The sequence below is a fragment of the Enterobacter sp. Acro-832 genome (genome assembly GCF_011752745.1).
Taxonomy (GTDB): Bacteria; Pseudomonadota; Gammaproteobacteria; order Enterobacterales; family Enterobacteriaceae; genus Enterobacter; species Enterobacter quasiroggenkampii.
In genome coordinates this window covers 855,540-970,882 of record NZ_VWWX01000002.1, presented here as the reverse complement: position 1 = coordinate 970,882, position 115,343 = coordinate 855,540, and the positions used below count along the sequence as shown (strand labels likewise).

The 115,343-nt window shown below is 54.9% G+C and carries 102 protein-coding genes and 3 pseudogenes (2 of these 105 cut by a window edge); 64 read left to right on the top strand and 41 right to left on the bottom strand.

What is annotated here, in order from left to right:
• Positions 1-3,550 carry the 3' portion of an autotransporter outer membrane beta-barrel domain-containing protein gene (locus F3J31_RS11125; protein ID WP_167213087.1) on the top strand. Its footprint begins 107 nt before the window's first position, so the window shows 3,550 of its 3,657 coding nt (coding positions 108-3,657); its start codon lies beyond the left edge, outside the window; it ends in the stop codon at positions 3,548-3,550.
• Positions 3,551-3,643: 93 nt separating this feature from the next.
• Positions 3,644-4,132 carry a LuxR C-terminal-related transcriptional regulator gene (locus tag F3J31_RS11120; protein ID WP_167213085.1) on the top strand — a complete coding sequence of 163 codons (489 nt, stop codon included), beginning with the start codon at positions 3,644-3,646 and terminating at the stop codon, positions 4,130-4,132.
• Positions 4,133-4,197: 65 nt separating this feature from the next.
• Here the strand turns inward: F3J31_RS11120 and dcp are convergent, their stop codons facing one another.
• Positions 4,198-6,231: a peptidyl-dipeptidase Dcp gene (dcp, locus tag F3J31_RS11115; RefSeq protein WP_167213083.1), complete on the bottom strand. Its 2,034-nt coding sequence runs from the start codon at positions 6,229-6,231 to the stop codon at positions 4,198-4,200.
• A 142-nt stretch (positions 6,232-6,373) separates the two neighbouring features.
• On the opposite strand from dcp, the gene ydfG reads away from it, so the two are divergent.
• Positions 6,374-7,120 carry a bifunctional NADP-dependent 3-hydroxy acid dehydrogenase/3-hydroxypropionate dehydrogenase YdfG gene (gene ydfG, locus F3J31_RS11110; RefSeq protein ID WP_023292548.1) on the top strand — a complete coding sequence of 249 codons (747 nt, stop codon included), beginning with the start codon at positions 6,374-6,376 and terminating at the stop codon, positions 7,118-7,120.
• A gap of 91 nt (positions 7,121-7,211) precedes the next feature.
• Positions 7,212-7,898: a GntR family transcriptional regulator gene (locus tag F3J31_RS11105; RefSeq protein WP_008502405.1), complete on the top strand. Its 687-nt coding sequence runs from the start codon at positions 7,212-7,214 to the stop codon at positions 7,896-7,898.
• Between the two features lie 35 nt (positions 7,899-7,933).
• Here F3J31_RS11105 and F3J31_RS11100 read toward each other — a convergent pair whose 3' ends face one another.
• On the bottom strand, positions 7,934-8,365 hold the full coding sequence (locus F3J31_RS11100) for a universal stress protein (RefSeq protein WP_024909093.1): 432 nt from the start codon (positions 8,363-8,365) through the stop codon (positions 7,934-7,936).
• Between the two features lie 287 nt (positions 8,366-8,652).
• Here F3J31_RS11100 and ydfZ point away from each other — a divergent pair, with 287 nt between their 5' ends.
• Positions 8,653-8,856: a putative selenium delivery protein YdfZ gene (gene ydfZ / locus F3J31_RS11095; RefSeq protein ID WP_014883679.1), complete on the top strand. Its 204-nt coding sequence runs from the start codon at positions 8,653-8,655 to the stop codon at positions 8,854-8,856.
• Positions 8,857-8,899: 43 nt separating this feature from the next.
• On the opposite strand, the gene F3J31_RS11090 is transcribed toward ydfZ, so the two are convergent.
• The 5 genes from F3J31_RS11090 to F3J31_RS11070 form a co-directional block, all read right to left on the bottom strand.
• Complete coding sequence (locus F3J31_RS11090) at positions 8,900-10,363, bottom strand: mannitol dehydrogenase family protein (RefSeq protein WP_167213081.1); 1,464 nt, start codon at positions 10,361-10,363, stop codon at positions 8,900-8,902.
• Positions 10,364-10,582: 219 nt separating this feature from the next.
• Positions 10,583-11,950, bottom strand: a complete 1,368-nt coding sequence (locus F3J31_RS11085; protein ID WP_045910620.1) for an MFS transporter — start codon at positions 11,948-11,950, stop codon at positions 10,583-10,585.
• Positions 11,951-12,023: 73 nt separating this feature from the next.
• On the bottom strand, positions 12,024-13,043 hold the full coding sequence (locus tag F3J31_RS11080) for a Zn-dependent oxidoreductase (protein ID WP_167213079.1): 1,020 nt from the start codon (positions 13,041-13,043) through the stop codon (positions 12,024-12,026).
• A gap of 14 nt (positions 13,044-13,057) precedes the next feature.
• Positions 13,058-14,272: a D-mannonate dehydratase ManD gene (gene manD, locus F3J31_RS11075; protein WP_023292552.1), complete on the bottom strand. Its 1,215-nt coding sequence runs from the start codon at positions 14,270-14,272 to the stop codon at positions 13,058-13,060.
• 111 nt (positions 14,273-14,383) lie between these two features.
• Positions 14,384-14,710 (bottom strand): YnfA family protein, encoded by a 327-nt coding sequence (locus F3J31_RS11070; protein WP_021241222.1) that lies wholly within the window; start codon positions 14,708-14,710, stop codon positions 14,384-14,386.
• A gap of 152 nt (positions 14,711-14,862) precedes the next feature.
• On the opposite strand from F3J31_RS11070, the gene F3J31_RS11065 reads away from it, so the two are divergent.
• Positions 14,863-15,201: a DUF1283 family protein gene (locus F3J31_RS11065; RefSeq protein ID WP_023335541.1), complete on the top strand. Its 339-nt coding sequence runs from the start codon at positions 14,863-14,865 to the stop codon at positions 15,199-15,201.
• The gene (gene speG, locus F3J31_RS11060; protein ID WP_048030664.1) at positions 15,201-15,761 is read left to right on the top strand and encodes a spermidine N1-acetyltransferase; all 561 of its coding nucleotides are present in this window, start codon (positions 15,201-15,203) and stop codon (positions 15,759-15,761) included. The genes F3J31_RS11065 and speG overlap by 1 nt, the downstream gene beginning before the upstream one ends.
• A 143-nt stretch (positions 15,762-15,904) precedes the next feature.
• Here the strand turns inward: speG and F3J31_RS11055 are convergent, their stop codons facing one another.
• Entirely contained in the window at positions 15,905-16,615 is a 711-nt protein-coding gene (locus tag F3J31_RS11055) for a YnfC family lipoprotein (RefSeq protein WP_072052294.1), read from the bottom strand.
• Between the two features lie 104 nt (positions 16,616-16,719).
• Here F3J31_RS11055 and F3J31_RS11050 point away from each other — a divergent pair, with 104 nt between their 5' ends.
• From F3J31_RS11050 to F3J31_RS23530, 5 genes are all read left to right on the top strand, one after another.
• Positions 16,720-16,989: a DUF1161 domain-containing protein gene (locus F3J31_RS11050; RefSeq protein ID WP_069719322.1), complete on the top strand. Its 270-nt coding sequence runs from the start codon at positions 16,720-16,722 to the stop codon at positions 16,987-16,989.
• A 131-nt stretch (positions 16,990-17,120) separates the two neighbouring features.
• Positions 17,121-19,559, top strand: a complete 2,439-nt coding sequence (gene ynfE / locus F3J31_RS11045) for a selenate/tellurate reductase subunit YnfE (protein ID WP_167213077.1) — start codon at positions 17,121-17,123, stop codon at positions 19,557-19,559.
• A gap of 93 nt (positions 19,560-19,652) precedes the next feature.
• Positions 19,653-20,267: a Tat proofreading chaperone DmsD gene (gene dmsD, locus F3J31_RS11040; protein WP_167213075.1), complete on the top strand. Its 615-nt coding sequence runs from the start codon at positions 19,653-19,655 to the stop codon at positions 20,265-20,267.
• 156 nt (positions 20,268-20,423) lie between these two features.
• A complete protein-coding gene (locus F3J31_RS11035) occupies positions 20,424-20,993 on the top strand; it encodes a hypothetical protein (protein ID WP_167213073.1) in 570 nt (189 codons plus the stop codon).
• A 248-nt stretch (positions 20,994-21,241) separates the two neighbouring features.
• Entirely contained in the window at positions 21,242-21,466 is a 225-nt protein-coding gene (locus F3J31_RS23530) for a hypothetical protein (RefSeq protein WP_045910408.1), read from the top strand.
• A 134-nt stretch (positions 21,467-21,600) separates the two neighbouring features.
• Here F3J31_RS23530 and F3J31_RS11030 read toward each other — a convergent pair whose 3' ends face one another.
• Positions 21,601-23,322 (bottom strand): SulP family inorganic anion transporter, encoded by a 1,722-nt coding sequence (locus tag F3J31_RS11030; RefSeq protein ID WP_167213071.1) that lies wholly within the window; start codon positions 23,320-23,322, stop codon positions 21,601-21,603.
• Between the two features lie 296 nt (positions 23,323-23,618).
• On the opposite strand from F3J31_RS11030, the gene F3J31_RS11025 reads away from it, so the two are divergent.
• From F3J31_RS11025 to F3J31_RS11010, 4 genes are all read left to right on the top strand, one after another.
• Positions 23,619-24,020 carry a cell envelope integrity TolA C-terminal domain-containing protein gene (locus tag F3J31_RS11025; protein WP_167213068.1) on the top strand — a complete coding sequence of 134 codons (402 nt, stop codon included), beginning with the start codon at positions 23,619-23,621 and terminating at the stop codon, positions 24,018-24,020.
• A 227-nt stretch (positions 24,021-24,247) separates the two neighbouring features.
• Positions 24,248-24,727 carry a hypothetical protein gene (locus F3J31_RS11020; protein WP_167213066.1) on the top strand — a complete coding sequence of 160 codons (480 nt, stop codon included), beginning with the start codon at positions 24,248-24,250 and terminating at the stop codon, positions 24,725-24,727.
• A 179-nt stretch (positions 24,728-24,906) separates the two neighbouring features.
• Positions 24,907-25,143 (top strand): hypothetical protein, encoded by a 237-nt coding sequence (locus F3J31_RS11015; protein WP_167213063.1) that lies wholly within the window; start codon positions 24,907-24,909, stop codon positions 25,141-25,143.
• A 537-nt stretch (positions 25,144-25,680) separates the two neighbouring features.
• The gene (locus F3J31_RS11010; RefSeq protein ID WP_231597206.1) at positions 25,681-26,229 is read left to right on the top strand and encodes a hypothetical protein; all 549 of its coding nucleotides are present in this window, start codon (positions 25,681-25,683) and stop codon (positions 26,227-26,229) included.
• A 107-nt stretch (positions 26,230-26,336) separates the two neighbouring features.
• Here F3J31_RS11010 and F3J31_RS11005 read toward each other — a convergent pair whose 3' ends face one another.
• Positions 26,337-27,173, bottom strand: coding sequence for a MipA/OmpV family protein (locus F3J31_RS11005; protein WP_167213061.1), 837 nt, complete (start codon positions 27,171-27,173; stop codon positions 26,337-26,339).
• Positions 27,174-27,376: 203 nt separating this feature from the next.
• Here F3J31_RS11005 and F3J31_RS11000 point away from each other — a divergent pair, with 203 nt between their 5' ends.
• From F3J31_RS11000 to F3J31_RS10990, 3 genes and pseudogenes are all read left to right on the top strand, one after another.
• A complete protein-coding gene (locus tag F3J31_RS11000; RefSeq protein WP_045910403.1) occupies positions 27,377-28,054 on the top strand; it encodes a response regulator transcription factor in 678 nt (225 codons plus the stop codon).
• Positions 28,054-29,429: pseudogene (locus F3J31_RS10995) on the top strand (ATP-binding protein). Before F3J31_RS11000 ends, F3J31_RS10995 begins: the two are co-directional and overlap by 1 nt.
• 137 nt (positions 29,430-29,566) lie before the next feature.
• Positions 29,567-30,046 carry an Rrf2 family transcriptional regulator gene (locus tag F3J31_RS10990; RefSeq protein ID WP_025760257.1) on the top strand — a complete coding sequence of 160 codons (480 nt, stop codon included), beginning with the start codon at positions 29,567-29,569 and terminating at the stop codon, positions 30,044-30,046.
• A 67-nt stretch (positions 30,047-30,113) separates the two neighbouring features.
• Here the strand turns inward: F3J31_RS10990 and oqxB are convergent, their stop codons facing one another.
• Both oqxB and F3J31_RS10980 read right to left on the bottom strand, forming a co-directional pair.
• A complete protein-coding gene (gene oqxB, locus F3J31_RS10985) occupies positions 30,114-33,269 on the bottom strand; it encodes a multidrug efflux RND transporter permease subunit OqxB (protein WP_167213058.1) in 3,156 nt (1,051 codons plus the stop codon).
• Positions 33,270-33,293: 24 nt separating this feature from the next.
• The gene (locus tag F3J31_RS10980; protein ID WP_167213055.1) at positions 33,294-34,469 is read right to left on the bottom strand and encodes an efflux RND transporter periplasmic adaptor subunit; all 1,176 of its coding nucleotides are present in this window, start codon (positions 34,467-34,469) and stop codon (positions 33,294-33,296) included.
• Between the two features lie 337 nt (positions 34,470-34,806).
• Between F3J31_RS10980 and F3J31_RS10975 the strand changes: the two genes are divergently transcribed.
• Both F3J31_RS10975 and F3J31_RS10970 read left to right on the top strand, forming a co-directional pair.
• Positions 34,807-35,160 (top strand): helix-turn-helix domain-containing protein, encoded by a 354-nt coding sequence (locus F3J31_RS10975; protein WP_025911432.1) that lies wholly within the window; start codon positions 34,807-34,809, stop codon positions 35,158-35,160.
• 70 nt (positions 35,161-35,230) lie between these two features.
• Entirely contained in the window at positions 35,231-35,548 is a 318-nt protein-coding gene (locus F3J31_RS10970) for a YebG family protein (RefSeq protein WP_045335983.1), read from the top strand.
• Positions 35,549-35,737: 189 nt separating this feature from the next.
• Here the strand turns inward: F3J31_RS10970 and F3J31_RS10965 are convergent, their stop codons facing one another.
• Both F3J31_RS10965 and F3J31_RS23425 read right to left on the bottom strand, forming a co-directional pair.
• Complete coding sequence (locus tag F3J31_RS10965) at positions 35,738-36,448, bottom strand: YnfC family lipoprotein (protein WP_167213053.1); 711 nt, start codon at positions 36,446-36,448, stop codon at positions 35,738-35,740.
• Positions 36,449-36,586: 138 nt separating this feature from the next.
• Entirely contained in the window at positions 36,587-36,958 is a 372-nt protein-coding gene (locus tag F3J31_RS23425) for a hypothetical protein (RefSeq protein ID WP_080474224.1), read from the bottom strand.
• 248 nt (positions 36,959-37,206) lie between these two features.
• Between F3J31_RS23425 and F3J31_RS10955 the strand changes: the two genes are divergently transcribed.
• Positions 37,207-37,617 carry an SgcJ/EcaC family oxidoreductase gene (locus tag F3J31_RS10955; protein ID WP_167213049.1) on the top strand — a complete coding sequence of 137 codons (411 nt, stop codon included), beginning with the start codon at positions 37,207-37,209 and terminating at the stop codon, positions 37,615-37,617.
• A 43-nt stretch (positions 37,618-37,660) separates the two neighbouring features.
• On the opposite strand, the gene F3J31_RS10950 is transcribed toward F3J31_RS10955, so the two are convergent.
• Both F3J31_RS10950 and F3J31_RS10945 read right to left on the bottom strand, forming a co-directional pair.
• Positions 37,661-38,116 (bottom strand): hypothetical protein, encoded by a 456-nt coding sequence (locus F3J31_RS10950; RefSeq protein ID WP_167213036.1) that lies wholly within the window; start codon positions 38,114-38,116, stop codon positions 37,661-37,663.
• A 398-nt stretch (positions 38,117-38,514) separates the two neighbouring features.
• Positions 38,515-39,018 carry a helix-turn-helix domain-containing protein gene (locus F3J31_RS10945; RefSeq protein WP_023311523.1) on the bottom strand — a complete coding sequence of 168 codons (504 nt, stop codon included), beginning with the start codon at positions 39,016-39,018 and terminating at the stop codon, positions 38,515-38,517.
• A gap of 61 nt (positions 39,019-39,079) precedes the next feature.
• Between F3J31_RS10945 and F3J31_RS10940 the strand changes: the two genes are divergently transcribed.
• The gene (locus tag F3J31_RS10940; protein WP_032674674.1) at positions 39,080-39,316 is read left to right on the top strand and encodes a tautomerase family protein; all 237 of its coding nucleotides are present in this window, start codon (positions 39,080-39,082) and stop codon (positions 39,314-39,316) included.
• 65 nt (positions 39,317-39,381) lie between these two features.
• Here the strand turns inward: F3J31_RS10940 and F3J31_RS10935 are convergent, their stop codons facing one another.
• Positions 39,382-40,266 carry a LysR family transcriptional regulator gene (locus F3J31_RS10935; RefSeq protein WP_045910615.1) on the bottom strand — a complete coding sequence of 295 codons (885 nt, stop codon included), beginning with the start codon at positions 40,264-40,266 and terminating at the stop codon, positions 39,382-39,384.
• A gap of 114 nt (positions 40,267-40,380) precedes the next feature.
• Between F3J31_RS10935 and F3J31_RS10930 the strand changes: the two genes are divergently transcribed.
• From F3J31_RS10930 to F3J31_RS10915, 4 genes are all read left to right on the top strand, one after another.
• Entirely contained in the window at positions 40,381-41,508 is a 1,128-nt protein-coding gene (locus F3J31_RS10930; protein WP_167213033.1) for an alpha/beta hydrolase, read from the top strand.
• A gap of 49 nt (positions 41,509-41,557) precedes the next feature.
• Positions 41,558-42,742, top strand: coding sequence for an MFS transporter (locus F3J31_RS10925; RefSeq protein ID WP_045910393.1), 1,185 nt, complete (start codon positions 41,558-41,560; stop codon positions 42,740-42,742).
• Between the two features lie 84 nt (positions 42,743-42,826).
• Positions 42,827-43,450 carry a glutathione S-transferase family protein gene (locus tag F3J31_RS10920; RefSeq protein ID WP_167213030.1) on the top strand — a complete coding sequence of 208 codons (624 nt, stop codon included), beginning with the start codon at positions 42,827-42,829 and terminating at the stop codon, positions 43,448-43,450.
• Positions 43,451-43,608: 158 nt separating this feature from the next.
• The gene (locus F3J31_RS10915; protein WP_167213028.1) at positions 43,609-44,346 is read left to right on the top strand and encodes a YoaK family protein; all 738 of its coding nucleotides are present in this window, start codon (positions 43,609-43,611) and stop codon (positions 44,344-44,346) included.
• Here the strand turns inward: F3J31_RS10915 and F3J31_RS10910 are convergent.
• Entirely contained in the window at positions 44,296-44,745 is a 450-nt protein-coding gene (locus F3J31_RS10910) for a MerR family transcriptional regulator (protein WP_045910390.1), read from the bottom strand. The genes F3J31_RS10915 and F3J31_RS10910 overlap by 51 nt on opposite strands.
• Positions 44,746-44,836: 91 nt before the next feature.
• Between F3J31_RS10910 and F3J31_RS10905 the strand changes: the two genes are divergently transcribed.
• The 6 genes from F3J31_RS10905 (at position 44,837) to clcB (ending at position 50,906) form a co-directional block, all read left to right on the top strand.
• Entirely contained in the window at positions 44,837-45,784 is a 948-nt protein-coding gene (locus tag F3J31_RS10905; protein WP_167213025.1) for an NAD-dependent epimerase/dehydratase family protein, read from the top strand.
• A gap of 276 nt (positions 45,785-46,060) precedes the next feature.
• Entirely contained in the window at positions 46,061-46,771 is a 711-nt protein-coding gene (gene osmY / locus F3J31_RS10900) for an osmoprotectant ABC transporter permease OsmY (protein WP_167213022.1), read from the top strand.
• An 18-nt stretch (positions 46,772-46,789) separates the two neighbouring features.
• Positions 46,790-47,689, top strand: coding sequence for an osmoprotectant ABC transporter substrate-binding protein OsmX (osmX, locus tag F3J31_RS10895; protein ID WP_045910387.1), 900 nt, complete (start codon positions 46,790-46,792; stop codon positions 47,687-47,689).
• A gap of 8 nt (positions 47,690-47,697) precedes the next feature.
• Positions 47,698-48,345 (top strand): osmoprotectant ABC transporter permease OsmW, encoded by a 648-nt coding sequence (gene osmW / locus F3J31_RS10890; RefSeq protein ID WP_014169860.1) that lies wholly within the window; start codon positions 47,698-47,700, stop codon positions 48,343-48,345.
• Positions 48,345-49,493, top strand: a complete 1,149-nt coding sequence (osmV, locus tag F3J31_RS10885; protein WP_061715364.1) for an osmoprotectant ABC transporter ATP-binding protein OsmV — start codon at positions 48,345-48,347, stop codon at positions 49,491-49,493. The genes osmW and osmV overlap by 1 nt, the downstream gene beginning before the upstream one ends.
• A gap of 102 nt (positions 49,494-49,595) precedes the next feature.
• On the top strand, positions 49,596-50,906 hold the full coding sequence (clcB, locus tag F3J31_RS10880) for a voltage-gated ClC-type chloride channel ClcB (RefSeq protein WP_167213019.1): 1,311 nt from the start codon (positions 49,596-49,598) through the stop codon (positions 50,904-50,906).
• Here the strand turns inward: clcB and bioD are convergent.
• The 3 genes from bioD to F3J31_RS10865 all read right to left on the bottom strand — a co-directional run bounded on the left by bioD (position 50,841) and on the right by F3J31_RS10865 (position 53,914).
• Positions 50,841-51,536 (bottom strand): dethiobiotin synthase, encoded by a 696-nt coding sequence (gene bioD / locus F3J31_RS10875; RefSeq protein WP_045910385.1) that lies wholly within the window; start codon positions 51,534-51,536, stop codon positions 50,841-50,843. The two genes, clcB and bioD, sit on opposite strands and share 66 nt — an antisense overlap.
• Before the next feature lie 130 nt (positions 51,537-51,666).
• Positions 51,667-52,887 (bottom strand): sugar metabolism global transcriptional regulator Mlc, encoded by a 1,221-nt coding sequence (gene mlc, locus F3J31_RS10870; RefSeq protein WP_045910384.1) that lies wholly within the window; start codon positions 52,885-52,887, stop codon positions 51,667-51,669.
• Positions 52,888-52,981: 94 nt separating this feature from the next.
• The gene (locus F3J31_RS10865; RefSeq protein WP_045910383.1) at positions 52,982-53,914 is read right to left on the bottom strand and encodes a LysR family transcriptional regulator; all 933 of its coding nucleotides are present in this window, start codon (positions 53,912-53,914) and stop codon (positions 52,982-52,984) included.
• A 121-nt stretch (positions 53,915-54,035) separates the two neighbouring features.
• On the opposite strand from F3J31_RS10865, the gene F3J31_RS10860 reads away from it, so the two are divergent.
• Positions 54,036-55,289 (top strand): MFS transporter, encoded by a 1,254-nt coding sequence (locus F3J31_RS10860; protein ID WP_048030688.1) that lies wholly within the window; start codon positions 54,036-54,038, stop codon positions 55,287-55,289.
• Between the two features lie 64 nt (positions 55,290-55,353).
• Here F3J31_RS10860 and F3J31_RS10855 read toward each other — a convergent pair whose 3' ends face one another.
• Together F3J31_RS10855 and F3J31_RS10850 are read right to left on the bottom strand one after the other, a co-directional pair.
• Positions 55,354-56,745: an APC family permease gene (locus tag F3J31_RS10855; RefSeq protein WP_008502450.1), complete on the bottom strand. Its 1,392-nt coding sequence runs from the start codon at positions 56,743-56,745 to the stop codon at positions 55,354-55,356.
• A gap of 356 nt (positions 56,746-57,101) precedes the next feature.
• Positions 57,102-58,520, bottom strand: a complete 1,419-nt coding sequence (locus tag F3J31_RS10850; protein ID WP_008502452.1) for a glutamine synthetase family protein — start codon at positions 58,518-58,520, stop codon at positions 57,102-57,104.
• A 213-nt stretch (positions 58,521-58,733) separates the two neighbouring features.
• Between F3J31_RS10850 and puuD the strand changes: the two genes are divergently transcribed.
• From puuD to F3J31_RS10810, 8 genes are all read left to right on the top strand, one after another.
• The gene (gene puuD, locus F3J31_RS10845) at positions 58,734-59,498 is read left to right on the top strand and encodes a gamma-glutamyl-gamma-aminobutyrate hydrolase (RefSeq protein ID WP_167213016.1); all 765 of its coding nucleotides are present in this window, start codon (positions 58,734-58,736) and stop codon (positions 59,496-59,498) included.
• 25 nt (positions 59,499-59,523) lie between these two features.
• Positions 59,524-60,081, top strand: a complete 558-nt coding sequence (gene puuR, locus F3J31_RS10840) for an HTH-type transcriptional regulator PuuR (protein ID WP_008502454.1) — start codon at positions 59,524-59,526, stop codon at positions 60,079-60,081.
• 157 nt (positions 60,082-60,238) lie between these two features.
• Entirely contained in the window at positions 60,239-61,732 is a 1,494-nt protein-coding gene (puuC, locus tag F3J31_RS10835; RefSeq protein ID WP_167213013.1) for an aldehyde dehydrogenase PuuC, read from the top strand.
• Positions 61,729-63,009 (top strand): FAD-binding oxidoreductase, encoded by a 1,281-nt coding sequence (locus F3J31_RS10830; RefSeq protein WP_048030690.1) that lies wholly within the window; start codon positions 61,729-61,731, stop codon positions 63,007-63,009. Before puuC ends, F3J31_RS10830 begins: the two co-directional genes overlap by 4 nt.
• A gap of 26 nt (positions 63,010-63,035) precedes the next feature.
• A complete protein-coding gene (gene puuE, locus F3J31_RS10825) occupies positions 63,036-64,307 on the top strand; it encodes a 4-aminobutyrate transaminase (RefSeq protein WP_167213011.1) in 1,272 nt (423 codons plus the stop codon).
• A gap of 150 nt (positions 64,308-64,457) precedes the next feature.
• Positions 64,458-65,945 (top strand): carboxypeptidase M32, encoded by a 1,488-nt coding sequence (locus F3J31_RS10820; RefSeq protein WP_063621494.1) that lies wholly within the window; start codon positions 64,458-64,460, stop codon positions 65,943-65,945.
• A gap of 229 nt (positions 65,946-66,174) precedes the next feature.
• A complete protein-coding gene (gene asr, locus F3J31_RS10815; protein WP_045910376.1) occupies positions 66,175-66,645 on the top strand; it encodes an acid resistance repetitive basic protein Asr in 471 nt (156 codons plus the stop codon).
• Between the two features lie 279 nt (positions 66,646-66,924).
• A complete protein-coding gene (locus tag F3J31_RS10810; RefSeq protein WP_045910375.1) occupies positions 66,925-67,746 on the top strand; it encodes a serine protease in 822 nt (273 codons plus the stop codon).
• 1 nt (position 67,747) lies between these two features.
• On the opposite strand, the gene F3J31_RS10805 is transcribed toward F3J31_RS10810, so the two are convergent.
• From F3J31_RS10805 to mdtJ, 3 genes are all read right to left on the bottom strand, one after another.
• The gene (locus F3J31_RS10805; RefSeq protein ID WP_167213008.1) at positions 67,748-69,910 is read right to left on the bottom strand and encodes a bifunctional diguanylate cyclase/phosphodiesterase; all 2,163 of its coding nucleotides are present in this window, start codon (positions 69,908-69,910) and stop codon (positions 67,748-67,750) included.
• Between the two features lie 84 nt (positions 69,911-69,994).
• Positions 69,995-70,324: a multidrug/spermidine efflux SMR transporter subunit MdtI gene (gene mdtI / locus F3J31_RS10800; RefSeq protein ID WP_045910373.1), complete on the bottom strand. Its 330-nt coding sequence runs from the start codon at positions 70,322-70,324 to the stop codon at positions 69,995-69,997.
• A complete protein-coding gene (mdtJ, locus tag F3J31_RS10795; protein ID WP_008502463.1) occupies positions 70,311-70,673 on the bottom strand; it encodes a multidrug/spermidine efflux SMR transporter subunit MdtJ in 363 nt (120 codons plus the stop codon). The genes mdtI and mdtJ overlap by 14 nt, the downstream gene beginning before the upstream one ends.
• 421 nt (positions 70,674-71,094) lie before the next feature.
• On the opposite strand from mdtJ, the gene F3J31_RS10790 reads away from it, so the two are divergent.
• Complete coding sequence (locus F3J31_RS10790; protein ID WP_032651092.1) at positions 71,095-72,129, top strand: AI-2E family transporter; 1,035 nt, start codon at positions 71,095-71,097, stop codon at positions 72,127-72,129.
• A 3-nt stretch (positions 72,130-72,132) separates the two neighbouring features.
• Here F3J31_RS10790 and F3J31_RS10785 read toward each other — a convergent pair whose 3' ends face one another.
• Entirely contained in the window at positions 72,133-73,080 is a 948-nt protein-coding gene (locus tag F3J31_RS10785) for a zinc-dependent alcohol dehydrogenase family protein (protein WP_167213005.1), read from the bottom strand.
• Between the two features lie 25 nt (positions 73,081-73,105).
• Entirely contained in the window at positions 73,106-74,131 is a 1,026-nt protein-coding gene (locus F3J31_RS10780; protein WP_032651088.1) for an LLM class flavin-dependent oxidoreductase, read from the bottom strand.
• 196 nt (positions 74,132-74,327) lie between these two features.
• On the opposite strand from F3J31_RS10780, the gene F3J31_RS10775 reads away from it, so the two are divergent.
• Positions 74,328-75,221, top strand: a complete 894-nt coding sequence (locus F3J31_RS10775; protein ID WP_167213002.1) for a PhzF family phenazine biosynthesis protein — start codon at positions 74,328-74,330, stop codon at positions 75,219-75,221.
• A gap of 77 nt (positions 75,222-75,298) precedes the next feature.
• The gene (yajD, locus tag F3J31_RS10770; RefSeq protein WP_003857471.1) at positions 75,299-75,646 is read left to right on the top strand and encodes an HNH nuclease YajD; all 348 of its coding nucleotides are present in this window, start codon (positions 75,299-75,301) and stop codon (positions 75,644-75,646) included.
• Between the two features lie 37 nt (positions 75,647-75,683).
• On the opposite strand, the gene F3J31_RS10765 is transcribed toward yajD, so the two are convergent.
• On the bottom strand, positions 75,684-76,469 hold the full coding sequence (locus F3J31_RS10765) for a MipA/OmpV family protein (RefSeq protein WP_167213000.1): 786 nt from the start codon (positions 76,467-76,469) through the stop codon (positions 75,684-75,686).
• Between the two features lie 124 nt (positions 76,470-76,593).
• Here F3J31_RS10765 and F3J31_RS10760 point away from each other — a divergent pair, with 124 nt between their 5' ends.
• The 4 genes from F3J31_RS10760 to F3J31_RS10745 all read left to right on the top strand — a co-directional run bounded on the left by F3J31_RS10760 (position 76,594) and on the right by F3J31_RS10745 (position 82,783).
• A complete protein-coding gene (locus F3J31_RS10760; protein WP_045910368.1) occupies positions 76,594-77,289 on the top strand; it encodes a response regulator in 696 nt (231 codons plus the stop codon).
• Entirely contained in the window at positions 77,286-78,482 is a 1,197-nt protein-coding gene (locus tag F3J31_RS10755) for an ATP-binding protein (RefSeq protein ID WP_167212996.1), read from the top strand. Before F3J31_RS10760 ends, F3J31_RS10755 begins: the two co-directional genes overlap by 4 nt.
• Before the next feature lie 78 nt (positions 78,483-78,560).
• A complete protein-coding gene (locus F3J31_RS10750; protein WP_167212993.1) occupies positions 78,561-79,709 on the top strand; it encodes an efflux RND transporter periplasmic adaptor subunit in 1,149 nt (382 codons plus the stop codon).
• A complete protein-coding gene (locus tag F3J31_RS10745; RefSeq protein ID WP_167212990.1) occupies positions 79,706-82,783 on the top strand; it encodes an efflux RND transporter permease subunit in 3,078 nt (1,025 codons plus the stop codon). The genes F3J31_RS10750 and F3J31_RS10745 overlap by 4 nt, the downstream gene beginning before the upstream one ends.
• Positions 82,784-82,801: 18 nt before the next feature.
• On the opposite strand, the gene F3J31_RS10740 is transcribed toward F3J31_RS10745, so the two are convergent.
• On the bottom strand, positions 82,802-83,569 hold the full coding sequence (locus tag F3J31_RS10740; RefSeq protein WP_048222856.1) for an arylamine N-acetyltransferase: 768 nt from the start codon (positions 83,567-83,569) through the stop codon (positions 82,802-82,804).
• A 96-nt stretch (positions 83,570-83,665) separates the two neighbouring features.
• Here F3J31_RS10740 and F3J31_RS10735 point away from each other — a divergent pair, with 96 nt between their 5' ends.
• Entirely contained in the window at positions 83,666-85,120 is a 1,455-nt protein-coding gene (locus tag F3J31_RS10735; protein WP_167212987.1) for a PLP-dependent aminotransferase family protein, read from the top strand.
• Here F3J31_RS10735 and F3J31_RS10730 read toward each other — a convergent pair.
• Positions 85,092-85,976, bottom strand: a complete 885-nt coding sequence (locus F3J31_RS10730) for a LysR family transcriptional regulator (RefSeq protein WP_167212984.1) — start codon at positions 85,974-85,976, stop codon at positions 85,092-85,094. The two genes, F3J31_RS10735 and F3J31_RS10730, sit on opposite strands and share 29 nt — an antisense overlap.
• Positions 85,977-86,110: 134 nt before the next feature.
• Here F3J31_RS10730 and F3J31_RS10725 point away from each other — a divergent pair, with 134 nt between their 5' ends.
• On the top strand, positions 86,111-87,091 hold the full coding sequence (locus tag F3J31_RS10725; protein ID WP_167212981.1) for a nitronate monooxygenase: 981 nt from the start codon (positions 86,111-86,113) through the stop codon (positions 87,089-87,091).
• A gap of 66 nt (positions 87,092-87,157) precedes the next feature.
• Here F3J31_RS10725 and F3J31_RS10720 read toward each other — a convergent pair whose 3' ends face one another.
• Together F3J31_RS10720 and F3J31_RS10715 are read right to left on the bottom strand one after the other, a co-directional pair.
• Positions 87,158-87,604 carry a hypothetical protein gene (locus F3J31_RS10720; protein WP_167212978.1) on the bottom strand — a complete coding sequence of 149 codons (447 nt, stop codon included), beginning with the start codon at positions 87,602-87,604 and terminating at the stop codon, positions 87,158-87,160.
• A 75-nt stretch (positions 87,605-87,679) separates the two neighbouring features.
• The gene (locus F3J31_RS10715) at positions 87,680-88,735 is read right to left on the bottom strand and encodes an SDR family oxidoreductase (protein ID WP_046091846.1); all 1,056 of its coding nucleotides are present in this window, start codon (positions 88,733-88,735) and stop codon (positions 87,680-87,682) included.
• 97 nt (positions 88,736-88,832) lie between these two features.
• Between F3J31_RS10715 and F3J31_RS10710 the strand changes: the two genes are divergently transcribed.
• Positions 88,833-89,729, top strand: a complete 897-nt coding sequence (locus F3J31_RS10710) for a LysR family transcriptional regulator (protein WP_163340726.1) — start codon at positions 88,833-88,835, stop codon at positions 89,727-89,729.
• A gap of 7 nt (positions 89,730-89,736) precedes the next feature.
• Here F3J31_RS10710 and umuC read toward each other — a convergent pair.
• Together umuC and F3J31_RS10700 are read right to left on the bottom strand one after the other, a co-directional pair.
• Positions 89,737-90,711: pseudogene (gene umuC / locus F3J31_RS10705) on the bottom strand (translesion error-prone DNA polymerase V subunit UmuC); the annotation flags it as partial.
• Positions 90,712-90,851: 140 nt separating this feature from the next.
• Complete coding sequence (locus F3J31_RS10700; RefSeq protein ID WP_167212975.1) at positions 90,852-95,426, bottom strand: AAA family ATPase; 4,575 nt, start codon at positions 95,424-95,426, stop codon at positions 90,852-90,854.
• 176 nt (positions 95,427-95,602) lie between these two features.
• Here F3J31_RS10700 and F3J31_RS10695 point away from each other — a divergent pair, with 176 nt between their 5' ends.
• The 4 genes from F3J31_RS10695 to F3J31_RS10680 all read left to right on the top strand — a co-directional run bounded on the left by F3J31_RS10695 (position 95,603) and on the right by F3J31_RS10680 (position 100,424).
• Entirely contained in the window at positions 95,603-96,022 is a 420-nt protein-coding gene (locus F3J31_RS10695) for a translesion error-prone DNA polymerase V autoproteolytic subunit (RefSeq protein WP_167212972.1), read from the top strand.
• 2 nt (positions 96,023-96,024) lie between these two features.
• Positions 96,025-97,290, top strand: coding sequence for a Y-family DNA polymerase (locus tag F3J31_RS10690; RefSeq protein ID WP_167212969.1), 1,266 nt, complete (start codon positions 96,025-96,027; stop codon positions 97,288-97,290).
• A gap of 329 nt (positions 97,291-97,619) precedes the next feature.
• A protein-coding gene (locus tag F3J31_RS10685) for an IS3 family transposase (protein ID WP_167212967.1) occupies positions 97,620-98,740 on the top strand; the annotation gives its coding sequence in 2 pieces (ribosomal slippage) (positions 97,620-97,878 and positions 97,878-98,740; 1,122 coding nt in all).
• 367 nt (positions 98,741-99,107) lie between these two features.
• Complete coding sequence (locus tag F3J31_RS10680; protein WP_167212964.1) at positions 99,108-100,424, top strand: putative phage abortive infection protein; 1,317 nt, start codon at positions 99,108-99,110, stop codon at positions 100,422-100,424.
• A 1,200-nt stretch (positions 100,425-101,624) separates the two neighbouring features.
• On the opposite strand, the pseudogene F3J31_RS10675 reads toward F3J31_RS10680, so the two are convergent.
• The 3 genes and pseudogenes from F3J31_RS10675 to F3J31_RS10665 all read right to left on the bottom strand — a co-directional run.
• Positions 101,625-101,933, bottom strand: a pseudogene (locus tag F3J31_RS10675) (DNA polymerase V subunit UmuC); the annotation flags it as partial.
• A complete protein-coding gene (gene umuD / locus F3J31_RS10670; RefSeq protein WP_045910357.1) occupies positions 101,917-102,351 on the bottom strand; it encodes a translesion error-prone DNA polymerase V autoproteolytic subunit in 435 nt (144 codons plus the stop codon). The gene umuD and the pseudogene F3J31_RS10675, both read right to left, overlap by 17 nt.
• Positions 102,352-102,510: 159 nt before the next feature.
• Positions 102,511-103,377 carry an aldo/keto reductase family oxidoreductase gene (locus F3J31_RS10665; RefSeq protein ID WP_039025407.1) on the bottom strand — a complete coding sequence of 289 codons (867 nt, stop codon included), beginning with the start codon at positions 103,375-103,377 and terminating at the stop codon, positions 102,511-102,513.
• Positions 103,378-103,520: 143 nt separating this feature from the next.
• Between F3J31_RS10665 and F3J31_RS10660 the strand changes: the two genes are divergently transcribed.
• Positions 103,521-105,182 carry a methyl-accepting chemotaxis protein gene (locus F3J31_RS10660; RefSeq protein ID WP_048030711.1) on the top strand — a complete coding sequence of 554 codons (1,662 nt, stop codon included), beginning with the start codon at positions 103,521-103,523 and terminating at the stop codon, positions 105,180-105,182.
• A 27-nt stretch (positions 105,183-105,209) separates the two neighbouring features.
• On the opposite strand, the gene smrA is transcribed toward F3J31_RS10660, so the two are convergent.
• Positions 105,210-105,773 (bottom strand): DNA endonuclease SmrA, encoded by a 564-nt coding sequence (gene smrA / locus F3J31_RS10655; protein WP_045910355.1) that lies wholly within the window; start codon positions 105,771-105,773, stop codon positions 105,210-105,212.
• A gap of 356 nt (positions 105,774-106,129) precedes the next feature.
• Complete coding sequence (locus F3J31_RS10650; protein WP_023292606.1) at positions 106,130-107,041, bottom strand: LysR family transcriptional regulator; 912 nt, start codon at positions 107,039-107,041, stop codon at positions 106,130-106,132.
• A gap of 175 nt (positions 107,042-107,216) precedes the next feature.
• Between F3J31_RS10650 and F3J31_RS10645 the strand changes: the two genes are divergently transcribed.
• The 7 genes from F3J31_RS10645 to uspE all read left to right on the top strand — a co-directional run bounded on the left by F3J31_RS10645 (position 107,217) and on the right by uspE (position 114,392).
• Positions 107,217-108,527, top strand: a complete 1,311-nt coding sequence (locus tag F3J31_RS10645; RefSeq protein ID WP_167212961.1) for a M20 family metallo-hydrolase — start codon at positions 107,217-107,219, stop codon at positions 108,525-108,527.
• Positions 108,527-109,972 carry a M20 family metallopeptidase gene (locus F3J31_RS10640; RefSeq protein WP_167212958.1) on the top strand — a complete coding sequence of 482 codons (1,446 nt, stop codon included), beginning with the start codon at positions 108,527-108,529 and terminating at the stop codon, positions 109,970-109,972. Before F3J31_RS10645 ends, F3J31_RS10640 begins: the two co-directional genes overlap by 1 nt.
• Before the next feature lie 41 nt (positions 109,973-110,013).
• Positions 110,014-111,540, top strand: a complete 1,527-nt coding sequence (gene abgT, locus F3J31_RS10635; protein WP_167212956.1) for a p-aminobenzoyl-glutamate transporter — start codon at positions 110,014-110,016, stop codon at positions 111,538-111,540.
• A gap of 10 nt (positions 111,541-111,550) precedes the next feature.
• Positions 111,551-112,066, top strand: a complete 516-nt coding sequence (gene ogt, locus F3J31_RS10630) for a methylated-DNA--[protein]-cysteine S-methyltransferase (protein ID WP_167212954.1) — start codon at positions 111,551-111,553, stop codon at positions 112,064-112,066.
• Positions 112,067-112,249: 183 nt separating this feature from the next.
• Entirely contained in the window at positions 112,250-113,002 is a 753-nt protein-coding gene (gene fnr, locus F3J31_RS10625; protein ID WP_006174991.1) for a fumarate/nitrate reduction transcriptional regulator Fnr, read from the top strand.
• Positions 113,003-113,149: 147 nt separating this feature from the next.
• On the top strand, positions 113,150-113,332 hold the full coding sequence (locus F3J31_RS10620) for a hypothetical protein (RefSeq protein WP_223540366.1): 183 nt from the start codon (positions 113,150-113,152) through the stop codon (positions 113,330-113,332).
• A 109-nt stretch (positions 113,333-113,441) separates the two neighbouring features.
• Complete coding sequence (gene uspE, locus F3J31_RS10615; protein WP_032640084.1) at positions 113,442-114,392, top strand: universal stress protein UspE; 951 nt, start codon at positions 113,442-113,444, stop codon at positions 114,390-114,392.
• A gap of 119 nt (positions 114,393-114,511) precedes the next feature.
• Here uspE and pntB read toward each other — a convergent pair whose 3' ends face one another.
• Positions 114,512-115,343 carry the 3' portion of a Re/Si-specific NAD(P)(+) transhydrogenase subunit beta gene (pntB, locus tag F3J31_RS10610; protein WP_021241158.1) on the bottom strand. Its footprint extends 557 nt past the window's final position, so 832 of the gene's 1,389 nt are visible here — the last part of the coding sequence; the start codon falls outside the window, past its right edge — the gene reads right to left on this strand; the stop codon is at positions 114,512-114,514.

The window sequence follows — 115,343 nt, the reverse complement described above, 5'->3', positions numbered from 1 at the left end:
CGCACTGGCGCTGCTGCTGGGGGCCATATTACTGCCTTCCGGATCGGTCATGGCTGCGAATTATGTAGGTGAGACGGTAACGGGTATACAGGGTATTCATGCAGGCGATACGGCCAACTCTACCACCATTAACAGCGGTGGTAGTCAGTTCATCACCAGTGGCGGTTATACCTCTGCCACTACCATCAACACTGGTGGCTCTCAGCTCGTCTCCAGTGGCGGTTTTTCGACTGCCACCATCATCAACAGCGGCGGCTCTCAGCGCGTCTCTAGCGGCGGCATGGCCAATGTCACCACCATCAACAACAGCGGCAACCAGAACGTCTATGATGGAGGCTGGTCCTATTCGACTATCATCAACAACCGTGGCACGCAGACCATCTTTAATGGCGGTACTGCCACCATTACTACCCTCAGCGGGGGTAATCAGCACGTCTCCAGTGGCGGCTCAGCAACCTCTACGACTATAAATAGTGGTGGTTATCAGTATGTCTCCAGTGGTGGTTCGGCAACCTCTACTACCATCAATAGTGCTGGCGTTCAGAACGTCCTCATTGGCGGCACGGCCTTCGAAACAATCATAAATAGCGGTCGACAAAACGTAGACGGACTTGGCTCGGCAACCTCTACTACCATCAATTCAATGGGAATACAGTTCATCAGCGCAGGCGGATCGGCGACCGCCACGACCATAGATGGTGGTTTTCAGAACGTCTATGGTGAGGCCACTTTAACCACTATCAACGACGGTGAACAGGATGTCTTCGGTAAGGCCATCTCCACCACTATCAACGGAGGTGTACAGTTCGTCTCCGGCACGGCAACCACCACTATTATTAACGGCGGCACGCAGCGTATCTCCGATGGAGGAACAGCCACCTCTACGACCATCAACAGAGGTGGCGAACAGCGACTCACTGCTGGCGGCGCAGCAACCACCACAACCATCAACAGCGGTGGTCAACAGTATATTTCCAGTGGTGGCTCTGCCATCTCCACCACCATCAACAGTGCCGGAGAGCAGCACGTATACAGTAGTGGTCTGGCCACTGACACCACCCTTAACAGCGGTGGTTTTCAGCTAATTTCTAGTGGTGGCCTGGCCACCTCCAGCACCATCAACAGTAGTGGTCGACAGTATGTTTCCAGTGGCGGTTCAGCAACCTTCACCACCATCATGACGGAGGGTCAGCAGTATATCTCCACGGGTGGCACTGCCACCGCCACTACTATCAACAGCGGTGGTGTTCAATTCATTGATGGCGGTTTAGTCACCTCTACGATAATTAACGGTGATGGTTATCAGTATGTCTCCAATGGCGGTACGGCTACCTCTACAATAATCAACAGCGGTGGTGTTCAGTACGTCAGCAGTGGCGGTAGTGCTTCAGATGTCACAATGAATGGTGGCTCACAGATTATCTGGGAGGGCGGAACGGTCACCAGTGTCGGCATCAATAGTGGGAGCTTGCAGACCTTAGGAAGTGGCGGTGCAGCCATTTTTACTACCATCAACAGTAATGGTCTGCAGCGCGTCTTCGGCACTACCACCTCTACAACCATCAACAATGGTGGCAGTCAGTACGTCCATGCTGGCGGCCTGGCCACCTATACTACGATAAAAAGTGGTGGTGAGCAGGAGGTCACAGGTGAGGCTAATCAGACCATAATCAGCAGCGGCGGTGCTCAGTATGTCTCCGCTGGTGGCAAAGCCACCTCTACTACCATCAAAAGTGATGGCCAACAGAAGGTCTTCGGCACAATCACTGATACCACTATTGATGGCGGCCAGTCGTGGCTGTGGGCCGGAGCAGTGGCTGACGGCGAAACCAGAGTAAACGTCGGTGGGGAACTGCTGATGAATGCCGGCTCTCTCGCAACGGACGTAAACATCCAGGGAGGTACCCTTTCTGTTAACGACCTTTCCGATGCCATATCCGGCCCGGACACGGCTCAGGTTGGTAAGCTCACCATGGTCGGCGGCAACGTCAACTTCCTGCGCAACAGCGACGGTGAATTCGCGAAGCTGACGATTACGGAGCTGAGCGGCACCGGGAACTTCCTCCTGAACACCTCTCTCGCAGACCGTAAAGGCAACTTCGTCACTATCGAACAGGGCACAGGCCAGTTTGGTATTGCTGTGGCTGACTCCGGTAAGGAGATATCAGACCACACTGACCTGACGCTGAACCTCATCCATGAAAAAGGCGGTGACATTGATTTTGAAATGGTCACGGCATCCGGGCGAAGCACCCGATTCGTGGATGGCGGCACGTATATGTACACCCTGTACAGCCAGCAGGATAAGGACGGCCTCACCGGCGGTAACGTATGGTATCTGGGTGCCATGGGGAGTGGCGGTGAGAACCCGGGCGGTGAAAACCCGGGCGGTGAGAACCCTGGCGGCGAAAATCCGGGCGGCGAGAACCCTGGCGGCGAAAATCCGGGCGGTGAAAACCCTGGCGGCGAAAATCCGGGCGGCGAAAATCCGGGCGGCGAAAATCCGGGCGGCGAGAACCCTGGCGGCGAAAATCCGGGCGGCGAGAACCCTGGCGGCGAAAATCCGGGCGGCGAAAATCCGGGCGGTGGTGACAACGGCAACGCAGGAGGTAACGGAAATGGCGGTAAGAAGCCAATGACCACACCTGCAACTGATGCCATTCTGGCCATGTCCAATGCAGGTCTGAACGTCGTCCATTCCGAGCTAGATGGACTGCGCACGTATCGCGCTACTCTGGATAAAACCGGACCGGAAAGCAACGTCTGGGGTCACTACCTTGGAAGCAAAAACAACATTGATACCAGCAATGGCGCTGCTTATCAACTCAATCAGAACGGTATGGAGATCGGCGCTGACACCCGGAATGACTTTGCGCGCGGCAACCTTGTCACCGGTGCGTTCATGTCCTTTAGCGATAACAAAGTGAAACATGCCCGCGGTGGTACAAGCAAAATCGACAGCTATGGTCTTGGCCTGTATGCCACGTGGTTTGACGCCAGCGGGTTCTACGCTGATGGTGTTGTGAAAGGTAACCGTCTTAACAACAAACTGAGAGCGGTCATGACCAATGGCGGTAGAACCGGTGGTGACTGGAAACAATACGCGCTTAGCACAGCAGTCGAAGGCGGCTATCAGTTCGATCTCAAAGATGACGTAAGCATCACGCCTTATGGACGCCTGGCGTTTGTTCAGATGACCAGTGAGGATGTGAAACTCAGTAACGGCATGAAAGGCAACACGGGCACTCCACGTTCTGTTACGGGTGAAGCCGGTGCGAAGCTTTCCGGTAAGTTCAGTCTGGGTTCGACTGAGTTCAAACCTTATCTGTCAGCTGCGGTGGTGCAAGAGTTTGCTAACTCAAACGACGTCACGATCAATGAGCGCAATCGCTTTGATAACAACGTCAAAGGCACGTCAGGCAAGTACGGTCTGGGTGCATCGGTCAACGTTGGTAAAGACGTAACCTTGTACGGTGAGGCTAATTATCGTCAGGGCAGCCAAATCGAAACACCGATCCAGGGTGTGGCAGGTGTCCGTATCGGATTCTGATGTTCCACAGGGGCCTTAGGGCCCCTTTTCACATTGTTCTGAGATGTTTTGGTTATGTTTATGCCTCACATAATTTTGACGAAAGATGTTTTTTTGAATAAAGCGCTGTCTGTCATCCTTCAGCAAGCGTCCCCCAGCAGAAAGGTTTGCGTCGTAGATATTGAATCATTCCGAAGCCTGGGTGCCATTTTCAACCTTCTGAAAAGAAAGAAACTCACTGAAAAGCATGAAATGATCTTCATCGGTGGCAAGGATGTCAGTTCAAGAGTTCTCGAACCGCTTGTGACAATCTACAGGAAATCGTGCTTTATGGACTTTCGAAAGCAGCTTACGGGCGGTCGGACGTATTCATCAGAATATGCGTTGAACCACATCGCGCGCTGCAGGAGTCTGAGCATGCTTTCAGAACAGGAGAAAAAGACACTTTTCGCCCTGTTGGATACTGATGACACGGTTGCTGCTGCAAGAAAAATTTACCTGTCCCCCAAGACTGTCTATACCTACACCAATAATATTGGGCAAAAACTTAACCTGAATTCGATACTTCAGGTCAGGCAATTTATTCATTCTGAATTCGAATAGTCATTGCGGGAAAAACAATAAAAACCGGGCGCGAAGCCCGGTTCTGTTATTTGCTAACGGCGGTTTTACGCGCTCAGCCCGCGATTATCCAGCATCGGCTCAATCTTTGGATCGTGCCCGCGCCAGTTGCGATACAGTTCAGCTAAATCCATGCTGTTACCACGGGACAAAATCGCCTCGCGGAATGTCTGCCCGTTTTCACGGGTCAGGCCGCCGTGCTCAACAAACCACTGGTAGCCATCGTCAGCGAGCATCTGCGTCCACAGGTAGGCGTAATACCCCGCCGCGTAGCCGCCGCCGAAGATATGGGCAAAATAGCTGCTGCGGTAGCGCGGCGGCACGGCAGGCAGATCCAGCCCCTCTTTTTTCAACGCAGCCGCTTCAAAATCCTCCACGCTCGAAACGGCCTCGCCGATGCCGTGCCAGTTCATGTCCAGCAGCGCGGCAGCCAGCAGTTCGGTCATGTCATAACCCTTGTTGAAATGGGTCGCGTTGAGCATGCTTTCCCGCAGCGCGTCCGGCATCGGCTCACCGGTTTCGTAATGGCGCGCATAATGGGTAAACACCTGTGGATGGCTGGCCCAGTGCTCGTTGATTTGCGACGGGAACTCAACAAAATCACGCGGCGTATTGGTGCCGGAAAGCGTGGCGAACCGCTGGCTGGCAAAGAGACCGTGCAGCGTATGGCCAAACTCGTGGAACAGGGTTATCACGTCATCCCAGGAGAGAAGCGCGACACCGCCATTCGCCGGTTTTTGATAGTTACAGACGTTGTAGATCACCGGACGGGCAGCAAACTCGAAGGATTGCTCGACGAAATTCCCCATCCATGCCCCGCCCTGTTTGGAATCACGGGCAAAGAAGTCACCGTAAAACAGCGCCATGCCCTCACCGGTGTGGTCGAAAATTTCCCATACGCGGACGTCCGGGTGATACACCGGGATATCGAAGCGTTCAACGAAGCGAATGCCAAACAGCTGGCTGGCTGCCCAGAATACGCCATCCTGCAGCACGGTATTGAGCGCAAAGTAGGGCCTGATCTGCGACTCATCGAGGGCATATTTTGCCTGGCGCACGCGCTCCGCATAAAAGGCCCAGTCCCAGGCCTGCACGGTGAAACCGCCCTGCTCATCGTCGATAACGTTCTGAATGTCGGCCTGCTCGCGTTCCGCGCGGGCGCGGGCGGCAGGCACAATGCCGCGCATAAATTCCAGCGCGGCGGCCGGGGTTTTCGCCATCTGATCGGCGATGCTCCAGCTGGCGTAATCCTCAAAGCCCAGCAGACGGGCCTGTCGCGCACGTAGCGCCGTCAGACGCAGGATCAGCGCGCGGGTGTCGTTTTCATCCCCTTTCTGGGTACGCGACCAGCCTGCGTTGAAGAGGTTTTCGCGCGTCTGACGATTGCGCAGCGCGGAAAGCGCGGGCTGCTGGGTGGTGTTCAAAAGCGGGATCAGCCAGCGATCGTTTAGCCCTCGCTCCGCGGCAGCCTGCGCCGCATCAGCAATCTCACCGGCGCTGAGCCCGTCAAGCTGGTGCGCATAATCCACCACCAGCCCACCCGTTTTATCGGCAGCCAGCAGACGCTGGTTAAACTGGCTGGTCAGGGAGGCCGCATCGGTATTCAACGCCTTCAGCTCGGCCTTTTCTGTCTCATTCAGACGCGCGCCGGCCAGAATAAACCGCTGATACGTCTCTTCGACCAGACGACGGGATTCGGCGTCCAGCGCGGCACGGTCCTGCCAGACGCTCTCCACGCGGGCAAACAGCACGTCATTCAGCCAGATATCGTTTGCCAGCGCGGCAAGCTCGGTGGAGAACTGTTCCTCCAGCTGCTGTAAATACGGATTGGTGTGCGCGGAAGTCATGGCGAAGAACACGCTGCTGACGCGCGCGAGCAAAGCGCCGCTTTTCTCCAGCGCCAGCACGGTGTTAGCAAAGTCAGGCGCAGCGGCCTGAGTGACAATCGCGTCAATGTCCGCCCGCTTCTGGCGAAGGGCTTCATCGAAGGCCGGACGATAGTGGCTGTCGTTGATCTCATCAAAATGGGGGGCCTGGTAAGGCAACAGGCTGATGTTAAAAAAGGGATTCGTGGCCGTCATCTTTCGCTCCTGAGTACGGGTATCCTCCCAGAGTAGGCCAGGCCGCCATCCCCTGCAACGCTGTCATACAAATGTTGCCTTAACGCACCCTCTGCGGCCGTGCTATGTTAGTACAACACAAAAAGCGTTGAGGAACAGTGAGATGATTATTTTAGTTACCGGGGCAACGGCTGGTTTTGGTGAAAGCATCACGCGTCGCTTCGTCGCCAACGGGCACAAGGTTATCGCGACCGGCCGCCGTCAGGAACGTCTGCAGGAGCTGAAGGACGAACTAGGCGACAGCATTCTGACCGCGCAGCTGGACGTGCGTAACCGCGCGGCGATCGAAGAGATGATTGCGAATCTGCCAGCAGAATGGCGCGCCATCGACGTGCTGGTCAACAATGCCGGTCTGGCGCTGGGCATGGAGCCAGCCCACAAAGCCAGCGTGGAAGACTGGGAAAACATGATCGACACCAACAACAAAGGGCTGGTCTATATGACCCGCGCGGTGCTGCCGGGCATGGTCGAGCGCAATCGTGGCCACATTATCAATATCGGCTCCACCGCCGGAAGCTGGCCCTATGCAGGCGGTAACGTCTACGGGGCGACAAAAGCGTTTGTGCGCCAGTTCAGCCTTAACCTGCGGACCGATCTGCACGGCACCGCCATTCGCGTCACCGACATCGAGCCGGGCCTGGTGGGCGGCACCGAGTTTTCCAACGTGCGTTTCAAAGGCGATGACGCGAAAGCAGACAAAACCTATGAAAACGCCAACGCCCTGACGCCGGAAGATGTCACCGAAACGGTCTGGTGGGTGGCGACGCTGCCAAAACACGTCAACATCAATACCGTAGAAATGATGCCGGTCAGCCAGAGTTTTGCCGGACTTAGCGTCCATCGTGGCTAACGCTGCCCTTCCCGGCCTGCGGGCCGGGTCTGTTTCGGGTTATAAAAGAATGGTAGTATGTTCAGGCTAACTCTCTGAGAAATGACAACTCATGGCCGCTGAATCGCAACTCAATCCCACCCAGCCCGTAAACCAGCAAATCTATCGCATTTTGCGACGTGATATTGTCCATTGCCTGATCCCACCGGGAACGCCGCTTTCTGAAAAAGAGGTGTCAGTGCGTTTTGACGTTTCCCGTCAGCCGGTGCGTGAAGCGTTTATTAAGCTTGCGGAAAACGGTCTGATTCAGATCCGCCCGCAGCGCGGCAGCTACGTGAACAAAATCTCCCTCTCTCAGGTGCGCAACGGCTGTTTTGTTCGCCAGGCCATTGAATGCGCGGTGGCGCGCCGTGCCGCAACGCTCATCAATGACAAGCAGTGTTACCTTCTGGAGCAAAACCTGCATCAGCAGCGGATTGCGATTGACCGCAAGCAGCTGAATGATTTCTTCCAGCTTGATGATGAATTCCACCAGAAACTGGCGCAGATTGCGGATTGCCAGCTGGCCTGGGACACCATCGAAAACATCAAGGCCACCATCGACCGCGTGCGTTATATGAGTCTCGATCACGTCTCCCCGCCGGAAATGCTGCTCCGACAGCATCACGATATTTTCAGCGCGCTTGAAAAACGTGACCCGGACGGCGTGGAAAAAGCGATGACGCTGCATCTGCAGGAAATTAGCGAATCCGTGCAGCTGATTCGTCAGGAAAATAGCGAGTGGTTTAGCGAAGAGTAATATTACGCCGCCCCCTTTCGGACGCGGCGATAGGTTTAGCGAACGACTAACACCGGAATTGTGGCGTAGCGCAGGATAGATTCCGCATTTGATCCCAGCAGATGGGTGGTGATGCCCGGATTTTTCGACCCAATGACAATCACGTCATATTCCCCCTCCTTGCTCAGCCTGATAATTTCATCGCGGACGTTGCCAAAGCGCACCAGGCTGTCAATTTTCTCCGGCGAGATATCGAACAGTCTTTTTAACGCGTTCATTTTCTTACCGGATTCCTCGGTCATATACTCTTCGAACTTTTTAATATCGGCATTAAATCCGCGCAGCAGGGATCGGCTGCTGGCCGGCAGAATATTGACCAGGGTAATCGAGGCGCCCTCTGCCTTCGCAAGGTTTGCCGCGTGGCGAACCGCTTTGTCGCTCAAATCCATTTCAAACACATCAACAGGCATCAAAATCTTCTTATACATAAGCCTGACTCCTTATTCCGATGAAAGGGTTATTTCCTGTACCCAGAATGGCACCGGGAATATAAACCAACCCTCAACGCTTCCCTGCTGAAACTATCAATAAATGAAAATAACGGTCTGCTTTGTCAATTGCTGTCGTGAACCGTCAGCGCCCGGCACAATAAAGAAAAAAGTGTGAGTTTGATCAAAAACAAAAACATGTGATGCAGACAGGCGTATTTATATGCTCCGTGAACGGCAACCCTGAAATAACGCCGTAACGAACAGGTTAGAGAGGAGAAAATACCATGATGACATACGACCGTAACCGCAATGCAATCACCACCGGCAGCCGCGTCATGATTAGCGGCACGGGCAAAACTGGCGTGATTAAAGCGATCCACAGCGACGGGCTGGATGCCGCGCAGGTGCGCCGCAGCAAAACGGTTGAAGTGGAAGGATGCGAAGGTAAGTTCGAACCGATTGAGCTGATTCGCCTGGGTATGCACTAAACGGTGCGCAGACATGCCGCCGCGAACGGCGGCATGTGCTGAATTACCGTTGAGACACGTACTGTGCAACGGTCGCTTTCGCACCCTTTTGCAGCAGCGTCTGGTACGCCTTCATCACCGCATCAACAAAGACGGCTTCACGTGGTAATTCCTTGCCGAAGATGGCCTCGATGCCGAGCAGCGCCTTGACCCGGCTTTCCCCTTCCGCACTGCCTTTAACCGCCGCCTGAATCACTGCCAGCTGCGGATCGCTCACGTCAATCGCATTACCCTGCTCGTCCACGCCGCCGACATAGCGCATCCACCCTGCCACGCCCAGTGCCAGCAGCGGGAAAGGCTTCTGATGCACCAGGTGCCAGCGCACGGAATCCAGCATGCGCTGCGGAAGCTTCTGGCTGCCGTCCATCGCAATTTGCCAGGTCCGATGGCGCAGGGCCGGGTTGCTGTAGCGGGCAATCAGGAGATCGGCATAGCGTCCTAAATCGACGCCTTTGACCTTAAGCGTAGGCGCCTGCTCGTTGAGCATCAGCGCGTGTGCGGCGACGCGGTAGTTTTCATCTTCCATACACTCGTTGATATGCTGGTAGCCCGCCAGATAGCCCAGGTAGGCCAGAAATGAGTGGCTGCCGTTTAGCATGCGCAGCTTCATCTCTTCAAACGGGATCACGTCCGACACCAGTTCGGCCCCGGCTTTTTCCCACGCAGGACGCCCTGCCACAAAGTTATCTTCGATCACCCACTGGCGGAACGGTTCACAGGCCACCGCCGCCGGATCGCGCACGCCGGTCAGCCGTTCAATTTTATCCAGCGTGTCGGGGGTGACCGCAGGCACGATGCGATCCACCATGGTTGACGGGAAGGTGACGTGGGATTCGATCCAGTCCGCCAGCTCACCGTCTACCGCACGGGCGTACGCGCAGGTGACATTGCGCATCACGTGACCGTTCTCCGGCATGTTGTCGCAGGACATCACGCTAAACGCCGGCAGACCCGCCGCTTTGCGACGCGCCAGCGCTTCCACGACGACACCCGGCGCAGATTTTGGCTGGTGCGGGTTTTGCAGGTCGGCGACGATAAACGGATGATCGAGCATCAGTTGCCCGGTCGCCGGCGAGTGGCAGTACCCTTTCTCGGTGATGGTCAGAGAGACAATCGCAACCTGCGGGTCACACATCGCCGCCAGCACCGTCTCCAGCCCGTCAACCTGCGCATGAAGGGCTTTTTTGACCACACCCACCACGCGGGAGGTCCACGCATCGGCAGACATTTCCGCCACGGTATAGAGGTTATCCTGCGCGTTCAGATCGGCAATCTGCTGCTCACCACCAATCAGGTTAACCTCACAGTAGCCCCAGTCGCTGCCGTGCTCAGCGGCGAGAATATCGGCATACACTGCCTGATGCGCCCGGTGAAATGCGCCAAAGCCTAAATGAACGATGCGAGCTTTAAGGCTGTCGCGATCGTACTGAGGCAGCGTCGCATTGGCCTGTAATAAGGTATTTTCCATGATTAAGACTCGTTAATTAGAAAGCTGTGGATCGCTGCCGCTCTTTCTGAAGCGGCAGCGCCTGCTGACTACACCAACTAGAATGGCAGTTGGGGTAAAAAATTACTGCCATCAACCATACTGATACTGCCGTTTGAGATTTTGATTTATATTAACTTTTGGTCATGTGGTGTGACATAAAAACAAAGTTGTGTGATAAGTCACGCAAGCTATAAACCACTAGCGTCGCGAGGAGACAGCGCCGTAACCGACCGTCTCTTTTGGCGCAGACTCAGCTGCGTCATGCGCCGCGCTCAAATCACGATCGCGCACTTCCGGCATCAGGATCGCCGAGACCAGTCCAATCACGGAATAGGCCACCAGCATGGCAACAATCGGCCACCAGGAACCGGTCATATTGCAGAAAATCCCTGCCAGCACCGGACCAAAGCCCACCGCCACCAGACCGCCCGCCTCTTTGGAGATGGCCATACGCGTAAAGCGATTTCGCGAGCCAAACATCTCCGCCATGGTGATATTTTCCAGCGCGAACAGCCCCAGAACGGCGAAGTTATGGATAACGATGATAGAGAGCATGATCGTCCCCGGCGCATAGCTCTTATCGACGATGATCGACAGCATCGGGTACGCGAGCAGAATGGCGGAGATATTGAGAATAATGTACGGCAGACGGCGCCCCACTTTATCGGAAAGCCAGCCCAGCAGCGGGATGGAGATAAACCCGAGAATGGAGCTGATCATCAGCGCATCGGTAGGGATGGCCTTATCGAACAGCAGCGTCTGGACCAGATAGCCCGCAAGGAAGGTCTGGATCAGCCCCGAGTTGCCCGCCTGGCCGAAACGCAGGCCGGTCGCCAGCCAGAAGGATTTGCTTTTCACCATGGAACCGAGCGACGTGTCCGGTTGCACGGTTTGTGCATCGTTCACTTTCTCAAAGACCGGGCTCTCCTTGAGATTCATACGCAGCCAGATGGCAAAGATCATCACCACGACGCTGGCGAGGAACGGCACGCGCCAGCCCCAGGCGAGCAGCTGTTCACGGTCAAGGGCAAAGAACATGATGGCCCAGATCGCCGTGGCGCTGAGCGTCCCGCAGTTCGTGCCCATCGCCACCAGCGAGGAGATGATGCCGCGTTTTCCTTTCGGCGCGTACTCCGCCAGCATGGTCCCCGCCCCGGAGATCTCAGCCCCGGCGCCCAGACCCTGAATGATGCGCAGCGTCACCAGCAGAACCGGGGCAAAAATCCCGATCTGCGCGTAGGTCGGCAGGACGCCAATCAGCGTGGTGCAGATCCCCATCATAGTGATGGTGATAAACAGCACCTTCTTACGGCCAATGCTGTCGCCCATTCTGCCAAAGATAAAGGCCCCGACGATGCGCGCAATATAGCCTGCGCCGTAGGTCCCCATCGCCAGGATCAGCGCCATCGCGGCAGACTGTTCGGGAAAGAAGATTTCATGGAAGACCAGGGCGGCCCCCAGCGAGTAAAGCTGAAAGTCCATGAACTCCAGAGCGGTGCCAAGCCAGCCGGAAACGGCGGCTTTCACCAGATCGGCAGTGGATCGTTGCGGTTGTACTTGTGTCATGATGGCTATCTCTGAAAGGTAAGATGCGAACCACATAGAGCCTGTCTGCGCAGGCTCTTAATCGCGTAAATGATTATTGGCCGAACGTGAGCAAGACTTTGCAGCACTGCCGCTGGTCTTTCTCAAACAGTTCGATGGCGTCTGTTACGTGGTGATAGTCAAAAGTATGGGTGATCAGTTTTTCCGGGTCGATCAGCCCCCTCTTAAGCCAGTCGATGACGACCGGGAATTTGTTGGCATTGAGGCGCGAGGAGAAGATCGCCAGCTCTTTGCCGGTAATGCCCTGCTGAACAATCTGGCTCGGCTCGCTGGAAAAGCCCATCAGCACGATGCGCGCCGCCGGCGAGGCCAGGGTTATCGCTTCCTGCAAAATAGATGGGTGGCAGGCGGCATCAATGATTAACGTCGGTTTGATGCCTTTTTCCTCCAGCGCGGCCTGCAGCGACTGCTCGCCGTTATTAAAGACCCAATCCGCGCCGCTGCGCCGCGCCATCGCCAGGCGCTCGTCTATGCGGTCAACCACGATAACCTGCTTCACCTTATAGACGCCTTTCAGCGCCTGCACGGTGACCAGTCCCATCGGGCCAGCGCCGTAAATCAGCGCGACGTCCTGTTCCGTCGGTTTCACCTGCCCCGTTACGTTGGCGGCGATGGTAAAGGGCTCAACCATGACGGCGTGTCGATCGGGAATGTCATCCGGAATGGCCCAGGCATTTTGAGCAGGCACTGCCGCATATTCACTGAAGCCGCCATCACGGTGCACCCCCAGCACGACCAGCGAGGTGCAGACGTTCGGTTTTCCCACGGAGCACGGGTAGCAGTGTCCGCAACTGATCACCGGGTCAACCGCGACGCGCTGGCCCAGGCGGGCAGCGTCAACCCCTTCGCCTGTGGCGTCAATCACGCCAAAGAACTCGTGGCCGATCGTGCGTGGGTATTTCGCAAACGGGTTATGCCCGCGATAGATGTGGCTGTCCGACCCGCAGATACCTGCCAGCGTGATTTTCACGCGGACTTCGCCTGCGCCTGGTTCCGGGCGTGGCCGCTCTTCAATCACCAGTTGGTTTGGCTGCTGAATCACTACGCTTTTCATCGTTTGCTCCTCGCTTACCAGTTCCACAGCGTGCCGTCTTCCAGGCGGGCCACCGGCAGATAGGCCGGATCGTAGGGGTATTTCGCCGCCAGCTTTTCATCAAACTCAATGCCCAGCCCCGGCTTGTCGCCCGGATGCATATAGCCGTTATCAAAGCGCCAGCTGTGCGGGAAGACCTCCAGCATCTGTTCGGAGTAGCCCATGTATTCCTGCACGCCAAAGTTCGGTACCCACAGGTCGAAATGCAGCGCGGCGGCATGGCAAACGGGCGACAGATCCGACGGACCGTGTGAACCGGTACGCACCTGATAGAGCGAGGCGAAGTCGGCGATGCGACGCATCCCGGTAATGCCGCCCGCGTGGGTAATGGTGGTGCGGATATAGTCGATAAGCTGCTCTTCGATAAGCTGCTTGCAGTCCCAGATGCTATTAAACACTTCGCCTACCGCAATGGGGGTGACGGTGTGCTGGCGGATCAGGCGGAAGCAGGCCTGGTTTTCCGCAGGCGTTGGATCCTCCATCCAGAACATGCGGAATGCTTCGATGCTCTTGCCGAAGCGCGCCGCTTCAATTGGCGTCAGGCGGTGGTGCATGTCGTGCAGGAGGTGCTCATTGAAGCCGAATTTACTGCGCACCGCGTCGAACAGCTTCGGCGTGAAATCGAGGTATTTTTCGGTGGACCAGAGCTGCTCTTCCGGCCAGTCGCCTTTGGTCGCAGGCTCATAGGCCAGCCCCTTCCCTTTGGCCATGCCGTAGGTGGTTTTCATGCCCGGCACGCCGCACTGCACGCGGATCGCCTTGAAGCCCATCTCTTTATGACGGGCGTAATCTTCCAGCACGTCGTCAATGGTGTGGCCGGTAGTATGGCAGTAGACCATCACCCCTTCCCGGGAGGCGCCGCCCAACAGCTGGTAGAGCGGCATGTTGGCCGCTTTGGCTTTGATATCCCACAGCGCCATATCCACGGCGGAGATGGCCGACATGGTAACCGGACCACGACGCCAGTAGGCGCCTTTATAAAAGAACTGCCAGATGTCTTCGATGCGGTGCGCATCGCGGCCAATCAGCTGGGGGCAAAGGTGATCCTTCAGGTAAGAGGCCACGGAGAGCTCGCGTCCGTTTAGCGTAGCGTCACCGAGACCGACAATCCCCTCATCGGTGGTGATTTTAAGGGTGACAAAGTTCCGCCCCGGGCAGGTAACAAACACGTCAGCCGCGACAATCTTCATAATTCCTTTCCTTACATCGTTCGTTGTGATGCTGGAAATTTACCCACCAACCCTACTACCATACAAGTATAATAATCATAAAATCAGCTAACGATCACAAAACCCGGGGGCTCACGCGCGCCCCCATCCCGCCACAATAATCAACATACCGCACAGGGCAATCAGCGCCCCGGCCCAGTCGTATGCGCTGAGTTTGACGCCGTCCACTACGCGTAACCACAGCAGCGCCGTGCAGACATAGACGCCACCGTAAGCCGCGTAAACGCGCCCACTGGCCGCCGGATGCAGCGTTAATAGCCAGACAAACAGGGCCAGCGCGACGCTTGCCGGGATGAGCAACAGTACGGATCCGCCCTTCTTCAACCAGAGCCAGGGCAGGAAGCAACCGATGATTTCGCATAGCGCGGTGGCAAAAAAAAGCAGCGTCGTTTTAAGCATATTTCACGTCAGGTGAGGATTTATTTAACCATCATACCTGATGATGCCCTTTACTTTTCCATACTTGCTCCGCGGGTATGCCGTCATTTCGCTTTAGTGTAGAATCTGTACGGGGTAACTTGATTATCTGCACCCATTTAAAAGGAAACGCTATGACCACATTAAGCAAACGCCTTTGTCTGACAGCCCTGCTGGCGCTGTCATCGTTCGCCTTTGCCGCCTCTGCGACAGCGGAAACCAGCAAGCTCATTATTGAGTCTGGTGACAGCGCGCAAAGCCGTCAGAACGCCGCCATGGACAAAGAACAATGGAATGACACCCGTAACCTTCGTCAGAAGGTCAACAAACGTGCTGAAAAAGAGTGGGACAAAGAAGATGTCGCTTTTGACGCGCGCGATAAGTGTCAGCAAAGTGCAAACGTCAATGCCTACTGGGAGCCAAACACCCTGCGCTGCCTGGATCGCCGCACTGGCCGCACGGTAGCCCCATAATGTCGGTGTCCTGCGACGTTAAACTCCGTCCGCTGGAGCGTGAAGACCTGCGCTTTGTCCACCAGCTCGACAACAATGCCAGCGTGATGCGCTACTGGTTCGAAGAGCCTTACGAGGCGTTTGTCGAGCTGTCCGATCTCTACGATAAGCACATTCACGATCAGAGTGAACGTCGTTTTGTGGTGGAGTGTGAAGGTGAAAAAGCCGGACTGGTGGAGCTGGTTGAAATCAACCACGTTCACCGCCGGGCGGAGTTTCAGATCATCATTTCCCCTGAACATCAGGGAAAAGGCCTTGCGTCACGGGCGGCTAAGCTGGCAATGGATTACGGATTCAACGTTCTGAATCTCTACAAGCTTTACCTGATTGTGGACAAAGAGAACGAGAAAGCGATCCATATCTACCGCAAGCTGGGCTTCATGGTGGAAGGCGAGCTGATTCACGAGTTCTTTATTAACGGTGAATACCGCAACACCATCCGCATGTGCATTTTCCAGCATCAGCACCTGGCCGGACACAAACCGTCAGGCGCCAGCCTGCTGAAACCTACCGCGCAGTGAGATTGATGACAAACCTTGTCATGAACCATTGCGCTGTCTTTCTTGCCGGGTGGCGCTGTGCTTACCCGGCCTACAGGGTGCTTCATTGTAGGCCCGTGCAAGCGTAGCGCCGCCGGGCGAAACGTACAAAATGCACGTTACTCTCAGTAATATTCAATCGTGTTCTTGATGGTGTACTTGCGCTCAACGGCAGGTTTGACGCTGTCGTCCGTGATCGTCAGATCGCAGCTCACCGGGTTATTGTGGCGGTCGTAATCGCAGCTCTGCTTCACGTTGCCCAGCGGCTTATCATTCAACATGCTCACTGCCGAGTAATCCATTCTTTTGCGAAGATCTTTAGACGGCGTCGACTGGACGGACAGATGCTGATCCCCGGAGACGGTGGTTTTGCCCAGCGGGTAGCCATCCGCGTCGTAGCGATACTTCACTTCCATCTCTTTGCCGTGCGCCGCCACCACAAAACCGTTGTCGTCAGTATCCCACGTCACCCCGGCTGACGGCAGTTCGGCCAGCTGGCATTTCCCCTGCAGCTTCACTTTGCGCTGCTGGGTTTCTGCGTCAAGATAGTAATTGGCATCCAGCACCAGCGCCACGCCGGTGTTGGCCTCCAGGTCGTGCAGCTCCAGCGTATCGAAACACCCTTCCGTCGAGACGGTGCCGGTGACCCGTTTGGACACTTCGCCCTTCTCGTTGAACAGCGTCTGGGTAAAGTCTTTGACCGGTCCGCGCAGCGGATCAAAATCAAACTCGTTTGAAAAACTCGCCATCTCGGGCGTAAACGACAGCGGCGCGGAGCTGTTGTCGCACCCCATCAGTGTTGCTGCCAGTAGCGTTATCGCTGCGTATTTCTTCACATTTATTACCGTACAGGGAGATTATTCCCAATCATATTAGCAAATACAGTTGTTTACACGAAGCCTGCTAAAATTAATCTCTACACAGAGAAAAGGAGCTACAGATGAAACGGTTACCCTGGATTACCGCCCTGCTGTTAATGAGTGCCTCAACGGCCGCGCTGGCGGCACCGGATTCCTGCGAGCGCGTGAAAAGCGACATTCAGCAGAAGATTATCAACAACGGCGTGCCTGAATCAGGGTTTACGCTGAGCATTGTGCCGAACGACCAGGCTGACCAGGCGGGCACGCAGGTAGTAGGCCACTGCGCCAACGACACCTTCAAAATTTTATACACCCGCACAGGCAGTGGTGCGGCCGCTGAAGCTCAGTAATTGCCCCTCAATCCCCTTTGATTTGATGAGGATTAAGATTTAATACCCCCAAATAAGTAACACTCACCCCATCATTAGCCCGGATATCATTTCGGGAAAAATAATACGCAATTATAATGATGGGGTGAGCCATGTCCGATATTGAACATCACGGCGGAATTAGCCGTCGAACTCTCGTGAAATCTACGGCGATAGGTTCTCTGGCGCTTGCCGCTGGTGGGATCTCGCTGCCTTTTGGTTTAAAAAGCGCCGCCGCGGCGGTGAAGCACGCCGTCCAGCCGCCTGAAGATACCGTGGTGTGGGGCGCCTGCTCGGTCAACTGCGGCAGCCGCTGTGCGCTGCGTCTGCACGTGCGTGACAACGAAGTGTACTGGGTCGAAACGGACAACACTGGTGAGGATATTTACGGTAACCATCAGGTGCGCGCCTGCCTGCGCGGACGTTCTATTCGCCGCCGAATCAATCACCCTGACCGTCTGAACTACCCGATGAAGCGCGTGGGCAAACGCGGCGAAGGTAAGTTCGAACGCATCACCTGGGATGAAGCGCTCGACACGATCGCCGCCAGTCTGAAAGACGTGGTGGCCGGCTATGGCAACGAAGCGGTGTATATCAACTACTCCTCCGGGATTGTCGGGGGCAATATCACCCGCTCCTCCCCTTACGCTTCGCTGGTGGCGCGTCTGATGAACTGCTACGGCGGTTTCCTGAGCCACTACGGTACCTACAGCACGGCGCAAATTGCCTGCGCGATGCCCTACACCTACGGCAGCAACGACGGCAACAGCACCTCGGACATCGAAAACACCAAACTGGTGGTCATGTTCGGCAATAACCCAGCAGAAACGCGCATGAGCGGCGGCGGGATTACGTACTATCTGGAACAGGCCCGCGAGCGGTCCAACGCGCGCATGATTGTTATCGACCCGCGCTACACCGATACGGCAGCCGGACGTGAAGATGAGTGGATCCCGATCCGTCCGGGTACCGATGCCGCGCTGGTAGCAGGTATTGCCTGGGTGTTAATCGACGAAAACCTGGTCGACCAGCCGTTCCTGGATAAATACTGCGTCGGCTATGATGAAAAAACGCTGCCGGAAGGCGCGCCCGCTAACGGTCACTACAAAGCGTATATTCTCGGCCAGGGCGATGACCGCACGGCGAAAACGCCGGAGTGGGCCTCCCGCATCACAGGTATTCCCGCCGATCGCATCGTTAAGCTTGCCCGCGAAATCGGCTCCGCTAAACCGGCTTATATCTGTCAGGGCTGGGGACCTCAGCGTCAGGCGAACGGCGAGCTGACCTCCCGCGCCATCGCCATGCTGCCTATTCTGACTGGGAACGTGGGGATCAACGGCGGGAACAGCGGCGCGCGTGAGTCCACCTACACCATCACCATCGAACGTATGCCGCTGCCGGATAACCCGGTCAAAACGCAAATTTCCTGCTTCAGCTGGACGGACGCTATCACCCGCGGTCCGGAGATGACCGCCCTGCGCGACGGCGTGCGCGGCAAGGATAAGCTGGACGTGCCGATTAAGTTCATCTGGAACTACGCGGGCAATACCCTCATCAACCAGCACTCCGATATCAATAAAACCCACGATATCCTGCAGGATGAAAGCAAGTGCGAGATGATTGTGGTCATCGATAACTTCATGACGTCGTCAGCGAAGTATGCCGATATCGTGTTGCCAGACCTGATGACCGTCGAACAGGAAGACATCATTCCTAACGATTATGCGGGTAACATGGGCTACCTGATATTCCTTCAACCCGTGACCGCGCCGAAATTTGAACGCAAGCCCATCTACTGGATCATGAGCGAAGTGGCGAAACGCCTCGGGCCGGATATCCATCAGAAATTTACCGAAGGACGGACGCAGGAACAGTGGCTGCAGTATCTGTATGCCAAAATGCTCGAAAAAGACCCTCATCTGCCGTCCTATGACGAGCTGAAAAAAATGGGTATTTACAAGCGTAAAGATCCGAACGGCCATTTTGTGGCCTATAAAAAATTCCGCGAAAACCCGGAAGCCAATCCGCTGAAAACGCCATCGGGTAAGATTGAAATATACTCCAGCAAGCTGGCGGAGATTGCGGCCACCTGGGAGCTGGAAAAAGATGAGACCATCAGTCCGCTGCCCGTCTACGCATCAACCTTCGACGGCTGGGATGCGCCCGAGCGCGCGCAGTTCCCGCTGCAGCTGTTTGGTTTCCACTTTAAGGCCCGTACCCACTCGAGCTACGGTAACGTTGACGTGCTGAAAGCCGCCTGTCGCCAGGAGGTCTGGCTTAATCCTGTCGATGCTGAAAAACGCGGCATTAAGAACGGCGATACAGTGCGCGTGTTTAACGATCGCGGCGAGGTGCGAATTGAAGCAAAAGTGACGCCGCGCATCATGCCCGGCGTGAGCGCTATGGGCCAGGGTGCCTGGCACGACGCCAATATGAGTGGCGATCGTATCGACCACGGCTCATGCATCAACACCCTGACCACGCACCGCCCTTCACCACTGGCAAAAGGCAACCCGCAACACACCAATCTGGTGCAGATCGAGAAGGTGTAGCGAGTGAATGGCGTGGCCGTGGTTTATTCTATGATTTGTAATATCGGTTAACACAGTCGCGCGGACACTCTCCGCGCGAACAAGGAAGATGTAATGAAAGATGTCTCACATCGTGAATCGTTCGCGTTCAGCGCCCGGGTGCTGGGCGCGCTGTTTTATTTCTCGCCAGACAGCGAGCAGGCCGCGCCGCTGGTGCAGGCCCTCACCGCAGGGGATTGGGTTCAGGACTGGCCCCTGCAGTCGGAAACGCTGCAGCCTGTAGCTGACACCTTTGCCGCGTCTGCCGATGAGCCGCTGAGGGACGCCTGGCAACGGCTGTTTATTGGCCCTTACGCCCTGCCCGCGCCACCGTGGGGTTCCGTCTGGCTGGACCGCGAATCCGTACTGTTCGGCGACTCGACCCTCGCGCTGCGCCAGTGGATGCGGGAGAACGCTATCGCATTTGAAATGCAGCAGAATGAACCGGAAGATCACTTCGGGACGTTGCTGCTGCTGGCGGCATGGCTGGCTGAGAACGGCCGCGATGCGGAGTACGCTCAACTTCTGGCGTGGCACCTGCTGCCGTGGAGCACCCGCTTCCTGTCCGTGTTTGTCGACAACGCCGGGCATCCGTTTTATACCGCGCTGGGTAAGCTTGCGCAGCTGACGCTCGCAGACTGGCGATCCGGGCTGCTTATTCCGGTTGCGGAAAAAACGCTGTATCGCTAAGGGGTGTGGCTTGCTCGCGGATAGCGAGCAAGCTACGGTCAAAAGAGGAAGCTTAAAAAATTTAACTCGAAACAGGAGGCATATTGAATTTAATAATATAAAATAGCTTTTCCTGGTAAGGTCAACACTTTCGTTTGATACATACAAAACAAAACCATGACTAAAAATTATTCTTTCGAAGATAAACGCAAGAAATTACTTGTTACAGCCGTGATATTCAGCGTTTTAGGTGGATGGCTCTGGTATATGTCATGGGCATCTGGCATCTCCCATAATACTATATTAAAAAAATCCGTTCCTGAATGGATGACATATATTTCACTTGGCGTTTTGATTGGAACAATTTTTGTTATGCGCGCTTTTTACCTGCGCACTTTTAACAAAACATTAGAATATATTGCCAGTGCTTTTTTTAGCGGCTTTTGCCTTGGGTTTGTATTGAGCTTAAATTGCTATGATATTTATGTCTATCTCTTCCCGGACAAAATAATTGGCTATGAATCTGAATATGAGGTTGTCTTTCCGGGGCCTTCGAAAGGTAAGTATGGCCATTGTGAAGCGGGTCTCTGGTTAAAAGATCAGAACACCAACAGATGGATTCAGCTTTGTACAAACAAAGAATATCTGCACAGCCACCGTAAGCAGGGAATGACTGGGGTGTGGGTGACAGCTCGTGTGAATAATATTGGAAGTTATATTGTGAATTATGAGTTTATTTATTTGTAGGCACTACCCTATCTATTTTTGTTCCGGTGAATATGAATGGCGCTCAAGGTCCGCTCCTTGCTTGTAGCCGTCAGCCTGATACGTCGCACCACAGATTGCGCATTCACAGCGGAGAAACCGGCTATGGGCAGGGTCATCTCAAAATCGAATCAGGGTAAATTTCATTCATACCCCCACATTTAGTGGTGGATACGTGACGACTGTTCATCTATTCTGCTTTTTCAGCGAGCAAGCCGGAGTCATTTTTAGTGGATAATCCCATATTTCTGAAAACCATCATTATCTTTATTCTCATCCTGTGGGTAATAGACGTAGTCAGGAGAAAGAAAAAAAAGCGTTATGACTCCGCTATAGCAGAGGCTAATGCCAGAGAACGCTATGAATGGCGCTATCTCAGATGGGGTTGGCAGGCAATACGAGTGGCGGCGGCAGTGTATATCTTTGTTCAGCTGATTCAGTTTTTACTGAGATAGATGGCAGAAGAAGGTAAGACAGGCAAGGAACATCTCACTGTCCAGGCCAACAGTAGTTGCGCCTCGGTGGTAGAAATTGTGAGTGTTCCCTGCCTGCCAGTAGCATGCGTTACAAGCCTTTAACCAGTATTTGGTTATGTATCACCGACTGATTCCCCCTCACTCGCACTCTCTTTGCTTTGAATGAACCGAAGTGCCAGGTAGAGGTCTGGCGCCAGAATCATGTCATCATCATTCATTGTTGGCCGACTGTCTTTAAACCAGCGTGTTAACTCCGTTTTCCTGCCCGCAAGGATTAATTTAATCTGTCGACCTTTCAGGTCACGCTTTAACTCATTAATGGTTGCCAGGACACTGATGTCCGAATAGGTGAAGCAGGCAACGGCATCAATGACCACCCATTTAGGTTGTATGGCGGCCCCATCAACCAGGTTCAATACCCGACGTTTAAAATAAGCCACATTAAAATAGGTCAACGGTGAGTTAAATCGATACATCAGCACGCCCGGGACCATTTTAATATCGGTGGTATTCCCTAACGAGTGAATCATTCCCTCTTCGTCAGTCCCCAGCAGGTGCTCAGAGGGACGAAACACCGTACGAAGGAATTGTAACAACCCAAGCAATACCGCAAGGCCAATCCCCTGGATAACGCCGATAATTAAAACACAGCCAAACGTGAAGAAGGCCAGGCGAAATGCCTGTTTATTTCTGCGCCTCAGGTTCCATAACCCACGTAAATCGATTAATGACCATGATGCATACATTAGAACAATACCTAACGCAGATACCGGAATGTATTGTAATGGCTGAGTGAAAAACAGCACGACAATACCGATGATCAAGGCGGCGACCACGGAAACCAGCTGGCTTTTTCCCCCAACCGAATCATTCACCGCGGTCCGGGAATCGGCGCCACTGATAGCAAACCCCTGAGATAACCCCGACATAATGTTCGCAATACCCAGCGCACGGAACTCTGCATCCGCATTAATTTCGTAGCCATTTTTCGCTGCGAAACTGCGGGCGGTCAGCATCAGACTGACAAAACTGACCAACGCCAGGTTCAGCGCCGGGATCACCAAATCACGCATCGGCCCCGGCTGGAACGCCCCCCAGTGGACGACCGGTAAACCAGACTGGAAGCCTTCTCCCCCAATCGTGGCAATGCCATACTGTTGTGCCGAGGTCCCCCATACCAGTGCCGTTGTTATCACAATGGCGATTAAAGGTGCTGGCCACTGGCTGCGGTACGTCTTGATCACCATTAAAATAATTAACGTAAAAAGGGATATTCCTACGGTTAATAAATGGCTATCTGAAAGTCGACCTGGCAAGGCGATTATTTTTTCAATGACCTGCGCCTCATCAAGCTTGATCCCTAATACCTTGCCTAATTGCCCGACGATAATCGTCACGGCTACGCCATTAAGTAAACCGGTAAGAATGGGGTGAGAAAGCAGATCGGCAAGCGCGCCCAGGCGAAATTTACTGGCAAGCAGGCACCACCCGCCCATCATCAATGTCATGATGATCGTCAGTTGCCAGTGCAGTTCGGGATTACCTGCAGAAAGCGGAAATACAACGGCCGCAATCACCGCACAGGTTGTGGCATCAGGGCCCACAATAAGCTGACGTGAAGAGCCAAACAGTGCGTAAGCTATCATTGGTAAAACGCAGGAATAGAGTCCTACAATTGCCCCCACACCCGCCAACTCAGCGTAAGCAATCGCAACAGGGAGCGCGACAGCCGCAACGGATAACCCCGCTTTAACATCATGTTTTAGCCAGCTTTTATCGTAGGCCAACAAATTTTGTAGCCCTGGCATGTAGTTCAACAATAGCTTTCCGAACACGTTATTCTCCGGACATGAATATTACGCACGAAATGTTGGCACACTTTTAAGTGAGGTTCTGGCTTTCAAATGCTCCGGACGGAGGCCCCCCGCTCAGGTCCTGTAAATACTTAACTATTTTATTATTCTGACTGGTGTAAAACATAGTTCAAAAACGAACGGTTAGTCGGAGTAGAACCGGCAGCCTGGTCAGCGACGTTGTAACCCGTTATTGGTAGTTGAAAAGAGGCCAGGAAGTGCGGAAGAATATTTAAACATTATTGAAGCTAAAATGGATTGCGGGATAAGAGGTGGGAATGTCTCAAGCAGTAAAGAAAATCGCTGTAGTGGCTATAGTGGTGAACCTGGCCGCGGGATGCGCGCCGCTACACCCTTCCGGCTGCCATAAGACCACGGCAACGGGTAATTGCGGTTCAGGACGCTGGGACGATCAGGATGAATGGGGCGCGCAGGCGCGGGCAATCAGGGCGGCAATAAACGCCGAAATTGAAGAGCCGCAAAACTGGAAAGGGAAACAATGCAGGTTGCATATTGAATTTGCTCAGGATGGCACACCTTTAAGCATCTCAACCAGTAACGGCAATAGCGCCTATTGCGAAGCGATAAAATCAGCCGCCCATAAAGCCAAATTCCCGGCCTTCAGCAATCCGGAAGTTTATAGAGATTTTCAAAAATCAGGCTTCGACATGCGCGGTTAGCTTCAAGATTATGTCTTGAATGGCGCGCTTTGCTAAACTCCGCCATGCTGCTTCAGGCCATGTTCTCTTTGTCATGAGCGGATTTTTGGGTAGTTTCAGTAGGACGGTATTTCAGCATAATGCGACTGTCTGTAAGCATGGTTGTTTTTAATACAGCCACACACTACTGAATCTAGCTCCGGCAGGCGCTACCGACCCACAAAAGAAAGGATGCACGAGATCGAGCTATGCGTACTCATCAACAGAATAAGTCCCGTAAGCTGTATCGCAGCGTCAACAACACTACACGACACCAATCTAATAATCCTGGTGCTGAGTATCGCTGGGAACGCAACGGTAAAAAAGTCGGAAATGAGCTACTGGCAAAGCGCGGGACAATGCATGGCAGACAGAAGCGTGGCCGAGATTACACGCCCTTGTTTTATTTCCTGATCAAACACAATGGCAAACCATGGGATGAAATATTCAGTGAAGTATGTGGGCGTCTTGATACTACCGAGCCTGTATTCTGGTTAGTCGCACGACATGAGCATCAGCGAAGAGATTTAGTCTGCATTGGTGAAAGTAGTTTTTATCCGGGTCTGTTTGTTGATGAGAATGGAATTCTTCAACAGGTAAATCCTTCAATTTCGGGAAAGGACGTGAAAGTAACTTGCCGCTGCTGCACACACACCTATATTGGTGAACCTGTCCCCTGGATAGAGTAACTGACAACATTTCCTGGGCTGACATGAGTGCCGCTGACACCATCTATGAGAGCGATTGCAAACTTCCGCTCCTCGATACAAACTGACCAACTATTTCTGCAATGTCAGTTTTGTGCCAGGGGCGGATTTTGCTAACATCGCAATATCTTAATTTACGAGGAGTTCATGGGAGAAAAATTATGAAGCATGAGTTATGGACAAACGAAGGTGGTTTAGATTTGTTTTGTCTTGCCGGTACACGGGGGGATTCTGCTCGTAAATTGCTGGATCCGGACTACCGATTAGTGTGGACATGTGACGCAGATTCCCATCTTGAAGCAATGAAAATATATTACGAGTTCCGTCGCTGGGGAGAATATCAAACTGATTTTCCTGAACAGGATAGTAAGACCTACAAAGAAATGGGATGGGAATAAAAAGCATAACATTTATAATATAGTCGTCCTGTATTCTAATATCTTCGCGAACGTGCACTTCTCGCTCACTGCGGACCTTAAGCTCAGTCAGATCGTCCGCATCGAGCCAAAGGCGGACTGTACCAGCCGTGTACTGAATTGAGATGACTCGCAGGGGACGCCCTATTACACGGCTGATTTAGTCACCACTAAACATCCTAAAATGTAACTATTGTTCCTTTGAATACTCATCTGTTTGCGGAGAATAATGCTGACAAACACATGCCAGCTTATTCCCGTCAGGATGCGCAGATAGGCACCATAAAAATCGGGGCCGTACGCGGTCGTGTACCCGGCGCGCCTTCATTCTTCCCTCCCGCATGGAGACCTGCCGCATGGAACTGTCTGACAAGGTCCGCGTTGTCTGCACCGAAAGCGAACATTGTCCCGCTCCCGTGACGCAAGATCTCAACTTTCCGTATGTATGCTAAAATTTGTACAGCTGCAGGACAAAAATTAGTTCTTATAAATTCAGTACGTTAGCCAAAGTGAGCGAATATGGATAATATTCCACATAAGCAGACAGCACGTAAAAGATACCCCGCATGGCTGTGGTGCGGAAGTTTTTATCTGGTTACATGGAATTGCTCTGCAGATGAAATAAATCTGTATTCTATAAACACTGGCTCATACGTTTATCATCTGACAAATAATCACGGACAATACACGGAGAACTTTGAAAACAAGTTTATATCCGTGGAGAGGAAATTTTCGGACACATCGAAATATAGTGTTGTGCTAGGCACAATGAAAAACAGCTTTAATGACAGATGTCTGGCTGCCGGCGTAAGAAGAGACTGGGCTGGGTGGAATAACGGTTGGGTTTTTAAGGGAATCTATGGATATGTAGGCGAATTTTTCTTTGATACATTCGATGATTGTGGTGACCATGGTTCATACCATGATTTTAAAAAAGTAACCGGGATAGGATTTTCTCCCTACATATATCACGGATTCCAGTATAATTTTACGTCTTATTTTGGCATGGATGTGGGTATTATCATCCCCTCCGTTTTTGTCATCACAGCCCAATGGAGCTTTAGATAAATCCGTCAACCACATGTGCTGTAACTGTCAGCAAGAGGTTCCGCCCCGCCATCTAAACCGGAGCGGCTTATATACGGCTCAAGACCACCAGCCGCCGTAACCCACTATTAAAAACTGTACGTCACCTTCAAACTCCCCGTGGGCGACGTCTTGCGTTGCACAATGGGACTATCACCTGCATCCCCCGTCAACTGCGTCACGCCCGCAGAGGCAAGGACGCTCCAGCGAGAGGTGAGCTTGTGGGTCCAGTCCAGGTTCATCGACCAGACATAAACCCCGGCCCCGGCGTCATGTCGGGCAAAGCCCGATGCGGCCGACTGGGCGGCGTTGACCCCGTAATACGTCTGCATATACTTGTCGGATCCCCAACTGCCGGTCAGCGCCAGCGTCACCGCATTTGTTGGTGAGGTATAGAGCGGACTGCTCAAGCCGAAATGCACCGCCTCTCCGTTGTCTCTCTCAGACACCGGAACCTCAGCCTGCAGCTGCAGATTCAGCCAGTCGGTCACCTTGTACCCCAGCCCGGGCACGATGATTGCCGAGCCTTTAATCTCTCCCATCCCTCGCAGCTCGTCGCTACCGGAGCTGATCGAATCGCTGCTCACGTCTTTATCTTTACGGCCAACTCGATAGCTCAGCGCTGCGCTGTAATCCAGGTTGCCAACGTTGTTACCGTAACCGATCCCTCGCGAGGTGCCGATAAAGAAGCCATTTGCCATGGAATAATCCACTACCTGAGCCGCTGAGACGCGGGTTTTATCTGAACCCGAGTAGCGCGGCCCCACATCCACGCCGCCCCCCAGGGTTATGACGTTACCCTGGCGCTGTTCTTCCGCCAGTACAGGCGTAGCCAGTAACGCCAGAACGACGCCCGGCACGAGGGTTTTCAGGCAGCGGTCCGAAAGTAAATGAGGGAACGTATGACGCAGTTCAATATTTCTCATTAAGGAAGTCCTTATGGATTCAAATGATGACGATGCAGGCGGTTAAACGCCGGAACGCCCATTTTGAAGAGTGACCCTAAGGTTCTTATGAGCCGAAAATGAAGAAACACTGAAGCGCGGGCAGGTGCTGTCATCCGGACAGATTTCCTGCTACCGTTTTTTTCTTAAGTTATTCTTCATTCACGGTTGATACCGTTACCAATGTGAAAATTCTACTTATCGAAGACGACCTGGATCTCGGCAATGGCGTACGTATCGCCCTCTCAGATCAAGGATTTGACGTCATATGGGTTCGCCGTAAAGAGGATGCGCTGCATCAGCTTGACGTCTGCGTGCCGGAACTTATTTTGCTCGACCTGGGGCTGCCCGACGGCGATGGCATGAGCCTGATGACGCGTTTGCGTCAGCAACTCAAGGGGATCCCCGTCATCATCCTGACGGCGCGAGGGACGCTGCAGGATCGCCTGTGCGGGCTGGATGCCGGCGCGGACGACTATCTCGTCAAACCCTTTATTCTCGCCGAGCTGCTGGCGAGAGTGCGAGCCCTTGCACGGCGCAGCTACGGTTTTGAAAATGAGGCGATAGAAATTCGTGGGCTATCCCTTCATGTCCCGACGCGCCGCGTGACGGTGAGTTCGCGGCATATCGATTTAACGGCCAGTGAATACGCGCTGCTGGAAACGTTGATGCTGCGCGCGGACCGCGTGCTGACCCGGCGGTTTCTGGAAGAAAGGATATTCGGCAACAAAGAGAACCTCAGCAACGCGCTCGACGTGCACATGGGAAATTTACGGCGAAAAATCGGCGACGGCTATGTGCGAACGGTCCGGGGCGTCGGGTACGTTATTGATACCGTCTCAATACAGAAGGTGACCGGTTAATGCAAAACGTCTGGTATCACCTGAGGCGTCCGACGCTGGTACGGCGAATTATCATCGCCCAGATGCTGCTGCTTACCCTGCTGTGGTGTCTTTTTTTAACCTTTATTCTGTGGGAGGACCTGCGTAGCCCCCCTATCCTCACGGGCAGTAAAACGTACGAAACCGTTTTTACCCTGGCTGAGCGTATGGATATCGTACCGCTGTGCTGGAGGCCTTCAGCAAGGCGCTGCGTGAAGGTTACGGCGGAGGGGAAGATCCCGTGCTGTCGATTAACCTCATCGTTCGCAAAAATAATACCGTTATTTTTGCCTCCGACGGTGCGCCCGCAGGGATAACAAACACCCGGTTCGGCGAACTGGAGCATGTTCAGAGTGGTGATCGTACCTGGACCAGCCGCACCCTCAAATCCCCGCACTCCGACGTGGAGGTTACCCTTTTCACCCCAGCCAGCGGCTGGAACTTCTTTATCTATCTGAACTCGCGCGGGTACTACATCCTGCCGCTGCTGGTCTGCTTCCCTTTTCTGCTGTTTCCCGCGTGGCTGTCAATACGCATTGCGATGCGTCCCTGGAATAAGGTGGTCGATGAGATTACGTTACGCACGCCGGACGATCTCTCCCCGTTAAAAGCCGTACCGAAGCACAGAGAGCTTCGCCAGATGGTGGACGCGATCAATGACTTTCTTGCCAGGGTGCGTGAAAGCGCGGAAAGGGAGCGGGTTTTCATCGCGGATGCCGCGCACGAGCTGCGTACGCCCCTCGCGGCGATGCGCATCAACGTGGAGGCGCTGCAGTCCTGGGTCATCAGCGAAAGCCAGCAGGAGCTGCTTGCCGGCGTGATCCGCAGCAACAGCCGCGCCGCGCGTCTCGTCAATCAGCTGCTGCTGATGATGCACAGCGAAGCGCGTATTGATACGGCCATGGAGCCCGTGCCGCTGACGACGCTCATCCAGGCGCGTATGGCCGAGCTGGAGCCCTTAGCGTCTGCGCGGAGGATCGAGCTGGAATTCTTTGCCGAGGATGAAGTGTGGATCTCAGGCGTCAGGGAACGCCTGGTGTCGCTCGTTGACAACCTCATTGAGAACGCCGTGAAATACAGCCCCGAGGGCGGGCAGATTCAGGTCGACGTACGTGCAGGCGATCGCGTCGTTCAGCTGCGCGTCTCCGATGCGGGCCCCGGTATTCCGGTCGAGCTGCAGGAGCGCGTGTTCGACCGCTTTTTCCGAGATCCCAATCAGGTGCAAAGCGGCAGCGGGCTGGGGCTTGCCATCGTCAAAGCGGTGGCGCAGCAACACAACAGCAGCGTAAATCTGAGTACCTCTGCAGAAGGTGGCCTCCTGGTCACGGTTGACTTCCCGAACCGCACGTTTAGCTAAAGCAGAACAGGGGGTTTGATCGCAAATGCCGCAGATTGCTTCAAAATAATTACCGTATTTGTTATATTGTTGTTTATTGCTTATTCACCTCTGCGGTGCCAAAAAGAACAAGATTCACCGCAACCCAGGACAGAGAAATGTTAGATTACCGCTTCCCGACAGCTTTGCAGATGGTTCTCAGCGTAGCGATGGCGGAGCAATTGGGTGAACGTTCAACGAGTGCGATTCTGGCCTACGGCCTGGAAGCGAACCCGAGCTTCATCCGCAAATTGATGGTTCCGCTGACGCGAGACGGCATTATCGTCTCAACGCTTGGCCGTAACGGCTCCATTCATCTTGGTCGCCCGCCAGAAGAGATCACCCTGCGCGACATCTACCTGTCGGTCATCGAAGATAAAAAGCTGTGGGCGTCGCGCCCTGACGTACCGGCTCGCTGCGTGGTCAGCGCTAACGCGTGCTGGTACTTTAAATCAATTTCCGAAGAGGCCGAGCAGGCGTCGTTAGCGGTACTGGCCCGCCATACCGTAGCAAGTGCCCTGGAAGCGGTGAAAAACGCCGACAGCAGCGGCTGGGATCCGCTCCCCGATCTCATCGCCCAGTATCAAAAAACATCGTAACGTTTTACCTGATGCGAAAAAAAACCGCCTTCACTGTGAAGGCGGTTTTTTATTATCAGCAACGTCCCTACGCAGGCAGCACGTCCCTTTCCTCTTTCTTCCCACGCGTGACGAACTTACGCAGCGTCACGTAGAACACCGGCGTCAGGAACAGACCAAACAGCGTCACCCCCAGCATACCGGAGAACACCGTGATCCCGGTGACGCCACGTACTTCTGCGCCCGCGCCGTGGCCGAGGATCAGCGGAATGGTCCCGGCAATAAAGGCGATGGAGGTCATCACAATCGGGCGTAAACGCAGGCGACACGCCTCCAGCGCGGCCTCCATGATGCCTTTACCCTGAATTTCCAGCTCGCGGGCAAACTCCACGATAAGAATGGCGTTTTTACAGGCCAGCCCCATCAGCACCACCAGCCCCACCTGCACGAAGACGTTGTTATCGCCCCCGGTCAGCCAGACGCCAAACAGCGCCGAGAGCATGGTCATCGGCACGATGAGGATCACCGCCAGCGGCAGCGTCCAGCTTTCATACAGCGCCGCCAGCACCAGGAACGCCAGCAGCACCGCGACCGGGAAGACGATCAGCGCCGTGTTGCCCTGGGTGGCCTGCTGGAAGCTCAGATCCGTCCATTCAATGTTCATCCCGTTCGGCAGGATCTGCTTAGACATCGCGTCCAGCTGCGTCATCGCCTGCGCTGATGAGAGCACGCGCGGGTCGGCATCGCCAATCAGGTCCGCCGCCGGGTAGCCGTTGTAGCGGATCACCGGATCCGGCCCGTAGGTGGTCGTGATGTTTACCATACTGCCAATCGGTACCATTTCGCCCTGGCTGTTACGGGTGCGCAGATTCGCAATATCTTCTACGCTGTCGCGGAACTGCCCGTCCGCCTGTGCCATCACGCGCCAGGTACGTCCGAACTGGTTGAAGTCATTGACGTACGACGAGCCCAGATAGGTTTGCAGCGTCCCGAAGAGATCGGTCAGCGACACGCCCTGCGCTTTCGCCTTATCGCGGTCTACCTGCACGTCCAGCTGCGGCACGTTAGCCTGGTAGGTTGAGATCGGGAAATGCATCCCCGGCGTCTGCATAATCGCACCGGACATGGTGTTCACCGCATTTTGCAGCGCGCCATAGCCCAGACCACCGCGGTCCTGGATGTACAGGGAATAGCCCGACCCCTGACCCAGCCCTAAAATCGGCGGCGGCAGGATGGAGAAGCCAAAGCCCTGCTGGATTTGCGCGATTTTCGCGTTAATCTCCGCGTTAATTTCCGCCGCGGAATGTTTACGCTGGTCGAACGGCTTCAGGCCGAAGAAGACCGTCCCGGTATTCGGCGTATTGGTGAACTGCAGCGCATTCAGCCCCGGAAACGCGACCGCATAGTCCACGCCTTCGGTATTCATCCCGATTTCGCTCATTTTGCGGATCACCGCATCGGTGCGGGCCAGCGAAGAGCCTTCCGGCATTTTCACGCCGCCGATCAGGTAAAGCTTGTCCTGCGTCGGAATAAACCCGCCGGGCACCGCTTTAAACATGACGCCTGCGGCACAAAGCAGCAGCAGATAAACCACGAATACCGCGCCGCGTCGTCCCAGCGTTTTGCCCACCAGTCCCTGATAGCCGTTTGAGCTGCGGAGGAAGAAGCGGTTAAACGGACGGAAAATCCAGCCGAACAGACGATCGATAAGCCGGGTCGGGAAATCTTTCGGTGCGCCGTGCGGCTTTAACAGTAGTGCTGCCAGCGCGGGAGAGAGCGTCAGCGAGTTAATCGCTGAAATCACCGTAGATATCGCGATCGTCACCGCAAACTGCTTGTAGAACTGGCCGGTAACGCCCGACAGAAACGCCATCGGCACAAACACCGCGCACAGCACCAGCGCAATCGCGATAATCGGCCCGGACACTTCACGCATCGCCTGGTGCGCAGCCGCAAGCGGCGCAAGCCCCTCTTCGATGTTTCGCTCGACGTTTTCCACCACCACGATGGCGTCGTCCACCACGATACCGATGGCCAGCACCAGCCCGAACAGGCTCAGGGTATTCAGCGAGAAGCCCAGCAGGTAGAGAATGCTGAAAGTACCCACCACCGACACCGGCACCGCGATCAGCGGAATGATCGACGCGCGCCAGGTTTGCAGGAACAGAATGACCACCAGCACGACCAGCACCACGGCTTCCAGCAGCGTCTGCACCACCGCACGGATCGAATCACGCACGAAGACCGTCGGATCGTAAGGTGCCGCCCACTTCATGTCTGCCGGGAAGCGCGTGGACAGTTCGTCCATTTTCGCGCGCACCGCGTTAGACAGATCGATGGCGTTCGCCCCTGGCGACTGGAAGATACCAATCCCGACCGCGTCTTTATTGTTCAGCTGGGAACGCAGCGCATAGCTCCCGGAGCCCATTTCAATCCGCGCCACGTCGCGCAGGCGGACGACCGTACCATCCTGCGTTGTTTTCAGGACAATATTGCCAAACTCTTCTTCGGTATGCAGACGGCCCTGGGCGTTAATGGAGATCAGGAAATCGCTCTCTTTCGGCAGCGGCTCGGCGCCAAGCTGACCGGCGGAGACCTGTACGTTTTGCTCCTGCATCGCCGTGACCACGTCCGAGGCGGTCAGACCGCGCGCCGCCACTTTATTTGGGTCCAGCCAGACGCGCATCGCGTACTCGCCGGAGCCGAAAATCTGGATCTGGCCGACGCCGGGCAGGCGCGCCAGCTCATCCTTCACCTTCAGCGTGGCGTAGTTGCGCATATACAGCGAGTCGTACTTACCGTTGGGCGAAAACAGATGCACCACCAGCGTCAGCGTCGGGGACTGTTTCTGGGTGGTAATGCCCAGGCGCCGCACGTCTTCCGGAAGACGCGCCTCGGCCTGCGCGACGCGGTTCTGCACCTGAACCTGCGCCTGATCGGGGTCAGTCCCCGGACGGAAGGTCACGGTAGTCACCAGCACGCCGTCCGAACCCGCGACGGATTTCATATACATCATGTTCACGACGCCGTTGATCGCCTCTTCCAGCGGCGTCGCCACGGTCTCGGCAATCACTTTCGGGTTGGCGCCCGGGTACTCCGCGCGCACCTGCACGCTTGGCGGCACGACGTCAGGATATTCGCTCACCGGCAGCAGCGGGATGGCGATTAACCCTGTGATAAAAATCAGAATCGACAGGACGGCAGCAAAGATCGGCCTGTCGATGAAAAAGCGGGAAAAGTCCATGGGTTGGATTCTCAGGTCAAGGGATCAGTTGAGGGCGCTGGTGGCGGTCATGGCAACGGTTTTGGCGTTAACCGACATACCCGGCATAAACACTTTCTGTAAACCCTCGACGATGACTTTGTCACCAGGGTTCAGCCCCTGCCGCACAATGCGTAAACCGTCTGCCAGACGTCCCGGCGTAATGTCGCGACGCTGCGCTTTCCCCTCTTTATCCACGATATAGACGTATTTACGATCCTGATCGGTCAGCACCGCCTTGTCGTCGATAAGCGTGGCTTTGAATTCCGCGCTGCCCGGCAGGCGTACGCGGGCAAACAGTCCCGGTGTAAACTGACGCTGTGAGTTATCCAGCAGCGCGCGCATGCGGATGGTCCCGGTGCTCGGCGTGAGCTGGTTATCCAGGAAATCCACTTTGCCCTGATGGGGATAGCCCTCCTCGCCCGTCAGGCCAATCTCAACCGGCAGCGCCGTGTGATTGCTGGACGCCCCCTGCCCGCTGCGGGCCAGGTTTTGATAGTGAAGGTAGGTTGACTCGTCCACGTCAAAGTAGACGTACACCGTCTTCTGCGAGACCAGCGTGGTGAGGACGCTGGCAGTGTCGCCCGCAGTCACCAGGTTCCCGCTGGTGATCAGCGCCCGGCTGGCGCGACCATCGATAGGCGCGGTCACTTTGGTGAAGTCCAGGTTGAGCTGGGCTGCGTCAACCGCCGCCTGCGCGGCGCGAATGTCGGCCTGCGCCTGAACGGCAGCCGAGCGACGCTGCTCCCACTCTTCCCGTGAGACCAGATGGGTATTGATCAGCTTATCGGTACGGTTAGCCTCACTTTGCGCCAGGCTGGCCTGCGTTTTGGCTCTCGCCAGGTTTGCCTGCGCCTGTTCCAGCGCGGCGCGATAGGTACGATCATCAATGGTGAACAGCACCTCGCCCTTCTTCACTTCCTGGCCGTCGGTGTAATTCACCTTGTCAATGTAGCCGGACACGCGCGGGCGCAGCTGAACGCTCTCCACCGCTTCAATCCGGCCGTTAAAGCTATCCCACTGGCTAATCGATTTCACCACCACGTCAGCGGCACTCACGGCAGGCGCAGGTGGCGCGGCATTTTGCGCGACGCTGTTATCGCATCCGACGAGCAGCACGGAGAGCAACATGGCCCCCAGCGCGCTCAGATGAGAATTACCCCAGGTTTTTTGCAGGCTCATTATTTTTATTCCGATAATTGTCGCCACCGGGCAAGACGCAGCAGGAGGCACCGCGCCACTTCCTTTGTCCGGGGGCTGTCTTAAGGCCATTTGTGTCGTTCATCGCCACAAAACTGTAACAGTTGCGAATACACTATTCGCGGCGATTGTAGGAAGGCGCTTAACTAAGTGCAAGAATAATTGTTGCACTTTATGTGCTATTTGAGTGGATGTGAAAAGACCCGTTTCGGTCAGGGATTTAAATGCAACAATAAAACTTGCAATTACTGCAAAAACGCGCCACCTTTAAATGCAACAGACAAAGATACTTTTTCATCCGCTGCGTGGGGGTAACCAGATGAACACTGGCGCATTTATGCATGATTTACTCGACTGGATCGACAACAACCTGGACAGCCGACTGGACATTGAGACCGTCGCCAGGCGTTCCGGCTACTCAAAATGGCACCTCCAGCGCCTGTTCAAAGAGCATACGGGCTATCCCCTCGCCGGGTATATTCGCGCGCAAAAGCTGCAAAAATCGGTTGAGCGGTTATCCCACAGTGACGAACCGATTCTGAACGTGGCGATCGCGCTGGGCTTTGACTCCCAGCAATCCTTTAACCGCAGCTTTAAGCGTCAGTATGGTCAGGCGCCTGGGGCATGGCGACGGAGTATGGGTGGCCCGGAAACACAGCAGCTTCGCCAGTAATGCATATTTTGCTGCAACATCGATCTGTTGCTGTTATACTGTATATAAATACAGTATAGCGAGGTGCACGATGGCTGTTGAAACAAAATTTGTTGTCGTAAGAAAAGGTGAAGAGAAAATGACTTTTGCCAGTAAGAAAGAGGCTGACGCTCACGACAAGCTGCTCGATATGGCCGACGCGTTCACCGACTGGCTGTTGCAAAGCGGAATGCAGATGGATGAAACGCAGGCTGAAAATCTTGGCCTGTATCTCGCCGAGCAGAAAGAGACCGTGCAGCATATTCTGCGTACCAGCAAGCTTCCCGATCTCACTGCTCCAGCTGTAGCGGATACAACAGACTCCGATGCGGCTGACACGAAAAAAATCAGGGCTGTGAAAGCGGCCTGATTGTCAGAAAAATCATCACCGTTCTGGAAGCCGTAAGCAGATAACTGCTTACGGCTTTTTGGCTGTCTGTAGTACTCTCCTGCTGATTGATGTTAACGATACCATCGTTTCAAAGCAGGAGATAATGCACTTACATTAAAAAATAGGACTTTCGGGAAGGTGAAGTGGGTTCAGTCCTTTTAATATAATTTAGAAATATTCATTTTTGTGATTAGAAATCCATACGAGGCTTGAGTCACGATAGTCGTCGTTAGTGGATGCTATGAGCGAGCATTTATCTGCATTACCATCAGCGGTGTAAGCACAGCTTTGCTTCACCATGAAAGTGATGTCCTCTCTTTTCGACACTAATTCTGAGTCAAGGAATTGCGCACTCCCGGATGGGTAAACGATGTGTTCATCTTTTGGATCTTTGTAGTTTATTATGCGAACGGGGAATTGGCTGTTATGATACTCATATCGCTCTACAACTTCGCCCGTATCTTTGTCCATTATTTTTTCCAGCAAGCCACGTATATTATAACTGAGTAAGTAATTACCCTTTTCATTCTCAAGCTCAGTAATTTCGCAGCGCTCATTTATTTTTCCGGTAATACGCTGGCCTTTAAGTGACGTCAGTAAGCCATCTTTATTGACCAAATGAAACTCTCGATCATTTGCCTTGTCAACCATGTTGATACTCGTAAAGCATCCGCTGCGATCATATCTAACTTCTGTCATAACCTGAAGTTTACCTGTAACATCCCGCATCCACTGGAGGCTATGTTTTACGTTCCCGGTTGTTGCATCATGATCGAATAAAAGAGCAGCATTTAAGACCGACGGTTTGAATTGAGTAAATGCCGCGACATCAAATGATAACGTCAATAATAATAGATTTAAAAAAACACCTGTTTTCATAAGTCATCCCTTTATTAATAAAATAGTATTCAACGATGATGTGAATTCGCGCTCTCATATTTTACGAATAATCAAAGCATTTCCATGACACACGTTAAGTGTCTGCTTTTTGTTCTAATCAATCGATACAAGGGCCCCTCATTTTTTGTGTGCACTCGCTTTCCGACGGATCTCAATCATCCTGATATACATATCACGCAACTCCTTATTCTGCTTGATTACCATTTCTTTGGGCAAGGATTCTCTCTCACGATTCCATTCATCAACGACACCCTGGCACGCCAGATAAGCGTCATTAACAATATTTTCAGCTGGAATCATCGTGTTGATATAGGGAAAGGTATGTTTGTTCAGGCATACAGAGACAGGTGGGCCATAATCATGTTCTTCGGCATGTAAGGTAATAGCAATAAGGAGGATAAACAATGTTAGAAATCTCAACTTTTTTTCCCCTGATAAATACTGTTTCGTCAAATGACTGTCTTCCGGGGAGTTATCGACTTTGTGCAAAAAATCTTTAGTTACCCAAGGAAGTTATTATCCTGCTGTAGGGACTGCTGACACAAAACCTGACAGATGAAGGTTTTAATGACTTGATATCAGATTAGAAATCACCCCGTTGAGCTCACAATTCATAGCAGGCGTAACCTTAAAACTATCCGCTTCTATGCTAAACCTTCCAACCACAAAACCTGGTAGCTATACAAACACGCAAGACTGTTAAGTTAATACACTTCCCCCTCTCTGAGAAAATACGCATGACCCCACATCCGTTACGCCAGATCATCGAATCCTGTGACCACGCTATCACCACCAAAAACTATGACGAGCTGATGGAATACTACGCCGAAGACGCGGCTTTGGTGGTCAAGCCAGGCATGACGGTTAAAGGCAAAGAAAACATCCGCAACGCGTTTATTGCCATCTCAGATTATTTCCAGGACCAATTGATTGTGGAACAAGGAGAGATGCAGGTGATCGAAGGCGGTGACAATGCCCTCGTTATCATGGAAACAGTTCTGCGTTTTCCTGATGGTCAGGGTGGAATAACGGAAATGTCGCGCCGCGCGACCTATGTTTTTCGGCTGGAAAGCGACGGTCGCTGGCTTTGTACTATCGACAACTCCTACGGCACGTCGCTTCTGGATACCGGAAACCGATCGCGTTAATCACGGCTTCAAAGGGGCGCTGCCGCCCCTCCACGCCAGCCCCTTAATGCGCAGTAATGCGCGGCTCCTTCACAAACTCAGCCAGCAGCCACACCATATCGTGCAGCAGGCCCGTCAGCTCTTTCGCTACGTGAGCGGGTAGCGTTCCCCCCATAACGGCTTGCGTCAGCGCCAGAACATAGTCCACCTGCGTTAAGGTGTCCTGCCAACAGTCGGGCACGCAGGAGTTGATTTTCTCACCCATGATCAACTGTTCAATCAGGTATGGCGGAAGATCGACATCACAGAGTTCACGTAGCCTGCGCATGGCCTGAAGGAGACGCTCGCACAGCGCTGTACGGCTCGCGACATCATCGGTTTCGACCAGCACGCTCACAAGCGCGGCGCAGTTGTCGGCGACGTCAAAGAGATCCGCATCGGTCGGAAGCGGTCGGGAGATAAGTTGCAGAATGACGTTTTCGTCAGACGGGAGATAAGTCAAGGTTGGGATAGTCGCCATACAAGGCTTCCTTCTATATGGAGTTTATTTAACCACCCTTTGAGTTCCTACGCTCGGGGGGTAGCGCTGACAGAGGTAGGAATACCGCCCATATAGAAAACGGCCAGCCTTACGGCTGCTCCGTCAGCGCCACCGTTATTGTAACGAGATCGGCACTGCTGCGACATACGTAATGTCACTATATGGTTGACGGGTTCCTACGCCCGATTGCGGATGTGCCGCAACGCAGGCACTTTACGACCGCGCCCCGTAGAGGAAAAGACATAACGCTGAATTTCATAAGGTTACTTTGCGGTTTGCGAGACGCCTTCCAGAATGACAACGCTGCCCTAAATTTTAAGGGTATCAATCACCGCTCTCGCTGGGCTTTGACTCCCGGCAGTCCTTCAACCGCAGCTTTAAGCGTCAGTATGGTCAGGCGCCTGGGGCATGGCGGCTAAGTATTGGCTGTCGTGAAACGTTAACCGAACGTTTTTAGGGTCAACGAACTTACCGTCGGCGGTAACATAGGCGCTATTCACCACTTCTCCACTTTCTTTGTCTGTTAACGCAATATGCGGTGCGTCGTGCAGTATGTTTTTATGACCCCACTCCATCAAAGAGAAAAGAATCGGCGCAAGGCTGCGGCTTTTGGCGGTGAGAACATACTCATACCGTTCACGCGCCCCTTCTTCCTGATAAGGGATTTTGCAAAGCAGGCCGAGTTCAGTCATTTTTTTTAACCGGTTCGCAAGCGTCTGCCTGGTGATTTTTGTATGATCCCGTATCGTTTCAAAGCGTGTTACCCCATAAAACGCCTCTCTCAGAATCAACAAAACCCATTGATCGCCAAGAAGCTCAGCGGCCGCCGCTAACCCACAAAGCTCAGGTAATAAGTACGGTAATGATTTATTTTTTGACATCTCTTCGTTTGCCTCGTAACCTGAGTATGATTTAAAGACTCAGTTATTTAAGGAGAATACAATGCCCTTCGTAAATGTGCAAACCATTAAAGGAATTATGAATTCGGAGCAAAAAAAAGAACTGCTACGTCGTATGACTGACCTTATTGTTGAAATTGAGGGAAACGGCGATCCTGAATTCCGGCGTTCAGTATGGATCCGTATTGACGAGCATGAACCGGAACAGTGGAGTCTTGGGGGAATACAGCCCACATCTGAAATGATTGCTGCAAAATTTGCCTCACCACAGCGGTCCTGATTTATTTTTAGTCATAGCTCACAGGCGGGCAGTTTGAATGTCCGCTCTCGTGATGTTATGCCGCCCTAAATTTTCAGCGTATCGATCACAGCCCTCAGGGCAGGCGACACGTTGCGGTGCGGATAATAGAGATACAACCCGTCCATGCGCAGGCTATAGCGCTGCAACACCCGGATAAGCGTTCCGCGCTCCAGATCGTCAGCCACCAGCTCCACCGGGACATAGGCCAGCCCAAGCCCCAGCCGGGCGGCCTCGGCTTCCATGTAGCTGTCAGACAGCGCCCATTGCCCCTCTGGCCGATGGGTGATTTTTTTCCCGTCCTGCACCAGTTCCCACTGATAGTCACTACCGTCGGCAAACTGGTAGGCAATGCAGGGATGAGCCACTAAATCGGCTGGCGTCTGAGGAAAACCGTAGCGTCTGAAGTGTTCCGGGGCAGCCACCGCGGCCATTTCCATATCAGGCGTGATACGCACTGCAATCATTCCCTGCCCCACTTCCGGCCCCAGTCTGACACCCGCATCGAACCGCTCGGCGATAATGTCGACGAAGCGGCTTTCATTCATCAGTTCCAGCCTGATGTCCGGGTAACGCTGTTTAAAAATGGCGAGCTTTGGCAGCAGACATTTATCGATAGCGTGCTGGCTGGCATTAATACGCACCGTGCCGGACGGCGTCTGACGATAGTGTGCCAGGGTCGCCAGACCCGTATCGAGCGTATCGAATGCAGACTCGGCGGTCTGATAAAGCTGTTCCCCGGCATGGGTGAGCGAGAGCTTGCGCGTGGTGCGGACCAGAAGTTGAACGCCCAATCGCTCTTCCAGCTCGCGAACCGAGCGGCTGATCCCGGATTGCGCCAGCCCAAGCCGCTGCGCAGCCGCCGTGAAGCTCCCCTCCCGTACCACCTGCATGAACAGGTACAGCTCATTATAGTTTTCCCGTTTCGCCATCATCCCCACCAATTTATAACAATATGATATGAATCCTAGCAGATTTCGTCCTCTAATCAGCACTATTTCTGCTAACTATAATGACCGCAACACAACAACCCAGGGTTCATTTCTATGAAAACATTTACCCAAAAACTGTCCGTTGCGATGCTGCTATGTGCATCATTAAGTGGAGTGACAACAATGAGTTATGCAGAAACCACCAACCCAAACGCGCCTGTTTCGATGGTGAGCGCATGGGATAAAACCTTCGCCGAAAGTGACAAAGTCGATCACCGTAAGGTGTCCTTCCAGAACCGATACGGGATCACTTTGGTAGGCGATCTGTATCTTCCCAAAAACCGCGGCGACCGCAAGCTGGCGGCGATTGCGGTCAGCGGGCCATTTGGCGCGGTCAAAGAGCAGTCCAGCGGCCTGTATGCGCAAACCCTTGCAGAAAATGGGTTTGTGACCCTGGCGTTCGATCCGTCCTATACGGGCGAAAGCGGTGGCCAGCCGCGCAACGTAGCGTCTCCGGATATCAACACTGAAGACTTTAGCGCGGCGGTGGACTTCCTCGGGTTGCAGAAAGAGGTTGATCGTAACCGCATTGGTATTCTCGGCATCTGCGGCTGGGGCGGTATGGCGCTCAACGCAGCATCCATGGACACCCGCGTGAAGGCGGTCGCCACCAGCGTGATGTATGACATGAGCCGGGCGATGGGCCACGGCGTGGGCGACGGAAAAGATCGCTATTCAACGTCTGACCGCCGTGCCGTTCTGCAGTATCTGAACGCACAGCGCTGGAAAGATGCTGAGAACGGTACCTTCGCGCACGGCGGCCATGACATTTATGTCGATGAGAACGGCAAGGTGACGGCAGCTGAACGTATTCTGCCGGAGGCGTTACCTGACAACCCGAATCCGGTACTCAAAGAGTTCTTTGACTACTACCGTATGCCGCGCGGCTTCCATGCGCGCTCCGTCAACTCCAACGGCGCGTGGACCGCGACCACGCCATTATCATTTATGAATATGCCGCTGCTGAGCTACGCCGGGGAAATTACTATCCCAACGCTTATCGTAACCGGTGAAAAGGCACACTCCCGCTACTTTGCTGAAGATGCGTTTAAAGCGGTCGGCAGCAAGCAGAAGGAACTGGTGATTGTTCCGGGCGCAAACCATGTCGATCTCTACGATAATGCTGCCGGGAAGATCCCCTTCGGCCAGTTTGAGCAGTTCTTCAAAACCAACCTGAAATAAACCTCTACGCCACCCGCCCTAAACGGGTGGCTCTTTGTGAAATCTGACTATGTCTACACTGAGCCGCACCACTTCACAGAACACAGAGCATGCACACTGGAGTGGCGTTTTTGCCATGACCCTGTGCGTATTTGTCCTGATTGCCTCGGAATTTATGCCCGTCAGCCTGCTTACCCCCCTTGCCAGAGATTTGGGCGTTACGGAGGGTCTCGCTGGCCAGGGGATCGCGATTTCCGGCGCGCTGGCGGTGCTGACCAGCCTCTTCCTTTCCCGGCTTGCCGGGAATATAAACCGCAAACACCTTCTTCTGGGCATGACGCTCCTGATGGCGCTCTCGGGGATGATTATCGCTTTCGCCCCAAACTATCTGGTTTACATGACAGGCCGCGCACTGATCGGTATCGCTATAGGCGGGTTCTGGTCCATGTCTGCCGCAACGGCCATTCGCCTTGTTCCGCCGCATAAGGTTGCGCGCGCGCTGGCCATTTTCAACGGCGGTAACGCGCTGGCAACGGTGGTGGCCGCCCCGCTTGGCAGCTATCTTGGGGCCACTATTGGCTGGCGCGGCGCATTTCTTTGTCTGGTGCCCGTGGCGATAGTCGCGTTCATCTGGCAGTGTTTAAGCCTGCCTGACATGAACGCGCGTAAAAACGGTACATCACGAGGAAGTGTTTTTCGGTTATTCCGCCAGCCTGCCGTTTCCGTTGGTCTGCTGGCCTGCGGCCTGTTCTTTATGGGGCAGTTTGCGCTGTTTACCTATCTGCGCCCGTTCCTTGAAACCGTCACCCGGGTGAGCGGAGCCGGGCTGTCGCTGATTTTGCTCACCATAGGCGTTGCGGGTTTTGTGGGCACCCTTTTCGTTGCCCTGGTGCTTAATGCCGCGTTTTACATAACGCTGATCGCGATCCCTCTACTGATGGCGGCCATCGCAGTCGCGTTGATTCTCGCCGGGCATAACGTGTGGATTGTGGCCCTGCTGTCAGGCCTATGGGGGATGCTGGCAACATCAGCACCGACGGGGTGGTGGACGTGGATTGCGCGAACGCTGCCGAAGGATGCTGAAGCCGGCGGTGGACTGATGGTTGCGGTGATCCAGCTCGCCATTGCGCTCGGCTCAACGGCGGGCGGTATAGCGTTCGATCGTTATAGCTGGCAGAGCACGTTTGCATTGAGTGGCATAGTGCTCCTCTTTGCGGCAGCGCTAACGTTTCTGCTTTCGCGTCTTCACAAATAACGCGCCGGATGATTTTTTGACGCTTTTCTTCACCGTTCGTGTATTGTTTTTAAACAATAACATCCATTAAAGGACACCTGCGCAATGATCACCATCCTCGGCAAAACCACCTCCATCAACGTTCGAAAAGTACTCTGGACCTGCGAAGAAGCAGGCATAGCCTATCAACAGGAAGATTACGGCAGTGGTTTTGCCTCAACGGAAACGGATGCCTTCCGCGCCCTGAATCCCAACGCCATGGTGCCAGTGCTGATTGATGACGATTTCGTGCTGTGGGAGTCCAATTCCATCTGCCGTTATCTGGCGCGCAAGGCCGAACGCCACGATCTGCTGCCTGCCGCACCGCAGGCTTGCGCCAACGTTGAGCGCTGGATGGACTGGCAGGCCACTGAATTTAACAACGCCTGGCGCTATGTCTTCCCGGCGCTGGGGCGTAAAAACCCGGCCTTTAACGACCCCGAGCGCATTGCGGCAGGAATCAAAGAGTGGAACCACTGCATCACCATTCTGGAAAACCAGTTACAGCGCACCGGGGCCTTTGCGGCGGGCGAGACGTTTACCCTCGCTGACGTGGTGCTTGGGCTGTCGGTGAATCGCTGGAAAATGACGCCGTTTGATAAGCCAGACGTGCCCGCCATTGAGGCCTGGTTCGAGCGTCTTAACCAGCGTCCGGCATTTTTGCGTCACGGCAATAACGGCATGGTGTAAAACTTAATGCCTGAATGAATACCCCAACGAGGCTGTTTTTTTAATTACGAAACCCTGATTGTCGTCAGAGGGAATAATAATTAAGCCATATCCTGGACAGCCCGTTGCACCGCTTTGCTAGCCTGAATAGTCAGGCAAAGCTCAACCCGGAGGTATTCTTGCTGATTAAACTCAAGAAAGAACGAACGCATCAGGAGGATCGCCGGCTTGCTCTCTGGCTGGCGACCTCAGCAGGTTTGCTGAACGCCATCGCCCTCGGGGCATTTGGCTTTTTCCCCTCACACATGACCGGCAACACCTCACAGTTATCCAGCGAAGTTTCTTCTACCGATCTGAGCGATATTATTTTCTTCGGCTCGATAATTCTCTCTTTTGTGGCTGGCGCCATTATTGCGCGCACGATCGTCATATGGGGTATTATCCATAACGTCAGGCTGGTTTTTTGCCAAATCCTTTTTGTCGAGGGGATATTACTGACCGGCGTTTCCTTTTACGAAATGTATTTCCATGCGCTCACCAGCAATCGCGAGATTATTCTTTTTCTCTGCTTTCTGATGGGCATTCATAATTCCACCTCCACGCAACTTTCCGGCGGACGGGTAAGATCGACGCACATTACCGGCACGCTAACGGACGCGGGGATTTCCCTGGCCTCCGTCATGGTGGCGATGCTTCGCAGGGATTACTCCAAAGATACGGCGGCGCAAAAAAGCCAGCTAAAAACCCACTTAACCACCCTGTTTTCGTTCATTACGGGCGGTATTGCGGGGCTGCTGCTGTTCCGATGGATTGGCTTTAACGCCATGCTGGCGCTGGGGGTAATGCTCGCGGTTGTCGCCACCGTCTCAATTATCACCGTCTCGTCGCGGGTTCGACGGGTTCGCGCTGGCGTCTGAGGGTTGCAACTGCCCCAGCAGGCGCTGCATGTTGTCATCACAGGTGATGCCCTCCGGCCTGTGGGTGATACTCGTGACCAGGTCCAGCAGCTCCCTTCGGTTTTCCTCCAGCTGCTTCTGCATCGCCTCTATTTCAGCAATGCGTGTCTTCAGGGACTGGATCAGTCCCTCATGATCCCAGCGCTGTTGCGGCTGCGGCAAGAAGCGCCGTATTTGCTCAAGGGTGAACCCGGTCCGTTGCGCATTGTCGATAATGTTCAGCAGCGCAACCGCATCAGCGGAATAGGTACGGTACCCGTTCCCCTGCCTGACGGGTCGCGGCAGTAAGCCTTCCGCCTCATAAAACCGAATGCGCGACGGGGTAATTCCCGTCATTTTCGACAGCTCGCCAATTTTCATTTCGTCCGCTCTGGCATATTGACCTTAAAGTTAACTTTAAGCTTAAACTTTTTATGCGGTCAACCGGATCGTCATCTCATCAGGAGCTAAAATGCACACTATTCTGGGCGCCAGCGGGCAAATTGCCCGTGAACTTGCCCGCGAGCTTAAACGCGAATATACCGACGAGATCAGGCTGGTCAGCCGACATCCGCAGAAAGTCAACGCCAGCGATAGCACGGTTGCAGCCGATCTCCTGGATGCGCAGCAGACGCAGGTGGCGATTAACGGTAGCGATACGGTCTATTTTACCGCCGGTCTGCCGCCTGATTCCGCGCTGTGGGAGCGTCATTTTCCGACCATGCTGGACAATGCCCTGGAGGCCACGCGTAAGGCGGGGGCAAAATTCGTCTATTTCGACAACACCTATATGTACCCCCAGAGTAACGTGCCGCAAACCGAAGAGACGCGCTTTGCGCCCTGGGGGCGGAAAGGCCACGTGCGCGCCCTGATGGCAAACCGGGTGCTTGACGAAATGCAACGGGGCGACATTCCCGTCCTCATCGGTCGGGCGCCGGAGTTTTACGGGCCTGAGAAAACGCAGAGCTTCACCAATACGCTCATTATCGACAGGCTGAAGCAGCATAAGCGTCCGCGCGTTCCGGTGCGTGACGACACGCTTCGCACCCTCATCTGGACGCCGGATGCCAGTCGCGCGCTCGCTCTGCTGGGCAATACCCCTGAGGCCTACGGGCAGACGTGGCACTTGCCCTGCTGCGATGAAAGGCTGACGTACCAGCAGTTCGTCACTCTCGCCTGTGAGGTCTTTGGACAGCCAGCGGACTACTCCGTCCTCGGCAAGTTGGCCTTCGCCGCGACGGCGCTGTTTTCGCAAGGCGCGCGCGAAATGCGCGAGCTGTTGCCCCGGTACGAGGCTGACAACCTGTTTGATTCGACGAAGTTTAAAGAGCATTTCCCTGCGTTCACCGTTACGTCATACCGGAAGGGACTCGAGAACATCTGGCAAGAGTGGAAATCAAAAGAGCCCGGTGCAGCGTAATCACGGCGCCGCGTCACCGGGAATGCGGTGCATTATTCGTGACAACGTCACATTCAAATCTCTTCTTTAGGACTATTCTGCCCGCCCCACAATCAGGCCTTATGCCATAAGGCCTGACCTTAGGTTGCCACTAGTTTCATAGGGTTACTGATTTTACCCCTTCGCTGGAACCCTTCCCAAACGCTTGCTATAGGTCATCTACCCCTGCCGAAACATGGCATAACAACAGGCAACCGGTGGTTGCTATAACGCATGCGCACAGGGAGACACACCGCAATGCACCCATTACTCAAACGTTCGCTGCTGTTTGTCGGCGCGATTATCGTGGTTCTCGCCCTCCTCGTCTGGGGGATCGGGCTGGAGACCATCAAAGCGCGTCGGGTTGACCTGATCTATCTCGGGCAACAGCATATGATTCTGGTTTTCTCATCAATGTTCTTTGCCCTGCTGGTGGGTATTCCGGCGGGTATTCTGCTGAGCCGCCCGGCCGCGCGGGGTATTGCCGAATATGTGATGCAAATCTTCAACGTCGGCAATACGCTGCCACCGCTGGCCGTGCTGGCACTGGCGATGGTGGTGATCGGCATCGGCGATACGCCCGCCATCATCGCCCTGTTCCTCGCCTCGCTGCTGCCGATCGTGCGTAATACCTATGCCGGGCTATGCTCGGTCCCACCGTCGCTGCTGGAAGCGGCAAACGGGATTGGCATGACCAAATGGCAGCGTCTGCGCCAGGTTGAGCTGCCTGCCGCCTGGCCGGTGATGCTCTCAGGGATCCGCATCGCCACCGCCATTAACGTCGGTACCGCACCGCTGGCGTTCCTGATTGGTGCCAGCAGCTACGGCGAGCTGATTTTCCCCGGCATTTATCTGAACGATTTCCCGACCCTGATCCTCGGCGCGGCGGCCACCGCCCTGTTCGCACTGATCCTCGATACCCTGCTGGCGGCGCTGGGTCGCGTGATGAGTCCCCATCTCGCTCGATAACAATAACAAGGAGCTTTTATGAGACTGTTTTCCGGCCTGACGGCGCTGTGTGCAGCGGTGCTGTTCACCAGCCAGGCGATGGCGGCCCCGCTGATTCTGGCAACCAAGAGCTTTACCGAGCAGCATATTCTCTCGGCGATGACCGTGCAGTACCTGCAAAAGAAAGGATTCCAGGTTCAGCCGCAAACCAATATCGCCACGGTGATTTCCCGTAACGCGATGATCAACAAACAGATTGATATGACCTGGGAGTACACCGGCACGTCATTAATCATCTTTAACCACATCAACAAGCGCATGTCGCCAGAGGAGTCTTACGAGACGGTGAAACGTCTGGACGCGAAGCACGGTCTGGTCTGGCTCAAGCCCGCCGACATGAACAACACCTATGCGTTCGCCATGCAGCGCAAGCGCGCCGAGGCGGAACATATCAACACCATGTCGGACATGGTGGCGAAGATTGAGCAGATCCGTAAAACCAACCCGGACAAAAACTGGCTGCTGGGCTTAGACCTTGAATTTGCCGGGCGCAGCGACGGCATGAAGCCGCTTCAGGCCGCCTATAAGATGGACCTGGACCGCCCGCAGATCCGTCAGATGGACCCCGGCCTGGTCTATAACGCGGTGCGCGACGGCTTCGTCGACGCCGGGCTGATTTACACCACCGACGGGCGCGTGAAAGGCTTCGACCTCAAGGTGCTGGAAGATGATAAAGGCTTCTTCCCGAGCTATGCCGTCACCCCGGTGGTCCGTAAGGACACGCTGGAGGCCAATCCGGGCCTGGAAGAGGCGCTCAACACCCTCTCTGCCCAACTCAACAACGACGTTATCACCGAACTGAACAAGAAGGTGGATATCGACCATCAGTCACCGCAGCAGGTCGCCCGTGATTTCCTGCGTAGCAAACAGTTGCTGTAGGAGGCGCTATGGAGACGATTCACTACATTCTGGACAACTGGGACTACCTGTTAACCCTGACGCTGCAGCATCTGTGGCTGGTGGCGCTGGCTGTAGGTTTAGCCATTCTCATCGGCGTCCCGCTGGGTATTCTGATTGTTCGCCACAAGTGGCTGGCAACGCCGGTGCTGGGGATTGCCACCATCGTGCTGACCATTCCGTCCATTGCGCTGTTTGGCCTGATGATCCCGCTGTTTTCGCTGATCGGTCAGGGGATTGGCGCCCTGCCCGCGATCACGGCGGTGTTTCTCTACTCGCTGCTGCCAATTGTGCGTAACACCCATACCGCGCTCGACAGCCTGCCGCCGGGCCTGCGTGAAGCCGGACGCGGCATCGGCATGACCTTCTGGCAGCGCCTGCGCTGGGTCGAAATCCCGATGGCGCTGCCGGTGATTTTCGGCGGGATCCGCACCGCCGTGGTGATGAACATCGGCGTGATGGCGATTGCCGCGGTGATCGGCGCGGGCGGCCTGGGCCTGCTGCTGCTCAACGGCATCGGCGGAAGTGATATCCGCATGTTGATCGCGGGCGCGCTGATGATTTGTCTTTTAGCGATTGTGCTCGACTGGCTGCTGCACCGTCTGCAGGTGGTTCTGACTCCAAAGGGGATTCGATAATGATAAAACTGGAAAACCTCACCAAACAATTTTCACAGAAGCACGGCCAGACCTTTAAGGCCGTCGACAACGTCAACCTGAACGTGCCCGAAGGGGAAATGTGCGTCCTGCTCGGCCCCTCCGGCTGCGGGAAGACCACAACCCTGAAGATGATCAACCGCCTCATTACCCCAAGCAGCGGGACGATCCTGATTAACGGTGAAGACACCAGCGGGATGGACACCGTCACCCTGCGCCGCAACATCGGCTACGTGATCCAGCAGATTGGCCTGTTCCCGAACATGACCATCGAAGAGAACATTACCGTCGTGCCGCGCATGCTGGGCTGGGATAAAGCGCGCTGTAAAACCCGCGCCGAAGAGCTGATGGATATGGTGGCGCTGGATCCGCATAAGTTCCTGAATCGTTATCCGCGTGAGATGTCCGGCGGCCAGCAGCAGCGCATCGGCGTGATCCGCGCCCTGGCGGCGGATCCTCCGGTACTGCTGATGGATGAACCCTTCGGCGCGGTGGACCCGATTAACCGCGAGGTGATCCAGAATCAATTCCTGGAGATGCAGCGCAAGCTGAAAAAAACCGTCATGCTGGTGAGCCACGATATCGATGAGGCTCTGAAGCTTGGCGACCGTATTGCGGTGTTCCGTCAGGGGAAAATCGTGCAGTGCGCCAGCCCGGATGAACTGCTGGCGAAACCGGCGAACGAGTTTGTCGGCTCGTTTGTCGGTCAGGACCGCACGCTGAAGCGCCTGCTGCTGGTCTCGGCGGGCGATGTCACCGACCAGCAACCGACCATTACGGTGCGGGGCTCTACTCCGCTCCCTGAAGCCTTTGCGACCATGGATGATAACGATATTCGCGCGATTACCGTAGTTGACGAACACGGCAAACCGCTGGGCTTTGTGAAGCGTCGCGAAGCGCGTAACGCCAGCGGAACCTGCGCCGACATCCTGCATCCGTTCCGCATGACCGGCAAAGCGGAAGACAACCTGCGTGTGGTCCTGTCACGCCTGTATGAGAGCAACACCAGCTGGATGCCGATCGTGGATGAGGACGGGCGCTACAACGGTGAGATTTCTCAGGACTATATTGCCGAGTATCTCAGTTCAGGACGTACGCGTCGGGCGCTGAATATTCATAGCGACAGCTAACCTTTCTGGCCGGGCATCGCCCGGCTTTTTCGCACGCATACCTTTTGCTAACCCCGCGATTTGCCGCCACAATATTGTATCTTTCCCGTTTACTCGCGACCCATGCAACGTCTTCATACATACCCCGACATCCGCGCGATGTTTCGCCGACTGCTGATTGCCACCGTCACCGGCGTGCTGTCCGCGCTGGCCGTTGCGGTGTTCCGCCACAGCATGTACCTGCTGGAGTGGCTGCTTCTCAGCAACGACAGCGGCAGCCTGGTGAATGCCGCCGCCTCGCTCTCGCCCTGGCGGCGCGCGCTGACGCCCGCGCTGGGCGGGCTGGCTGCCGGACTGTTGCTCTGGGGATGGCAACGTGTGACCGCCCAGCGGCCTCATGCCCCTACCGATTATATGGAAGCGCTGGAGACCGGCGACGGCCAGTTTGATTACGGCGCCAGCCTGGTGAAATCCCTTGCCTCACTGCTGGTCGTGGCCAGCGGAAGCGCCATCGGGCGTGAAGGGGCGATGATCCTGCTTGCCGCCCTCGCCGCCTCCTTTTTTGCCCGGCGCTTTACGCCCAAATCTGAATGGAAGTTATGGATCGCCTGCGGCGCCGCGGCCGGGATGGCCAGCGCCTACCATGCTCCGTTAGCCGGAAGCCTTTTCATTGCGGAGATTCTGTTTGGCACCCTGATGCTGGCCTCGCTCGGGCCCGTGGTTATCGCGGCGGTGGTGGCGCTTCTCACCACGCAGCTTCTGGCACCGGGTGCCGGCACGCTCTACGCGGTCCACCTGAGCGGCATCCTCACCGCGGCCGATTATGCCCTGCTGGTCGCGATGGGGCTGGTGGCGGGTCTCTGCGGGCCGCTGCTGATGTGGCTGATGGCGTTCAGCCACGGTCTTTTCCTGCGCCTCAAACTTTCGCCGCCGTGGCAGCTGGCGCTCGGCGGTGCGATCGTCGGGCTGCTGTCTCTTCTGACGCCGAAGGTGTGGGGGAACGGCTACAGCGTGGTGCAGGCTTTTCTGCTCGCGCCGCCGCTGCTGTCGGTCATTGCGGGCGTCTTTATCTGTAAACTGCTGGCGGTACTGGCGAGCAGCGGGTCGGGCGCGCCGGGCGGGGTGTTCACGCCGACGCTGTTTGTCGGTATGGCAACGGGTATGCTGTTCGCGCAGCTTTTCGCGCTGTGGCTGCCGGGTTCTGAGACGGCAATTTTGCTGGGGCTGGCAGGGATGGCGACACTACTCGCCGCGACCACGCACGCGCCCATTATGTCGGCGCTGATGGTCTGTGAAATGACCGGACAGTATTTTTTACTGCCCGGTTTGCTGGTCGCCTGCGTGCTGGCGTCCGTGCTGTCGCGGACGTTACGCCACGACTCGGTCTACGGTCAACACGCCACCGAGGGCAGAGAGATCGATGTACTGCGCTAACTCGCGCTGCTCGGCGCGAGGCAGATAAGGCAGCTCACCCACCAGCGGTCCGGGCAGTTTAGCGCTCAGCACGTCGATGATCTCTGCATAGTGCGCGAGGCCCGGGTTGATGCGGTTGGCCACCCAGCCCATCAGCGGCAGGCCGTCATTGGCAATCGCCTGCGCCGTCAGCAGCGCGTGGTTGATGCACCCTTCCTGGATCCCCACCACCATCACCACCGGAAGCTGTTCCTGCACCACCCATTCCGACAGCGGGCGCAGGTCGTTCATCAGGCTGCGCCAGCCGCCCGTCCCTTCGACCACCACGTGATCCACCTTCTCGCTCAGATTCGCCAGGCCGTCGGACAACAGGGGATAGTTAATCAGGCCGCTGTGCGCCACGCTGCTCTCCTCTTCGCTTAACGCGATGGGATTGACCGCATGATAAGGCAACTCCAGTGACGAGACGCTTTGCAGCACCAGGGCGTCTTTATTACGCAATCCCTCTGGCGTCTCTTTACTCCCTTTTGCGACCGGTTTGTACCCTGCCACGCGTTTACCGCTTGCTGCCAGCGCCTGCAGCAATGCGCGGGATACGACGGTCTTGCCGACAGAGGTATCAGTACCAGTAACAAAGAAACGCTTAAGCATGACTCACTCCACCTCTTGGGTATGCTTCGAAAATATAAACCAGGTAAATAATTCAGTGGAGGAAGTCTACGGGATGCGTGCGCTACCCGGCTTGAGATAGCGCAATTTTTCTTACATCTGCGGAAAAGAGTTAACCCTGTAACAGGCGGATCAACAGCGAGCCGTTATACATGGCATCTTTGACCAGCGCCGCGCCGGCCATCGTGCCCTGATTGGAAAACTGAGTGCTTTCTACCGCAATGTTCCGGCTGTAGGCGGGAAGCGACTGCTGCTGAATACAGGCCGTAATCGCCGGGAAGAGGATCTCCGCCGCCTGGCTGAGCGGTGAGCCAATGAGGATTTTTTGCGGGTTGAAGAGGTTCACCATAATTGCCAGAATGCGGCCAACGTTATTCCCCACCCCGGTAATAATGTCCTTCGCCAGCAGATCGCCCTGACGCGCGGCGGCGCAGAGAGAATCCACCGTTAAGGGTTGTCCGTGCAGCGAGGAGCTCATGGACTGACTGAGCCTGACCTGCGCCAGCTCCAGCACGCTTTCCACGCTGGCAATGGTCTCCAGACAGCCGTGGTTGCCGCAGTAGCAGCGCTTGCCATACGGGTCGACCTGGGTATGGCCAATTTCCACCAGGCTGCTGCTTCCGGCGTGGAGAAGACGACCGTCGGTGATCACCCCCGCGCCGACGTTATGATCGATAACCACCTGAATCACATCCCGCGCGCCGCGGGACGCGCCGAAGAGCGCCTCCGCCATCGTCCAGGCGCTGATGTCATGCTGAATGTAGACCGGCACGCCGGTATGATTTTTCAGCACCTCTCCCAGCGGCATCTCTTTGACATCGTCATAAAACGGCATGCGGTGGACAATACCATTTTCGGTATCAATAATGCCCGGCATGGTGATGGCAATCGCCGTTAAGCGTTCAAGCCGCTGCTGATGGCGGATAAAGAAGCGATCGATGTGCGAGACAATCGCCTCGAGGAGCGATTCCTCGGCGTTGAGCGGCAGTTCAAGACGGTCCTCTACCACCAGCTTGCTGCTCAGATCGCGCAGCGCAAGGAAGATCTCGCCGCGGCTGATGCGCAGCGACAGGTAGTGCCAGGCTTCCGTTTCCACCACCAGCCCGACTGCCGGACGGCCACGGCTGCCCGGCTCCTGAATTTCCGTTTCCTGAACCAGGTGCGCTTCCAGCATCTCGCGGACAATCTTGGTGATACTGGCGGGTGCCAGCTGTGCCAGGCGCGAAAGATCGATACGCGAAACCGGACCAAGCTGATCGATCAGGCGATATACCGCGCCAGCGTTGGTCTGCTTAATCTGATCAATGTGCCCTGGCTGACTATCAGCGACCACCTCGTACTCCCTTATTTTCGAGCTTCGAAATAAACTGTTGGCTATGGTGAAGCACTTGCATGGCTGCCGTCAAATATTTACTTAGCCATGTGATTTACTGCACATTTTTGCCCACTTTTCCCTGAAAATGCCCCCCGGCGGAGGCGTTCATCAACTGCTGTTTGAAGCGCTGTGCGGCATGGCTCTGTTCGCGATGTTTTGCCCAGACCAGCCACATCTCTGAAACGGCATCCTCTTCGGCGATGGTCACCCAGCGCATTTCGCGCAATTGTACCCGTTTAAAGGAGGCCGGAAGAATCGAGACACCCAGCCCGGCGGCGACCAGCCCGATAATGGTCATTGCCTCCCCGACTTCCTGGGTAATGACCGGGGCAAGATCGTAGCGGCGCATCAGCCCCAGGATATCGTCATACAGACCCGTTCCGACCTGCGGATCAAAAAAGACAAACGGCTCTTTTGCCAGCTCTGCCAGCGACACCGTCGGACGCGACGCCAGCGGGTGATCGTGTGGGATCATGGCCATCAGCGGCTCGCGCAGGATCACCTCCCACGCCAGCGAGTCCGGCAGCTGGGTATTACGCATCAGCCCCAAATCCAGCGAACCTTCATTTAGCGGCGCAATCTGCTCGCGGGTATTGATCTCGCGCGTCTGAATATGAACATCCGGGAAATGGCGGCGGAATGACGACAGCGTTTCCGAGACGGCGCTGATAAACGGCGCGGACGAGGTAAACCCGATGCGCAGCTCTCCGGCCTCCCCGAGATAGAGCCGTTCTGCCCGAGCGGCGGCGTCCTCAACCATGCTCAGAATTTGTCGGCTGTCGATGAGAAATTGCTTGCCCGCCGCCGTCAGGCTCACGCTGCGGTTGGTGCGGGCCAGCAGGCGCGCGCCGACCTGCTGCTCCAGGATCTGAATCTGCTGGCTTAACGGGGGTTGAGAGATATTCAGCCGTGCCGCCGCGCGGCCAAAATGCAGCTCTTCGGCGACGGCGACAAAGTAGCGAAGATGACGCAGCTCGATATTCATATTTCTAAAGTATCATTTGAGATTATTAATATATTAGACAGAATATTTACATTTTCCTACCCTGAAGAGGTGGTCATACCCGTCACCAGAAATCACGGGGATGTTTAAGCAAGGAAACTGTGTGAGTCGTACAACTACCATTGATATCGATCCGGCAAGCGATATCAATGATTTACCAGCAACATCGCAGCCGGTTCAGTTCATTAAACGTGGTACCCCCCAATTTATGCGCGTCACGCTGGCGCTCTTCTCCGCCGGTCTGGCCACCTTCGCCCTGCTCTATTGCGTCCAGCCGATCCTGCCCGTGCTCTCCCATGAGTTTGGCGTATCGCCTGCCAGCAGCAGCGTTTCACTCTCCATTTCTACCGGGATGCTGGCGATTGGCCTGCTCTTTACCGGCCCTCTTTCCGACGCCATTGGGCGTAAACCGGTGATGGTAACCGCGCTGATGCTGGCTTCGGTCTGTACGTTACTTTCAACCATGATGACCAGCTGGCACGGGATTCTGGTGATGCGCGCGCTGATCGGGCTCTCGCTCAGCGGCGTGGCGGCGGTCGGAATGACCTATCTCAGCGAGGAGATCCACCCGAGCTTTGTCGCCTTCTCTATGGGGCTTTACATCAGCGGGAACTCGATTGGCGGGATGAGCGGACGTCTGCTGAGCGGGGTATTCACGGACTTCTTTAGCTGGCGGATTGCGCTGGCGGTCATCGGCTGTTTCGCGCTGGCATCCGCCCTGATGTTCTGGAAAATTCTGCCGGAATCGCGTCATTTCCGCCCGACATCGCTGCGCCCGAAAACGCTGTTTATCAACTTCCGTCTGCACTGGCGCGACAAGGGGCTGCCGCGCCTGTTCCTGACCGGCTTCCTGCTGATGGGCGCTTTCGTCACGCTGTTTAACTATATTGGCTATCGCCTGATGCTCTCACCGTGGCATCTGAACCAGGCTATTGTCGGTTTACTCTCGGTGGCTTATTTGACCGGAACGTGGAGTTCACCGAAGGCCGGGGCGATGACCGCACGCTATGGCCGCGGCCCGGTCATGCTGTTCTTCACGGCGGTGATGCTGGTCGGCCTGCTGCTGACGCTCTTCTCCTCCCTGTGGCTGATTTTTGCCGGCATGCTGCTCTTTTCTGCGGGGTTCTTCGCGGCCCACTCGGTCGCCAGCAGCTGGATTGGCCCGCGCGCGCGTCGCGCCAAAGGTCAGGCATCGTCTCTTTATCTGTTTAGCTATTACCTGGGGTCCAGCATCGCCGGGACGCTCGGCGGCGTGTTCTGGCATAACTACGGCTGGAACGGCGTGGGCGGGTTTATCGCGCTGATGCTCTGTGCCGCACTGCTGGTGGGCGCAAGTCTTCATAAACGTCTGAAATAATAGGCTTGCGGGCGGATGTCCGTTTCCCGAAAAACGGCACCAGCGTACTGGTGCCGTTTTTCGTTCAGGAATCCCAGGCCTGTTCTATCTTACCGGCTTCAAACTGCGGAGGCGGTTTGCGGAAACGGCGCGTGAGCCATGTCAGGTAAAGGATCCCCAGTGCCGCCCAGATGAGGCCAAGCGTCAGGGACGTCGCTTCGAGGTTTATCCACAGCACGCCGACCGTGACGGCACCAATGAGCGGCAGCAGGAGATAGTGGAACCGATCTTTCCACGTTTTGTTCAGCCCCTTACGCCGCCAGAAATGGTTGTACACCGAGAGATTAACAAACGTAAACGCCACCAGCGCGCCAAAGTTGATCAGCGCCGTCGCGGTCACGAGATCAAAGTACAGGGCCGACAGCGCCACTATCCCAACCATAATGACGTTCAGGGCCGGCGTACGCCATTTCGGATGCACGTAGCCAAACACCCGCTCCGGAAAGACGTTGTCACGTCCCATCACATACAGTAAGCGCGAGACGCTGGCGTGCGAGGCCAGTCCTGAAGCGAGCGTATTCACAAACGTGGTACACAGAAACACCGACTGGAAGAGCTTGCCGCCCACGTACAGCGCGATTTCCGGCAGCGCGGCGTCCGGGTTCTTGAAGCGGGCGATCGTCGGGAAAAAGAGCTGCATGAAAAACGAGGCAACAATGAATATCAGCCCGCCATACAAAGCGGTGAGGAAAATGGCTTTGGGGATCACCCGCGCCGCGTTTGGCGTCTCTTCCGACAGCGTGGTGACCGCGTCAAAGCCGAGGAAAGAGAAGCAGACGATAGTCGCGCCGGTAATAATCGGGATCAGGTGAGCGTTCTCGCTGATAAACGGCTGGAGCGACCAGACGGTGCCGACGCCCTCCCCCTTATGCAGTCCGTGCACCACGAGGATGACAAACACCACCATGATGGCGATCTGCACCAGCACAAACAGGGTGTTGAAGTTGGCGACCAGATTCACGCTCTTGAGGTTCGCCAGCGTCAGGATCGTCACAAACCCCACTACCCAGACCCACGGCGGAACTTCAGGGAACAACGCGGAAAGGTAGATCTTCGCCAGCAGCACATTAATCATCGGCAGGAAGAGATAGTCCAGCAGCGATGACCAGCCGACCATAAAGCCTAAGTGGGGGCCGATCGATTTCTGCGTGTAGGTGTATGCGGAGCCCGCTTCCGGGAACTGCCGTACCAGTTTGCCGTAGCTAATGGCGGTAAACATGACGCCAGCCAGCGCCAGGAGATACGAGGCGGGCACGTGGCCGTTGCTGATACCGGACACAATGCCGAAGGTATCAAACACGGTCATAGGAGTGAGGTAAGCCAGCCCCATCATGACCACCTGCCAGAGCTTGAGGGAACTGCGCAGCCGGGTTCTTCCGGCCATGCGCGGCGAGTCAAGAGAGGTGTTAGTCGCCATAAACCGTCCCCCCCATGCTTACCGTGGTTTGCAATCGCGCTGTCCTTAACGCAAACCTGCTTAGCAAAGGGGGAAGTTGTAAAGAACACACGCGATCGTACCAGCGCACCGTCTCTGGCTCGCACTCACAGCAGGCGCCTGACTGGCCCCCTTCGCCCTGCGGATAGTTGAACATCTGCATCATTTCCTACCTCGTCACACAGTGTCGTTGAGAAAATCCCTGTGCCGCCTGCGCTCCATAACGCGACTCCCGGGAGATAGCTGGCGTGCCAGCAAACAGTTAGGCCAGGCTCCGCGCAGGCCGTTTGGTGATACGTATGAGATGAAACAAAGCGGCCCCTTACCGGGGCACGTCATCAGGCGTTTTTGAGCATCCACTCAATTTCAGTTTCGGTAATCAGGCGTTCAAACTGCAGTAATTCATCATTTTTGCAGGCGTGATAGACGTGGCAGAAACGTTCGCCCAGCCGCTCGCGAAGGCTATCGTTTTGCATAAATTCCCACAGCGCATCGCTCTGACGAATCGGGAATGGCAGTCCGTCCTGCTCCAGACCATTGCCTTCCACTTCTTCCTGCAGGGGTAAATCGTTATCCAGCCCATGTAAAATACCGGCAAAAATCGCCGCCATCACCAGATACGGATTCGCGTCAGCGCCCGCCACCCGGTACTCGACCCGATGGTTATGGCGATCGCCGCAGGGGATACGCAGGGCAACGGTGCGATTATTGTGTCCCCATGAGGCCTGCGTCGGCACGTACATTCCCGGCTGGAAACGGCGATAGGAGTTGACGTTCGGTGCCAGCAGCGCCATGGACGCAGGCATCAGATCGATCATCCCGGCCAGCGCGCGTTTCAGCAGTGCGGAATCCTCGCCGTTGGCGTCTGCGAGCACGTTTTCGCCTCGGTTGTTTTGCATGCTGATGTGGATATGCATCCCGCTGCCCGCATGCTCTTCATACGGCTTTGCCATAAACGTGGCGTGCATCTTATGTTTTTCCGCCATCTGCCTGACAAGACGTTTTAGCGCAAGCGCATCGTCGCAAGCATCGAGCACGTTTTCCGTATGGTGCAGGTTAATCTCAAACTGGCCCGGGGAAGCCTCAGCCACGGCCCCGTCAGCGGGGATGAGCTGCAGCTGCGCCAGTTCGTCAATGTCGTTCAGCACATCAGCAAAGTGGTTCAAATTATCAACCGAGTAGACCTGACTCTGCGTGTTACGCACGTCGGTGCCCGGCGCGCAGGGTGGCTGCAGATAGCCGTCGGCATCGCGTTTACGGTCAAGTAAATAGAACTCCAGCTCTACCGCTACCACGGGGAACAGACCGCGCTGGCGCAACTGCTGCCAGAGTCGGTTGAGTACGTTCCGCGGCTCAACGTCAAAGGGAGCGCCATCTTCATCGACCATGGTGAGTTGCACCTGACCAATGTATTCCGGGTCGGCGGCGGACGGTGTCAGGGTGCCCGGTACCGGCACGCAGATGCAGTCCGGCTCGCCGAGCTCCTGCCCCAGGCCCGCCTCTTCCACGACGTTACCTAAAATGTCCATGGCGAAAACCGATGCCGGGAAATAGCAGCCTTTTTCAAGCTTGCTCAGTCCGGCAACCGGGATGCGTTTGCCGCGAAAACAGCCGTTCAGGTCGGTCAGGAGGACATCAATAAACTGGGTGTCAGGATACTTTTCTAAATAGCGCTTCACTTCCTGCGTAAAGGCGCTGCCCCGCCTCTCATCCGTGTGCTGCACAAAGTTCTCAACTTCTACGATATTGGTTTCCATGATTTACCACCGTTTTTGGATTTGCGTTCGCTGCTCTGGACTGTCAAATATAATGTCCACCCTATCGAATCTGTATGCAAATAAATTGTTTGTCAAATGTTAAATTAAGTTTGCAAAAGGCAGATCCCGTTGCTAGATTGAGAAAATATTGAACGAAAAGGCCGTTTTGCAGGCGATAATGGCCTAAATTTAGTCCACTTTGTGAGGGCGATCATGGAAAATATAATGAGCAAGCCAGTTATTGGCGTGGTGATGTGTAGAAACAGGCTTAAGGGTCATGAGACCCAGACCCTGCAAGAAAAGTACCTGAATGCCATTATTAACGCGGGAGGCTTACCGATTGCCTTACCGCATGCGCTGGCAGAGCCAGAGCTCCTTACCGCTCTGCTCCCAACCCTCGACGGGATTTACCTGCCGGGCAGCCCAAGTAATGTGCAGCCGCACCTTTATGGTGAAAACGGCGATGAGCCTAACGCCGATCCCGGGCGAGATCTTCTGAGTATGGCGCTGATTGCCGCCGCGCTCGAAAGGCGCATCCCCATTTTCGCCATCTGCCGGGGGCTGCAGGAACTGGTTGTTGCAACGGGAGGGACGCTGTATCGCCGCCTGTTCGAGCAGAACGACCTGCTTGAGCACCGGGAAGATCCTGAACTGCCGGTTGAGCTACAATACGCCCCGTCTCATGAAGTTCAGGTTCAGGAGGGAGGACTGCTGTCTCAATTAATACCAGGCTGTAACACATTTTGGGTAAACTCGTTACACGGGCAAGGTGCACGGACGTTAGGACCACGGCTTCGCGTGGAGGCCCGCTCGACGGATGGGCTGGTCGAGGCGGTCAGCGTTCATGACCACCCTTTTGCCCTCGGTGTGCAATGGCACCCCGAATGGAACAGCAGCGAGTACGCCCTGTCACGTATGTTGTTTGAAGGTTTTATCACCGCCTGTCAAAGCCACATTGCTGAGAAGCAGCGGCTTTGACCACTACCGTAAAGGAAATGCAACTATGAGCGATGACGGACTGGCGCCAGGGAAACGTCTGTCTGAGATCCGCCAACAGCTGGGTCTCTCGCAGCGGCGTGCCGCCGAACTGTCTGGGTTAACACACAGTGCCATCAGCACCATTGAGCAGGATAAAGTCAGTCCTGCCATCAGTACGCTACAGAAGCTGCTGAAAGTTTATGGGCTGTCGCTCTCGGAATTCTTTTCGGAACCGGAAAAACCTGATGAGCCGCAGGTGGTTATTAATCAGGAAGACCTTATCGAAATAGGCAGTCAGGGGGTTTCGATGAAGCTGGTTCATAACGGAAATCCGAACCGTACGCTGGCGATGATTTTTGAAACTTACCAGCCTGGAACCACGACCGGAGAGAGGATCAAACACCAGGGTGAGGAGATCGGTACGATACTGGAAGGTGAAATATTGTTGACCATTAATGGACAGCAATATCACCTGGTTGCGGGGCAGAGCTATGCCATCAATACCGGCATACCGCACAGCTTCAGCAACACCTCGGCAGGCATCTGCCGCATTATCAGTGCCCACACCCCCACCACATTCTAATTACCACTCAGTCCCGGCGTAAGCGCGCTTACGCCGGGAAATATAAAAACGATCGCTGTCGGCATTTAACGGGTTAATTCCCGGGATGCCCCACGGCTTCGTATTGCCTGAAACGGCCATGCCTTTATTTATCTGATTGCGAAAGAAAGGAGTGAATATGCATTTTCAGCACCTGACTTACTGGCAGGATAAAGCAAAAAACAGCGCCATTGAGACCCGGTTATTTATTAACGGCGTCTATTGTGACGCCGCCGATAACACCACGTTTGCAACCGTCAATCCCGCGACCCAAAAGACGCTGGCAAACGTCGCCCGGGGCAAGCAGGCGGACGTGGACCGCGCGGTTCAGGCCGCGCGTGAGGTATTTGAGCGCGGTGACTGGTCGCAGGCGTCTCCGGCGCGGCGCAAGGCCGTGCTAAATACGCTCGCTGATTTGATGGAACGCCATAGCGAAGAGCTGGCCTTGCTGGAAACGCTGGACACCGGTAAACCCATCCGCCACAGCCTGCGCGATGATATTCCCGGCGCGGCGCGCGCCATTCGCTGGTACGCCGAAGCGGCGGATAAAGTCTACGGCGAAGTGGCGCCTACGGGTCCGGGCGAGCTGGCGATGATCGTGCGCGAGCCCATCGGGGTTGTTGCGGCCATCGTCCCCTGGAACTTCCCGCTGCTGCTGGCCTGCTGGAAGCTGGGCCCGGCGCTGATCGCGGGCAATAGCGTGGTATTAAAACCGTCGGAGAAATCACCGCTCACCGCCCTGCGCCTGGCCGGGCTGGCGAAAGAGGCGGGCCTGCCGGACGGCGTGCTGAATGTGATAAGCGGTTACGGCCACGAAGCGGGCCAGGCGCTGGCACGTCATCCGGAGGTCGAGGTGCTGACGTTTACCGGCTCTACCCGTACCGGCAAGCAGCTGTTGAAGGACGCGGGAGAAAGCAACATGAAGCGCGTCTGGCTGGAGGCAGGGGGCAAAAGCGCCAATATTATCTTTGCCGACTGTCCGGACCTGGACAAGGCCGTGAGCGCGACCGCCGCCGGGATTTTTTACAACCAGGGGCAAGTCTGTATCGCCGGTACCCGCCTGCTGCTCGAAGAGAGCATCGCCGATGAATTCCTGACAAAGCTGAAAGCGCAGGCCCGTCACTGGCAGCCGGGCGATCCGCTCGATCCTGACAGCACGATGGGCATGCTCATCGACGCTGCGCACGCCGATACCGTCCACACGTTTATTCGCGAGGGAACCCGGAAAGGCTCGCTGCTGCTGGACGGGCGGGAACAATCATGGCCTTCCGCAGTCGGTCCAACCATTTTTGTCGACCTCGACCCCGCCTCCCCGCTGTGCCGGGAAGAGATTTTCGGCCCGGTGCTGGTCGTCACCCGATTTAAAACCGAAGAGGACGCCTTAACGCAGGCCAACGACAGCGAATACGGGCTTGGCGCGGCGGTATGGACCCGCGATCTCTCCCGGGCACACCGCATGAGCCGCCGCCTGAAGGCCGGCTCGGTCTTCGTCAATAACTATAACGACGGTGATATGACCGTTCCCTTTGGCGGCTATAAGCAGAGCGGCAACGGTCGCGATAAGTCCCTGCACGCGCTGGAAAAATTTACCGAACTGAAAACCATCTGGATTGCCCTGGAGCCTCAATCATGACCGAACATACCACCAGCTACTACGCGGCCAGCGCGAACGCTTACGAACCTTTCCCGACGCTTAACGAGTCGATCAGCTGTGACGTGTGCGTGGTGGGCGGCGGCTATACCGGCCTCTCCTCCGCGCTGCATCTCGCCGAAATGGGCTATGACGTGGTGCTCCTTGAAGGGGCACGCATCGGCTTCGGCGCCAGCGGACGCAACGGCGGCCAGCTGGTTAACTCCTACAGCCGCGATATCGACGTGATCGAGAAAAACTACGGGCCCGATGCCGCCAGAATGCTCGGGAGCATGATGTTTGAAGGCGGGGAAATCATCCGGGAGCGCATCCAGCGCTATCAGATCCAGTGCGACTATCGTCCTGGCGGGCTGTTTGTGGCGCTAAACCACAAGCAGCTGGAGACGCTGGAGGAGCAAAAAGCCAACTGGGAACGCTACGGCAACACGCAGCTGGAGTTGCTGGACGCCAGCGCCATCCGCCGGGAGGTCGACAGCGAACGCTATACCGGCGCGCTGCTGGACCGCAGCGGGGGGCATATTCACCCGCTGAACCTGGCGATCGGCGAAGCAGACGCCATTCGCCTGAACGGCGGGCGGGTATATGAACAGTCCCCGGTGACCGCCATTCAGCACACCAGCCCGGCCGTGGTGAGCACGCAGCATGGCCAGGTGACGGCCCGCTACGTGATCGTCGCCGGGAATGCCTATCTGGGCGATAAGATCGAACCGGAACTGGCAAAACGCAGCATGCCCTGCGGCACCCAGGTGGTGACCACCGCCCCGCTGCCGGAAGAGGTCGTCCGCACGCTGATCCCCAATAACTACTGCGTGGAAGATTGTAACTACCTGCTGGATTACTACCGTCTCACCGCCGACAACCGCCTGCTGTACGGTGGTGGCGTCGTCTATGGCGCGCGCGATCCGGACGATGTCGAGCGCCTGGTGATGCCAAAGCTGCTCAAAACCTTCCCTCAGCTGGCAGGCGTCAAAATCGACTACCGCTGGACGGGCAACTTCCTGCTGACCCTGTCGCGTATGCCGCAGTTTGGTCGTCTGGATAAAAACATCTATTACATGCAGGGCTACAGCGGCCACGGCGTGACCTGCACTCACCTGGCCGGACGGCTGATCTCGGAACTGTTGCGCGGTGACGCTGAGCGCTTTGATGCGTTTGCCAACCTCCCGCACTACCCCTTCCCGGGCGGTCGCAGCCTGCGGATTCCATTCACGGCGATGGGCGCGGCGTATTACAGCCTGCGCGATCGTCTTGGCGTATGATCGTTTTCGACAAAAGGGTATCTGATATGAGTAACCAGGAATTTCATCAGCGCAGACTTTCTGCCACCCCGCGCGGCGTAGGCGTAATGTGTGATTTCTTTGCCCGCACGGCGGAGAATGCCACGCTTACCGACGTGGAAGGCAACGACTATATTGATTTCGCCGCCGGGATCGCGGTACTGAATACCGGCCATCGTCATCCTGAACTGGTGGCCGCGGTGGAAAAACAGCTTCACCAGTTCACCCACACGGCCTACCAGATTGTGCCGTATGAAAGCTACGTTTCATTGGCCGAAAAACTTAACGAGCTGGCCCCGGTGCAGAGCCCGGCCAAAACGGCGTTCTTCACAACGGGCGCGGAGGCGGTGGAAAATGCCATTAAAATCGCCCGGGCCCACACCGGCAGACCGGGTGTGATAGCCTTCGGGGGAGGTTTTCACGGCCGAACCTATATGACCATGGCGTTAACCGGCAAGGTCGCGCCTTACAAGCTCGGATTTGGTCCCTTCCCGGGGTCGGTTTATCACGTGCCGTATCCCTCCGAGCTGCACGGCATCACGACGCAGGATGCCATCACGGCGATAGAACGCTTGTTCGAAGCAGATATTGAGGCGAAACAGGTGGCGGCGATTATTTTTGAACCCATTCAGGGTGAAGGCGGATTCAACGTCGCCCCGCCAGAGCTGGTGGCCGCCATCCGCCGCATCTGTGATGAGCACGGGATCGTGATGATTGCCGACGAAGTGCAGAGCGGCTTCGCCCGTACGGGTAAGCTGTTTGCCATGGAACACTACGCGGACAAACCCGACCTGATGACGATGGCTAAAAGCCTGGCAGGCGGAATGCCGCTGTCCGGCGTGGTGGGCCGCGCCGACATCATGGACGCGCCGGCTCCCGGCGGCCTGGGGGGAACCTATGCCGGCAACCCGCTTGCGGTGGCCGCCGCGCATGCGGTGCTGAAGATTATCGACAACGAGTCGCTGTGCGCGCGCGCCCGTCAGCTGGGCGATCGGCTGAAATCCACGCTGGAGGAGATTCAGGGCACCTTCCCTGCGCTCGTGGCGATAAGGGGAAGAGGATCGATGATTGCGGCGGAGTTTTTTGACCCTGAGAGCCGTGAACCTTCAGCCGCCATCGCGCAGGCGATCCAGCAAAAGGCGCTCGCTCAGGGCCTGCTGTTATTGATCTGCGGCCAGTACGGCAACGTGATCCGCTTCCTTTATCCGCTGACCATTCCGGATACCCAGTTCAACCAGGCACTGGCGATCCTGCAACAGGTTATGCGCGATAAGTCCTGAGTGCCCACCGAAAACCGTCTCCCGGAATGCCGGGGACGGTTTCTACGGAGGAGGTCTGTACAGATTTCCTTCGCGTGGGAAATGTTGGGGAATTTGGTCCGTTTCATTGTATGCTCCGTGAAACACATCCCCGGCATGAGGAAATAAGAATTGGAAAAAACATCAGCCTATCAGTCACTTGTGAAAACCTTCCAGCGTCTCTCCCGCTTCTCGCACCTCTCCTCCATCGCCAGCTGGGACATGTTCACCATGATGCCGCCCGGCGGCAGCGCCGCGCGCGGTGAGGCGCTGGCGGAGATGAGCGTCCTGCAGCACCAGCTTCTGACCGATAAAAAAGTCGGCGACCTGTTAGCGGCGGCGGCAGGGGAAGATCTGAATGACGTCGAACAGGCCAACCTGCGGGAAATGACGCGCCACTATCAGCAGGCCTCGCTGCTGCCGGAAACGCTGGTGGAAGCCAAATCCCTGGCGGGCAGCAGGTGTGAACACGCCTGGCGCACACAGCGTCCCGCCAACGACTGGCAGGGTTTTTCCGCCAACCTGAAAGAGGTGGTCAAACTCAGCCGTGAAGAGGCGCGCCTGCGGGCGGAAGCCAAAGGCTGTACGCCGTACGATGCGCTGCTGGATATTTTTGAACCCGACATGACCAGCGCCCGTCTGGACGTGCTATTCGGCGACATGAAGTCCTGGCTGCCGGACCTGCTGGCAAACGTCGTGGAAAAACAGGCTCAGCGATCGTTTGTTCCTCCTCAGGGGCCTTTCCCGACGGCAACACAGCGTGAACTGGGCCTGGAAGCCATGAAGATGCTCGGCTTCGATTTTAACGGCGGTCGCCTCGACGTAAGCGCGCACCCGTTCTGCGGCGGCGTACCGGAGGACGTGCGCATCACCACGCGCTATGACGAGGATGAACTGCTCAGCGCGCTGTTTGGCGTGATCCACGAAACCGGACACGCGCGCTACGAACAAAACCTGCCGCGCGCATGGGCAGGACAGCCGATTGCGCTGGCCCGCTCAACCGCGATCCACGAATCCCAGAGCCTGTTCTTTGAGATGCAGCTGGGACGCAGTGAAGCCTTCCTCAAGCATCTTCTCCCTGCGGTGCATGCCCGCTTTGGCAGCCAGGCGGCGTTCAGCGAAGAGAACTTTATCGCCTGGAACCAGCGCGTGAAGCCGGGCTATATCCGCGTCGATGCGGACGAAGTGAGCTACCCGGCGCACGTGGTGCTGCGCTATGAGATTGAGCGGTCGCTGATCAACGGCGAGATCGAAGTGGACGATATCCCTGCCCTGTGGGACGAGAAAATGCAGGCCTGGCTCGGGTTATCCACCAAAGACAACTACCGCAACGGCTGTATGCAGGATATTCACTGGACCGACGGCGGTTTTGGCTACTTCCCGTCGTATACGCTGGGGGCCATGTATGCCGCACAGTTGTTCCACGCCGCGAAAACGGCGCTTCCGGGTCTGCAGGCCTCCATCGCTGAGGGCGATTTTTCCGCACTCTTTGACTGGCTGCGTCAGAACATCTGGCAGCACGGCAGTCGCTTCAGTACGTCGCAGTTAATCACCCAGGCGACGGGCGAGGATCTGAACATCCGTTACTTCCGCGAACATCTGACCTCCCGCTATTTGTAATCTGTTTGGCCGGGGGTGAGGGATCTCAGGTAAAAGAGCCGTATGTTCCCCCTCACCCCAGCCCTCTCCCTCAATGGAGAGTGGGCCGTCTGTGTTAGCCCCCCGGCAATGTACATATGGTTACACGCCGATACCAATCACTCACGGAAACCCCGAGTTTACAGGGATATAGTTATTTCAACGGCCCCGCAGTGGGGTTAAATGAAAAACCAAATTCGAGGGTATGAGAATGAATAAAGTATTAGCTCTGGTTGTTGCCGCTGCTATGGGTCTGTCTTCTGCTGCATTTGCTGCTGACACTACCGCAACTGCTGCACCGGCTGCCGCACCTGCTGCAACCACCACCGCTGCCCCAGCAAAAGCGGTTCATCATAAGAAACACCACAAAGCTGCAGCGAAAAAAGAAGCCGCTGCACCTGCAACCGCAGCACCAACCGAGCAGAAAGCGCAGGCTGCCAAAAAGCACCACAAAAAAGCCGCTAAACCGGCTGTAGAGCAGAAAGCGCAGGCCGCTAAAAAGCACCACCACAAAAAAGCCGCTAAACCCGCTGTAGAGCAGAAAGCGCAGGCGGCTAAAAAACACCACCACAAAAAAGCCGCTAAACCGGCTGTAGAACAGAAAGCTCAGGCTGCTAAAAAGCATCACAAAAAAGCAGTAAAACACGAAGCTGCTAAACCAGCTGCACAGCCAGCTGCGTAAGAGTACAAGCTAAACCGTGCCGTTCGGGGCACGTTGGTAAACCGGCGCCGAACCGGAACAGGTTCCGCGCCGTTTTTTTTATCCGGAGGGCGTATGCTGCGACGCTATCGGTTTGAGCTGATTCTGATCCTGCTTATTTTATGCGCGCTCATCGCCAGCCACTTTTATCTTTCCTGATTGTAGCACGCTGATTTTACTCCCACTTTAGCGCTGTCCCGTCTATAGTATTTTCATAGGGTTCACTTTTAATAATCATAATTACCCCCACCAGAGTGTGATATGCGTAAATCTGTTGTGTTGTTACTGGGAACGTTTGGTCTTTTTTCTGGATTCTCACATGCGGATGATGGCGGTGATGACACCATTAGCGCGAAAGAGCTAAAGACGCTTTTTTTCGGTCATGACGATCGCACGCGCGTCGCCGATCCCACCCAGGCGCCCTGGGATGCTATAGGTCAACTGGAAACCGCCAGCGGTAACTTATGTACTGCGACGCTGATTACCCCACAGCTTGCCCTGACGGCAGGCCACTGTCTGTTAACGCCGCCAAACGGCAAGCCGGATAAAGCGGTTGCCTTGCGGTTTGTGTCGCAAAAAGGTACCTGGCGCTATGAAATTCACGGCATTGAAGGCCGGGTCGATCCGTCTCTCGGCAAACGCCTGAAACCGGATGGTGACGGCTGGATCGTGCCACCGGCGGCCGCCTCATGGGACTTTGGCCTCATCGTTTTACGCTACCCCCCTTCCGGCATTACGCCGCTGCCGTTATTTGACGGCGACAAAGACGCACTCACCGCCGCGCTGAAAGCCGCCGACCGGAAGGTGACGCAGTCCGGCTATCCTGTCGACCATCTGGATACGCTTTACACGCACTCCGACTGTATTGTGACGGGCTGGGCGCAAACCAGCGTACTCTCGCACCAGTGCGATACGTTGCCGGGTGACAGTGGCTCACCGCTGATGCTGAAAACAGATAACGGCTGGCAGTTGATCGGTGTGCAGAGCTCTGCACCGGCGGCGAAAGATCGCTGGCGCGCAGATAACCGGGCCTTGTCCGTGACCGGTTTTCGCGACAAACTGGAAGCGCTGGCGCAGCAGTAAATCAGCATCGTCTGACCTGATGTAATGCCCTGATTGACTCAATCGGCATCGGCTGGCTGAACCAAAAACCCTGCAGTTGATCGCAGCCAGCCAGCCGCAGCAGTTTCATTTGTCTTTCGGTCTCGACCCCTTCGGCGACCACCGCCATCCCCAGCGCGTTGGCGATCCGCACCGTGCCGCTTACCAGCGCGGCCGCCTGTTCATCGTTGTCCACCAGCCCGGCCAGCGATTTATCAATCTTGATCGTGTCGAAGTTAAAACGCCGCAAATAGCCAATGCTGGAATAGCCGGTGCCAAAGTCATCCAGCGCCACCGCGGTGCCCAGCGCTTTAAGATTGGCTATCGCCATGCGGGCGCGCTCCGGGTTTTCCAGCACATAGGACTCCGTGACCTCCAGTTGCAGTCGGTTAGCAGGGAAATGAGTGGTCTCCAGCACGCTGGCCACTTTGTCTTCGAAGGCGGGATCGCGGAATTGCGCGGGAGAAATGTTAACGGAAAGCGTTAAGTCACCGTACGGCTGGAGATCCTGACAGGCGCGCTGCAACACAAACTGGCCCAGCTTGTAAATCAGACCGCTGGTCTCCGCAATGGCGATGAAGGTATCCGGGCCCAGCGGCCCGTCCGGGCGACGTGGCCAGCGGACCAGCGCTTCGACGCTGCTCATTTTCTGGCTGCGGGCGTCAATAATCGGCTGATACCAGACCTCAAACTCATCGCGCTCCAGACCGTTACGGATCTGATTTTCAATCGCCAGCTTGCGCTCCCGGGCGCTGTTCAGCTCGGCGTCGTAGTGGGTGATACGCCCTTTCCCGCTCATTTTGGCATGGTACATGGCAATATCGGCGCGGCGAAACAGCTCGGAGCTGGTGCATTCAATCAGGGTTCCGCTGGCGATACCGATACTGGCCCCGATATGGATCGTGCGTTCCCCCAGCTGAATCGGGGTGGTGAGAAAATCCAGCACCGAAACGGCAAAGGCGGTGGCCTGTGTTTCTGCCTCATCACCGCCGATGGTCATGGCAAACTCATCCCCGCCCATACGCGCCAGCATTCCCCCCGGCGGCACGCGTTCACTCAGCGTTTTCGCAATCGCCACGATGAGATCGTCTCCCACGCTGTGGCCGTAGATGTCATTCACGTCTTTAAAACCATCCAAATCGATAAACACCACGCTTTTGACGTCGATATCTCCGCGTAGACTCACCCGATCCAGCGCTTCGATGAGCGCTCGTCGGTTCGGCAGATGGCTTAGCCAGTCCGTTCTCGCCACCAGACGCGCCTGGCTTTCTCCTCGCGCAAGCTTGTACAGCCCCACGCTGCTCACCAGAATAAAGAGCAGGATCAGGGCCGATGCCAGCACAACAATCTGCGTGATATCAGAGGATGCCGCCCGGGCGGCCTGCGCCCCCGGAAGCCGTGCCTGCCAGTTAAGATAGCCCAGCAGCTCCCCTGCCGAACTGCGCAGCGGCATACTCATTTCGTTAATTTTTTCCGGCGTAAAGTGCAGGTTATCGATCTGAAAGGTCGCCCCCAGGTCGGCTAAGATTCTGGCGTTCAGATGACGGGTGATCACCAGATAGCGGCGCGTTTCGTCGGTCACCTGTAATCTTCCGACCATCGGGCGAATCAGCCCAATGCCCACAAAGGCGACGCCGCTTCGCGTTTTGCTGATCCCGGCATAGATATTTTTGTCGCTTGATAAGGCGCGCGCGTGCTGAGCAATCAGGGCTTTCAGCCCCTTACCGAAAAAATCGAGATTCGTCTCCTGAAAAGGCTGACTTTGAAACGATCCCCAGATGACATTGAAATGCTCATCAAGCACGAAGGTGCCATCATAGAGGTTGTTGATTTTAAAGCCGGCGCCCCAGGTGTTATACAGCCAATCGGTATCGAGCGTGGGACGGTAGACCTCCCGCACCGCATCGTCCCAGACGGCGTTATCCAGCACCAACGAGGAGACGCGGTTAACCGATGTCTGAATGGCCCCCTGCACGGAAAGCGCCGTGCGGTGTTCATCAATTTCATTGGTTTTGGTGCTGATAAGATGCAGGGAAAGATAGAGGAGTGCGACGACGGAGATGATTAAGCCGATGCCTGCCATAAAGACCATGGCAAACAACGTTCTCGCGGTGGGAATATTGCGCCAGCTTAATGTGCGATACATCAGCCATCCTCTTTAAGGTTTTGCTTTTCTAAGCGTAATACAGGCAGCGAATTTCGCTGCCTGTAAAGGATGGCTTTATGAACGTCAGGCAAGTTTTATCATAATCATACCTGCCAGCAGCAAGATGAGTCCCATCCAGCCCTTGTTATTTAAACGCTGACCGAAAAGCACCCAGCCTGCAGCCAGCGTCGCGGCGATACCAAAACCGCCCCACAACGCATAGGCGACCGAAAGATCGATCCCTTTTACCGCCTGGGACAGCGCGCTGAACGCCCCCAGAACCGCGGCAATCGACATCAGGCCGTAGAATTTACGACGAAAACCATCGGAGAATTTCAGCAGAACGTTCGCCAGAATTTCCAGCACGATGGCGAACCCCAGCCAGGCCGCATGAACCCACTCAAACTGTTGCATGGTTCTGCTCCTTCTGCACTTTAGACGGCTTACGGGTACCTGATTTAATCAGCACAATACCCGCGACCAGCGTCGTTAACCCGGCGACCTTCATTGTTGTTAATGTTTCGTCAAATATCAGCACGCTGAACAGCGTAATCAACAAAATACCGATCCCTTCCCACAGGGCATACGCGACGCCCAGCGCAATTTTTTTCACCGCAAACGAGAGGAAAATATACGAAAGCGAAATCATCACCAGCATCAAAATAAAACCGGTGTTGCCATCGCTGACGCTAGCCCACTTCATCGACAGCGTGCCGGTAATTTCAGCGATAATAGCCAGGGCTAATAAAATCCAGTAAAACATGTTTTTCTCCTGCTTGAGAATATAATCCATCGTGGCCCGCTGCGTGCAGCAAACCCAAAAATACGAATTGAAATCAGTCAGCTAAGCGCTTAGCGCCAGCTCAGGCAGAAGAAATGACTATAGTGCGGTGCGCCAGTGTTGCTCACCAGAAAGCAGGCAGAAAGAGGTGGAGTATACAGCAGTATTGTTTGAAGAGTACGTCCTGAACATATTGTCCATAAAATTACAATTATCCGCGTTGTTGCTTCTCGTCTTTGCGGATGAAAATTGTCCTCGGTAGTTAAACACACCGAATTTGTACCATAAGCCAGGATTTTACTCAAAGTCTTTGCATTTCTTTACCCACTCCGTTTGATTTTGGTTAGTTTATTGCAATGCCTTTCACCTTTATTATAAATATAAAGAAAATTTCGGAGTCACCATGGCTAAACCCATCATTACCCTGAACGGGTTAAAAATTGTCATCATGCTGGGCATGCTGGTGATCATATTGACAGGCGTGCGCTTTGCCGCCGACATTATTGTGCCCTTTATTCTGGCCCTGTTTATTGCGGTGATCCTCAACCCGCTGGTTCAGCGCATGACGCGGCTACGCATCCCGCGCGTGCTGGCCATCACGCTGCTGATCAGCATCATTATTGTGGCGATGGTACTGCTGGTGGCTTATCTGGGAACCTCGCTCAATGAACTGGCGCGAACGCTGCCGAAATACCGCTCTTCGCTGGCAATACCGCTGCTGCAGCTGGAGCCCTGGCTGCAACGCGCGGGTATCGAAGTCTCGGTTGAAGAACTGCTGAAATATATCGACCCCAATGCGGCGATGACGATCGTCACCAGCCTGCTGGCTCAGCTTTCCAATGCCATGACCTCCATTTTCCTGCTGTTTTTAACGGTGGTGTTTATGCTGCTGGAGGTGCCGCAGCTTCCTGCAAAGCTGCAGCAGATAATGGTCCGTCCGGTCGAAGGAATGGGGGCGATTCAACGCGCGCTGGACAGCGTCTCCCGCTATCTGGTGCTGAAAACAGCCATTAGCCTGGTGACGGGCGTTGTCGTCTGGGTGATGCTTCTGGCGCTGGACGTCCGCTTTGCGTTCGTCTGGGGGTTACTGGCGTTTGCGCTTAACTACATCCCCAACATCGGCTCCGTGCTGGCGGCGATCCCCCCTATTCTTCAGGTGCTGGTTTTCAGCGGGCTTTATGACGCGCTGATCCTGCTGGCCGGATACCTGGTCATCAATCTGGTGTTCGGTAACATACTGGAACCCCGCATGATGGGCCGGGGCCTGGGGCTGTCCACGCTGGTGGTCTTTTTGTCCCTGATATTCTGGGGCTGGCTGCTCGGGCCCGTCGGGATGCTGCTCTCCGTTCCGCTCACCATCATCGTCAAGATTGGTCTGGAGCAGACGGCGGGCGGGCAAAGTATCGCCGTGCTGCTGAGCGATATGAGCCATCACTAGCCGTCATTCCGCCATCGACAGGAGGGGCTTGCGGGTCCTTCCACCTTCACGATAAGCGCTGAGCGCCCTTCGCCACTCCGCCAGCGGGTACACCGTAACGTCGCTGTACTCACTGTCGGGCAACCTCAGCCAGATGCGATCGAACTCCGCGCGCCACGCCTCAACGCTGAGCGCATCCAGACCGTTTCGGATATGGAACCACGCCACGCGCGGCGCAGGCCGCCGCTGTGTGAAGGTTTGCCCGGAGAGCAGCCCGTAGCAGACAAACATGCCCTGCTCGGGCATCACGCTGAGGATCGTTTCCGCAAGGGGCCCGCCGGTGGCATCGTAGACGATATCGCTACGGGCAGCGACGGTGCCGATTCTGTTTGCGTCATGCTGTGCGACAGGCGTGATGCCCATCGCCTCCAGCCGTTCAGCATGCACGGCAGAACGGTGAATGCCATACACCGCTTCCGCCCCCGCCTGACTCGCCCACTGCCCCAGCAGAATGGCGCAATCCGATCCGGCAGCCGTGAGCAAGACTCGCTTTCCACGCGGCGGGTAGCGGGTCAGCATCATCTGCGCCGCCAGCGGGTTAATATAGGCCCGCGCGGCCAGATGTGCGTCGACAGTGTCCGGAACGGGTATCGCATACTCTGCCGGGCAATCCACATAGCGCTGCCAGGTACCCTGACCGCGCAGCGGCAGGACGCGCTTGCCCACCAGATGCTTAAACGAGGCGGGCGCCTCGGTGACAACACCGACACCTTCATACCCCGCGACCGCCGGTAACGGGGTTCTGTGGCGATAGGCACCGGTGATGGGGATAAGATCGGACGCGTTGACCGGAGAAAACAGCATCCGCACGCGGAGATGTCCCGGCGCAAGCGCGCCCGGCGGCGCGGTTTCAGGTTGCAGTACAGATTCTGGCTCGCCAAACCGGCGATACCAGAGGGACAGATTTTTCATTACGATCTCAAGGCTGATAGCGGAACTACTCGCGCCAGCCCATTGCCGGTGCGACATGTTTGAGAATAGACTCAATCACGTGCGCATTATAATCCACACCCAGCTGGTTCGGCACGGTCAGTAAGAGCGTGTCCGCCTCGGCAATCGCCTCGTCCTTTTTCAGCTGTTCAACCAGCTTGTCCGGCTCCGCGGCATAGCTGCGCCCGAAGATGGCGCGCGTTTTCTCATCAAGATAACCTACGCTATCGCTGTCGTTGCGGCTGGCCCCAAAATACATCCGGTCACGGTCGTCCATCAGCGCAAAAATACTGCGGCTGACCGACACCCGCGGCTCACGCGTATGCCCCGCCTCTTTCCAGGCCTGACGGTACGCGCGGATCTGTTTTGCCTGCTGAATATGGAACGGCTCACCGGTTTCATCGTCCTTCAGCGTTGAGCTTTGCAGGTTCATGCCCAGTTTTGCGGCCCACACGGCCGTCGCATTGGAACCCGCTCCCCACCAGATACGCTCGCGCAGCCCTTCTGAATAAGGCTCCAGGCGCAGCAGCCCTGGCGGATTCGGGAACATGGGCTGCGGGTTCGGTTTGGCAAACCCTTCCCCACGCAGCACCTCAAGCAGCACCTCGGTATGACGACGCGCCATATCAGACTCGTTTTCCCCTTCCTGCGGGACATAGCCGAAATGACGCCAGCCATCAATAACCTGCTCCGGGGAGCCACGGCTGATGCCCAACTGCAGGCGACCACCGGAAATCAGGTCCGCCGCGCCCGCATCTTCAGCCATGTACATCGGATTTTCATAGCGCATATCGATCACGCCGGTGCCGATTTCGATGGTCTTCGTTTTTGCGCCAATGGCGGCCAGCAGAGGGAACGGCGAGCTAAGCTGTCGCGCGAAGTGATGCACGCGGAAATAAGCGCCGTCTGCCCCCAGCTCTTCAGCCGCCACGGCTAAATCGATGGACTGCAGCAGCGTGTCTGCCGCCGAGCGCGTGCCGGACTGCGGTGAAGGCGTCCAGTGACCAAAGGATAAAAACCCGATCTTTTTCATAACCCTGTGTCCTGATAATGCATTGCGTTCTGTCCACTTTACGCATTACCCGGTAAGAATAAATGCCGTTTATTTAACGGAATGATTCAAATAAATTGATTGAAATAGTTTCATGTCCCTCAGGTAAAAATCCGTTGGTTATCCGTTTGAATTAACGTTACTACTATAGGTCGGGACCTTTCGCACTGGATAAAAAATGAAAAGACGCTATGTTGTGGCGGATGTTTTTACTGACACGCCGTTTCTGGGTAATCCTGTTGCCGTCGTACTCGATGCGGAGGGCATGAGTAAAGCACAAATGCAGCAGGTCGCCGTTGAGTTTGGTTACAGCGAAACGACGTTTGTGCTGCCGCCAGACAACCCATCCAATACAGCACGCGTCCGAATTTTTACGCCCTCGCGCGAGATCCCCTTCGCCGGGCACCCGAATGTGGGTACCGCCTACGTGCTCGCTCATCACACTGCGATGAATGATCAGCACCTGCCTGATACACTGCGCTTCGAGGAAATCGCTGGCCTGGTGCCCGTGCGCCTGCTGCGTGACAACGATACGGTGACGGGCGCAGAACTTCTGGTGCCAGAGGCACTCTCCTGCCGCTCTGAAGTTAGCCCGGAAAACGTGGCTGCCTGCTTGTCCCTGAACGCAGAAGATATCCGTACCGAGGTACATATGCCCGTCGTCGCCTCGGTGGGTCTGCCCTTCCTGATAGCCGAGCTGGCCTCTCGCGAGGCGCTCCGTCGATGTGTGCCCAATTTACAGGGTTTTCGCGCGACGTTACCGCTGGACGGTGCAGTTTCACTCTATGCCTATACCCTGGATTCAGATTCCGATGCGCCCTGCGATGTGCAAGCACGCATGTTTACGCCCCGAATGACGGAAGATCCTGCAACAGGCAGCGCGACCGCCGCTGTTACGGCGCTACTGGCATTACACCGCGATAAAACGACGCTTGACCTGACAGTCAGTCAGGGGGTCGATATGGGACGAGCAAGCGTACTGTTCACGGGATACGATGCCACCTCAGGAAAGGCGGTGGTTCGAGTCGGCGGAAAATGCGTCATTACGCTTGAAGGCACATTCTCACTGTAACGGAGGAAGCGTATATACATTTACAGTGCCTGATGAGATATATTGGCTCACTATTTTTATGACAGGTAAAACCGGCAATGGCTTTGATCCCCAAAAACTACGCGCGGCTGGAAAGCGGCTATCGCGAAAAAGCATTAAAAATCTATCCATGGGTGTGTGGACGCTGTTCGCGCGAGTTTGTCTATTCCAATCTGCGTGAACTCACGGTTCACCATATCGATCACGACCATACCAACAACCCGGAAGATGGCAGCAACTGGGAGCTGTTGTGCCTGTTTTGCCACGATCACGAGCATTCGAAATACACCGAAGCAGATCAGTACGGCACCACCGTGGTGGCCGGGGAAGACGCGCAAAAAGACGTGGGCGTCGCCACGTTTAACCCGTTTGCCGATTTAAAGGCGATGATGGATAAGAAGAAGTAATCCTCTCGCCCCCTCGCTCACATCGTGCGGCGCGAATTTAAAATGTCCAGGTGATAGCGGCGGTTGCAGACCCCTCATTGCGCCGCATCACGATCGGGCTTTCATTGGCATGGTCGCCAAGCCAGGTATAGTCCGCGCTGAGGACAGTTCCCCAGTGAGCATCGAACTGATGGCTCCAGGTCAGGCTGGTGTCGACGCCATAAAATCCACCCGGCGCTGAATAGCGGCGATAGCCGGTGCGGTGGCTCTGCTGCTCACTGACGCCATACCAGGTATTCATATAACGGCTGTCGCCAAACAGGGCCGCAGACTGAAAGGCTATCGTGTCCCGGTTATTTTGTACCGGGATCAGCGTAATGGAGGCCTGATAGCTTGCTCCCTGACTGTCGGTTAACGGCAGCGTCGCTTTGCCTTCCATGCTCAGCCATGGCGCGGCCTGCCAGCCGACGGCAAGGCCGGTATTCAGGGTGGCATTAATGTCCCCCATCCCTTTCAGGTTGTTTGCACCCTCACGCCAGCCAGAATTTTTATCAGCCCTTCCGGGGTCGTAGCCCAGCGTGTGTTCGAAATACCAACCGCTGTCGTTTTGCAGGTCATATCCCACCCCTTTTTGTGCATCAACAAAGAAAGCGCCTTTGCGTCCCTGCAGCACTGGAACCACCTGCCACACCTGCTTGTCTGAGCCTGAGTAACGCGGGGCATATTGCCCTCCCAGCCCGACGGTTAAGGAATCGGACGCGGTGCCATCATCCGCCTGCGCGGCGGATGCCAAGACCATCAGAAGCGGGACGGACATATACAGGACTTTTTTTATCGCTATCATACTGCTCTCCTTACAGACGCTGGCGTCTCCTGAGACAGGGACAGCCATACAATGTTGGCGCAGTATGATTTGGCTGAATCAATGAATCGTCGGGATAGTGTTAAGAAATGGTCAAGGTGAACGGATGTTATCCAGAAGAGTGCTGATTATTGAAGATGACGCCGACGCGGCTGGCGTGCTCGAAGCCTATTTACGGCGTGAAAATTACGACGTGACCATTACCGGAGACGGTCTTTCCGGGCTGGATATGGCGCAGCGGTGGAAGCCCGACCTCATCCTGCTGGACGTAATGCTGCCGGGACTTAACGGCACCGAGGTGCTGGCGGGCCTGCGTCGTAAAAGCGATGTGCCGGTGATCATGGTCACGGCCATGGGAGATACTCCAGATCGCATTGGCGCCCTGCGTTACGGTGCCGATGATTACGTTGTGAAGCCATATCATCCGGGCGAAGTGGTGGCGCGGGTGCAGGCGGTGCTGCGGCGCAGCAGTAAAAAAGAGACAGAGGAAAAGATCCTGCGCTGGCAAACGCTGGCGGTGGATGTCGCCGCCATTGTGGCGTGCGTGGACAACGGCGACGACACGCCTGTGATGCTCGATCTTACGCCAACGGAATTCTCGCTTCTGGCAACGCTGCTGCGCTCGCCTGCGCACCCGTTCTCCCGCCAGTATTTACTGGAACACTGTTTGCCGGAAAGCGAGGCGCTGGAGCGCGTGGTGGACACCCATATTTATAACCTGCGTAAAAAACTCGAAGCGGTGGGTATTTCCGGCGTGCTGATCAACGTGCGCGGCGTGGGTTACAGGTTCAGACAGCCATGATAAAAAACCGACACGCCTCTCTGTGGCGCTGGATTTGCGCACGCATTTTAGCGCTGGCCATCGGCAGCGTGATCGTCATTGCCACCTGCATGTGGCTGCGCTATGCGGTCCAGAACTACTGGATCATGGGCAGGATGCCGCCAGCGGTCCGGCAGGAGTTTCTGACGCTCAGCCAGAACCCGCAGGCCAATCCGGCCCGCTTCCACTCGATTGTGGACACCTGGTGGGGCCTGAGCTATTCCACGCCGTCCATCGCCTCAGCGGACTGGGTCACGGTGGCCCTGCTGGTGCTGGTGATGATCCCGTTTATTGTGGTAATGGGGCTCAAACACGCCCGCCCGCTGGCACTGCAGTTCAGCCGCCTTCGCGATGCGGCAAAGGATGTCGCCGAAGGTCAGTTTGGCCGTCAGGCAGAGCTGATCAAAGATGCACCGGCAGAAATGGTCAGCTTTGCGACCGACTTTAACTCTATGACGGGACAACTTGCCCGCTATGAGAAAGAGCTCCGCGCCTCGCACGTCGCGATGGCGCATGAGCTGCGCTCGCCCCTGACGGCCGCCATCGGGCGTCTGCAGGGCATGTTAGACGGCGTGTTTGATGCCAGCCCGGCGCAGTTGGGCATGGTGATGAAACAGCTCCAGCACCTCAACCGCCTCACCGATGAACTCCACCTTCTCTCTTTGGCAGACGCGGGTAACCTTGTGCTGGAGGACCAGCCGTTCTGTCTGGATGAGCTGATTCAGGAGCGGGCTGCCTGGATCATGCCCCAGGCGGATGCGCATCATTTCAGGATAACGCTGCGTAACCCGCACACCAGCCCCTTCCGGGGCGATGCGTTCCGTATGGGGCAGGTCGTTACCATCCTCATGGAAAATGCGCTACGTTACGGACACGCAGGCGGCCACCTTGAGGTGGCACTGCATTACGCCAGCGGGCATTACATCCTCGAATTCACCGATGACGGGCCGGGCGTGTCGCCCCAGTTCTTACCGGAAATGTTTAAACGCTTTAGCCGCGAGGAGCAGTCCCGCGCGCGGCATTCCGGCGGCAGCGGCCTTGGTTTGTCCATCGCCCGGGCGATTTGCCAGGCGCATGGGGGTGAGATTAGCGCGTCATTACCGGAAACCGGCGGCCTTGCGGTGTGCATTTTGTTGCCCTGGCATCCGTCCGATAATGAAAATCTCCACTCTTGATAAAGCCTTGACAGAACATCGAATCTTTCTCGACGTAGCGCGCATTTAATAACGCCATTCCCTTTATGGAGCGGCGTTATGTCAGACGAATTTTTTCTCTCCCTCCGCCACTGCCTGCATCATTTGTACGGCGTGGCGCGCACCCTTTCCTGGCTGCATTTTCTTCCCCTGGCCCTGCTTGCGCTGGCGATTTTTCCGCTGACCGGCTGCGGTGATAAACACGAAAACAAACCTGATCCAGTGCGTAAGGTACGCTACGTCGTCGTTGGCACCGCCCTCTCCCTTCCCGCGCTGGAAAGAACCGGTGAGATCCATGCCCACGATGAAACGACCCTGAGCTTTCGCACCGGAGGCCGGATACTGACGCGTAGCGTTGATATTGGCGACCGGGTCACTGCCGGACAGCTGCTGGCCACGCTTGATAATACGACCGGGCAAAACCAGCTCGACAGCGCCGCGGCCGACTATGAAGGCGCCAAAGCCTCAGCCCAGGTCGCCGCGCTTAACGTCAGTCGCATGCAAAAGCTTATGCCAACAGGCGCGATAGCCCGCACGCAGCTCGACAGCGCCCGGGCTGACTGGCTTGTCGCCCGCGCGCGCTTAAAAAGCAGCGAGGCCGCATGGCGAAATGCCCGCGAAAGTCTCGGCTGGACGCGCCTGATCGCGCCGCAAGCGGGCGTCATCACGGCCGTGAGCGCCTCTGCGGGACAGGTTGTCAGCGACGGCCAGTCCGTGCTGACGCTGGCGACCGGGGAAGCCCGCGACGTGGCGTTTGACATTGCCGCGCCCGATGCGATCCCGTCTCTGGATAAAGCGGTTTTGCAGGTTTCCCTCCTCAGCGACCCATCGGTGCAGGCGTCTGCCGTACTGCGGGATATCACCCCGCAGGCCGATCCTCAGACCCGCACGTGGCGCGTCAGAGCTACCCTGCAAAACCCGCCGGCGGCCATGGCGCTGGGCGCCAGCGTCACCGTGACGTTGCCCTCCAACGCCCCGCACGGGTACGCGCTTCCCGCGTCGGCGCTGACCCGCGTCGGCGACAAACCGGCCGTTTTCGTCATTACCCCGCGGTCGCAGGCGCAGCTGTGCGTGGTGGTGCCCGTCGGCTATACGGCCTCCTCCGTCATGATTGCCTCCGGCCTTGAGCCCGGCGACAGGGTGATTACGGCGGGCGTGAGCACATTACGATCCGGCGAGCCGGTGATGGCCGGAGAGGTTCAGCCATGAACACAGAATCGGAAACCAAATTTAACCTCTCCGCCTGGGCGCTGAAGAACCAGCAGATGGTCAGCTTTTTCATGCTGCTGGTGATTGCGATGGGCGTGTTCTGCTATGAAAAGCTGCCGCGTAACGAAGATCCGGCATTCACCATTAAAACGGCCGTCGTCTCCGCACAGTGGCCGGGAGCCTCCGTGACGGATACCACCCGCCTGCTGACCGATACGCTTGAAAAAAAGCTGCAGGAAACGCCCTGGCTGGACTATCTCGAAAGTGAAACCCGTGCCGGACGCACCGTTATCCACGTCAACCTCCGTGATGATACGCCCCCGCAAAGCGTGCCCGATATCTGGTATCAGGTTCGCAAAAAAATGCAGGACATCGCGCCGACCCTGCCCGAAGGGGTGCAGGGTCCTGCCGTGGATGACGAGTTTGACGACACGTTCGGCACAATTTACGCCTTTATTCCCGAAGGTTTCACGCTGCGGGAGGTGCGGGATCGCGCAGAGACAATACGGCGCGAGCTCATGTCTCTGCCGGATATGGGAAAAACTACCCTGCTGGGCGAACAGCAGGAGCAGTGGGTTCTCGCCTTTTCTCCGGCGCGCCTGGCCGGTATGGGGCTGGATATTCAGGACGTTGCCGACGCCCTCCGGGCGCAAAACGCCGTTGTCCCGGCAGGAACGATGCGTACCGGGCAGGAGAACATGGCGATAAAAGTCAGCGGGGCGCTCACCACCGAAGAGAGTTTACGCGCCGTCACGCTGCACGTTAACAATCGCTATATTCCGCTGACCGACATTGCCACCGTCACCCGGGAAATCGCCGAGCCACCGGCCCCGGCCTACCGGGTGAACGGCAAACCGGCTATCGGTCTGGCGGTGTCGATGGCGCCGACAGGCAACATGCTACGTTTCGGTGCTGCGCTGAACGCAAAAATGGCGGCCCTCAGCGCCGGGCTGCCGCACGGTATCGAGATGGTGAAAGTCGCCGATCAGTCAGCGGTGGTCAGTGACGCGGTAAGCGGGTTTATCCGGGTACTTATCGAAGCCGTTGTTATCGTGCTGGCGGTTTCATTTGTCTCGCTGGGTTTGCGGGCCGGACTGGTGGTGGCGACGGCCATTCCGCTGGTGCTTGCCATGACGTTTGTCGGCATGATGCTCGCCGGTATTGGCCTTCAGCGTATCTCGCTAGGGGCGCTGATCATTGCCCTGGGCCTGCTGGTGGATGACGCCATGATCGCCGTCGAAACGATGGTCTCCCGGCTGGAAGCGGGGGATTCCCGTAGACACGCGGCCACCTATGCATTCAAAACGACGGCCTTCCCGATGCTCACCGGTACTCTGGTCATGATTGCCGGTTTTATTCCCGTTGGTTTTGCGGCCTCCAGTGCCGGTGAATACTGCTTCTCCCTGTTTGCGGTGGTGCTCATCGCCCTGCTCTGCTCCTGGGCCGTCGCGATCCTGTTTTCGCCGCTAACGGGCACGTGGCTGCTGCCGGAAAAAGTCAGACATCACGCGGCAGGACCGGGAAGGATCGCGCGCGGGTATGGACGGCTTTTACGCCTGGCGCTCCGCCACCGGCTCGCTACCGTACTGATTGCGCTTGCCGCGCTGGGGCTTTCAGCGTACGGTACGACGTTTATGCAGGGCGAATTTTTCCCCGCCTCGGACCGGCCCGAGTTGCTGGTCAGCCTGACGCTTCCGGCCAACGCGTCGCAGCCGGAAACGCTCAGAGAGGTGGAAAAGCTGGAAAAAGCGCTGGCCGACAACAGCAATATCGATCGCTTTTCGACGTACGTTGGCTCAGGCGCCATCCGTTTTTACCTGCCAATGGACGTGCTGCTGGAAAATGAAAATATCGCCCAGATGGTTGTGGTCGCAAAGGATCTTGCGGCGCGGGATCGTCTGCACGCACAGCTCAACACGATCCTGGCGACGCAATTTAGCGACATCATCACGCGCGTGTCGCCCCTTGAGCTGGGGCCTCCCGTCGGCTGGCCCATCAAATACCGGGTGAGCGGGCCGGATTATCTGCAGGTTCGGGCGCTTGCGAACCGTCTCACGGACGCGATTGGCCGCTCCCCGTTCTCACGCGACGTTAACCAGACGGCCGGAGAGCCGGAGAGAGTCATTACCCTTGAGGTAAATCAGACGGCGGCCAGAGCGGCAGGAATATCGTCAGAAAGCCTCGCCCGCACGCTGAATACCGTCTGGTCCGGCAGCGTTGTCACGTCCATCAGAGATAATGACCGCCTTGTTGACGTGGTGCTCAGGGCCGAGGACAGCGCGCGCCAGAGCACCGCCACCCTCTCCTCACTCACGATTCAGGGGAATGACGGTAAAAAAATTCCGCTCAGCGCCGTCGCAACGCCGGTTTGGGGCGTGGACGATCCGGTCATCTGGCGTCGGCAGCGTGTGCCCTTTATCACGGTGCAAACCGACCTCGCCCCGGGGCTGAGGGCTGAAGCGGTATCCGCCGCGCTGCGTCCGACGGTGGATAAACTGCGCGCGAGCCTGCCCGCAGGTTACAGCATTGAAGAAGGCGGCGCGGTTGCCGAATCGGATAAGGGGAACAGCTCCGTCTTTACCGTTCTTCCGGTAACGCTGGTCATCATGCTGTTGCTGCTGATGCTTCAGCTGCGGCGATATTCCCGGATGCTGCTGGCGCTCCTGATGGCCCCGTTTGGTTTACCGGGGATCGTGCTGGCTATGCTGCCTGGCGGAACGCCGATGGGGTTTGTTGCGCTGCTGGGCGTTATCGCCCTGGCGGGGATGATCGTGCGTAACGCGGTAATATTGATTAGCGAGGTTGACAGCAATCTTGCTCAGGGGATGGCAAATGATGCCGCGATTATGGCGGCCGCGGAGCACAGGGCCAGACCCATCTGTCTGACCGCCTGTGCCGCCATTCTGGGGATGATCCCCATCTCTCACCAGGTCTTCTGGGGCCCAATGGCCTATGCCATCATCGGCGGGCTGCTGGCTGCGACGCTGGTGACGCTGACCGTGTTACCCGCGTCGTTTAGCCTGCTGTTACAGTGGGGGGCTCAGCGTAAAGCCGCAGCCGACGGGCCGGGCTGAGTCTCCATTTTTCTCCGATTACGCGGCGGTGAGCGCAAAACGGTCTGTCAGGACATGGCGGATTTCATCCTCCGCCAGCTGCCGCGTTTCAGTGCCGTTCGCCGTGATGGTTTTCAGCATATCGCCCAGTAAAATCTGGCGTCCTTCCGGGCTGTGCTGCACCACCACCCGCTTCTGCACAAAGATCGCATCCGGGTGCGTGGAGTTCAGGTAGTTGGCCGGGACGAAATCAATCCACTCCTGAGGCGTGAGATCGAAGCCGTATTGTCGGGCCCATTCGCCTTCCACCTTCGCCTCGAGCAGATACTCACCCTCTGCGCTGCGGCTCAGGCGAAACGTGTCGAAATCCTGGGGGATATCCACGTCAAGCGTGTCCAGCGCCATTGGCGCGCGGATGCCGTAGCTGCCGAACCCGAGATCGCAAAGCCACTGCCTGCTCTCCACTTCAGCGATTAACGCCATATGGGTTTTTGGCCGCCGTGCCGGGTAGAACATCGGACGCGCCGCCACGAAACGGTAAGGAATACCGAGTGCCTCCAGCGCCATGGCGAAAAGCCCGTTCACCTCATAGCAGTAGCCGCCGCGCCCTTTCTTTAACACCTTATCGGCAATGTCGTCTGGCGCCAGCGAGACAATTTTACCCGCCTGCACGTCCAGATTTTCAAAGGGAACGGAAAAGAGCTGATGACGCATCAGCGCATGCAGGGTGGTCGTATCGGCCGCCGCCGGTCCGGTGTAGTTTATGCGTTTGAAATACGAGGAAATGTCGAAATTATCGCTGTGCATAATGCCTCCTTGTCCTGAACATGCCGGACACTATAGATGGCGCGCATCATTGGCTGTATAGTCAGTTTTATCGAAAATTAGCCTGAACAGATACGCATGTCTGCCCCGTCCACCTCCTCACCACACTATCGCCGGATTGCTGAGAGTCTACGCCTCACGCTCTCTTCAGGAGCATTGCGAGCCGGTGACCGGATGATCTCCGCGCGAAAACTGGCCGAGCGCGAGCACGTTAGCCTTCCGACGGCGCTGGAGGCTCTTCGCTGCCTTGAGGCCGAGGGGCTGATCGTTGCGCGTCCGCGTTCGGGTTACTACATTCGCCAGATCAGCCAGCCTCAGCGTGCGGAGCCCGCGCGTTCCCCGGCAGGCCCGGTCCCCGTCACCCTGTCCGCCGTGGCCCGGTCGCTGTTCAGCAGTGCAGAAGCCCGTCTTGTCCCGCTGGGCGCCGCCCTGCCCGACCCCGCGTGGCTGCCCGGGGAGGCGCTGCAGCGGGCGTTGCACTCCGCGGGTCGTCGTCTGGACGCGCATGGGCAGAGCTACAGCCTGCCTCCGGGAAGAACAGACTTGCGAAGTAAGATTGCCGCGCGCGCTGCGCAGTGGGGAGCCCGTTTCGGCGCGGACGATCTTATTATCACCGCAGGCGCGACGCAGGCGCTGCGCCTGGCCCTGCGGGCCGTGTGTCAGCCAGGTGATGTGGTGGCGATTGAGCAGCCCGCCTACTTCGGCACGCTCCTGCTGCTGGAGGATTTAGGCCTGAAGGCCTTAGAAATCCCCACCGATCCTGCTGAAGGCCTGTTACTGGAACCGCTGGCTGACGCCATCCGCTGCCACCGTCCTGCGGCCGTTCTGGCCTCGCCCACCGTGCAAAACCCATTGGGTGCCAGCATGCCCGTCGCGCGCAAGCAGGAACTGGTTGCTCTGCTTGAAGAAGCCGGTATTCCTCTGATTGAGGACGACGTTTACGGTGACCTGGTCGGTGACGGGCAACGTCCTCCGGCCTGCAAAGCCTTCGACCAGAGCGGGAATGTGATTTACTGCAGCTCCCTGTCTAAAACGCTTGCGCCGGGGTGGCGAATCGGCTGGATTGCCGCCGGACGCTATTACACGCAGGTCTTGCAGACCCGCATGGCCGGAGAGTGGGCAGGTGCGCCGCTGCTGGAAGCCGCGACGAGCGAGATGCTGGCAAGCGGCGACTACGACCGTCACCTGCGGCGGCTAAAGCGGCGGATCGCAGAGGGAATAGCCGCCGTCGTGGCGCAGGTCGGGGCCAGTTTCCCCCCCGGTACCCGCGTAAACGTCCCCGCAGCCGGCTTTCTGTTGTGGGTCGAACTTCCTCCGCAGGTCAACGCGCTGGAGGTGCATCGTCGCGCGCTGGCGCGGGGTATTGGCGTCAGTCCCGGTCCCCTGTTTTCTCCTGGCGCAGAACTCGCGCACTTTCTGCGGCTAAACTGTGCAAACGAACCGACGCCCCGCCTGCTCAATGCCGTGGAGCAGATTGGTGCGCTATGCCATGAGCTGGCCGCTTTCACACCAGACTCTCCAGCCACTCGGTAAATACCCGCACCTTGCGGGAGAGATGACGGTGTGGGTAGAGCAGTGACAGTTTGCGGTCCGGCGAGCGACAGGCTGGCAAGACCTCAACCAGCAGGCCGCGGTCAATGTAAGGCTGGAGAAAGAGATTCATCCCCTGCATTACCCCAAGCCCGGCCAGGCCTGCCGCGATGTAGGCCTCGGAGTTATCCACCACGAGCTTACCGGGTAGCGCGATCTCCGCGACGCCCTCTGGCGTGGTAAACGTCCACGGCTGAATGTGCCTGCTGCTGTTGTTAATCCAGTTGATGGCCTGATGCTTGCGTAAATCCTCCAGCGTTTCTGGCGTACCGTGTTTTGCCAGCCAGGCCGGGCTGGCACAGGTCGTGATTTTAATGTTCCCGATTTTACGCGCGATATAGTCGCCATCGTCCAGCTCGCCCACCCGCAGCACGCAGTCCAGGCCATCCCGCAGCATATCCCGACGGCGGTCAGAGCTGCTCAGAATGATCTCGATCTCGGGATGCTGACGATAAAAATCAGGCAGATTGGGTATCACCCGCAGCGTTGCAAAAGAGACAGGCATATCGACTCGCAGCTGGCCGTGTATTGCACGGTCCGTACCAAACGACTCCAGTAATTCATCCGCCTGCGCCAGCAGGGGTTTACTGCGGCGATAAAACGCTTCCCCATCCGGCGTCAGGCTAATCCGACGCGTTGTGCGCTGCAGGAGCCGCGTGCCGCTGTGTTGTTCCAGAAGCTGCAGCGCTTTGGTCACTGCCGGTCGATGGACCTGCAGATTCTCTGCCGCCTGGGTAAGGCTCCCCGAGTCGACAATTTCAATAAAAATCCGAATTGATTCAAAGAGGTTTATTTGCATAAGGGATGTCTTGCCGCGAGCGGGAGAAAATGATTGTTATTGATTTTATAACAGTGATGAATCTTTCTGGCTATTTTTCCTAACAATCTTACTCTCTACACTCTCCCTCATTCAAACGTAAGGGAGAGTCTGCTATGAAAAATAACCGTATCTGTCAGATCCTGGGTATCGAAAAGCCCGTTATTCAGGGACCGTTATCCTGGCTTACTGATGCCCGTTTAGTGGCCGCGGTCAGCAATGCCGGAGGACTCGGCGTGCTGGGTCCCAACGCAGGGTTAACCGCCGATACCGCGGTCTCCACGCCGGAAGCAACCGCCGAAAAAATGCGGGAAGAAATTCGTAAAACCAAACGGCTGACCGAAAAACCCTTCGGCGTTAACCTGATCCCCACCGCCGTTAATGACGTCTGGACCGGGCCAATTCTTAAGGTGGTAAAAGAGGAAGGCGTCAGGGCCGTGGTGTATACGGGCTACGGGGAAGGCAGCATTATTCCCGCGCTGTTCAATGAGTTAAAAGAGGCGGGTATTGCCATTATCTACCGCGACATCAATCCCACGCCGGAAAACACCCTTCTGGCTGAAGAGATGGGGGCAGACATCATCGTCGCCACCGGTTTTGACGAGGGTGGGACGTTACCCGCGACGGCGCTGGGGACCTTTTCCATCGTGCCGCTGATTGCCGATGCCGTGAAGCACGTACCGGTGATGGCCGCGGGCGGTATTACCGATAATCGCACCGCCAGAGCGGCGCATGCATTGGGGGCGGAAGGCGTGTTTGCCGGTTCGGTGTTTATCAGTACCGAAGAAAGCCGCGTGCCGCAGGGGGTCAAAGAGAAAATTGTTGCCGCCAACGGCCTGGACCTGCTGCTTTTCCGTACCATCCCCCACTACTATCGTTCTCTTCCCGGCAAGCTGGCGGAAAAACTGGCGGCGATGGATAAAGCGGGCGCAAGCAACGAAGCGCTGGGCAAGGCGATGGGCGGATTACGGGGCCTGCGCCTGGGCATGCTAGAAAATAACACCGATGAAGGCTATATCGCGCTCGGCACGGGGATCGGGAATATCCGCAGCGTGAAAAGCGTGGCCGAGGTTGTCGATGCGTTAACGGTTGAGTAAGCCCTTAACCCTGATGCTATGGGCGCTGCACAGGAGCAGCGTCCGCAAACCGTCTGCTGTTCTTTTTCACACATTGAGGATTGCGCGTTCTTTAATGACAGCGTCAGGATTGGCACGTTTTACCGCTGCCAGAAAAGCTGTGAAGTTATGATTCCAGAGGGTAAGATTGTTATAAAACTGCACCTGCTTTTCATTTGCACCATCACGGTAAATAACAATCCAGACCCGTCTGCTGTTTATCTCGGTATTCCCCGGCCCGATTTTAATGATATTAGCCAGCGCAATTTTACGGGTGGCGTTGTTTTTAACTTCATATAAAAACTGGTCATCATAAAACCAGGTTTTACCTGCATTCCCGCCAAATATTGAGGGATTGGCAGATATCTTTTTCATCCCGTTACGGTCTGAAATGATGCGTTTTGCCTGGTGAATGCGTCTGACCAAAAAGCTTAACAGAATGAGAAGCGCAATGAGGGGCAGAGCGACTGATATCATTTTTAGACTTTCGTGCATATCCCTGCCCCACAATACATTCATTTTAACGCGTGAGTATAACGCGCCGATCGTTGATGACAACAACCCTTACGGTCAGGGAATAATCCGCGCGGCTCTCAACTGCGCGAACAGGTGGAAAAACATCTCATCCGTCGCCTGCATTTGCGTAAAGCCCGCCCTGCGCAGCTTGCTCCCGTCACCAAACATGTCGTAGTTCCAGCTAAAGACAAAATCGGCAAACCGCCCGTCGCTCAGTTGCAGAATATCCGCTTCCACCAGCCGCTCTCCGGCAAGCTCGCGCCATACGCCGCGATAGTCCGTAAACAGCTGATGAAATGACAACCTCACCGGCGGTGCAGAGTCCAGGTCAAACCAGCGTGCGATGCGCGGCCAGAGCTCGCTCCAGCGCCAGATATCGCCATTATTCACGTTGAACGCCTGATTCTGTGCCGCAGGTGACGCGGCGGCCCACAGAGTGGCGTCGGCCAGCAGCCCGGCGTCTGTATGGTCAACGATACTGTGCCAGGTCTGTTCCGAACCGGGAAAACGCAACGGTAAACCCAGCGCCTTACACAGGGAGGCGTACAGGGCAATGCTCAGCGCAAGGTTCATGGCATTGCCCGGTACCGCACTCCCTACCACGCCCGGCCTGATGGCATTCCAGTGCCAGCGCTTTCCCCGCTGAAACTGGCTGAGCCACGCAAGCTGCGCGGCGTTAAATTCGGCACCCGGTACGCCGGGATCGCTTTCGCGCGCCGGGGTTTTAAACGGCCCCAGATGCGCGCCGTAGACCTTGTACCCCTGCATCAGGCTTACCGTCTGCAAAGGTGCCGTTTTTTCGAGGATGCTGACCAGATTACGCAGCATGGTGACGTTCGGCTCAACCATGTCTTCCCAGTTCGCCGCGTTCGCCCAGGCGCTGTAAAAGAGATGGGTGGCACCGTCCAGGGAGCGCAGCGCCCGGGCGCTGTCCTTTTCATCCAGTAAATCGATCTTGACCATCGGAATGCCGTCAGGATGCGACCCGGCATGGCGGCTAAGGCCGATCACCTGCCACTGATGGTGCAGGAGCGTGTTGACCATCTGTCTGCCGACAATGCCGCTGGCGCCCGCGACCAGGGCGACGTTGTGTTGCTGCCTGTTATTCATGGTATTTCTCCGGAAAGGGTGACAGACGCAGTGTGATATATTATTTTTTCTGGAGATATCCCATGAAACCGATGGCACTTATAAGCAAAATCATTAAATGAATAATAAGCTCAATGCCATTTCTACCTTTCTGCGCGTCGCTGAAGCGGGCTCGTTTTCAGCGGCTGCCCGTCAGACCGGTATTAAGCAGTCCGCCGTCAGTCAACAGATCGCGGCGCTTGAGGAATCGCTGGGTGTGGTACTGCTGCACCGTACGACGCGTACGATGAAGCTGACCGAACAAGGGGAACGCTACCGGCGTGATATGCAGCTCGTGCTGGACGCCATGGGGGAAGCGGAGAGGCGTTTACATCCTGTCGATCATAGCGTTCAGGGACGCGTCCATGTCCAGTTGCCGAGCGGCCTGGGGCAGATCATTTTGCCGCATCTGCTGGCGCTGCAGCGTCTGCATCCCGAGCTGCAGCTGATGCTTTCCCTGGATGACCGCCTTGCCGATCTGGTGGCGGAGGGCGTGGATGTCGCGATACGGCTGAGCAGCGAGCCTCCGCAGGCGCACGCGGCTCGCGTGCTGGGACGGATTGAAGCTGCACTGTTTGCCGCTCCCGGTTTTCAGGCGGTACACGCGGTCAGCGAACTGGCGACGCTGCCACACGTACGGTTCAGCGGCATTCCGCTGGATGCCCCCCTGCGCCTGATTTCTGACGAGGAAACGGTCGAGGTCAACGTGAATACCGTTTTCCGTGCCAACACCAGCGACGCGCTGCTGCAGGCGCTGGAATCCGGCATGGGTATCGGCGGCATGCAGCGACCGCTCGTGGCCAGGGCTCTGCAGGCGGGCACGCTGGTACCAGTGCTGCCCGACTGGCGGTTACCCGATCGCTTCCTCTATGCCGTTTATCCTGATGCCCGCTTTATTCCGCAGCGCGTCAGAAAGGTCGTCAGCGTGATTGAGCAATTACTGCCTGAGATCGCGACCCACAACGCCACAAAATAACCGCCTTTTACCTCGCCACCGGTAAATCCGCGTACCGCGTCGTATAGGCCGGTGACAACATCTCTCGCTTCATGGCCCACGGTTTCTCAATCCCCTGCCCGGCGAACCATATCTTCCCTTTGCCGGAGTGATTGACGCTGTCGATCATCTCCATCAGCGCCGCGCTGTTGGCGCGCAGGCGATTGTCGTCAAACAGATTAAGCTGAGCGACACCGCTGCTGAAAAAGTCCGCCAGCATGACACCGGCCTTCATATAGCGATACCCGTCGAGCCATATCCGCCCCAGCGCCTCCGTGGCGGCACGGATGATATCCCGCGAGTCATTGGTGGGCGTCATCAGGGTGACCGAAGCCTGATTACCGTAATAAATTTCGTTGTCTGCATGCGGGCTGGTGCGCACAAACACGCTGATAAAACGACAGTATTGATGCTCGCCGCGCAGTTTCTCTGCGGCGCGTTCCGCGTAGGCGCAAATCGCCTGGTGCATCTCTTCATATTGCGTAATGCGATGACCAAACGAACGGCTACAGATGATTTGCTGCTTCGTGGGGGTGTACTCTTCCAGGTCAAGACAGGGCTCGCCGCGAAGCTCGCGCGCCGTACGCTCCAGCACCACGTTAAAATGTTTGCGAATGACCCACGAGGAGGCCTCCGCCAGCTCCAGCGCCGTGGTAATCCCCATCGCATTCAGTTTTTTCGTGATGCGCCGCCCTACGCCCCATACCTCCTCTACCGGAACCTTTGCCAGCAGTTTACGCTGCCGCTCGCGGCCCGACAGATCGACCACGCCGCCGGTACTGACCCAGCGTTTCGCCGCATAGTTGGCCAGCTTCGCCAGCGTTTTTGTCGGGGCAATGCCGACGCCAACGGTTAAGCCCGTATTTTTAAAGACCTGCGTGCGCATCTGGTGTCCGAACGCTTCCAGTGCAAGGCAGTTACCGATCCCTGAAACGTTCACGAACGCCTCGTCAATTTAATGGATAAGTGTTCAATCATGGGCATCAATTAACTTGAATAATATTAGTCACTTACCTTCACTCCATAATGTCCATATAAAGTTTGATTTTGAAGCCAATTTGGCTCGAAAATGTCCATGAACTTATATATTTCAAGACTCATAAGTTATGGTCTCTCCGCAGCTTTTAGCCAATCAGCTATGCCCTTAACCCCCATTGAGAGAAGGATATCTTGTAGCGCTACAACGCGCTGCAACATCGCACCATCATCAGACTCCTCCCGCTCTTCTGCTTCTCCAAAAAGGCGTGTCATCAACTGATTGAGACTATTATTTCGGTCATACATGTATTGCTTACTATGACGCATATAGTTCAAATAAATTTCGGTTGCAACTAAGGCTTGCTCTGGATCAGATTGTGATACCGAATTCAACCACTCATGGAAATCTAAAGGGCGTGACTTTCTATTTGGATCACTACAATCATTTTCATAGATCGTAAAAATCCTCCTAACAATTTCTATCGGAACGGAGATCGGGTGGCTCTTGTCGTGAAAAATACGCACTGATTGCTTAGCGATTTTAAATAAATCTATACCATTAGCATTTAAAGCCGAACCAATGCCAATAAAACACTGTTCTCTGTGCCCTCTAATATTTTCAAAGTTTGTCCAAACAGCTACTGCACCATACCATGCATCAGTATTTTCCAACACACTCAAATCGTTTATTAATTCATCCAATGATATGTACTGGGAAAGAGATGCCAACGCAGAAATACGCCCCCATACCTCCATATCGTTGCCATCCCAATTTCTATGAAGGCGGTCTAGTATGGGCTTAACTATATTAAACTGCTTATGATAACCATAATAAAGACAACGTTCCGCTGATTTCCAAAGTCCACCAGGATTTTTCATAGCTATATGGAATAAATCCCAACCAAATTCTATATCCTTACTTTGTAAAACTGGTAGTCGACGCAGGAGGATTGCACGAATTGCTGGATGCTTATCACTGGCGAACCAGCGTAATACAGGTTCCAACAACGTAGGATATTCACATTCATTTCTGTTGAAATTATCAGCGAGGATCATCAGTGCTTCGACAATAGCACCTTTTGCCATATTTAGCCCTAAATCAATTAAACTTATAGAGTCACCCTTAATTGGGTCCTCTTCATCAAGTTCCGCAAAGCCTACAGCAAGGAAAATTAACCTATCTGCTGTTTGTTGGTCATGTATGATATTAGAGCAGGCTTCGAGGGCTTTAGCCATGATCCGTCGCTGTTTCCATTGCATCGAATGCTTTTCCAACTCATCTAGTATCTGACTTACTAATAGTCGATTGTCAGAATTTTCTATCGGCTTCCAACCCTCATTAGGTATTAGGTTGCCACAGCGGTGAGCCAGATATGTGGTGGCACCTCTCATAATATCATCACGAAAACTATCAGGTATTGAAGTCCAATGATTAGACATAAAACTTAAGAACCTAGAGGGTTGGCGAGAGCAGGCTTCTTGCAATTGTCTCCCCACTTCCTGCTGACCACCAACTAGAAACTCAATGCTGTCCCATTCTGAATGACCATTATAGTGTGTCAGAAGTTTCAACACGCCGTCATCACTAAGGTTAAAAAATTCCTCAAACGAAAATGGTGCTCTAACAATACTAGCTTGCAAATGGGCATGAGGTTGACAGAACAATATACCGGATTTTTTCTCATAACAATCCACCACAGCCTGAGCATCAGGCGAGCGTAGGTAACAAGGGATTGATATAATTAACTCTGCTTTTGCTTTCAATGTCCAGATATCCACCTCGCCATCCGCGTCTTCCTCCCGTAAAGTTAAGATATTTTTCATTACTGCATCTTGTTCTGTGAAAGAAAGTAATCTGAAGGCTGATTGTATTAACGCACCTAGCTCATATGAAAGTTCAAACTCAAGTATGTTTCGGTTGCATAACATACGACTTATCAGTGAGACATTGTATCCCGGAGACGTAGTGCATGCCAGAATAGCAAAATATAGCAACGCACCTTCTTGATTAAAGCAAAGACGCTCACTATTTCTTTGCCACCAATCAGTGTTTTGCTTAGCATTGAAGTGAACTCCTGCTTCAACTGCATCAAACAAAACATGTATGCTGTCAGCATGATGCTTATCTTGTAGGCTATTACTTTTCTCGTAGGAAGTATCCCCCAGGAAGCCGTAACGATAGCCTATACGGGTTTCGCCATATTTCGATGCCCTACATTGACTCCAGTGTTCTATTGAATTTATAGCTAAATCCAGTAACGCGCTGGATTGCACCATTCTTTTACGTAAAAACTTCTCATTTTGATTGCCAAATTCATAGGGGCGGCAACGTAATATGTTATCAGCTCTATATTCCAGAACATTCTCATCTGTAACCCCATTTGTTATATACTGCCAAATTAATATATCAGCATCCGTGTAAACGTCGCTACATTTAGCAACGATCTCACCAAGTACACTATACTCTCGCAATGGCATAGCAAGCAGTTTCTTTAGTAATGGAATAATCTGTATTAAATATTTTGAATTAATACCTTGTAGCAGCATCGCAAGCTGATCTGCAAATTCATCCTTGCCAAACCAATCCAGCGACAAGACATCCATCCAGAATGATAACACTCCAGAAATATCATCATTAGCCCATTGAGCAATTCGGTGAACATGCGTACCTAAACCCTCGATATCTCGACTGGCTTTCAGGTTAGGGATTAGGAACCTATTCCAGAAATGATGCCATTCAATCGAGATGCTGGATATATATATTACCTGAAATACATCCCGGTGATTTTGCCGCAAATCATGTATTAATGGCCAGTCATCATTTAACGGTTTTTGTTCTGAAAAAGATTCAGCTGCCAGACGTTTGATATGGAATGCTGCCTTACCAGTCAATACCGCCCTGACTTGTTTTCTGAACTCACGACGCTCCCCCATCGCCAGCTGAGCAATAAAACTGCGTATACTGGGCCGTACAAACGGAACTGGAGGTAGATTACTTATAAATTCGTTAAGTGTGACACCATCCCGAATAGCCCGGCTTATGACAAGAATATCCAATAATGTTTGATGTCCAAAGGTCAGTCTTCCATCCTCAGTTTCTTGTAAGACATTAAGGCTGCAAAGTTTTCTTTGAATGTCTAAAGACGCAGGGAAACGCTGCTGAGGAATAGTCAGGCTTCGTAAGCGCAGCATCTCGGTTGCCAAAGCCTCAATCGCTTTAAGTGCTATATCTCCCAGTTCACTGTCGGAGAGCACCACAGTATTTATATAGCGTTGAGCCAGCGCCTGACTAGTTACCACGTTTGCACTATCACCTCGTAAGGCCAGTTCGACAAACAGCGCTAACTCGCGAGGATTACATATCAATTGACGCGTTACCACATCAATACCATCCGTAGTTATCCCTAATGTACCTAATAGCGGTGCAACTGAATCATCCCATTTTAATGGCTGAATCTTCAGTTCACATTCCCACTGTCTTTCGGCAATCCTTCTGTCATACTGCCTGTCGAAGTCGCGACAAGCAGTTACAACAGTGACATTAGGGATCAATAACAGTCGGTCAATCTGGGCTAGAAAATATTGAAGTACACGATGTTCACGGGCAATGGATAATACATCCAAGGAATCAACAACGACTATTACATGAGTGCTTTCCGCCAGCCTTGCAGCTTTCTCTACCCATTGCTGTGACAATCCTTGAGCCTGCCGCTCTTCTGTTGTCGCGAGATCAGCAAACTCCCGAGACTGGATAAAAAGAGACACAATATCAGAACAATTTTTTGCTCGTTCCTCTAAAATCTCCTGCAATTCGAGCATTACGCAGGTTTTTCCTGAACCAGGCAGTCCAGTAAGTAAGATGGAGCTTTTTCGAGCTTCAATTGCAGCGAGTATTTTGCTCAGTACTGGATTGGTAATATATTGACCAGCTATATCTCGACGCCAGGATCGGCCAATTACAGAGATACTAGAAAAAGACTGACGTACCTCTGCAAGATCCATCGGTGAAACTAATGTTGCTCCTGCATTCTGGATAAGAACCCGCAAGTCGTCTTTAGTCAAACGATGCTGGTTTGCGGTAGATAAGCTATTGCCATCCATACGCGCACCCAGTTGGTCTAATCTCACCCATATAGCTCGGAATGCAGTACCAGGATTGCTGACCAAATTTCGCAGACGTTCGTACAGCAGTTCTTTCATTCGCTCGAAGTCATCACTGGTCACAAAATGGGTTCGTCTTAGGAATTCGAACGTTGAAAGAGAGGTAGCAGCTTTCGCGAGTTTATCTGACAAAGTTTCATCAAGTACTTTATGGGCTTTGCCTAAACTTAGTTGGTAGTTAATTTCGTCTGGTTGGGATAAGGAATGCTCTTTGAGTTTTGCAAGATCGCCAAAGTTGTTTCGCGAATAGAAGCGGACATTAACCATTGGATTATCAGCGAGTAATGAAATGGCTTTGTCCAGTTCTTCCCCCAGATCGGCTATTGACCATGCCTTGAAATCTGTTTGATTTTTTTTGCACTGACAGGCGATCACGGTACCATCAACTTTGCTAACAACGACATCATCCACAGAGTAACTTACCGAGTCCACTTCAAGCCATTCGAAGTCCGGATCGGATAAAACTGACAATGCCCAGTCAAACGCAACCAGTGTCTGATACCCATCGCCGCGATTTGAACGTATACCTGCAATACTCATAGATTATTTCCTTTTTGAGGATATTCCTGACCCCACTTCCAGATAGATTAACATCAGCAAATTTTTTGGACATGATAATCACCCATCTAAATCCACACCACTTATAGTTCCCCTTGATCTTTGCTATCGGCATACAATACTGTATATACATACAGCAAAAGACAACGGTGATCATAATGCATTTTTTCACACCTACAGAGGTACTCCAGATAGTGCCACTCCCTATGTTCAATGACCTTGCTCCCTGCGGCTTTCCAAGTCCTGCACAGGACTACGTTGAGCGCCGTATTGATTTGAATGAACTGATGATTCAACACCCCAGCGCGACCTATTTCGTTAAATCCAGCGGTGATTCCATGATTGATGCCGGAATCGGCGAAGGTGATTTGCTGGTAGTAGATAGCTCCCGCAAGGCTGAACATGGCAGTATCGTCATTGCAGCTGTCGATGGTGAATTCACGGTTAAGCGTCTGCACTTGCATCCTTTTGTCATGCTCAAACCTGAAAACTCTGCGTATAAGCCTATTATGATAGGCAGTGAAGGTAGTCTAGAAGTGTTCGGCGTTGTGACCTATATCGTGAAAGCTGCGAGTTGAGTATGTTTGCACTGTGTGATGTGAACTCATTCTATGCATCCTGCGAAACCGCTTTTCGTCCGGACCTGAAGGGCCGGCCTGTTGTGGTTTTGTCAAATAACGATGGTTGCGTCATCTCCCGTTCAGCAGAAGCAAAACCCTTCGTGAAGATGGGTGAACCGTATTTCAAACAAAAGGATCTGTTCAGGCATCATGGTGTGGTGTGCTTTAGTAGCAACTATGAACTTTACGCTGATATGTCCAACAGGGTGATGACTACGCTTGAAGAGATTTCCCCTCGCAGCGAAATATATTCAATTGATGAGATCTTTTGTGACCTTACAGGCGTGCGTAACTGTCGCGACCTTCTCGAGTTTGGACGAGAAATGAGAGCTACTGTTCTGCAACGCACCCACCTAACTATAGGGGTAGGGATCGCTCCGACAAAAACTCTGGCAAAGCTGGCGAATCATGCGGCGAAACGATGGCAAGAACAGACGGGGGGTGTGGTTGATTTATCGAATGTAGATCGCCAGAGAAAATTGATGGCTGCTCTACCGGTAGACGAGGTTTGGGGGGTAGGACGACGCATAACGAAGAAACTTGACACTATGGGGATCAAGACAGTCTTGCAACTTGCAGAAACCGACATACGATTCATCAGAAAACACTTCAATGTCGTTCTGGAAAGGACGGTCCGTGAATTGCGGGGTGAGCCCTGTCTTGAGCTGGAGGAGTTCGCACCGGTAAAGCAAGAAATAGTCTGTTCTCGTTCGTTCGGCGAACGCATCACCGAATACGAGGAGATACGTCAGGCTATCTGTAGCTATGCAGCCCGTGCTGCAGAGAAACTTCGTCTGGAACATCAACACTGCCGATTTATCTCGGCATTTGTGAAAACGTCTCCCTTCGCGGTTAACGAGCCCTATTACGGGAATAGTGCCTCGATGAAGCTTCTCACACCAACTCAGGACAGCAGAGATATCATAGCTGCTGCGACGCGCTGTTTAGATGCAATATGGAAAAGTGGATGTCGATACCAGAAAGCCGGAGTGATGCTGGGAGATTTTTATAGCCAAGGTGTCGCACAACTCAATCTGTTTGACGAAAATGCACCAAGGAAAAATACCCAAAAGTTAATGGATGTATTAGATCATCTGAATGCTGAAGAAGGCCGTGGAACACTTTACTTTGCGGGACAAGGTATTCAGCAACAATGGCAAATGAAACGGAAAATGCTCTCACCTCGATACACGACACGGTTTGCTGAGCTACTCACCGTTAAGTAATATCAAAAATTGTTAATTAGAAAAGAGGAAGATAGCTGTATAGCAGCCTTACGGTATTAGCTTATCCTTTCTTCTAGGAAAGACGCCAAGAACCGTCCAAATTATCTCACGTTTCTCATCATCAGGACAGCATCAGCGGCGATAGCAAGTACTGCAATCACCTTATCATTCGGTCCAATCAGTGTATCGGAAGATACAATTCTGCCTTTATCTCCATGATGGAATCAACCATTCCAGGCGATGCCATTTTAAACGTTTTGACCTGCTCCCCGTTGATTAACACACCCCGATGTTAGTAATGTCTTCATAAGCCACATGAGGACATACCCATGAAGAAGCGTTTTTCCGACGAACAGATCATCAGTATTCTTCGCGAAGCGGAAGCCGGGGTTTCTGCCCGTGAGCTCTGCCGTAAGCACGCCATTTCCGATGCCACTTTCTACACCTGGCGCAAGAAGTTTGGTGGCATGGAAGTTCCTGAGGTGAAGCGGCTTAAATCTCTTGAAGAGGAGAACGCCCGCCTCAAGAAGCTGCTTGCCGAAGCCATGCTGGATAAGGAGGCGCTTCAGGTGGCTCTGGGGCGAAAGTACTGACGACAGACCACAAGCGGGAAGCCGTTAAGTTTATGTGTGATGTGACCGGTCTGTCGCAACGTCGTGCCTGCAGGCTTACTGCTTTGTCTCTGTCGACCTGCCGCTACGAGGCTCAGCGTCCGGCGGCTGATGCGCATTTATCAGGGCGCATCACTGAGCTGGCACTGGAGCGCAGGCGTTTTGGCTACCGCCGTATCTGGCAGCTGCTGCGTCGGGAGGGCCTTCACGTCAATCACAAGCGAGTATACCGTATTTACCACCTTAATGGACTGAGCGTAAAACGCAGACGACGCCGTAAAGGGCTGGCAACTGAACGGTTTCCGCTTCTGCGCCCGGATGCGCCGAACCTGACATGGTCGATGGATTTCGTTATGGACGCACTGACCAACGGTCGGAGAATCAAGTGCCTGACCTGTGTGGATGATTTCACGAAGGAGTGTCTGACGCTCACCGCTGCTTTCGGTATCTCAGGCGTTCAGGTCACGCGTATTCTGGACAGCATCGCGCTGTTTAGGGGCTATCCGGCGACAATAAGAACCGATCAGGGCCCGGAATTTACCTGCCGCGCGCTCGATCAATGGGCCTTTGAGCATGGTGTGGAACTACGGCTTATCCAGCCAGGTAAGCCAACGCAGAACGGATTTATTGAGAGTTTTAACGGACGCTTTCGCGATGAGTATCTGAATGAACACTGGTTCAGCGATATTCTTCATGCCCGGAAAACGATTAATGACTGGCGGCAGGATTATAACGAGTGCCGTCCCCATTCATCGCTGGATTACCAGACACCAGCTGAATTCGCAACGGACTGGCGAAACAGGAAATATGAAGAAAAACCAACCGACATTACTAACTGAAGGTTGTATCTAATCCTGGGGGCAGGTCACACTGGCACTATCATTGGCATAGTAGTTCAGCCAGTCCGATATAGTTCTGCATAATTTTTCAACGCAGAACTAAAGGTAGCTTGCCAGGCGTTAAGATAAATCATATTCGTATGTCCAATGAAATCCCGAGACCAGTCGCATAACCTCAGCAAAAGAATTGATGGAAAGCGGATGATGAGATTTAGAACGAGAACTACAAAACACAGCGACTCATCAGTCATGCTCACAGCCCAACAAAGCTAAAGTGGATCTGACAAAAAACTGTAGACGATAAAAAACCATGATAATGCACGTGTAATATATTAACATGTAACTAGTATCACATTATGAGGCTCACATGGACTTGATTGAAATTTTAAACTCGGCTTGGTTATTTTATACAACTCATACGAATGAGACAGTAGGCATTTTTACAAGTGGAGGAGCAATATTAACTGCACTTGTTCTTTTTTATACAGCAAAAGCCGCCAACGCTGCAAAAAATAGTACTAAAGTGGCTCAAAGTACCCTTGCACAGGCCACTAAAAACAGTCAAAAAGATGATTTCATCAAGCAATTCACTCTGTTACTAGATCAGCATAATAGTTACCACATTCAATTAAAGGATTATTTAGATACTAAAAAAGGTAAAATATTGTTACAGCAAATTATTGATGGAACAAATCACCTGCTTGCCTTTAACAGACTAAAAGGACATTCAATAATAAGCCCTTACATGCGAGTCCTATATCATTTATTACGTCATATAGATAAAGATTTTTATTCCAAAGGTGAAAATCTGAAAGAAAAGAAAAAATATTCTTCACTCGTTCGCTCACTCATCAGAAATGATATAATGCTACTAATTGCAGTTAATGCAAGTTATACTTATGAGAATGGTGAAGTAAATGATTTTGGCGCATATCAATTATTACTTAAAAAATTTTCTTTTTTTGAGCATGCTCTGTTTTTCAATATAAGATATGACAATGCAATCAGCAGCAAAGACGTAATAGATAACGATTTTAGTATAGCGAAGGATAGAATAAGAGACTCGTGGATTTCTTACTTGAGCAAGCTAAACTCGTCTTTTATACTGGACGAGCACTCAGTCGTTTTCCCAAAGATACCGTTCATCGTCTCATGCATTTTTAAGAACCCTATGCATGCCATCACTAAAAGCATGCTAAATACAGTAGTGATTGAATTGCGCTATATTATAGCGCAAAACTCAGATGTCAGATACAAGAACAACCCTCTTGATTATTTTTTTGGCCGTTTTATAGGTGCTAGCGTAACAAGTTATCACTGGAGATTTTCAAGTGAAAATGAAAAGAAAATAAAAGCACAAGAAATAGAAAAAAGCAAAAAACTAAACCGCTATGATATTTTAAAATTAATTAACAAGGTCAACAATGGTGAAATCACAAGAAACAGCGGTCTCAAATTTATAACCCTGCATAAAGAAGGTTATCCAAAGTTAGATGCGGATGTAGGCTATCTTATTGATTGTGTATCTGATTTCAATGGGTATCTAAAAACCATTTCATATTTAAATGACGAATGGAGACTAAAATATATTAAAGAATGCCACTTGTATTTCTTTAACGTTAGAAAAAACATCATCCAGCAAATAATAACCCCTCAAAACAAAATGATAGATTCATCCCATTAAAATCCTCATACGCCATAATGTACTACACAACTAATACATGAACTAGTTGTGTAGTTTCAATCCTTATGTGTTGATTGCATTAGAAGCTATTATATTACTTTTTTATTAATAACTCAGTTATACTGTGCGCAGAATTTCGTTTAGGCAAGAAGTTATGTACGCTTCATAAAATATTTAGGTTGCGGAAAGACAAAGGTAGGATCGACAGTTCATGCATGTTCAGGAGTGATAAACGGCTAGCTGCTGTTTTTATGCAGAGGTACTGGAAGTCTTCGAATTCTTAATCGATTCTTATGAAGAAAGCAGTTATGGCAGTATTCACAAAAAATATAAGTGTATAACGCAGCCCTGCGCTTTATGCAAATCTCCGTCTCTTCCACCCGAACACATTCCGCTAACTTTAAAAGGTCTTGAGGATGCCTTAGATATAAGCCTTACAGCTCTGCTAGGTGCACCTCAGCAGAGAAAATAACGAGCAATTCTGAATTAAAGCTTCCTGAGGCCTCGAAGCATCCAATATTTTCTTCATTTCATCGACGTAGAAGATGATATTTGAGGTTATCTTTCACCCTAAGTGAACATATTTGCCTGCGTATCAATTTTTTCGTTTGTAACCATATGACAAAAAGGCTTATCACCAGCTTCTACTAAAAGATCAGATTTTTACATTCTCAGTGAACAACGATTAACTTGCCATTATTGTCACTTATAAGTGATTAAAATCAAGAACTGTAATTTAAAAGAGTCAAGATATGCATACAAAAATGAAATAATGCTATTTAATGGCATTAAACACTAAGGTGTTTTTCGATTAGTCACCCTACGCACGTGGTCAAGTGCATAAGAGGTATGTGTTTAAGCAAATGGTTACATCTGCAGATGTTACTGGGGTAAAAACCGGTATAAAAAACATAGATAAGGACAACTTTTAAAAAATTCCGTTATGATTTCCTACTTTGACTCGCTAGATTTGCCTCTATATATACTGACCTCTGTTACGCCACTAGCCAGAAAACTTCAGTCATGATTAACTTGTCAGGGTCTTATGCGGGAAGTTCCATACTTGGAAGCACACTTCCTTAATCATTTTAAGAGAGTTCTTGCATCGCATTTTTTCGTATACGAAAATTTTTTTGATGAGGCACGAATCAGTGTCCATAGAATGAATGTCTTTGTTGAGACGCCCACACTAAGTAACTTACTCTTATCGATCGAGTAAATTTCTATGGCCGGAGCGAGATCGGTCAGCGTCTGCATCACCCGACTGCTGAGGTCGGCATACAGCGCATAGTTTGAACTGAAGACGTAAACCCGTTCCGGAAACCGTTTTTCTTTGAATTTAAAATAGGGCTCACCCATTTTTATGCCGAACTGCTTTGCCTCCCGCGACAGTGAAATAATGCAGCCGTCGTTGTTGGACACCACCACGATGGGCTTCCCCTCCAGATCGGGGCGGAATACCTTCTCGCAGGAGGCATAGAAGCTGTTCACATCAACCAGCGCGAACATGTTTATGCGTTTTAAGCGTGTGGGTGACGACGCCGAAGATCTGCAGCTCCTCTTCGGACTGAAAGGTAATCGGCTGATAGCGGGCATTATGCGGCAGAAGTCTCAGAGCCGGGCGCGTCTGTAGCTCCTTCACCGTAAACTCACCGGCGACCGACGCCACAACGATGTCCCCATGTTCGGCATTTAACGAACGATCGACCACCAGCAGATCGCCGTCGCCGATCCCCGCGCCAATCATGGAGTCTCCACTCACCTTGATAAAATAGGTCGCACTGGGATGTCTTACTGCCAGCCGGTTAAGATCGAGACGATCCTCCACATAATCCTGAGCCGGACTGGGGAAACCACAGGCTACACGCTCTGCAAACAACGGTAATTCAATAGATTGGTTTGGATGATAAGAAAAGAGAGTGTCCATAATGCCTTTCTCGCCAGATACTGTATATAAATACAGTATTACGGATTGTGGCCAAGGATCAAGGTCATTTCCGGAAGCGAACCCAAACGCGTTGAAGTGTCAGAAGATTTAAAACGCGCAAAGCCCGGAAGCGCATGTCGGGCTTTGCGCCTGTGACGATCAGTCCATCAGCGTATTCAATGTTTCCAGTGCGTCAGGCGGCAGCTGCAGTTCCCCCGCCGCGAGGTTTTGCCGCAGATGCGCCACGGAAGAGGTGCCCGGGATCAGCAGAATATTCGGGGAACGCTGCAGCAGCCATGCCAGCGCAACCTGCATTGCCGTGACGCCCAGTGAATCCGCGACAGCCTTCAGCCCGGACGATTGCAGCGGCGTAAAGCCGCCCAGTGGGAAGAACGGCACATACGCGATCCCCTGCTGCGCGAGCAGATCCACCAGCGCATCATCACCCCGGTTCACAATGTTGTACATGTTCTGCACGCACACCACCGGCACCATCTTCTGCGCTTCCGCGACCTGGGTGGCCGTGACGTTGCTCAGGCCAATATGCCGCACCAGCCCCTGCTGCTGTAATTCTGCCAGGGTGGAGAGCGGTTCAGCAATCGACCCTTCCGCTGGCCCGTGCGCGCTAAACATGATCCGCAGGTTCACCACGTCCAGCACGTCCAGCTGCAGATTACGCAGGTTGTCATGCACCGCCTGCGTCAGCTCCTGCGCGGAAAAGGCCGGCAGCCAGGCGCCTTTGTCGTTGCGACGGGCACCAATCTTGGTGACGATCGTCAGATCGTCCCGATAAGGATGAAGCGCCTCTCGGATCAGCTGGTTGGTGACATGAGGGCCATAAAAATCACTGGTATCAATGTGGTTCACCCCCGCCGCCACGGCCTCGCGTAACACGTCCAGCGCGGCCTGCTTATCCTTCGGCGGCCCAAAGACGCCCGGCCCGGCCAGCTGCATCGCGCCGTAGCCCAACCGTTTCACCGTCCGCGTCCCAAGCGCGTATGTCCCGCTTTTATCAATGCTGCTCATGTTGACCTTCCTCATAAAAATGATCCGGATTTACAACAGGTTCCCTCTGGGAGCCTTTAGTTAAGCGCGAGTTAATTAAAGTTTACATTCTCTACGACGATAGTAATGAAGTAACCCTGCATCTTCTCTAACGGACGACCGCTATGCTGAAAAATCTGCACGTGATTACCGGTATTATCTTTGCCCTCACCATATTCTGTCTGCTGCAAGTTGTCACGGGAGGGTTGTTCTACTCTGCCGTCAGCAACGATCGCCATAACTTCCAGAACTCCGGCGTGCTCAACGCCCAGCAGGAAAGCCTGAGCGACAGCGTGAACACGCTGGTGAAAACGCGCGTCACCGTCACCCGCGTGGCGATCCGCTACCTGAAAAACCAGCGTGACCCGGCTTCCCTTGCGGCGATCAATAAACTGCTGGGCACCGCAAGCGACTCGCTGGCAAAAGCCGAAGCCTATAACAAAGAGTGGCAGAAACTGCCGCAGGTTAAGGGCCAGGAGGCGGCATTGACCGACGAGATGCAGAAATCATGGAACCAGATGCACGAAGTCATGCGTTTATCGATTGAGTATCTGCGCGCCGATAACTATCAGGCCTATGGCGATCTGGACGCGCAGCAGGCGCAGGACGATATGGAAGCGGTCTATAACCGCTGGCGCGCCGAAAACAACACCCTGCTGAAGGCCGCAACCGAAGAGAACCAGAGCAGCTTTACGCAGATGCAGTGGACGCTGGCGGCAATTCTGCTGGCCGTTATCGCGGTACTGGTGGTCATCTGGCAGGGTTTACAGCACCTGCTGTTAAAACCACTCCACTCCATTATGAACCATATTCGCGCCATTGCAGGGGGCGACCTGACGCAGGATATCGCTATCTCGGGCCGCAATGAGATGGGTCAACTGGCCGCGGGCCTGCATGAGATGCAGCAGTCGCTGGTAACCACCGTCAGCGCCGTGCGCGGAAGCACCGATTCCATCTACACCGGCGCAGGCGAAATTGCCGCAGGAAGTAACGATCTTTCCGCCCGCACCGAGCAGCAGGCCGCCTCGCTCGAAGAGACCGCCGCCAGCATGGAAGAGCTGACCGCGACGGTTAAACAGAACTCCGATAACGCCCGTCAGGCCACGCTGCTGGCGAAAAACGCCTCTGAAACGGCCGCGCGCGGCGGTCACGTCGTGGATAACGTGGTTCGCACCATGAACGAAATCGCCGACAGTTCGCAGCAAATTGCGCATATTACCAGCGTGATTGACAGCATTGCGTTCCAGACCAACATTCTGGCGCTTAACGCCGCGGTGGAAGCGGCACGCGCCGGGGAACAGGGGCGTGGCTTTGCGGTTGTCGCGGGCGAGGTCCGTACGCTAGCCAGCCGCAGCGCGCAGGCAGCGAAAGAGATCAAAGGGCTTATCGAAAACTCCGTCAGCCGGGTGAATACCGGTTCTGAGCAGGTTAGCGAGGCCGGCACCACCATGAAGGAAATCGTCGCCGCCGTTACCCGCGTGACCGATATCATGGGCGAGATTTCCTCTGCCTCTGACGAGCAGAGCCGCGGCATTGAGCAGGTGAGCCTGGCCGTTTCGCAGATGGACAGCGTGACGCAGCAAAACGCCGCGCTGGTGCAGGAGTCCGCCACGGCGGCAGCGGCGCTGGAAGATCAGTCCGAACAGCTGCGCCAGGCGGTAGCCGCGTTCCGTCTGAACGGAAAAGAAAAAGCGGTCACCCCGCGCCCGGCCAGCGTGAAGACGCCCCAGCTGTTGCGCCCGGCAACCGCAAACGCCGCCACCGACAGCAACTGGGAAACCTTCTGAGTTTCAGGCAGGCGAGAATATCGCCCGCTAGCGGCTGCGCTTGGCGTGCCGCTCCCAGTTCTCCTGTTTTGCTTCATCAGATTTGCGCAGTGAAACGTAGCATGCCCCGCTGCCGCCGTGATGCGGCAGCGCCACGCAGAAGGCCTGTACATCCTCGAACTCGGTTAACCAGCGCGCCAGATAGCTGCGCACCACATTAGGATGTGAGTTCTGCTCCCGCCCTTTCCCGTGAATGATAATCAGGTTACGTAACCCGTCACGTCTGGCCTGGCAGATAAAAGAATAGAGCATCTGACGGCAGCGTTCGGCGGGCTGGCGCAGGAGGTTTAAGCTGGCCTGGCGGGCATATTTACCCGAGCGCAGCTTATCGATAACGCCCTGCTGCACCCCTTCGCGCTGGAACGCCAGCGGTTCTTCCAGGGGAAGAAGGTCAAGAAAATCCAGCGTCAGGAAGTTATCCAGCTGTTCACTATCCACCTCCTGGCGCGTCCGCGTATTGCGGCTGGGCTGCCAGTGAATATCCGGGCCACGCTTCAGCGGCTGGACATCTTCCATGGCGTCAAGAAAAAAGGATTTGTCGTCAGGGTTCATGGATATCCTCCGGCTACAACTGAGGACGGTACTATACCTGCGCCCGAGACAGGCCTCAATCATCGTTACAGGCCGTCGTGCGCAACAAATATTAACCTGATGAATATATATAGTATTTATAAAATAAACTTAAATATGACTTAACTAAAATTTCAGCAAAAATGAAATAAGTGATTTGTGTTAAATTTTCGTAAAATCAAACACTCAATATCCTTTCATTTTGCGGGAAAGGTGTTATACCTAAATATACCTGCTTCATGGATATAATACTCAGGATTGGCGAAAGGACGCACTGCTGTGTGTACTGGAGGATCTGTCTGATGTCGGGCAGATCCTGTTTTTTTATTATCTCACTTTCACGCCACGATTATTTTCCTCGCTTCCCGCCTGAACTGTGTAATTAATGATTCAGCCAGGGGCGTCTGACGTGAATCGCGGCGCTGAATTAAATAATATGCTGCTTTTGGAAGCGATTCGACAACCGGCAGCATGACCAGGCGGTGCGCCAGCAGCGGGTCACACCCTAGCTCCTGCGGCAATATGCTTAGAAAATCACTTTGCGCAACCAGGCTAATACAGGAGGAAAAGGTTTCACAGACCACACCAATTCGCGGTATTTGCGAGCGATGGCTAAATACCTCTTCTAACTGCTTATAATAACTTCCCCGCGGCGTCGGCATTGTCCAGTTATAATGCAGAAGTTCATTAATCGACGTTGCCCCTGTTGCCGGATGCCCTTCGCGACAAAATACCGCAAACGGCTTCTCGAAGAGTTTTTCAAACGTAAATTCCTGGTCGTAAGGTCCCTGATAATAGGTGTTGATGGTGAAGTCCAGTTCGCCCTGCCGTAATTCGTTAATCATCGACACCAGCTGTCCTTCCATTATCCGCACTTTGACCTGCGGATGTTGGGCATGAAAGCGGGTGATGACGGCGGGCATCAGGCTGCGCGAAACGCTGGCCCCCATCCCGATGTTGATCTGCCCGGCCTGTTCCCCCTGCCGCTGACGAATGTCATCCTGCGCCGCGCGCAGCTCTTCCAGAATTAGCCGGGCGCGCTGGTAAAAACCCTCGCCGCATTCGGTCAACGCGACGCCCTTACTCCTGCGCACGAAAAGCTGCGCCGCCATGCCCTCCTCCAGCTCTTTGATGGATTTGGTCAATGCCGGCTGGGAAAGATTCAGCGTCCTGCTGGCACCGCGAATGCTGCCCTGACGAGCAACTTCAACAAACGCCCGGAGATGATGGAATTTAACCTGAAATGACATAGCCCGACCGATAACCGTTGTTTATCAGAGTAAAGAAACTGTCATCTACTTTACTGGAAAGGGATGTGCGAGGGTAATTCCTGAACGGTTAAAACTGTGAAAAATCGGTTAGTGATAAGTAAAAACTATCACAGCGTGAAGCAGTTCACATATTTTAATGATGACAGGAACAGATATGGACACACTGGCGCACTACATCCAGACGTTAACCCCGCAGCTGAGCGCGTGGCGTCGCGATTTTCACCATTATGCGGAATCCGGCTGGGTAGAGTTTCGTACCGCCGCGAAAGTCGCGGAGACCCTGAATTCGCTGGGTTACGCGCTGGCGATGGGGCGCGACGTCGTCGATGCCGAAAGCCGGATGGGGCTGCCCGATGACGCGACCCTGGCGCGAGAATTTGCCCGCGCGCGCAAGCAAGGCGCGCCTGAGAAATGGCTGGCGCCGTTTGAAGGCGGCTTTACCGGCATTGTTGCCACCCTGAATACCGGCCGCCCTGGCCCAACCGTGGCGTTTCGCGTGGACATGGACGCCCTTGATTTAAGCGAAGCGCTCGACAACAGCCATCGCCCGTTCCGCGACGGGTTTGCCTCCTGCAATCCGGGAATGATGCACGCCTGCGCACACGACGGCCACACCACCATTGGTCTGGGGCTGGCACAGGTGCTTAAGCAGAATGAAGCCCGGCTGAACGGCACCATCAAGCTGATCTTCCAGCCTGCCGAAGAAGGAACGCGCGGCGCGCGCGCCATGGTTGCCGCCGGGGCGCTGGATGACGTGGACTATTTCACGGCCATTCATATTGGTACTGGCGTGCCTGCCGGGACGGTAATCTGCGGCAGCGATAACTTTATGGCCACCACCAAGTTCGACGTGAGCTTCACCGGCGTGGCCGCACACGCGGGCGGTAAGCCGGAGGACGGTCGTAACGCTCTGCTCGCCGCCGCGCAGGCCGCCCTCGCCCTGCACAGCATCGCCCCGCACAGCGACGGCGCATCCCGGGTAAACGTCGGCGTGATGCAGGCGGGCAGCGGACGCAACGTGGTGCCCGCGAATGCGCTGATTAAGGTTGAAACCCGCGGTGAAAGCGAAGCGATTAATCAGTATGTCTTTGAACGCGCGCAGGCGGTGATTACCGGCGCGGCGGCGCTCTACGGCGTGAGCGCGGAGATGCGCCTGATGGGGGCCGCCACCTCCAGCGCGCCGACGCCGGCCTGGGTTGATTATCTGCGCGAACAGGCGAGCCAGGTTTCAGGGGTTGTTCACGCCATCGATAAGGTGAAAGCCCCGGCCGGATCCGAAGACGCCACGCTGATGATGGCCCGCGTGCAGCAGAACGGCGGCATGGCGTCCTATATGGTGTTTGGCACGGATTTGAGCGCCGGACATCACAACGAAAAATTCGACTTCGATGAGCAGGTGATGCCTGTCGCCATCGAAACGCTGGCGCGAACTGCGCTGAATTTCCCGTGGACGCGAGGTGTGTAATGCAGGAGAACTACGCTTTTATTGCCGATGCGATCGATACGCGATGTCGGACGTTAACCGATATTGCCGACGCGATCTGGGATCGCCCCGAAACCCGCTTTGAAGAGGTCTGGTCCGCCGAACGGCTGGCCAGCGAGCTGGAAGCCGAAGGCTTCACGCTGACCCGCGAGGCAGGCGGTATTCCAAATGCCTTTATCGCCAGCTTCGGCAGCGGAAAACCGGTTATCGCCCTGCTGGGCGAGTACGACGCGCTGGCCGGGTTAAGCCAGCAGGCACACTGCGCGACCGCGCAAACCGCCACGCCGGGGGCTAACGGCCACGGCTGCGGACATAACCTCTTAGGCACCGCGGCGCTTGCGGGCGCGGTGGCGGTGAAAAGCTGGCTGGAGCAGCACGGCGGCAGCGGAACGGTGCGTTTTTACGGCTGTCCCGGTGAAGAAGGCGGCTCCGGGAAAACCTTTATGGTGCGCGAAGGGCTGTTTGATGACGTCGATGCCGCCGTCACCTGGCACCCGGAAGCCTTTGCCGGGATGTTTAACGTCAGCACGCTGGCGAATATTCAGGCCGCCTGGCGTTTTCACGGCGTGGCGGCGCACGCGGCCAACTCCCCTCACCTGGGACGCAGCGCGCTGGACGCCGTGACGCTGATGACCACCGGCACCAACTTCCTTAACGAACACATTATCGAGAAAGCGCGCGTCCATTACGCCATTACCGATACCGGCGGGATTTCACCCAACGTGGTGCAGGCGCAGGCCGAGGTGCTGTACCTGATCCGCGCCCCGGAGATGGCGGATGCGCAGCAGATCTACGAGCGCATCGAGAAAATTGCCCAGGGCGCGGCGATGATGACCGAAACCACCGTCGAATGCCGCTTTGATAAAGCCTGCTCCAGCTACCTGCCGAACCGCACGCTTGAGGCGGCGATGTATCGCGCCCTGCAGCACTACGGCACGCCGGAGTGGACCAACGAGGAGCGAGAGTTTGCCCGCGAGATCCGCGCCACGCTGACGCCCAACGATTTGCAAAACAGCCTGAAAAATATTGCCGCCACGGGTGGCGAAGCGGGTAAAGCCTTTGCCCGTCGTCATCAGGCGACGCTGCTGGTGGATGAAGTCGCGCCTTATGCCGTCACCGACAACGTGTTGGCAGGTTCAACCGACGTGGGTGACGTCAGCTGGAAAATGCCGGTCGCCCAGTGCTTCAGCCCCTGCTTTACCGTCGGCACGCCGCTGCACACCTGGCAACTGGTATCTCAGGGGCGAACCTCTATTGCCCATAAAGGCATGCTGCTGGCCGGGAAAGTGATGGGCGCGACCGCGCTCAATCTTCTGCAGGACGCCGCGCTGCTGGAAAAATGCCGTGAAGAGTTCGAACAACAAATAGATGAAAAACCGTACGTGTGTCCGATCCCACGAGGCGTGACACCGTCACCTTTAAAATAAAAAAACACAACACAACAACACAACAGTCCCGAGGAACGCCCATGAGTATGTCATCCATACCTTCGCATTCCCCATCCGGTAAGCTCTATGGCTGGGTTGAAAGGATCGGTAATAAAGTGCCGCACCCTTTCCTGCTTTTTATCTATCTGATTGTGATTTTGATGGTCGCCACCGCCGTGCTCTCCGCCTTTGACATCAGCGTGCGCAGCCCGGCCGACGGCAGCCTGGTGGCGGTGAAAAACCTGCTGAGCATTGAAGGGCTGCACTGGTTTTTACCCAACGTGATTAAAAACTTCAGCGGATTCGCCCCGCTCGGCGCCATTCTGGCGCTGGTGCTGGGCGCCGGGCTGGCTGAACGCGTCGGCCTGTTGCCTGCATTGATGGTGAAGATGGCTTCTCACGTCAGCGCGCGCTACGCGAGCTACATGGTGCTGTTTATCGCCTTCTTCAGCCATATCTCCTCCGACGCCGCGCTGGTGATCATGCCGCCGATGGGGGCGCTGATCTTCCTCGCCGTCGGGCGCCATCCCGTGGCGGGGCTGCTGTCCGCGATTGCAGGCGTGGGCTGCGGCTTTACCGCCAATCTGCTGATCGTGACCACCGACGTGTTGCTCTCGGGCATCAGTACGGAGGCGGCGAAAACCATTGATGCGGCCATGCACGTCAGCGTGATCGACAACTGGTACTTTATGGCAAGCTCGGTGATTGTCCTGACGATTGTCGGCGGGCTGATTACCGATAAGATCGTCGAGCCGCGGCTGGGTAAATGGGAAGGCCGCAGTGATGAAAAGCTGGAAACCCTGAGCAAAGAGCAGCGCTTCGGCCTGCGCGTGGCGGGGATTGTCTCGCTGGCGTTTATTGCCGCGGTGGCGCTGATGGTGGTACCGGAAAACGGCATATTGCGCGATCCGGTTAAACATACCGTCCTGCCCTCGCCGTTTATTCAGGGCATCGTGCCGCTGATTATCCTTTTCTTCTTTGTTGTTTCGCTCGCCTATGGTATCGCCACCGGTAAAATCCGTCGCCAGGGCGATCTGCCGCAGCTGATGATCGAGCCGATGAAGGAGATGGCGGGCTTTATCGTGATGGTATTCCCGCTGGCCCAGTTTGTGGCGATGTTTAACTGGAGCAACATGGGCAAGTTTATGGCCGTGGGCCTGACCGACGCGCTGGAGGCGGCCGGGTTAAGCGGCGTACCGGCGTTTGTCGGCCTGGCGCTGCTCTCCTCCCTGCTGTGCATGTTTATCGCCAGCGGTTCCGCCATCTGGTCGATTCTGGCCCCGATCTTCGTGCCGATGTTTATGATGCTGGGGTTCCACCCGGCTTTCGCGCAGATCCTGTTCCGCATCGCGGACTCTTCGGTCATTCCGCTGGCGCCGGTTTCGCCGTTTGTTCCGCTGTTTTTAGGCTTCCTCCAGCGCTATAAACCCGAGGCCAAACTGGGTACCTACTATTCGCTGGTTTTACCCTACCCGCTTATCTTTTTAGGGGTATGGCTGGTGATGCTGGTGGCATGGTATCTTGTCGGCCTGCCGATTGGACCGGGGATTTACCCGAGGCTGAACTAAAGGAATGAGGATGCTGAGATTACTCGAAGACAAGATTGCGACGCCGCTTGGCCCGCTGTGGGTGCTCGCGGACGAGCAGTTTTGTCTGCGCGCCGTTGAGTGGGAAGAGCACAGCGACCGCATGGAAGAACTGCTTGCGATTCACTACCGCTCACAGGGGTATGAACGTATCCGCGCCATTAATCCGGGTGGACTGAGCGACAAGCTAGCGGCGTACTTCGAAGGCGATCTCAGCATCATCGACACGCTGCCCACCGCCACGGCAGGCACGCCTTTTCAGCGCGAAGTGTGGCAGGCGCTGCGGGCCATTCCCTGCGGACAGGTGATGCATTACGGCCAGCTCGCGGAGCAGTTAGGTCGCGCAGGGGCCGCACGTGCCGTAGGCGCCGCGAACGGCTCTAATCCGGTCAGCATCGTGGTGCCCTGCCATCGCGTTATTGGCCGCAACGGTACCCTGACCGGCTATGCCGGTGGCGTGCAGCGAAAAGAGTGGTTACTGCGTCACGAAGGGTATCTTTTGCTCTAGTTCCCAGGCTTTTTGTGCTTAATTTTCTACCGGTTAGGCTAAAAATCCATAATCAAGCTGTGGAATTTCAAGAAGATGGCGACGCATTGTCGTCTCTTGTCCTTATTGAGGGTTTGTCAGGCTTACGTACTTACCAAAAAGATGTTAAAATTGACCAATATCAATTAAGGCTTGAGCAAACCTATGATCCCGGAAAAGCGAATTATACGACGCATTCAGTCTGGCGGTTGTGCTATCCATTGCCAGGATTGCAGCATCAGCCAGCTCTGTATCCCGTTTACCCTGAATGAGCATGAACTCGATCAGCTTGATAATATCATCGAGCGTAAAAAGCCTATTCAGAAAGGGCAGACGCTGTTTAAAGCGGGAGACGAACTGAAATCGCTCTATGCTATCCGTTCTGGCACCATCAAGAGCTACACCATCACCGAGCAGGGTGATGAGCAGATCACCGGCTTCCATCTGGCAGGTGACCTGGTAGGCTTTGATGCCATCGGTACGGGCCATCACCCGAGCTTTGCTCAGGCACTCGAAACCTCGATGGTTTGCGAAATTCCGTTTGAAACCCTGGACGATCTGTCCGGCAAGATGCCTAACCTGCGTCAGCAGATGATGCGTCTGATGAGCGGTGAGATCAAAGGCGATCAGGACATGATTCTACTGCTTTCTAAAAAGAACGCAGAAGAGCGCCTGGCCGCGTTTATCTACAACCTCTCCCGCCGCTTCGCCGAGCGTGGCTTCTCGCCGCGTGAATTCCGTCTGACCATGACGCGTGGCGATATCGGTAACTACCTGGGTCTGACGGTGGAAACCATCAGCCGTCTGCTGGGTCGTTTCCAGAAAAGCGGGATGCTGGCCGTTAAGGGTAAATATATCACTATCGAAAACGGTGAAGCGCTGGCCGTTCTTGCCGGGCACGCCCGCAACGTGGCGTAAACGCCATACGTATACAGCCAGACCGATAAATTTTCCTGATTTAGCGGTCTGGCCTGTCACCCCGTCCTTTATCTGACCTTTTCACCGTAGCACGTCCCCACACAGCACCCAAAAGGTTCTCGTTGAGGTTATGAATTGAGAGAAAGTTTGTTTTTCGTTTCAGTCGTGATTGCCTCCGTGACCTTTATCTTCATCTGGATCATGCTTGTCGGCCCAATGAAGGGGGAGGAAAAAACCTACGTTCAGGATTCCACGACCTTTGCGATAGCGGTGATGGTGCTGCTGTTTATTGCGTTTGTTGCGGTAACGACCACGGTGCTTTTCCTCTGATAAATTTTCATGAATTATTGATCTGGCAAAACCTCCCCTCTGTTTCATTCAGGATATATAGGTTACTCTTTTAATTACAGACTGTGGTGACAGTAGTAAGGAGACCTGTATGGCCAAGTATCAAAACATGCTGGTAGCGATCGATCCGAATCAGGACGATCAGCCGGCATTACGACGTGCTGTGTATTTACATCAACGGATTGGTGGCAAAATCAAAGCGTTTTTGCCGATCTATGACTTCTCGTATGAGATGACCACCCTTCTGTCGCCTGACGAGCGCACCGCTATGCGTCAGGGCGTCATCAGCCAGCGTACCGCGTGGATCCGCGAACAGGCGAAGTATTACCTGGAAGCGGGTGTGCCCATTGATATTAAAGTGGTCTGGCACAACCGACCTTTCGAAGCCATCATTCAGGAAGTCGTTGCCGGTGGGCACGATCTGCTGCTGAAGATGGCGCACCAGCACGACAAGCTGGAATCCGTGATCTTCACCCCGACCGACTGGCATTTGCTGCGTAAATGCCCTTGCCCGGTCTGGATGGTGAAAGACCAGCCGTGGCCTGAAGGCGGGAAAGCCGTTGTGGCGGTAAACCTCGCCAGCGAAGAGGATTACCACAATTCACTGAACGAGAAGCTGGTGAAGGAGACTATCCAGCTTGCCGATCAGGTCAATCATACCGAAGTGCATCTGGTTGGCGCCTATCCGGTCACCCCGATTAACATCGCCATTGAACTGCCGGAATTTGACCCGAGCGTGTACAACGACGCGATCCGCGGTCAGCATCTGCTGGCCATGAAAGCGCTGCGCCAGAAATTCAGCATCGATGAGAAAATGACCCACGTGGAAAAAGGGCTGCCTGAAGAGGTGATCCCGGACCTGGCTGAACACCTGCAGGCGGGGATTGTGGTGCTGGGTACCATTGGTCGTACCGGTATTTCTGCCGCCTTCCTCGGCAATACCGCCGAGCAGGTGATCGACCATCTGCGCTGCGACCTGCTGGTTATCAAGCCGGATGAGTACCAGACGCCGGTTGAGCTCGACGATCCGGAAGACGATTGACCCCTAACGCCCGGCGGCGCAAGCTTGCCGGGCCTACAAAACCGTAGGCCGGGTAAGCGTGAGCGCCACCCGGCAAAAAAAAACCGCCGGATTCGGCGGTTTTTTCGTTTCAACGCAACTTACAGCGCTTTCAGAATCGCATCCACGCTGGCTTTGGCATCGCCAAATAGCATGTGGGTGTTCTCTTTAAAGAACAGCGGGTTCTGTACCCCGGCATAGCCGGTATTCATTGAACGTTTAAACACGATCACGTTCTGCGCCTTCCACACTTCCAGAACCGGCATCCCGGCGATTGGGCTACGTGGATCGTCCTGCGCCGCCGGGTTAACGGTGTCGTTAGCGCCAATGACCAGCACGGTGTCGGTGTCGGCGAAATCATCGTTGATCTCATCCATCTCCAGCACGATGTCGTAAGGCACTTTCGCCTCCGCCAGCAGCACGTTCATGTGGCCTGGCAGACGCCCCGCCACCGGGTGAATACCAAAGCGCACCTTGATACCGCGCGCGCGCAGCTTCTCGGTGATTTCCGCCACCGGATACTGCGCCTGTGCCACCGCCATGCCGTAGCCCGGGGTGATAATGACCGAGTGCGAGTTCTTCAGCATCTCGGCGGTATCTTCCGCACTGATCTCACGGTGCTCACCCACTTCCTCATCGGAACCGGTAGACGAGCCGTCAGAACCAAAGCCACCGGCGATGACGCTGATGAACGAGCGGTTCATCGCCTTACACATGATGTAAGACAGGATCGCACCCGAAGAACCCACCAGCGCACCGGTAACGATCAGCAGGTCGTTGCTCAGCATAAAGCCCGCCGCCGCCGCCGCCCAACCGGAGTAGGAGTTCAGCATGGAGACCACCACTGGCATATCCGCACCACCGATGGACGCCACCAGATGCCAGCCGAAGGCCAGCGCGATGATGGTCATCACCAGCAACGCCAGCACCTGC

What these genes read in the sequence shown, in the direction of transcription:
- F3J31_RS10750 (WP_167212993.1), top strand. Translation starts at nt 78,561, where the DNA reads ATGTCAGACGAATTTTTTCTCTCCCTCCGCCACTGCCTGCATCATTTG.
- F3J31_RS10990 (WP_025760257.1), top strand. Translation starts at nt 29,567, where the DNA reads ATGTTAGATTACCGCTTCCCGACAGCTTTGCAGATGGTTCTCAGCGTA.
- osmV (WP_061715364.1), top strand. Translation starts at nt 48,345, where the DNA reads ATGATAAAACTGGAAAACCTCACCAAACAATTTTCACAGAAGCACGGC.
- fnr (WP_006174991.1), top strand. Translation starts at nt 112,250, where the DNA reads ATGATCCCGGAAAAGCGAATTATACGACGCATTCAGTCTGGCGGTTGT.
- F3J31_RS10850 (WP_008502452.1), bottom strand. Translation starts at nt 58,520, where the DNA reads ATGGAAACCAATATCGTAGAAGTTGAGAACTTTGTGCAGCACACGGAT.
- F3J31_RS10790 (WP_032651092.1), top strand. Translation starts at nt 71,095, where the DNA reads ATGGCTAAACCCATCATTACCCTGAACGGGTTAAAAATTGTCATCATG.
- F3J31_RS10760 (WP_045910368.1), top strand. Translation starts at nt 76,594, where the DNA reads ATGTTATCCAGAAGAGTGCTGATTATTGAAGATGACGCCGACGCGGCT.
- F3J31_RS10955 (WP_167213049.1), top strand. Translation starts at nt 37,207, where the DNA reads ATGACCCCACATCCGTTACGCCAGATCATCGAATCCTGTGACCACGCT.
- F3J31_RS10645 (WP_167212961.1), top strand. Translation starts at nt 107,217, where the DNA reads ATGGACACACTGGCGCACTACATCCAGACGTTAACCCCGCAGCTGAGC.
- clcB (WP_167213019.1), top strand. Translation starts at nt 49,596, where the DNA reads ATGCAACGTCTTCATACATACCCCGACATCCGCGCGATGTTTCGCCGA.
- F3J31_RS11050 (WP_069719322.1), top strand. Translation starts at nt 16,720, where the DNA reads ATGAAACGGTTACCCTGGATTACCGCCCTGCTGTTAATGAGTGCCTCA.
- F3J31_RS10970 (WP_045335983.1), top strand. Translation starts at nt 35,231, where the DNA reads ATGGCTGTTGAAACAAAATTTGTTGTCGTAAGAAAAGGTGAAGAGAAA.
- F3J31_RS10775 (WP_167213002.1), top strand. Translation starts at nt 74,328, where the DNA reads ATGAAAAGACGCTATGTTGTGGCGGATGTTTTTACTGACACGCCGTTT.
- asr (WP_045910376.1), top strand. Translation starts at nt 66,175, where the DNA reads ATGAATAAAGTATTAGCTCTGGTTGTTGCCGCTGCTATGGGTCTGTCT.
- osmW (WP_014169860.1), top strand. Translation starts at nt 47,698, where the DNA reads ATGGAGACGATTCACTACATTCTGGACAACTGGGACTACCTGTTAACC.
- F3J31_RS10975 (WP_025911432.1), top strand. Translation starts at nt 34,807, where the DNA reads ATGAACACTGGCGCATTTATGCATGATTTACTCGACTGGATCGACAAC.
- F3J31_RS10905 (WP_167213025.1), top strand. Translation starts at nt 44,837, where the DNA reads ATGCACACTATTCTGGGCGCCAGCGGGCAAATTGCCCGTGAACTTGCC.
- F3J31_RS10965 (WP_167213053.1), bottom strand. Translation starts at nt 36,448, where the DNA reads ATGAAAACAGGTGTTTTTTTAAATCTATTATTATTGACGTTATCATTT.
- F3J31_RS10650 (WP_023292606.1), bottom strand. Translation starts at nt 107,041, where the DNA reads ATGTCATTTCAGGTTAAATTCCATCATCTCCGGGCGTTTGTTGAAGTT.
- F3J31_RS11100 (WP_024909093.1), bottom strand. Translation starts at nt 8,365, where the DNA reads ATGTATAAGAAGATTTTGATGCCTGTTGATGTGTTTGAAATGGATTTG.
- F3J31_RS10725 (WP_167212981.1), top strand. Translation starts at nt 86,111, where the DNA reads ATGAAAAATAACCGTATCTGTCAGATCCTGGGTATCGAAAAGCCCGTT.
- ogt (WP_167212954.1), top strand. Translation starts at nt 111,551, where the DNA reads ATGCTGAGATTACTCGAAGACAAGATTGCGACGCCGCTTGGCCCGCTG.
- F3J31_RS10950 (WP_167213036.1), bottom strand. Translation starts at nt 38,116, where the DNA reads ATGGCGACTATCCCAACCTTGACTTATCTCCCGTCTGACGAAAACGTC.
- ydfZ (WP_014883679.1), top strand. Translation starts at nt 8,653, where the DNA reads ATGATGACATACGACCGTAACCGCAATGCAATCACCACCGGCAGCCGC.
- F3J31_RS10665 (WP_039025407.1), bottom strand. Translation starts at nt 103,377, where the DNA reads ATGAGCAGCATTGATAAAAGCGGGACATACGCGCTTGGGACGCGGACG.
- puuE (WP_167213011.1), top strand. Translation starts at nt 63,036, where the DNA reads ATGAGTAACCAGGAATTTCATCAGCGCAGACTTTCTGCCACCCCGCGC.
- F3J31_RS10695 (WP_167212972.1), top strand. Translation starts at nt 95,603, where the DNA reads ATGCATTTTTTCACACCTACAGAGGTACTCCAGATAGTGCCACTCCCT.
- F3J31_RS10855 (WP_008502450.1), bottom strand. Translation starts at nt 56,745, where the DNA reads ATGGCGACTAACACCTCTCTTGACTCGCCGCGCATGGCCGGAAGAACC.
- F3J31_RS10940 (WP_032674674.1), top strand. Translation starts at nt 39,080, where the DNA reads ATGCCCTTCGTAAATGTGCAAACCATTAAAGGAATTATGAATTCGGAG.
- F3J31_RS10980 (WP_167213055.1), bottom strand. Translation starts at nt 34,469, where the DNA reads ATGAGCCTGCAAAAAACCTGGGGTAATTCTCATCTGAGCGCGCTGGGG.
- F3J31_RS10690 (WP_167212969.1), top strand. Translation starts at nt 96,025, where the DNA reads ATGTTTGCACTGTGTGATGTGAACTCATTCTATGCATCCTGCGAAACC.
- F3J31_RS10910 (WP_045910390.1), bottom strand. Translation starts at nt 44,745, where the DNA reads ATGAAAATTGGCGAGCTGTCGAAAATGACGGGAATTACCCCGTCGCGC.
- F3J31_RS10735 (WP_167212987.1), top strand. Translation starts at nt 83,666, where the DNA reads ATGTCTGCCCCGTCCACCTCCTCACCACACTATCGCCGGATTGCTGAG.
- mdtJ (WP_008502463.1), bottom strand. Translation starts at nt 70,673, where the DNA reads ATGTTTTACTGGATTTTATTAGCCCTGGCTATTATCGCTGAAATTACC.
- F3J31_RS10935 (WP_045910615.1), bottom strand. Translation starts at nt 40,266, where the DNA reads ATGGCGAAACGGGAAAACTATAATGAGCTGTACCTGTTCATGCAGGTG.
- F3J31_RS11070 (WP_021241222.1), bottom strand. Translation starts at nt 14,710, where the DNA reads ATGCTTAAAACGACGCTGCTTTTTTTTGCCACCGCGCTATGCGAAATC.
- puuR (WP_008502454.1), top strand. Translation starts at nt 59,524, where the DNA reads ATGAGCGATGACGGACTGGCGCCAGGGAAACGTCTGTCTGAGATCCGC.
- F3J31_RS10660 (WP_048030711.1), top strand. Translation starts at nt 103,521, where the DNA reads ATGCTGAAAAATCTGCACGTGATTACCGGTATTATCTTTGCCCTCACC.
- osmY (WP_167213022.1), top strand. Translation starts at nt 46,061, where the DNA reads ATGCACCCATTACTCAAACGTTCGCTGCTGTTTGTCGGCGCGATTATC.
- smrA (WP_045910355.1), bottom strand. Translation starts at nt 105,773, where the DNA reads ATGAACCCTGACGACAAATCCTTTTTTCTTGACGCCATGGAAGATGTC.
- F3J31_RS11065 (WP_023335541.1), top strand. Translation starts at nt 14,863, where the DNA reads ATGACCACATTAAGCAAACGCCTTTGTCTGACAGCCCTGCTGGCGCTG.
- puuD (WP_167213016.1), top strand. Translation starts at nt 58,734, where the DNA reads ATGGAAAATATAATGAGCAAGCCAGTTATTGGCGTGGTGATGTGTAGA.
- F3J31_RS10805 (WP_167213008.1), bottom strand. Translation starts at nt 69,910, where the DNA reads ATGTATCGCACATTAAGCTGGCGCAATATTCCCACCGCGAGAACGTTG.
- F3J31_RS10640 (WP_167212958.1), top strand. Translation starts at nt 108,527, where the DNA reads ATGCAGGAGAACTACGCTTTTATTGCCGATGCGATCGATACGCGATGT.
- F3J31_RS11035 (WP_167213073.1), top strand. Translation starts at nt 20,424, where the DNA reads ATGACTAAAAATTATTCTTTCGAAGATAAACGCAAGAAATTACTTGTT.
- F3J31_RS11020 (WP_167213066.1), top strand. Translation starts at nt 24,248, where the DNA reads ATGCGTACTCATCAACAGAATAAGTCCCGTAAGCTGTATCGCAGCGTC.
- F3J31_RS11025 (WP_167213068.1), top strand. Translation starts at nt 23,619, where the DNA reads ATGTCTCAAGCAGTAAAGAAAATCGCTGTAGTGGCTATAGTGGTGAAC.
- F3J31_RS10810 (WP_045910375.1), top strand. Translation starts at nt 66,925, where the DNA reads ATGCGTAAATCTGTTGTGTTGTTACTGGGAACGTTTGGTCTTTTTTCT.
- F3J31_RS11015 (WP_167213063.1), top strand. Translation starts at nt 24,907, where the DNA reads ATGAAGCATGAGTTATGGACAAACGAAGGTGGTTTAGATTTGTTTTGT.
- F3J31_RS10765 (WP_167213000.1), bottom strand. Translation starts at nt 76,469, where the DNA reads ATGATAGCGATAAAAAAAGTCCTGTATATGTCCGTCCCGCTTCTGATG.
- yajD (WP_003857471.1), top strand. Translation starts at nt 75,299, where the DNA reads ATGGCTTTGATCCCCAAAAACTACGCGCGGCTGGAAAGCGGCTATCGC.
- F3J31_RS11005 (WP_167213061.1), bottom strand. Translation starts at nt 27,173, where the DNA reads ATGAGAAATATTGAACTGCGTCATACGTTCCCTCATTTACTTTCGGAC.
- dmsD (WP_167213075.1), top strand. Translation starts at nt 19,653, where the DNA reads ATGAAAGATGTCTCACATCGTGAATCGTTCGCGTTCAGCGCCCGGGTG.
- F3J31_RS11085 (WP_045910620.1), bottom strand. Translation starts at nt 11,950, where the DNA reads ATGACACAAGTACAACCGCAACGATCCACTGCCGATCTGGTGAAAGCC.
- F3J31_RS10925 (WP_045910393.1), top strand. Translation starts at nt 41,558, where the DNA reads ATGTCTACACTGAGCCGCACCACTTCACAGAACACAGAGCATGCACAC.
- F3J31_RS10715 (WP_046091846.1), bottom strand. Translation starts at nt 88,735, where the DNA reads ATGAATAACAGGCAGCAACACAACGTCGCCCTGGTCGCGGGCGCCAGC.
- F3J31_RS11080 (WP_167213079.1), bottom strand. Translation starts at nt 13,043, where the DNA reads ATGAAAAGCGTAGTGATTCAGCAGCCAAACCAACTGGTGATTGAAGAG.
- manD (WP_023292552.1), bottom strand. Translation starts at nt 14,272, where the DNA reads ATGAAGATTGTCGCGGCTGACGTGTTTGTTACCTGCCCGGGGCGGAAC.
- F3J31_RS10740 (WP_048222856.1), bottom strand. Translation starts at nt 83,569, where the DNA reads ATGCACAGCGATAATTTCGACATTTCCTCGTATTTCAAACGCATAAAC.
- umuD (WP_045910357.1), bottom strand. Translation starts at nt 102,351, where the DNA reads ATGGACACTCTCTTTTCTTATCATCCAAACCAATCTATTGAATTACCG.
- ydfG (WP_023292548.1), top strand. Translation starts at nt 6,374, where the DNA reads ATGATTATTTTAGTTACCGGGGCAACGGCTGGTTTTGGTGAAAGCATC.
- F3J31_RS10920 (WP_167213030.1), top strand. Translation starts at nt 42,827, where the DNA reads ATGATCACCATCCTCGGCAAAACCACCTCCATCAACGTTCGAAAAGTA.
- F3J31_RS10710 (WP_163340726.1), top strand. Translation starts at nt 88,833, where the DNA reads ATGAATAATAAGCTCAATGCCATTTCTACCTTTCTGCGCGTCGCTGAA.
- F3J31_RS10720 (WP_167212978.1), bottom strand. Translation starts at nt 87,604, where the DNA reads ATGCACGAAAGTCTAAAAATGATATCAGTCGCTCTGCCCCTCATTGCG.
- F3J31_RS10730 (WP_167212984.1), bottom strand. Translation starts at nt 85,976, where the DNA reads ATGCAAATAAACCTCTTTGAATCAATTCGGATTTTTATTGAAATTGTC.
- uspE (WP_032640084.1), top strand. Translation starts at nt 113,442, where the DNA reads ATGGCCAAGTATCAAAACATGCTGGTAGCGATCGATCCGAATCAGGAC.
- F3J31_RS10745 (WP_167212990.1), top strand. Translation starts at nt 79,706, where the DNA reads ATGAACACAGAATCGGAAACCAAATTTAACCTCTCCGCCTGGGCGCTG.
- F3J31_RS10830 (WP_048030690.1), top strand. Translation starts at nt 61,729, where the DNA reads ATGACCGAACATACCACCAGCTACTACGCGGCCAGCGCGAACGCTTAC.
- F3J31_RS11105 (WP_008502405.1), top strand. Translation starts at nt 7,212, where the DNA reads ATGGCCGCTGAATCGCAACTCAATCCCACCCAGCCCGTAAACCAGCAA.
- F3J31_RS10700 (WP_167212975.1), bottom strand. Translation starts at nt 95,426, where the DNA reads ATGAGTATTGCAGGTATACGTTCAAATCGCGGCGATGGGTATCAGACA.
- dcp (WP_167213083.1), bottom strand. Translation starts at nt 6,231, where the DNA reads ATGACGGCCACGAATCCCTTTTTTAACATCAGCCTGTTGCCTTACCAG.
- abgT (WP_167212956.1), top strand. Translation starts at nt 110,014, where the DNA reads ATGAGTATGTCATCCATACCTTCGCATTCCCCATCCGGTAAGCTCTAT.
- F3J31_RS11090 (WP_167213081.1), bottom strand. Translation starts at nt 10,363, where the DNA reads ATGGAAAATACCTTATTACAGGCCAATGCGACGCTGCCTCAGTACGAT.
- F3J31_RS10930 (WP_167213033.1), top strand. Translation starts at nt 40,381, where the DNA reads ATGAAAACATTTACCCAAAAACTGTCCGTTGCGATGCTGCTATGTGCA.
- speG (WP_048030664.1), top strand. Translation starts at nt 15,201, where the DNA reads ATGTCGGTGTCCTGCGACGTTAAACTCCGTCCGCTGGAGCGTGAAGAC.
- F3J31_RS10680 (WP_167212964.1), top strand. Translation starts at nt 99,108, where the DNA reads ATGGACTTGATTGAAATTTTAAACTCGGCTTGGTTATTTTATACAACT.
- F3J31_RS10785 (WP_167213005.1), bottom strand. Translation starts at nt 73,080, where the DNA reads ATGAAAAATCTGTCCCTCTGGTATCGCCGGTTTGGCGAGCCAGAATCT.
- puuC (WP_167213013.1), top strand. Translation starts at nt 60,239, where the DNA reads ATGCATTTTCAGCACCTGACTTACTGGCAGGATAAAGCAAAAAACAGC.
- bioD (WP_045910385.1), bottom strand. Translation starts at nt 51,536, where the DNA reads ATGCTTAAGCGTTTCTTTGTTACTGGTACTGATACCTCTGTCGGCAAG.
- F3J31_RS10945 (WP_023311523.1), bottom strand. Translation starts at nt 39,018, where the DNA reads ATGTCAAAAAATAAATCATTACCGTACTTATTACCTGAGCTTTGTGGG.
- osmX (WP_045910387.1), top strand. Translation starts at nt 46,790, where the DNA reads ATGAGACTGTTTTCCGGCCTGACGGCGCTGTGTGCAGCGGTGCTGTTC.
- F3J31_RS10865 (WP_045910383.1), bottom strand. Translation starts at nt 53,914, where the DNA reads ATGAATATCGAGCTGCGTCATCTTCGCTACTTTGTCGCCGTCGCCGAA.
- ynfE (WP_167213077.1), top strand. Translation starts at nt 17,121, where the DNA reads ATGTCCGATATTGAACATCACGGCGGAATTAGCCGTCGAACTCTCGTG.
- oqxB (WP_167213058.1), bottom strand. Translation starts at nt 33,269, where the DNA reads ATGGACTTTTCCCGCTTTTTCATCGACAGGCCGATCTTTGCTGCCGTC.
- F3J31_RS10780 (WP_032651088.1), bottom strand. Translation starts at nt 74,131, where the DNA reads ATGAAAAAGATCGGGTTTTTATCCTTTGGTCACTGGACGCCTTCACCG.
- F3J31_RS10755 (WP_167212996.1), top strand. Translation starts at nt 77,286, where the DNA reads ATGATAAAAAACCGACACGCCTCTCTGTGGCGCTGGATTTGCGCACGC.
- F3J31_RS11010 (WP_231597206.1), top strand. Translation starts at nt 25,681, where the DNA reads ATGGATAATATTCCACATAAGCAGACAGCACGTAAAAGATACCCCGCA.
- mdtI (WP_045910373.1), bottom strand. Translation starts at nt 70,324, where the DNA reads ATGCAACAGTTTGAGTGGGTTCATGCGGCCTGGCTGGGGTTCGCCATC.